This window comes from Kitasatospora sp. NPDC002551, assembly GCF_040296005.1.
Classification (GTDB): domain Bacteria; phylum Actinomycetota; class Actinomycetes; order Streptomycetales; family Streptomycetaceae; genus Kitasatospora.
Window position 1 is genome coordinate 1 of record NZ_JBEOWI010000008.1, and the last position, 115,343, is coordinate 115,343.

Below are 115,343 nucleotides of genomic sequence, written 5' to 3' on the forward strand. Positions count from 1 at the left end.
CAGCGGGGCGTCGCGCCGGCTGTGCCCCTGCCCGGCCTCGGTGGGTAAGGTGGTGCCCCCCCCCGGCCCCCCGCCCCCCCCCCCCCCGGGCCCCCCCCCCCCCCCGCCGGCCGGCGCCCCCCCCCCCCCCCCCCGAGGGGAGCACCGCCCGATGACCACCACCTGCGAGCCCGCCGACACCCGCACCAAGGACGCCCGCACCCGGGCGGCCGGCCCGGCCGAGGAGGAGCTGCCGACCCCGCCGGCCGACGAGGAGGACATCCCCGTCCCGCCCGGCGCACCCAGCGCCCTGCTGCGCTCGCTGCTCGGCCCGCGCCGGGGCCGGATCGCCGCCGCGATGGTGGTGATCCTGCTCCAGCAGGCCGCCCTGCAGTCCGGACCGCTGCTGGTCGCCCTCGCGATGGACCGCGGCATCCCGGCGCTGCGCGACCACGACGCCGGCCCGCTGGTCGCCGTGGTCGCCGCCTACCTGGGCTGCGCGCTGCTCGGCACGCTGTTCCAGTGGACGTTCATCAGGGTCAGCGCCCGGGTCAACCAGGACGTCCTGATGGACCTGCGCGGCCGGATCTTCCGGCACGCCCAGCGGCTCAGCCTGGACTTCCACGAGCGGTACACCTCGGGCCGGATCATCTCGCGCGCCACCAGCGACGTGGAGGCGCTGCGCGAGCTGCTGTCCGAAGGGCTCCAGGAGCTGCTGACGGTCTCCCTGTCGGTCTGCTCCATATCGGTGATCCTGCTGGTGCTGGACTGGCAGCTCGGCCTGGCCGCGCTGCTCGCCTTCCTCCCGCTGGCCCTGATCACCCAGTCGTTCCGGCGCCGCTCGCGACTGGTCTACCGGCGCTCGCGCACCGCGGCGGCCTCGCTGATCGTCCGCTTCACCGAGACCATGAACGGCATCCGCCCGGTGAAGGCGTTCCGCCGCGAGCGGACCAACGACGCCGCCTTCGGCGTGGTGAACCGGCAGTCGGCCGACGCCACCGCGGACAGCCTGCTGGAGGTCGCCCGGTACGGGGGCCTGTCCCGGATGACGGCCAACATCTGGACCACCGGCGTGGTGGTGCTCGGCGCGTACCTGGTCACCGACGGCTCGGTCGAGCTGGGCGTGCTGACCGCCTTCGTGCTCTACCTGCACCGGCTGTTCGAGCCGATCGACCAGCTGGCGATGTTCCTGAACAGCTACCAGTCGGCCGCCGCCGCGCTGGAGAAGATCGCCGGCCTGCTCGCCCACGAGCCCACCGTGGCCGAGCCGGCCGCGCCCACGGAGCTGCCGGCCTCGACGATCAAGGGCCGGGAGGTGCACTTCGAGAAGACCCGGTTCGCCTACCGGACCGGCAAGGAGGTGCTGCCGCCGTTCGACCTGCTGCTGCCGGCCGGGCAGACCGTCGCCGTGGTCGGCGCGACCGGCGCGGGCAAGTCGACGGTGGCCAAGCTGCTCGCCCGGTTCTACGACCCGACCGAGGGCCGGATCACCCTGGACGGGGTGGACCTGCGCGAGCTGTCCGGCCCGGAGCTGCGGCGCGGGGTGGTGATGGTGACCCAGGAGTCCTTCCTGTTCTCCGGCACGGTCGCCGAGAACATCGCCATCGGCCGTCCGGGTGCCGAGCGCGCCGAGATCGAGGCGGCCGCGAAGGCGATCGGCGCGCACGACTTCATCGCCGAGCTGCCGGACGGCTACGACACCGACGTGCGCAAGCGCGGCGGGCGGATCTCGGCCGGCCAGCGGCAGCTGGTCGCCTTCGCCCGCGCGCTGCTCGCCGACCCGGCGGTGCTGATCCTGGACGAGGCCACCAGCTCGCTGGACGTGCCCGGCGAACAGGCGGTGCAGCAGGCGATGCGCACCGTGCTGGCCGGCCGGACGGCCGTGATCATCGCCCACCGCCTCTCCACCGTGGAGATCGCGGACCGGGTGCTGGTGATGGACCAGGGCCGGATCGTCGAGGACGGCACCCCGCGCGAGCTGATCGACCGCGAGGGACGCTTCGCCCAGCTGCACCGGGCCTGGCGGGACAGCCTGGTCTGACCGCCGACACTCCACAGGTAAGAGACCCAGGGCCCTTTCGTCCATTACTGAAAGGGCCTATGGTCGTTCCCGGGGCCCATCGGCCCGGCCCACAGGCCCGCCTCACCCACCCGCCCCACCCACGCCTCACGAAGGGGAGCGACCATGGTCGACCGTCACCACTGGGAGCAGTGGCAGCGCAGCTGGGACCGCCAGCAGGAGTGGTACCTGCCCGACCGCGAGGAGCGGTTCCGGGTGATGCTCGACCTCGTCGAGGCGGTGACCGGGCCCGCCCCGCGCGTCCTCGACCTCGCCTGCGGCACCGGCAGCATCACCGAGCGCCTGCTCGCCCGGCTGCCCGGCGCCACCAGCGTCGGCGTCGACCAGGACCCGGCGCTGATGGCCATCGCCCGCGGCGTCCTCGGCGAGGACGAGCGGTTCACCCTGGTCACCGCCGACCTCAAGGACCCGCGGTGGGCCGACGCCCTGCCGCCGGGCCCGTTCGACGCGGTGGTGACCGCCACCGCGCTGCACTGGCTGCCCGGCACCGCCCTGGTCCGGCTCTTCGGCGACCTGGCCGGCCTGCTCCGCCCCGGCGGGGTGTTCCTCAACGCCGACCACATGCCCGACCCGGCGATCCCGCTGCTCAACACCGCCGAACGGACCCTGCGGCACGGGCGGCAGGAGCGCGAGAAGGCCGAGGGCGTCCTGGACTGGGAGGGCTGGTGGCTCGCCGCCGCGGCCGACCCGCTGCTCACCGAGCAGGTGGCCGCCCGCAACCGGCTGTACGGCTCGCACGCCGACGGCGAGTCCCACCCGACCGGCTGGCACGTCGAGCGGCTGCGGGAGGCCGGCTTCGCCGAGGCCGGGGTGGCCTGGCGCTCGGTCACCGACGCCCTGGTGGCCGCCGTGCGGTAGGTGGGGCGGGCGGGGCGCCGGCCGGACCGGCGCCCCGCCCCTTCCGAAAGCCGGCTCAGCGCAGCAGCCCGGCGTCCATCCCCGCCGCCTCCGGCGGCAGCGCCACCAGGCCCAGCTCGGCGGGCGAGGCCAGCCGGCGGTGGGCGGGCAGCACCCGCACGGTGTAGCCGAACGGCCCGGTGCGGCAGAGCTCCAGGGAGCCCTCGTACCTGGTCCGCCCGTCCAGGTCGGGCCCGCCGACCGGCTTGAGGGCGAGCAGGCAGGCGTCGGAGATCCGGTCCGACTCGTCGACCCGGCCGGAGACCGCCTGCACCTCGACGTCGGCCGGCTGCAGGGTGCCGAGCGCCACCTGCACCCGCAGCGCCAGCGCGCTGCCCAGCTCCTGCGCCTCGTCCGGGGAGTCCGCCTCGACGTGCTCCACCCGGACGGCCGGCCAGGCCTCGCGCACCTTCGCCTTCCACTCGGCCAGCTCGTGGGCGGCCCGGAACGCGCCCGTCCCGGCCAGCTCCCGCTGGGCCAGCGCGGCCGGGGCGTAGAGCCGTTCGACGTACTCGCGCACCATCCGCCCGGCCAGCACCTTGGGCCCGAGGGTGACCAGGGTGTGCCGGACCATGGCGATCCACCGGTGCGGCAGGCCGTCCGAGCCCCGGTCGTAGAACCGGCCGGCCACCTGCTCCTCGATCAGGTCGTAGAGCGCGGCGGCCTCGATGTCGTCGCGCCGCTCGGCCTCCCGGCTGTCCGGGTCGAGCACCCGCTCGCCGGTGTCGGCGGTGGGGATCGCCCAGCCGTTCCGGCCGTCGAACCACTCGTCCCACCAGCCGTCCAGCACCGACAGGTTGAGGCAGCCGTTGAGCGCCGCCTTCATCCCGGAGGTGCCGCAGGCCTCCAGCGGGCGCAGCGGGTTGTTCAGCCAGACGTCGCAGCCGGGGTAGAGGCGCCGGGCCATCGCCATGTCGTAGTCCGGCAGGAAGACGATCCGGTGCCGGACGGCGGGGTCGTCGGCGAAGGCGACCATCTGCTGGATCAGCCGCTTGCCGCCGTCGTCGGCCGGGTGGGCCTTGCCGGCGACCACGATCTGCACCGGCCGGGTCGGGTGCAGCAGCAGCGCGCGCAGCCGCTGCGGGTCGCGGAGCATCAGGGTGAGCCGCTTGTAGGAGGGCACCCGGCGGGCGAAGCCGATGGTGAGCACGTCGGGGTCGAGCACCGAGGAGACCCAGCCGAGTTCGGCCTCCCCGGCCCCGCGCTGGCGCCAGGAGGCGCGCAGCCGGTCGCGGACCTCGTCGACCAGCTGGGCGCGCAGGGTGCGGCGCAGGTCCCAGATCTCGGTGTTGCCGATCCTCTCCAGCCCGGTCCAGCGCTGGGTGTCGCCGGTGGTCATGGCCTCCTCGGCGCGGTCGGCGCCGATCTCGGCGGCGCCGAGCCGCACGACGGCCGGGTCGATCCAGGTGGCGGCGTGCACGCCGTTGGTGACCGAGGTGATCGGCACGTCGGCGGGGTCGAAGCCGGGCCAGAGGCCGTTGAACATCGAGCGGCTGACCTCGCCGTGCAGGGTGGAGACGCCGTTGGCGCGCTGGGCGAGCCGCAGGCCCATGGCGGCCATGTTGAACAGCTTGGGGTCGCCACCGCGCCAGGTCTCGGCGCCGAGCGCGAGCACCTGCTCGACCGGGACGCCGGGCAGCGCGGTGTCGCCGCCGAAGTGCCGGGCGACCAGCTCGCGGTCGAAGCGGTCGATGCCGGCCGGGACGGGCGTGTGGGTGGTGAACAGGGTGCCGGCCCGGACCGCCTCCAGGGCGGCGGCGAAGTCGAGGCCGGCGTCGGCGACCAGTTCGCGGATCCGCTCGACGCCGAGGAAGCCGGCGTGGCCCTCGTTGGTGTGGAAGACCTCGGGGGCGGGGTGGCCGGTGAGCCGCTGGTAGGCGCGCACCGCCCGGACGCCGCCGATGCCCAGCAGCATCTCCTGGAGCAGCCGGTGCTCGCTGCCGCCGCCGTAGAGGCGGTCGGTGACGTCGCGCTCGGCGGGCGAGTTGGCCTCGATGCCGGAGTCGAGCAGCAGCAGCGGGACGCGGCCGACCTGGGCCTTCCAGATGTGCGCGGCCAGGGTGCGGCCGCCGGGCAGGGCGAGGTCGACCCGGCTGGGGGTGCCGTCGGCCTCGCGGAGCAGGGTGACGGCCAGCTCGTCCGGGTCCAGCAGCGGGTAGCGCTCCTGCTGCCAGCCGTCCCGGTCCAGGGACTGCCGGAAGTAGCCGTGCCGGTAGAAGAGGCCGACGCCGATGACCGGGACGCCGAGGTCGCTGGCGGCCTTGAGGTGGTCGCCGGCCAGGATGCCGAGGCCGCCGGAGTACTGGGGCAGCGCGGCGGCGATGCCGTACTCGGGCGAGAAGTAGGCGATGGCGGCGGGCAGCGGGGCGGCGGCCTGCTGCCCGGCGCTCTGGTACCAGCGCGGGCCGGCCAGGTACTCCCGCAGGTCGTCGGCGAGGTCGCCGAGCCGGCGCAGGAACCGGCGGTCGGCGGCGAGCGCGACGAGCCGGGCGGCGGGCACCTCCCCGAGCAGTCGCACCGGGTCCTCGCCCGTCGCGGCCCAGACGTCCGGGTCCACGGACCGGAAGAGGTCCCGGGTCTCGGGGTGCCAGGACCAGCGCAGGTTGAGGGCCAGCTCGTGCAACGGCTGGAGTTGTTCGGGCAGGACGGTGCGGACGGTGAATCTGCGGATTGCCTTCACGGCGTGAAGCGTAGCCTCGGCGGATGGCATGATGGTGCGTCAGTTGGGCTATTCGGCATCCGTTCGGCCTATTGATGAGATCGCATTCGGCGCATTGGTCTGCACGGGGGGCGCGCGAGGCGCACTTTCGGCGGGGCCGCGCCACCAATGCGTGAACACCGTGGAACAGATCCATTTCCGCCGGCGGGTCCGCGGCCGATCGGCGCTGAAACTCCTCGCGTACCGCTGCGGAATCGGGGCCACCGGTGCGAGGATGAAGCACGGTCGTTGATGCTGCGGGGTGTGCGGAGACGGGTGGCGTTCCCCCGCGAAGCAGCACGTCCGAATCCTTTTCGCGTTGACCGTTCCTCATCCTGATTGGTCCATTCGGCGCCCATCGCGGACCGCCGCGTGTCCTCGGTCCCGCCCTGCTCGTTCACGGGTGGGTCGGGTCGTCCGAGGGCACGCCCGGAGAGGCGTGCGCCGGAACGCGCGCGGGCTCTCGGGCCCTGTGCCACGGGCCGAGCAGGAGCGGGGCAGGTTGCCCGGAACGGCGGCGCGGGCAGGCTTCCGGTCGCACGTCCTCCCCACCCAGTAGTCCTCCCGGTACTCCCCTGGCCGCACCGGCCCGCGGGAGCTGCCGCCGATCTCGGGCAGGAGTTTGGCATGCACGGCGACACGCGGGACCAGTCCACACCGGTGGCCGACACCCTCGACGCAGCGGTCGCGGAATCCGCCGGACGGATGGATTCTGACACTCGGACAGACGCGGCGATGCCGGGGCCCAGGGGTGCCGTGGCTATGCGTACGGAGCGACCGGACGAACCGGCCCGGCAACCCGGGGCCGAGGAGGGCCGGCCCCACCGGGCAGAGACCCCGCGCAAGCGCACCACCACCCGCCGCAGCGCGAGCACCGCCACCCCTTCGGCCGCGCAGGCCGAGGGCGCCGCACCGGAGCGGACCGCCGCCGCGCGGACCGCCGCCGGGCACGCCCGTGCCAAGCCCGCGGCCCCCCGCAAGACCGCCGCCCGCAAGACGACAGAGAGCGACACCGTGATCGGCCGCATCCCCGTCCTGGACGTCAGCCCCCTCGTAGACGCCGGCCGCCGCCCGGCCAAGGCCGTGGTCGGCGAGACCTTCCGGGTCTGCGCCACCGTGTTCCGCGAGGGCCACGACGCGGTCGGCGCCAACGTCGTGCTGCGCGACCCGCGCGGGCGCAGCGGCCCGTGGACGCCGATGCGCGAGCTGGCCGAGGGCAGCGACCGCTGGGGCGCGTACGTCACCCCGACCGCCCCCGGCCGCTGGTCGTACCTGGTGGAGGCGTGGTCCGACCCGGTGGCCACCTGGCGCAGGACCGCCTCGGTCAAGCTGCCGGCCGGGATCGACACCGCGCTCGTCCTGGAGGAGGGCGCCCAGCTGCTGGAGCGCGCGGCCACCGGGGTGCCGAAGAAGGACGGCCGGGCGGTGGTGCTGGCCGCCGCGCAGGCGCTGCGCGACCCGGGCCTGCCGCCGCTGTCCCGGCTGGCCGCCGCGCTCGCCCCGGAGGTGCAGGAGCTGCTCGGCCGCTTCCCGCTGCGCGAACTGGTGAGCGCCTCCCGGCCGGCGCCGCTCCAGGTGGACCGGGAGCGCGCGCTGTTCGGCTCCTGGTACGAGTTCTTCCCCCGTTCGGAGGGCGCGGTGGTCGACCCGGCCGGGGTGGAGCCGCCCCGCTCGGGCACCCTGCGGACCGCCGCCGAGCGGCTGCCGGCGATCGCCGCGATGGGCTTCGACGTGGTCTACCTGCCGCCGGTCCACCCGATCGGGCGAGCCTTCCGCAAGGGCCCGGACAACACCCTGACGGCCGGTCCGCACGACGTCGGCTCGCCGTGGGCGATCGGCTCGCCGGAGGGGGGCCACGACGCCGTCCACCCGGACCTCGGCACCATCGAGGACTTCGACCACTTCGTGGCCGAGGCCGCCGCGCTGCACCTGGAGGTGGCGCTGGACTTCGCGCTCCAGTGCTCGCCGGACCACCCGTGGGTCAACAAGCACCCGGAATGGTTCAGCCACCGCGCGGACGGCACCATCGCCTACGCCGAAAATCCGCCGAAAAAATATCAGGATATTTATCCGATCAACTTCGACCAGGACATGGACGGAATCGTCAAGGAGACGATCCGGGTCCTCCGGTTCTGGATGGCGCACGGCGTACGGATCTTCCGGGTCGACAACCCGCACACCAAACCGGTGGTCTTCTGGGAGCGGGTGCTCGCCGACATCGCCCGCACCGACCCGGACGTCCTGTTCCTCGCCGAGGCCTTCACCCGCCCCGCGATGATGCACACCCTGGGGAAGATCGGATTCCACCAGTCGTACACGTACTTCACCTGGCGCAACAGCAAGGCGGAACTCACCGAGTACCTCACCGAGCTGGCCGGCGAGACGGCCTCGTACATGCGGCCCAACCTCTTCGCCAACACCCCGGACATCCTGCACGCCTTCCTCCAGCACGGCGGCCCGGCCGCCTTCGCGATCCGCGCCGTGCTGGCCGCCACCCTCTCCCCCAGCTACGGCGTGTACGCCGGCTTCGAGCTCCACGAGAACGAGCCGGCCCACCCCGGATCCGAGGAGTACCTGCACTCGGAGAAGTACGAACTGCGCCCCCGGGACTGGAGCCGCACCGACACCCTCGCCCCGCTGCTCACCGTCCTGAACCGGCTGCGCCGCCGTCACCCGGCCCTCCAGCAGCTGCGTTCGCTGCGCTTCCACCCCACCGACAACGACCAGGTGCTCGCCTACTCCAAGACCGCCCTGACACCCGACGGCCTCACCGACCACCTCATCACCGTGGTCAACCTGGATCCCCACCACGCCCAGGAGGCCACCGTCACCCTGGACGGGGACGGGCCGTACGCGGTCCACGACGAGCTCACCGGTGCCGCCTACACGTGGGGCCGGCACAACTACGTCCGGCTCGACCCCTCCGCCGAGCCGGCCCACCTCCTCACGGTTCGGAGGAACCCAGCGTGACAGTGAACGAGCCCGTCCCCGACACCTTCCCCGAGACCTCCGAGAAGAACCTGGACCCGGAGTGGTTCAAGCGCGCGGTCTTCTACGAGGTGCTGGTGCGGTCCTTCCAGGACAGCAACGGCGACGGGGTCGGGGACCTCAAGGGGCTCACGTCCAAGCTCGACTACCTGCAGTGGCTCGGCGTCGACTGCCTCTGGCTGCCGCCGTTCTTCGCCTCGCCGCTGCGCGACGGCGGCTACGACGTGTCCGACTACAAGGCGGTGCTCCCGGAGTTCGGCGACCTCGCCGACTTCATGGAGTTCGTGGACGCCGCGCACGCCCGGGGCATGCGCGTGATCATCGACTTCGTCATGAACCACACCAGCGACCAGCACCCGTGGTTCCAGGCCTCCCGGGAGGACCCGGACGGCCCGTACGGCGACTTCTACATGTGGGCCGACGACGACAAGCAGTACCCCGACGCCCGGATCATCTTCGTCGACACCGAGACCTCCAACTGGACCTACGACCCGGTGCGCAAGCAGTACTTCTGGCACCGGTTCTTCTCCCACCAGCCGGACCTCAACTACGACAACCCCCGGGTCCAGGACGAGATGATCGCCGGGCTGCGGTTCTGGCTCGACCTCGGCATCGACGGGTTCCGGCTGGACGCGGTGCCGTACCTGTTCGCGCGCGAGGGCACCAACTGCGAGAACCTGCCGGAGACGCACGAGTTCCTCCAGCGGGTCCGCAAGGAGATCGACGCCAACTACCCGGACACCGTGCTGCTCGCCGAGGCCAACCAGTGGCCGGAGGACGTCGTCGACTACTTCGGCGACTTCGCCTCCGGCGGCGACGAGTGCCACATGGCGTTCCACTTCCCGGTGATGCCGCGGATCTTCATGGCGGTCCGCCGGGAGTCCCGCTACCCCGTCTCGGAGATCCTCGCCAAGACACCCAACATCCCGCACGGCTGCCAGTGGGGCATCTTCCTGCGCAACCACGACGAGCTGACCCTGGAGATGGTCACCGACGAGGAGCGCGACTACATGTACGCGGAGTACGCCAAGGACCCGCGGATGCGCGCCAACGTGGGCATCCGCCGGCGGCTCGCCCCGCTGCTGGAGAACGACCGCAACCAGATCGAGCTCTTCACCGCCCTGCTGCTCTCCCTGCCCGGCTCACCGGTGCTCTACTACGGGGACGAGATCGGCATGGGGGACAACATCTGGCTGGGCGACCGGGACGGCGTCCGGACCCCGATGCAGTGGACCCCGGACCGCAACGCGGGTTTCTCCTCCGCCGACCCGGGCAGGCTCAGTCTGCCGCCCATCATGGATCCGGTGTACGGCTATCAGGTGACCAACGTCGAGGCGCAGCAAAGCAGTTCGAGTTCGCTGCTGCACTGGACGCGTCGCATGATCGAGATCCGCAAGCTCAACCCGGCGTTCGGCCTCGGCACCTACACCGAACTGCCCTCCAGCAACCCCGCGGTGCTGGCCTTCGTGCGCGAGCACGAGGGGGACCTGGTCATGTGCGTGAACAACTTCTCCCGCTTCGCGCAGCCGACCGAACTGGACCTGAGGCAGTACGGCGGACGGAACCCGGTCGAGCTGATCGGCGGGGTGCGCTTCCCCTCGATCGGCGAGTGGCCGTACCTGCTCACCCTCGCCGGCCACGGCTTCTACTGGTTCCAGCTCCGCCAGCCCCCCAGGCTGAGCGGAACCAGGCGATCGAAGTAACGATCCGGCACCCTGCCGCAGACCCCTCCGAAGCCTCCGGGGGCGCGAGTTCTCACCCCGCGCCCCCGGTCGTCTCTGCACCACCGCGTACGGAGAACAGCCCAACGGCCACCCACACGAAGGCGTGACACCCGGGCCCACCGCTCGCGTGCCGCGCCGCCGCGCCGCCGCAATCCGGAAGACTGACGGACCCGGCCAGACCCGTCGGGCGGTCCGCCCAGCTCCTCCGGGGAAAGGGAGTCATGTCCGAAACCTCCCGTTCGCAGGCCCCCCTGCACCGTGACGCCCCCGCCGCCACCGCGGCGGCCGCCCCGCGGGGCACCGGGGTCCGGAGGACCGCCCTGGGGGTCAGCGAACTCGTCCAGGCGGCGCTGCCGCTGATCGCCGAGTGGCTCCCCACCCAACGCTGGTACGCCGGGAAGGGCCGGCCGATCACCGGTCTGGTCCCCGTGGTCGGCACCCCCCTGCAGGTCGGCGACCCCGCCCTGCTGCACCTGCTGCTCCGGGTCGAGCACGCCACCACCGGCGCACCGCAGGGCGACCTGTACCAACTGCTGCTCGGCATCCGCTCGCAGGGCCCGACCGTCATCGAACCGGCCGCCGTCCTCGGCCGGCTCACCCAGGGCCCGTACGACGGGGCGGCGCTCTACGACGCGGTGCACGACCCGGAGCTCACCGGGCGGCTGCTGGAGCACCTGGCCACCGGCGACCGGTTCGGCTCGCTGTCCTTCCGCCGCACCCCCGGCTCCGGACTGCCCACCAACCTGCCCGGCCGCGCCTCCACCGCCGAGCAGTCCAACAGCTCGGTCATCTACGGCACCTCGTACATCCTGAAGCTGTTCCGCCGCGTCCACCCCGGCACCAACCCCGACCTCGAACTGTCGCTCGCGCTCTCCCGGGCCGGCTCGACCCGCATCCCCCGGGTCGCCGCCTGGTTCGAGAGCCGCCTGGAGCGCGCCGAGCCGGCCACCCTCGGGCTGCTCCAGCGCTACCTCCCCGAGGCCGAGGACGGCTGGGAGCTCGCCCTCGACCAGGTCGGCCGGCTCAAGGGCGACCCGTCGCCGGGCAACTTCGCGATCGAGGCGCACCGGCTCGGCCGGGCCACCGCCGAGGTGCACCGGGTGCTCGCCCGCTCGATGCCGGTCGCCCGGCTGGACCGCACCCAGACCCGGCAACTGGCCGCCGCGATGGCCGACCGGCTGGACGGCGCGGTGAGCGCCGTCCCCGGGCTGACGCGCTACCGCGGCGCGCTGCGCTCGGCCTTCGGGCAGATGGCCGACGCCCACCCGGACGGCCTGCCGGTCCAGCGGATCCACGGCGACCTGCACCTCGGCCAGGCGATGCGCACCCCGCACGGCTGGGTGCTGCTGGACTTCGAGGGCGAGCCGGCCAAGTCGGTCGCCGAGCGGCGCGAGCCGCAGACCGCGCTGCGGGACGTCGCCGCGATGCTCCGCTCCTTCGACTACGCCGCCGCCCACCTGCTGGCCGGCGGGCCGCCGGACCCGGAGCTGGCGCACCTGGCCGCCGCCTGGGCGCAGCGCAACCGCACCGCCTTCTGCGCCGGCTACACCGCGGGCGGCGGCACCGACCCGGCCGCCTCGCCGGAGCTGATGCGCGCGCTGGAGATCGACAAGGCGGTCTACGAGGTGGTGTACGAGGCCCGGCACCGGCCGAGCTGGCTGCCGATCCCGCTCGCCGCGATCAACCGGCTGGCCCTCACCGTCTGACGTCCCCCGTCCCTCCCCCCGCTCCGAGAGAGGTCCTCGCCGTGACGCCGCTCGACCCGCCAGGCCGCACCACCCGCCCCGTGCCGGCCACCTTCCTGGCCGGCCCGGACTCCCCGAAGCGTGAGCCCGCGACCGACCGGCGGGCCGAGCCGGCGCCCGCCCCCGGACCCGCCGAGCCGGCGCCCGCCACGCCCGCGGGGGCGCTGCGGCTGCCCGAGGCGCCGCTGCCGCCCGGCGAGGTGGACCGGCTGGTCGGCGGCCAGCACCACGACCCGCACGCCCTGCTCGGCGCCCACCCGGTGCACGGCGGCACCGCGATCCGGGTGCTGCGCCCGTTCGCCGAGCGGGTCGTGGTGGAGACCGGGCAGGGGCCCGTCGAACTCACCCACCAGCAGGGCGGCCTGTTCACCGGCCTGCTCGCCGCGCCGCAGGCGCCCGACTACCGGCTGCTGGTCAGCTACCCGGGCGGCGAGCCGATCCGCCAGCACGACGGCTACCGCACCCCGCCCACCCTCGGCGAGCTCGACCTGCACCTCATCTCCGAGGGCCGGCACGAGCAGCTCTGGAAGGCCCTCGGCTCGCACCTGCGCACCGTGGACGGCGTGCCCGGCACCGCGTTCGCCGTCTGGGCGCCGAACGCCGTGGGCGTGCGGCTGATCGGCGACTTCAACCACTGGGACGGCACCGGCCACCCGATGCGCTCGCTCGGCTCCTCCGGCGTCTGGGAACTGTTCGTCCCGGACCTCGGCGAGGGCGCCCAGTACAAGTACGAGATCCACACCCGGCAGGGCTGGGTGCTCGACAAGGCCGACCCGCTCGCCCGCGCCGCGCAGGTCCCGCCCGGCACCGCCTCGGTCGTCACCGCCTCCGCCCACCGGTGGCAGGACGGCGAGTGGATGGCCCGCCGGGCGCGCACCGCGCACCACCGCGCGCCGATGTCGGTGTACGAGCTGCACCTGCCGTCCTGGCGCCCCGACCTCACCGACTACCGTGCCATCGCCGCCGAACTCCCCGGGTACCTGAAGGAGCTGAACTTCACCCACGTGGAGTTCATGCCGGTCATGGAGCACCCGTTCGGCGGCTCCTGGGGCTACCAGGTGTCCGGCTACTACGCGCCCACGGCCCGGCTCGGCAGTCCGGACGACTTCCGCTTCCTGGTCGACACCCTGCATCAGCACGGCATCGGCGTGATCGTCGACTGGGTGCCGGCGCACTTCCCCAAGGACGACTTCGCGCTCGCCCGCTTCGACGGCGAGCCGCTGTACGAGCCGGCCGACCCGCTTCGCGCCGAGCACCCGGACTGGGGCACCCTGGAGTTCGACTACGGCCGGATCGAGGTGCGCAACTTCCTGGTCGCCAACGCGGTCTACTGGTGCGAGGAGTTCCACGTCGACGGCCTGCGGGTGGACGCCGTCGCCTCCATGCTCTACCTCGACTACTCGCGCGACAGCGGCGGCTGGACGCCCAACCGGTTCGGCGGGCGGGAGAACCTCGACGCGGCCGCCTTCCTGCAGGAGATGAACGCCACCGTCTACCGGCGCTGCCCCGGCGTGCTCACCGTCGCCGAGGAGTCCACCGCCTGGGACGGCGTCACCCGGCCCACCGACCAGGGCGGCCTCGGCTTCGGCCTCAAGTGGAACATGGGCTGGATGCACGACTCCCTGGTCTACATGAGCAAGGACCCGGTGCACCGCAAGTACCACCACAACGAGATCACCTTCTCGATGGTGTACGCCTACTCGGAGAACTACATCCTGCCGATCTCGCACGACGAGGTGGTGCACGGCAAGCAGGCTTTGGTCGCCAAGATGCCCGGCGACTGGTGGCAGCAGCGCGCCAACCACCGCGCCTACCTGGGCTTCATGTGGGCCCACCCCGGCAAGCAACTGCTCTTCATGGGGCAGGAGTTCGCCCAGGGCTCGGAGTGGCACCACGAGCAGGGCCCGCAGTGGTGGGTGCTCGACGAGCAGTGGCCGGCGCACCAGGAGCACCGGGGCGTACGCCGGCTGGTCCGCGACCTCAACCGGTGCTATCTCGAGAGCCCGGCGCTCTGGGAGCAGGACACCACGCCGGCGGGCTTCCGCTGGCTCGACGGCGGCTGCGCCGAGGACAACCTGCTCTCCTTCGTCCGCCACGCCGCCGACGGCACCCCCCTGGTGGCCGTCTGCAACTTCTCCCCCGTCGTCCGGCACGGCCACCGGGTCGGCCTGCCCGAGCTGACCGGCCGCGACCAGCTGTGGGAGGAGGCCCTCAACACCGACGCCGCGGAGTACGGTGGCAGCGGGACGGCCAACTCCCGTCCGGTGAAGGCCGAGGCGATCGCCTGGAACGGCCAGCCGCGCAGCGCCGAGCTGGTGCTGCCGCCGCTCGCGACCCTCTGGCTCCGCCCGGCGTGACGTTCTAGGCTCCCCGCCTGAGACGTCGGCAGCGGGCGGGGGGCCTTCTGTGGGATTGGTGCTGGGCTGGGGCTATGTCCTGCTGCCGCTGGCCTGTTGGGCGGCACTGGCCCGCACGAGGGTGGTCGGGGTGGTGGTCGCCGCCGTCCTGGCCGCCCTGGCGGTGATCCCGGTCGGGCTGGAGTACGCGTGGTTCCACAGCCGGGCCACCGCCGAGTCCCAGTCCGGCTACCCGCTCGCCGCCGGACTGGTGGTCCTGCTCGGCGCCCTGGCCGAGCGGCGGCGGTACGGGCCCCGGCCCGCCCGGGGCTCCGGCCAGCCGGCCGCCGGGGCGACCATCGCGATCGCCGCCCACTCCCTGGTCGGCCTCGTCATCGGCCTGCTCTACCAGCTGGCCGTCCACGAGCCCTTCTCCCCGGACCGCTCCGAGCTGTCGCTGCCGCCCGGCCTCGCCGTCGCCGAGGACAGCGGCCCTGACCGCAGCTGCGGACTGCACGCCTGCCGCCGCGACCTCCTGGTCGTGAGCACCGGGGGCCTGTCCGTCACCGAGGCGGCACTCCGGCTGCGGGCCCGGCTGGCCGCCGACGGCTGGCGGCCGGGGCCCGGCCCGGGCGAGAGCCTGGTCCACCGGCACGGCTGGCTGCTGGACAAGCGCGTCACGCGGCTGTCCCTCGCCGAGCGGCCCGCCGGGGTGGCAGTGCGGCTCACCGGCCCCGACCGCTTCCCCTGATGACCCGCGGCTCCCCCGATGACCTTCGGCCCCTTGCCCCCGCCCGGGCGCTCTGCTCGCGGACGGCCGTTCACGGTGCGAAGGTATGGTCGATATGACCACTTCCTGAGACGACGGGACGGAGAGAGCCGCGTGGCGCGCAGCGTGTACGTGACCGGGATCGACCGCGGGGACGGTCGCCAGGCGGTGGAGCTCGGGGTCATGGAGCTGCTCACCCGCCGGGTGGACCGGGTCGGGGTGTTCCGCCCCCTGGTGCACGCCCAGGCACCGGGCGAGGCCGGCTCGGACCACGTGGTCGAGCTGCTGCGCGCCCGGTACCGGCTGGACCTGCCGGCCACCGAGCTGTACGGCCTCACCTACGAGGAGGCCACCGCGCTGCAGGCCGCGCAGGGGCAGGACGAGCTGGTCTCGGTGCTGGTGGACCGCTTCCACGCGCTGGAGCGGCGCTGCCAGGCGGTCCTGGTGCTGGGCACCGACTTCGCCGGCACCAACATCCCCGACGAGCTGGCCTTCAACGCCCGGCTCGCCAACGAGTTCGGCGCCGCGGTGCTGCCGGTGGTCGGCGGGCACGGCGAGGACGCCGAGACGGTGATCGCCGAGGTCCGCAACGCCCACCGGGCCTACACCGACCTCGGCTGCGAGACCCTGGCGATGATCGCCAACCGGGTCGCCCCCGCCGCCAAGCAGCCGGTCCAGCGCAAGCTCACCGAGAAGCTGCCGATCCCGGCGTACGTCATCCCCGAGGAGCCGGCACTGGCCGCGCCGACCGTCGCCCAGCTGGTCGACGCGACCGGCGCCGAGGTGCTGCTCGGCGACGCGGCCGGGCTGGCCCGGGACGTGCGCGGCTTCGTCTTCGGCGGCGCCATGCTGCCGACCTTCCTGGACGCGCTGACCGAGGGCGCGCTGGTGGTCACCCCCGGGGACCGCGCCGACCTGGTGATCGGCTCGCTGGCCGCGCACGCCGCCGGCGCCCCGCCGATCGCCGGCGTGCTGCTCACCCTGGGCCAGCACCCCGGCCCGAACGTGATGGCGCTGGCCGCCCGGCTGGCCCCCGGCACCCCGGTCGCGGTCGTCCCCGAGGGCAGCTGGCTCACCGCCGCCGCCCTCACCCACCTGGAGGGCAAACTCTCCGCGGCCAGCCCGCGGAAGGCCGAGACCGCCCTCGGCCTGTTCGAACTGCACGTCGACACCGACGAGTTGACCAAGCTGATCGAGGTCGGCCGGTCCGAGCGGGTGACCCCGATGATGTTCGAGCACGAGCTGCTGGAGCGGGCCAGGGCGGGCCGCCGGCACGTCGTGCTGCCGGAGGGCACCGAGGAGCGGGTGCTGCGCGCCGCCGAGATCCTGCTGCGCCGCAACATCTGCGACCTCACCCTGCTCGGCGAGGCCGACGCCGTCCGCCGCAAGGCCGCGGCCCTGGGCATCGACCTGCCGGCGGAGGAGCCCGGCGCCGACCGCGCCCAGGTGCGGATCGTCGACCCGGCGACCAGCCCGCTGCGCCGCCAGTTCGCCGAGCTGTACGCCAAGCTGCGGGCGCACAAGGGCATGACCGTCGAGCTGGCCCTGGACGTGGTCACCGACGTCTCCTACTTCGGCACCCTGATGGTGCAGGAGGGCATCGCCGACGGCATGGTCTCCGGCGCGGTGCACTCCACCGCCGCCACCATCCGGCCCGCCTTCGAGGTGATCAAGACCTCGCCGGGCGCGTCCATCGTCTCCAGCGTCTTCTTCATGTGCCTGGCGGACAAGGTGCTGGTCTACGGCGACTGCGCGGTCAACCCCGACCCGGACGCCCAGCAGCTCGCCGACATCGCCATCCAGTCGGCCGCCACCGCCGCCCAGTTCGGCGTCGAGCCGAGGGTCGCGATGCTCTCCTACTCGACCGGCACCTCCGGCTCCGGCGCGGACGTCGACAAGGTCCGCAAGGCCACCGAGCTGGTGCGCGAGCTGCGCCCGGACATCCTGGTCGAGGGGCCGATCCAGTACGACGCCGCGGTGGACACGCACGTCGCGGCGACCAAGCTGCCGGGCTCGCCGGTGGCCGGCCGGGCGACCGTCCTGATCTTCCCGGACCTCAACACCGGCAACAACACCTACAAGGCGGTCCAGCGCTCGGCCGGGGCGGTCGCCGTCGGGCCGGTGCTCCAGGGGCTGCGCAAGCCGGTCAACGACCTGTCGCGCGGCGCACTGGTCCAGGACATCGTCAACACGGTGGCGATCACCGCCATCCAGTCGCAGGAGCGCGGGTCGGGGCCGCGCGCCGAAGGGGGCACGGCATGAGTGCGGGTACGCGGGTCCTGGTGCTGAACGCCGGCTCCTCGTCGGTGAAGTACCAGCTGATCGACATGCTGGACGGCGACCGGCTCGCCTCCGGGCTGGTCGAGCGGATCGGCGAGGCCGGCGGCCGGCTGGTGCACACCCCGCGCGGCGGGCCGGAGCGGGAGACCGTCCAGGCTTTCCCCGACCACGGCGCGGCCCTCAAGGCGGTCGCCGAGGAGCTGGCCGCCGACGGCCTCGGGCTGGACTCGCCCGAGCTGGCCGCGATCGGCCACCGGGTGGTGCACGGCGGGCTGCGGTTCACCGAGCCGACCGTGATCACCGACGACGTGCTCAAGGAGATCCGCCGGCTGATCCCCGTGGCGCCGCTGCACAACCCGGCCAACATCACCGGCATCGAGGTGGCCCGCGCGCTGCGGCCCGACCTGCCGCAGGTGGCCGTCTTCGACACCGCCTTCCACGCCTCGATGCCCGAGTACGCGGCCCGGTACGCGATCGACAAGGCGGTGGCCGACGAGCACCGGGTGCGCCGCTACGGCTTCCACGGCACCTCGCACCAGTACGTCTCGCGGGCCACCGCGCGGCTGCTCGGCAAGGACCCGGCCGAGGTCAACGTGATCGTGCTGCACCTGGGCAACGGCGCCTCCGCCTCGGCGGTGAGCGGCGGGCGCTGCGTCGACACCTCGATGGGCCTGACCCCCCTGGAGGGTCTGGTGATGGGCACTCGTTCGGGTGACATCGACGCGGGCGTGGTCTTCCACCTGCACCGGGTGGGCGGGCTGTCGATCGACGGGATCGACGACCTGCTCAACCGCCGCAGCGGCCTGCTGGGCCTGTGCGGCGACAACGACATGCGCGAGATCATGCGCCGCGCCGACGAGGGCGACGCGGACGCGAAGCTGGCCTTCGACACGTACGTCCACCGGGTGCGCAAGTACATCGGCGGGTACTACGCGGTGCTCGGCCGGGTGGACGCGATCGCCTTCACCGCGGGTGTCGGGGAGAACGCGGCACCGGTGCGGGCGGCCGCCGCGGCCGGGCTGGAGGAACTGGGCATCGCCGTCGACCCCGAACTCAACTCGGTACGCTCGCGCGAGCCGAGGATCATCTCCCCCGCGCTGCTGCCCTCGGGCGGCAGGGCGCGGGTGGCGGTCGCCGTCGTCCCCACCGACGAGGAGCTGGAGATCGCCCGGCAGGCCTTCGCCCTGGTGCACCGGACGTCCGAAAACTGACCCCCCGTCGTCTCGATCCGCGGACTCCTTCGTCGGCGATTCCTCTCCTTTCGGGCCGAATGCACCCATAACACGAACGGATAGACTGATCGATATGCGCCGAGCGAAAATTGTCTGCACCCTGGGTCCCGCGACGGACTCCTACGAACAGCTCAAGGCCATCGTCGAGGCGGGCATGAACGTCGCCCGACTGAACATGAGCCACGGCTCCCATGCGGAACACGAGGAGCGGTACCGCAAGGTCCGCCAGGTCTCGGAGGACACCGGCAAGACCATCGGCGTTCTGGCCGACCTCCAGGGCCCCAAGATCCGTCTGGCGACCTTCGCCAACGGACCGGTGACCGTCGACAACGGCGACGAGTTCACCATCACCACCGAGGACGTCCCCGGTGACCAGCACATCTGTGGAACCACCTACAAGGGCCTGCCGGGCGACGTCAAGCCCGGTGACCCGGTCCTGATCAACGACGGCGTCATCGCCCTGGAGGTCGTCAGCGTCGACGGCCCGCGGGTGAGGACCGTGGTCGTCGAGGGCGGCGTGCTCTCGAACAACAAGGGCATCAACCTCCCCGGCGCGGCCGTCAACGTGCCCGCGCTGTCCGAGAAGGACAAGGAGGACCTGCGCTTCGCCCTGCGCCTGGGCGTCGACATGGTCGCGCTGTCCTTCGTCCGCAACGCCGCGGACATCAAGGACGTCCACGCGGTCATGGACGAGGTCGGCATCCGGGTGCCGGTCATCGCCAAGATCGAGAAGCCGCAGGCCGTCGAGGCGATGGAGGAGATCGTCCTCGCCTTCGACGCGATCATGGTGGCCCGCGGCGACCTGGCCGTCGAGTACCCGCTGGAGCGGGTGCCGCTGGTCCAGAAGCAGCTGATCACCCTGGCCCGCCGCAACGCCAAGCCGGTCATCGTCGCCACCCAGATGATGGAGTCGATGATCCACGCCTCGCGCCCGACCCGCGCCGAGGTCTCCGACGTCGCCAACGCCATCCTGGACGGCACCGACGCGGTCATGCTGTCCGCCGAGTCCAGCGTCGGCAAGTACCCGGTCGAGACCGTCCGCACCATGAGCCGGATCTGCGAGAAGGCCGAGGAGGAGCTGGTCTCCCAGGGCCTCCAGCCGCTCAACCCGGGCCGCAAGCCGCGCACCCAGGGCGGCTCCATCGCCCGCGCCGCGTGCGAGCTGGGCGACTTCCTGAACGGCAAGGCGCTGGTCGCCTTCACCAAGTCCGGTGACACCGCGCGGCGGCTCTCCCGCTACCGCTCGCCGATCCCGGTGATCGCCTTCACCCCGGACCACGCGACCCGCAACCAGCTCTCGCTGAGCTGGGGCGTCGAGGCGCACGTGACCGAGCAGGTGGAGACCACCGACGAGATGGTCGCGCAGGTCGACCGCGAGCTGCTGCGCATCAGCGAGCTGGGCGAGGGCGACACCGTGATCGTCACCGCCGGCTCCCCGCCCGGCATCCCCGGCAACACCAACATGGTCCAGGTGCACCACCTGGGCACCCGCACCTCGTAAGGCGGCGCGGAACACGCCCGTGGGGCGGTCCCTCCGGACGGGAGGGGCCGCCCCACGGGCGTTTCGGCGGGCCGGGAGCCCGGGGTCAGGCGTTCCCGGGGTAGGGCTTGTCGTCGTTGTAGAGCTGCATGCCGGGGATCTTCAGGGTGCCGCCGAACTGGCCCGACTGGATCGCGGTCACCCCGGTCAGCTCGATCCACAGCGGGAGCTGGAGCTGGCCGATCAGGTCGTACAGCCACTGCGGCAGCGGACCGTCCGGGGTGAGGGTGAGCTCGCCGAGGTCGATCGGGATCGGCAGGCCGAGCACCTTGGACAGGTGGCCGGAGAGCCGCTCCACGTACATGGTGACCGGGCCCTTGCGCATGGTCGAGGTCGAGCCGGGCGCGCCCTTCACGTGGAAGGTCTTGCCGTTGCCCTGCAGCGTCGACATGTGCAGGTTCTCGATGTCGACGCTCTCCACCTCGAACTTCAGCACCCGCTTGGTGCCGGTCGGCGTCCGGACGTCGACCACGCCGAGCAGCACGGCGTGGTTGAGGCCGAGCCGGGTCGTCTGCAGGGTCCAGTTCTGCTCCGGCACCAGGATCGGGTTGTCGGCCGGCTTGCCGTCGGGGGCGAGCCCCTCGGTGCCGACCAGGCAGTTCGGGTCCTTGGACGGCGTGGCCGAGGGGCTGCCGGACGCGCTCGGCTTCACCGAGGCGGACGGGGTCCCGGACGGGGTCCCGGAGGGGCCGGCGGACGGGGTCCCGGAGGGGCCGGCGGACGGGCTGCCGGACGGCTCGGCGGTCGACGAGGGGGTGTCGGTCGGCCGCGGGCTCGCCGGCGCCGTCGAGGCGGTCGGCTCGGGCGTTCCCGGGGTGGCGGAGGGCGTGGGCGCGGCGGTGCCGGCCGGCGTCCCCGTCGGCTCGGCGGCCGGGGTGCCCGTCGGCGCCCCGGTCCCGGCGGCCGGTGCCTGGGTGGTCGGCGCCGGGGCGGCGGCGCGCGCGCCGGCGGACGGGCTCGCGGTGGGGCTCGCCGAGCCGCCCGGGCGGACCGGGTCGGTGGTGACGCCGACGATGTCGTCGATCGGACCGGCCTGGACGGCCCCGCCGCCGGTGCTCGCGCGGGCGGTCGCGGTCGCGGTCGCGGTCGCCGTCCCGGTCGCGGCCGGCTTCGGCACACTCGCCGGGCCGGCGCTCGTCGGTGCGGCGGTCGGCGCGGACGTCCTGGTGGCGGTGGCCTTGGGCACCGGCACGGTCGGGCCGGGGATCGGCGGCGGCAGCTCGCTCTTGGGCACCGGCGTCTCGGCGACGGCGGGCGGCTGCGGCACGGCGTCCGGCGCGGTGGCGCACGGCTTGCCGGCGGTGGACTCGGCGATCGCCGGGTTCGGCGTGTAGGCGGCGGCCATCAGCAGCGCGGTCGGCACGGCGGCCATCGCCAGCGCCCGGCCGCGCAGCCGGACCCGCACGGGCGTACGGGGCGCCGCGTGCCGGGGCGAGCGCTGCGCCGGGGCCTGCGGAAGCTCCTCGCGCGGGTCGCTCACCGGACCTCCTTCGGCTCGCCGGCCTGCTGCGCCGGAACGGTTCCCCCGGCGGCGGCCGGGGGCTGCTGGGCGGCGGGCGCGTCACCGGCGGGAGCCTCGGCAGCGGGCGCGGCGGCGACCGGCGCCTCCGCAGCGGGAGCCTCGGCAACGGGCGCGGGGGCCGCCTCGGCGGCGAGCACACCGGCGGCCCCGGCCGCGTCGTCGGCGGGCGGAAGCGGCGCCCAGGCGATCATCAGACCGCCACCGATCAGACCGGGCAGGACCGACAGCCCGAAGCCGCCCAGGTTGGAGACCGGGATCGCGACCAGGGTGAGCAGCGTGGTGGCGATGCCCGCGAAGACCCGGACGACCGGCTGGAACCAGGCGGTCAGCCCGAGCACGATCAGCAGCATCCCGATGATCAGCGAGCCCGCGCCCCCGGTGGTGGCCATGGCGAGCGTCATGCCGTTCAACGACAGGTTGGCGTACGGGAAGTACATGATCGGGATGCCGGCGAGGACGGCCAGCAGTCCGCCCCAGAACGGCCGGGAGCGGCGGAAGTCACGGAACACCCGGCGCACCCACCGCAGGGGGTTCTCGCGTTCGGCGGGCCGCGGCTCGGCAAGGGTGCTGGACACGGAGCAGCTCCTCGGAGGTGTGACGAGGTGAAACGGAAAGGGGGAGCCCGGGGACGGCGGCCCCTACGGCCACCGTCCCCGGCCCCCGACCCGCCGTCAGGCGGTCAGCCGGTCAGCCGGTCAGCCGGGGAACCGGCTCAGAAGCACTCGTGGCCCGCGTCGGTGTAGAGGTTGAGCTTCAGGCCCTTGAGCTTGAAGGTGCCCGCCGAGGTGGCCCACGCGGTCTGCTTGGCGCCGTACAGGTCGGCGGTCTCCGCGGCCTGCGCGAAGCCGGTCTTGCCGCTGGGCAGGCCGGAGCCGAGCGCGGACTTCCAGTTCTTGGTCGCCGTGCCGTCGAGGGTGGAGGCGTCCTGGCCGATGTTGATGTTGCCGAACTCGGCGTCGGCCTCAAGGGAATCGAGGTCGATCAGCAGGTTGGCGGCCTCGACCTGGCGGTCCTGCTGCTCGCTGTCACCGGCCTCCAGGCGGAGGGTGATCTTCGGGAGCTTGAACGGCAGCGGGATCACGTTCGGGTCGGTGACCAGCGACTGGCACAGGCCCTTGATCCGGGCCGTGTCGAAGGCCGAGACCGCGACCGGGTGGGTCGTCTTGTCCTTCTCGACGTCGATCGAGCCGAACTGCGCGAACTTGGTGCCGTGCAGCTCCTTGGCGCTGACCTTGAACTGCTGGCCCGAGATGCTGAACGAGGCGGCGAGCGCGCTGTTCGCCAGGCCGACGCCGACCGCGGCGGTGGCCGCGAGGCTCGGCACCATCACCAGGGCGAAGCGCTTCCAGCGGGTCTTGCCGTAGGTCTTGGACATGCGTGTCCTCCTTCTGGGACGTACATCTCCGGCTCCCCGGTGGCGAGTCCCGCACCGGTGGGGCCTGGGATGGGAGAGAGCTACGTCCTCGGTAGCGGAGAGCGCCGTGGCAACACCGGCGATCCCCCCGAGCGACAACCAGTGACCGCGCGGGCAGCGCGGCCGTGCGAAGGACAGGAACCGCCGTGGGACCGCGGATACCCCCCTGCCCTCTCGCCGGCGGCATGACCGCCGGCCGCCCGGTGGGGATCCCCTCCTCCGGGTCCGCCGACCGGCTGCCGGCGGGGGTCGAAGTGTGGGGACCGGGCGTGCCGATGCTGCTCGAATCCCGGGCGAAGCACAAGAGGTTGCATTACTGACGGGTAATCCCACTTGGCGCGGATGATCATGAAATCGGCGCCCCGGATACGCAGCGTCACCAAATGGAGGATTCGTGGGGGCGAAATCCCTCGGAAACATCAGTGAAACACCCGCGGACGGTCACATGTCGTGACCGTCCACGGGTGTTGTCAAGATTTGGTAAACCTCAGCGGTGATGGCCGGATTGTCGCCAAATCACCCGGCGGCACCGCAGGTCATCCGCCGTGTCGCCGACCGGAGTTCAGAACAGCACCCGGGCCAGCGCCTGGCGCGCCGCGGTGACCCGCGGGTCCTCGGGGCCGATCACCTCGAACAGCTCCAGCAGCCGCAGCCGGGCGGCGTCCCGGTCCGCGCCGAAGGTCCTGCCGACCGTCGACACCAGCCGGCCGAAGGCGTCCTCGACGTGCCCGCCGACCAGGTCCAGGTCGGCCGCCCTCAGCTGGACCTCGACGTCCTTCGGGTCGGCCGCGGCGGCGGCCCGCACGGTCTGCAGGTCCAGCCCCTCGACCCGCTGCAGCAGCTCGGCCTGGGCCAGGCCGAGCTTGGCCTCGGCGTTGCCCGGCTGGTCGGCCAGCACGTTCCGGTAGGCCTGGATGGCACCGCCCAGGTCCCCCTGGTCGAGCGCGTCGTGGGCCGCGGACAGCGCCGGGTCCTCCGGACGGAGCGGGGCGGCCGCCTCCGCGCCCTCGGCGGGCGCGCCGCCGGTGCCGACGATGCCGAAGCGCTGCTCGGCGACCAGGATCAGCTGGTCGAGCACCTTGCGGACGTTGGCCTCGTTCTCGGCGCCCTGGAACAGCGGGACCAGCTGGCCGGCCACCACGGCCATCACGGCCGGGATGCCCTGGATGCCGAACTGCTGGGCGATCAGCTGGTTGGCGTCGACGTCGATCTTGGCGAGCACGATCCGGCCGGCGTACTCCTCGGCCAGGCGCTCCAGGATGGGGCTGAGCTGCTTGCAGGGCCCGCACCACTCGGCCCAGAAGTCGACGACCACCGGCACCTCGGTGGACCGCTGGACCACCTCGGCCTCGAAGGTGTCCTCGGTGACGTCGACGACGAGCGGGTACCCGGCCCCGGCCGGGGCGTCCCCGGCCGCCTCACCGGCGGCCGACTGGCGGGCCCGCTCGGCCCTGGCCTGCTCGGCCTTCTGGGCAGCCTCGCCGGCTGCCTTCACCGCGGCGAGGTCGACCGCACCACGCAGGGCGGCACTGTTGAGACGAGAATTCCGTGGCTGCATGGCACCATCCTCCCCCGCCCGCGCCGCTGGTGGGCACCAACCTCCCGGAAAACGCCCCGCGCGGGCTGCGCGGTCCCGATTCCCGGGGTGGCGGAGCCACTGCCCGATAGCCTGAACCGTTTCGGCACGGATCCCCATCCGCGCCCGCGCCGCTCCCGTCCCACGGGACGCGGCGCCTGGTCGTCGCTTTCGCTACGAGTCGTAGCGTAACTGGACCCGGGGCATCCGCCGCAACCCCTGCCGCCCCCCGGCCGACGTGAGGTGGGCCACTTTCCCGGGCGGCCCGGCTGACCTGGACACGCGAAAGTCGCTACCGTTACCGCTCCCACCCAAGTTACTTACCGGTAAATCGCAAGGAGGCCCGGTGCCGGCCCCCCAGCCACCCCTCCCGGAGAGCCCGGAGACCGCCGTCACCCGGACCAAGGGCCGCCCGCGCAGCGCCGCCGCCGACCGCGCCATCCTGGACGCCACCCGCGAGGCCCTCGCCGAACTCGGCTGGGGCGGGCTCACCATGGGCCACGTCGCGACCCGCGCCGGGGTCGCCAAGACCACCCTGTACCGCCGCTGGCCGTCCAAGAACGAGCTGGTGGTGGACGCCGTCGCCAGCCTCTTCGACGAGCTGGCGATGCCCGACCTGGGCAGCCTGCAGGCCGACATCGAGGCGGTGGTGGCCCAGTTCGCCGAACTGCTGGCCCGCCCGGAGAGCCAGGCGGCGCTGCTCGCCCTGTTCGCCGAGGGCTCCCGCGACGGTGAGCTGCGCCGGCGGATCCGGGAGGCGATCGTCGACCCGCAGAAGCGGCTGGTCCGGCAGGGCCGCGCGGCGGCCCAGGCCCGCGGCGAGCTGGCCCCGGACGACGACGAGGCGACCGCCCGCGAGGAGGTCGACATCATCTTCGACACCATCGCCGGCACGGTCGAGCACCGGGTGCTGGTGAGCGGCGAGCCGATCACCCCCGAGTGGACCCGGCGCTTCACCGGCCTGCTGCTCGGCACCTTCCCGGGCCCGTGAGCGGCTGAGCGCGCGCGAAGGCCGCCCGTCGCCCTCGCAGGGCGCCGGGCGGCCGTCGGCCGGACTCAGAACCGGGCGGCCTCCCGGTAGATGCCCCACTCCTCGCGCAGCGCGTTGCAGATCTCGCCCAGGGTCGCCTCGGCGCGCACCGCGTCCAGCATCGGCGGGATCATCGACGCGCCGGAGCGCGCGGCGGCCAGCATCGCGTCCAGCCCGGCCTTGACCGCGGCCTCGTCCCGGGCCGCCTTGCGCGCGCCCAGCACCCGGACCTGCTCGCGCTCCACCTCGTGGCTGACCCGCAGGATCTCCAGCTCGGGGGTGACGCTGCGCGGGTGGCAGTTGACGCCGACGACCCGCTTCTCGCCCTTCTCCACCCCCCGCTGGTACTGGAAGGCGGCCTCGGCGATCTCGCCGGTGAACCAGCCGTCCTCGATGCCGCGCAGGATGCCGGAGGTGACCGGACCGATCGGGTGGTCCTCGCGGCCCTTGTCCAGGATCTTCCGGAAGATCTCCTCGGCCTGCTGCTCGATCCGGTCGGTCAGCGCCTCGACGTACCAGGAGCCGCCCAGCGGGTCGGCCACGTTGGTGACGCCGGTCTCCTCCATCAGCACCTGCTGGGTGCGCAGGGCGATCTCGGCGGCCTGCTCGGAGGGCAGCGCCAGGGTCTCGTCCAGGGCGTTGGTGTGCAGCGAGTTGGTACCGCCGAGCACCGCCGAGAGCGCCTCGACGGCGGTGCGGACCACGTTGTTGTACGGCTGCTGGGCGGTGAGCGAGACACCGGCGGTCTGGGTGTGGAACCGCAGCCACTGGGCCTTGTCGGTCTTCGCGCCGAACCGCTCGCGCATCCAGCGGGCCCAGATCCGGCGGGCCGCGCGGAACTTGGCGATCTCCTCGAAGAAGTCGAGGTGCGCGTCGAAGAAGAAGGACAGGCCCGGCGCGAAGACGTCCACGTCCAGGCCCCGGGACAGGCCCAGCTCGACGTAGGCGAAGCCGTCGGCCAGGGTGTACGCCAGCTCCTGCGCGGCCGTCGCCCCGGCCTCGCGGATGTGGTAGCCGGAGACCGAGAGCGGCTTGTAGGCCGGGATCCCGCCGGCGCAGTACTCCATCAGGTCGCCGATCAGCCGCAGGTGCGGCTCGGGGGCGAAGAGCCACTCCTTCTGGGCGATGTACTCCTTGAAGATGTCGGTCTGCAGGGTGCCGTTGAGCACCGCCGGATCGACGCCCTGCCGCTCGGCGGCCACCAGGTACATGCAGAAGATCGGCACCGCCGGGCCGCTGATCGTCATCGAGGTGGTGACCTCGCCGAGCGGGATGCCGCGGAACAGCACCTCCATGTCGGCGGCCGAGTCGATCGCCACACCGCAGTGGCCCACCTCGCCGAGCGAGCGCGGGTCGTCGGAGTCGTAGCCCATCAGGGTGGGCATGTCGAAGGCGACCGAGAGGCCGCCGCCGCCCGCCTCCAGGATCATCCGGTACCGCTCGTTGGTCTGCTCCGCGTTGCCGAAGCCGGCGAACTGGCGGATGGTCCACGTCCGGCCCCGGTAGCCGGTCGGGTGCAGGCCGCGGGTGTAGGGGTACTCGCCGGGCCAGCCGATCCGCTCGAAGCCCTCGTAGGCCTGCCCGGGGGCCGGACCGTAGACCGGCTCGACCTCGTCCCCGGAGAGGGTGGTGAAGTCCGCGTCCCGCTTGCGGGCACTGTCGTACCGCTGCTGCCAGCGCTGCCGCCCGCGCTCGATCTCCTCGGCGTCCATGACCCCGAACTCCGCTCCGTACGGCCGCCACACCAGCGGGCGGCACAGCTGTTAGGACGTCCTACCAATTTACTCGGACGTCCTACTACTTGTCGATGGACGCCCGGCAGAGGCTAGCGGGACATGCGGAAGGGCGCCCTCCCCCCGGGGAAAGGCGCCCTGAATTCCCGCCGCGGGGCTCCGCTCAGACGCCGGCCGGCTGGCGGGCGTCGCCGGCGGGCAGCTTGGCGGCCGCCTCGGCGGCCACCTTGCGCTCGGCGACGAAGGAGGCGAACGGGATGCAGCCGGCGGCCAGGGTGAAGATCATCCGGCCCAGCGGCCACTTGAGCTTCTGGCCGAGCATGAAGGTCACCACGAAGTACCCGATGTAGAGGTAGCCGTGCAGCATCGCGACGTAGGTGGTCAGGTCCTCGGCCGCGTCGAAGCCGTACTTCGCGACCATGAAGCCGCAGAACACCAGCAGCGCCACACCGGTCGCAACGGCCAGGGCGCGGTACCAGCCCAGCAGGGGGGTCGCCTTCATCGTCTTCATCGCCTCGCTCGGCAGCATCGGGGGGGTACGTCCTGATCCGCGCACCGCTCACACGAGGGTAGCCGCCCTCACGCCCCGGACCGCGCAGGCCCCTCGCCCGGCGGCTCGGTGAAGTCGCCCGCGGCGACCCGCAGCGGGCGCAGCAGCTCGAAGACCTCGCGGCACTGGTCGGCGCCGTACTCCTCCAGCCCGAACTCCATCGCCATGAGCTCCCGGGTGGCGCCCTCGACGACCTCGCGGCCCCGGTCGGTGATCGCGGCGAGCACCCCTCGGCCGTCCAGCGGGTTGGGGCGGCGGGCGACCAGGCCGGCCCGCTCCAGGCGGTCGACGGTGTTGGTGACGCTGGTCGGGTGGACCATGAGGCGCTCGCCGATCTTGGAGAGCGACAGCTCGCCGGTCCGGCTGAAGGTGAGCAGCACCAGCGCCTCGTAGCGGGCGAAGGTCAGCCCGTACGGCTTGAGCACCGCGTCCACGCGGGAGAGCAGGATCTGGTGGGCCCGCATGACCGAGGTGATCGCCGCCATCGCGGGGACGGCCCCCCAGCGGCGGGTCCACAGCTCGTCGGCGCGGGCGATCGGGTCGAAGTCGAGTGCGAGGGGCTTGGCCACCCGCTTACCGTACCGGCGGGTGGGGCCGGGGCTAGCAGGCGTCCTGATGGTGGACAAGCGCGACACGTGGCGGGAACACGCCAGGCGGTCCGCCAGGTACGTACCAGCACGTTGCGCGGGTGTGAACGGGCACCAACCATCCGACCGCGCCGCACGGTTGACCCGCCGGACGGCGTCCACCGCGCTACCAGGCCTCGGTTCGGACGGTAACCCGCCGAAAGACCGGGTGATTCGCCCGGTTCGTCACCCTGTTCACCTTCCGCAACGTTGGCGGGACCTGGCCAATCCATGAACTAGACCTGTCATTTCACTTGTTGGATTGTCATGCTTTCCGCCAGCCCCGTCCGGTGGCCGCCACCCCACTCACCGGTGGTCACCGTGGACCGCACGGAGCAGCACGTCAGCGCCCGTTCCGCCCCTCAGGTGCCAACCCCGGCACCCCGGAACGCGGCGCGACCGCGCACACGCGGTTTCCCGGAAGGACCTGTACGTGAAGCGAAGCCTCGCAGCCGGCGCCGTACTCTCCGCCACCGCCCTGCTCACCGGCGTGATCCAGGTGAGCACCGCCGCCCAGGCCACCCCGACCCCCTCGGTCCAGGCGCAGGCCGCGCAGCACCGCGCCGACCTGATCGCGCTGGCGAGCGGTCAGGCCGGCCCGCTGGGCAAGGCCCTCGGGCTGGGCGGCCAGGAGACGCTGGTCGCCAAGGACGCCGTGGTGGACGCCAACGGCACGCGCCACCTCCGCTTCGAGCGCACCTACGCCGGACTGCCGGTCCTCGGCGGCGACCTGGTCGTGCACCAGGCCGCCGACGGCACCGTCAAGGCGGTCGACAAGGCCGTCGCCGCGCAGATCTCGGTGCCGAGCCTGACCCCGAAGATCCCCGCCGACAAGGCCGCCGCCCAGGCCTCCGGCGCGGTGCAGTCCACCGTGGGCATCGCCGCCGACAAGGACGAGTCCCCGGTCACCGAGGTGCACCGGGCCGGCGCCGCCCAGCTGGTCGTCTGGGCCGCCGACGGCAGCCCGCGGCTCGCCTACCGGACCACCGTGGAGGGCGTGCGCGCCGACGGGACCCCGAGCAGCCGGCTGCTGGTCACCGACGCCGCCACCGGCCAGGTGCTCTCCAGCCACGAGCAGGTGCAGACCGCCTCCGGCACCGGCACCGGCGTCTTCGTCGGCACCGTTCCGCTGACCACCACCAGCACCAGCGGTGGCTACTCGCTCAAGGACGCCTCGCGCGGCGGCCAGTCCACCAGCGACCTCAAGGGCAAGACCTCCGGCTCCGGCACCCTCCTCACCGACACCGACAACGTCTGGGGCGACGGCACCGCCGCCAACCGCCAGTCGGCCGCGGTGGACGCGCAGTTCGGCGCGGCGGCCACCTGGGACTACTACAAGAACACCTTCGGCCGCAACGGCATCAAGAACAACGGCGTCGGCGCCACCAGCCGGGTCCACTACGGCCGCAACTACGTCAACGCGTTCTGGAACGACTCCTGCTTCTGCATGACGTACGGCGACGGCACCAACAACACCAACCCGCTGACCGCGCTGGACGTCGCGGGCCACGAGATGACCCACGGCGTCACCTCGGCCACCGCGGGCCTGAACTACTCGGGCGAGTCCGGCGGCCTCAACGAGGCCACCTCGGACATCTTCGGCACCCTGGTCGAGTGGTCCGCCAACCTCCCCGCCGACAAGCCGGACTACCTCATCGGCGAGGAGATCGACATCAACGGGGACGGCACCCCGCTGCGCTACCTGGACAAGCCCTCCAAGGACGGCGCCTCGGCCGACTCCTGGTCCTCCTCGGTGGGCGGCCTGGACGTCCACTACTCCTCGGGCGTGGCCAACCACTTCTTCTACCTGCTGGCCGAGGGCAGCGGCGCCAAGGTGATCAACGGCGTCGGCTACAACAGCCCGACCTCCAACGGCTCGACCGTCACCGGCATCGGCCGGGACAAGGCGGGGGCGGTCTGGTACCGGGCGCTGACGGTCTACTTCACCTCGACCACCAACTACAAGGCGGCCCGCACCGGCACGCTGAGCGCGGCGGCCGACCTCTACGGCGCCGGCAGCGCCGAGTACAACGCGGTGGCGGCCGCGTGGAGCGGCGTCAACGTCAACTGACGTCCGCCCGCCGGGCGTCCGGGGCCCCACTGGGGGGAGGGCCCCGGGCGCCCGCGCGCGCGGCCCGCGTAGCAACGCCGGACGGAGCCGACAAGGCCCGCCGCTGGCGGGATCCCGCCACGGAACACGCCGCGCACACCCCGACATCCTCCCCACCGCCACCACCCGTGCGGGTCTTGGCGAGACCTGGCCAATCCCCGGCGGCGCCCTGTTCTTTCACGACCTGCATTGTCATGCTTCTGTCCAAAGCCCCGTCCGGACGCCCGTCGCCCCCACCCATCGACGGTGCGTCAGGCCGCACGGAGCAGCAGCACGTCCGCGCCCTACCGCCCCCTGGCGCCGACCCCGGCGCCCCGGTACGTGGCGTGACCGCGCACCCGCGGTTTCGTGGAAGGAACCCGCACGTGAAGCGAAAGCTGACAGCCGGCGCCGTACTCTCCGCCTCCGCCCTGCTGGCCGGCGCCATCCAGGTCGCCGCCGCCCCGGCCCAGGCCGCCCCCGTCCAGCAGCGCGAGGCCCTCGTCGCCCTGGCCGGCCAGCAGGCCGCGCCGGTGGCCAGGGCGCTCGCCCTCGGCGGCCAGGAGCAGCTGGTCGTCAAGGACGTGGTGGTCGACGCCAACGGCACACGCCACCTGCGCTACGACCGCACCTACGCCGGCCTCCCGGTGCTCGGCGGCGACCTCGTCGTCCACCAGAAGGCCAACGGCGCGATCGCCTCGGTGGACCGCGCCTTCGAGGGCCGGCTCGCGCTGGCGAGCCTCACCCCGGCGCTCTCCGCCGGCACCGCCTCCACCCAGGCCGTCGACGCGGTCCGGGCCACCGTCGGCGTCGCCCCGGCCGACGCGGACGCCTCGCCGGTCACCCGGGTCGACGGCGCGAGCGCCCCGGCCCTGGTGGTCTGGGCGGGCGACGGCAGCCCGCGGCTGGCGTACCGGACGGTGGTGCACGGCGAGCGGGCCGACGGCACCCCGAGCAGCCAGCGGCTGGTCACCGACGCCGCCACCGGCCAGGTGCTCTCCACCCACGAGGAGGTGCAGACCGCGGCCGGCACCGGCAAGGGCGTGCACGTCGGGTCGGTCAGCCTGACCACCACCCAGAGCGGCTCCACCTACCAGCTCAAGGACCCGTCCCGCGGCAACCAGTGGACCGGGAACGCCAAGAGCGGCAACGCGCTCTACACCGACGCGGACAACAACTGGGGCAACGGGCTCGCCTCGGACACCCAGTCCGCCGCGGTGGACGCGCAGTACGGCACCGGCGCCACCTGGGACTACTACAAGAACACCTTCGGCCGCAACGGCATCAAGAACAACGGCGTCGGCGCCAGCAACCGGGTCCACTACGGCAACGCCTACGTCAACGCCTTCTGGCAGGACTCCTGCTTCTGCATGACGTACGGCGACGGCAGCGGCAACAGCAACCCGCTGACCGCCGTCGACGTGGCCGGCCACGAGATGAGCCACGGCGTCACCTCGGCGACCGCCAACCTCACCTACTCCGGCGAGTCCGGCGGCCTCAACGAGGCCACCTCGGACATCTTCGGCACCCTGGTCGAGTGGTACGCCAACCTGCCGGTGGACGTGCCGGACTACCTGATCGGCGAGAAGATCAACATCTTCGGCAACGGCCAGCCGCTGCGCTACCTGGACAAGCCCTCCAAGGACGGCTCGTCCAAGGACTCCTGGTACTCCGGGATCGGCGGCATCGACGTCCACTACTCCTCGGGCGTGGCCAACCACTTCTTCTACCTGCTGGCCGAGGGCAGCGGCGCCAAGGTGATCAACGGCGTCAGCTACAACAGCCCGACCTCCAACGGCTCGACCGTCACCGGCATCGGCCGGGACAAGGCCGCCGCCATCTGGTACCGGGCACTGACCGTGTACTTCACCTCCAGCACCAACTACAAGGCCGCCCGCACCGGCACCCTGAACGCCGCCAAGGACCTCTACGGGCTCAGCAGCACCGAGTACAACGCGGTGGCCGCGGCCTGGAGCGCGGTGAACGTCAACTAGCCGCGTCGGACCACCCCCGGAAAAACGGCAGGCTGCCGGGGCCCACTGGGAGAGGGGGCCCCGGCAGCCTGCCGGCGCGTCGCGGGGAGGTCAGGCCGCGGCCGGCACCGCGGCCGCGCCGCGCTCCTCCTTGGCGAGCATCCGCTCGGCCACGAAGCCGCCGCCGGGCAGGACCGAGAGGATGAACAGCAGGGCGCCGCGCTTGACGTCCCACTTCTGCGTCTGCCAGGCCAGGATCCAGAAGACGACGTACAGGATGAACAGGATCCCGTGGATCATGCCCATCACCGGCACGGCGTTGAAGTCGGTGGTGCGCTTGAGCACCGAGCAGAGCAGCAGGAGCAGGAAGGAGACCCCTTCGGGGCCGGAGACCAGGCGCAGGCGGTGGACGGCGCTGCTGTTCACGATGGGTACCTCGATACGCGGGGGGCTCGGAGATCGCTTGTGAACGGACTCACAAGGATCCGCTCCATTATCACCGAGCACATGTCCGAACCCGCCGCCGGGGTGGCGGCCCGCCTCGGCCGCCCGCTTTGTCGCAGACACGTACCAGAACACCCTCACCCCCTCCCCCGCCGCGCCCGCCGACCGCTAGATTGCGGCCGTGGCACAGTTTCGACTCCAGGGGTCAAAGACGCTCGCCGTCGACATGACCGGCGATTCCGTGAAGGCCAAGAACGGCTCCATGGTCGCCTACACGGGCCAGATGAACTTCAAGAAGCTCAGCGGCGGCGGTGACGGCCTGCGCGGCATGGTCACCCGCCGGCTCACCGGCGAGCAGATGACCGTCATGGAGGTGAAGGGACAGGGCACCTGCTACTTCGCCGACCAGGCCACCGAGATCAACCTCGTGCGGCTGAACGGCGAGACGCTCTACGTCGAGTCCGACAACCTGCTCTGCACCGAGGGCACGCTGAAGACCGGCACCAGCTTCACCGGCCTGAACGGCGTCTCCTCCGGCAACGGCCTGTTCACCACCAAGGTCGAGGGCCACGGCTGGGCCGCCGTCACCTCCAAGGGCCCGGCGGTGATCCTGCGGGTCTCCCAGGGCATGCCGCTGCGGGTGGACCCCGGGGCGTACGTCGCCCACACCGGCAACCTCAACCGTTCCATCAAGTCCGGCGCCGGCTGGAGCACCTTCATCGGCGAGGGCGGCGGCGAGGCCGTCCAGGTGGAGTTCACCGGCGAGGGCCTGGTCTACGTGCAGCCCTCCGAGAAGCTGACCGTCGGGGGCGACGTCTGATGGCGTTCACGAAGATCAACAGCAAGATGATCGAGGCCCTGGTCGTCCCGGGCCAGCGGCTGTTCAGCCAGCGCGGCGCGATGCTCGCGTACACCGGCGAGGTGCGGTTCACGCCGAACATGACCGGCGGGCAGGGCGGCGTGATGTCGATGATCGGCCGCCGGGTGGCCAACGAGGACACCCCGCTGATGACCGTCGAGGGCCAGGGCAGCGTGATGTTCGGGCACGGCGGCCACCACGTGCACGTGATCGACCTGACCGGCGACACCCTGTACGTCGAGGCGGACCGGCTGCTCGCCTTCGAGGGCTCGCTGCAGCAGTCCACCATGTTCATGGGCTCGCAGGGCGGCGTGATGGGCATGGTCCGCGGCCAGGTGACCGGCCAGGGCCTGTTCACCACCAAGCTGGACGGCCACGGCGCGGTCGCGGTGATGGCGCACGGCGGTGTCTTCGAGCTGCCGATCACCCCGCACCAGCCGGTGCACGTCGACCCGCAGGCGTACGTCGCGCACCGCGGCCAGGTCCAGAACAAGCTGTCCACCGCGCTCGGCTGGCGCGACATGATCGGCCGCGGCTCCGGCGAGGCGTTCCAGCTGGAGCTGTCCGGGAACGGCACGGTGTACGTGCAGGCGAGCGAGGAGAAGCTCTGATGTCCTACCCGCCGCAGCCCCCGTACGGGCAGCCGCAGGACCCGTACGGCCAGCCGACCCAGCCCGGTCACCCCGGCTACCCGCCGCCGGGCCAGCCCTACCCCCCGCAGGGGCAGCCGTACCCGCCGCCGGGTCAGCCGTACCCGCCGCAGCAGTACCCCCCGCAGGGGTACCCGCAGCAGGGCTACCCGCAGCAGGGCGGCTACCCGCCGCCCCCGCCGCCCGGCTACCCGGCCCAGCCGCCGCAGCAGTACGCCCAGGAGCAGTACGGCGGCGCGCAGGCCCCGCTGCCCAAGGCGCAGGACGGCTCCGGCCCGGTGGTGCACGACGCGCACAGCCTGCCGTCCAACGACAACGTCAACCCGTACGCCTTCTCGGTGGACCTCAACGGCTCGTACTTCCTGCAGAAGGGCAAGATGATCGCCTACTACGGCGACATCTCCTTCAAGGGCGTCGGCGCCGGCGCGGTGGACCGCATGCTCGGCCAGCACTTCAACTCGCCGATGCACGCGGCGGACTGGGTGGTCGCCGAGGGCCGCGGCAAGCTGCTGCTGGCCGACCGGGCCTTCGACCTCAACTCCTACGACCTGGAGGAGGGGAACCTGACGGTCCGCTCGGGCAACCTGCTGGCCTTCGAGCCCACCCTGAGGCTCAAGCAGTCGATCATCCCGGGCTTCCTGACCCTGATCGGCACCGGCAAGTTCGTCGCCGCCTCGAACGGGCCGGTGCACTTCGTCGAGCCGCCGATCCGGGTGGACCCGCAGGCCCTGGTCGGCTGGGCGGACTGCCCGGCGCCGTGCCACCACTACGACCACGACTACATGCACGGGCTGCTCGGCGGCCTGCGCCGGCTCACCGGGGTGGGCGGGGCGTCCGGCGAGGAGCACCAGTTCGAGTTCATCGGCGCCGGCCAGGTGCTGCTGCAGTCCTCCGAGGTCCTGATGGCGGAGCGGGCGGTCGGCCAGGTGCACGCCGAGGCCGGGGTGCCGATGGGCGGGGTACCGGGCCAGCACGCCTCGGGGCACGGGAGCCAGTCGTCCAACATGAACGTGCCCGGCCTCGGTAACCTGGGCGACCTCGGACGGCGCTTCGGACTCTGACCGCACCCGGCCGCGGCGCGGGGGGCACCCCGCCGCGCCGTGGCCGGATCGCGACGGCCACCGGATGTGAACGGCGGATAAAGTCGTACAACATTGAACTAAATGCGGTATCCTGGGCCGCATGGAGACGCACACGATCGAACCCGCCGACCCCTCGGCCCCACCGCCCGACCGGCCCGAGGAGGAGACTCCCTGGCTCACCGCCCGGGAGCAGCGGTTGTGGCGCGCCCACCTGGAGGTCGCCAAGCTCCTCGACTACCAGCTGAGCCGTGAGCTCCAACCGCACAGCCTCGCGATCAACGACTACGAGATCCTGGTGGTGCTCTCCGAGGCGCCCGAGCGGCGGATGCGGATGACCGACCTGGCCACCGCCACCCTCCAGTCCAAGAGCCGGCTCTCGCACCAGATCACCCGGATGGAGAACGCCGGCCTGGTGCTGCGCCAGGAGTGTCCGGGCGACCGCCGCGGCCTCTACGCCCACCTCACCGAGCAGGGCTGGGAGACCATGCAGCGGGTCGCGCCCTGCCATGTGCGCAGCGTCCGGGCGCACTTCATCGACCGGTTCACCCCGGAGCAGCTCGACGCGATGTACGAGGCGCTGGCCCCGGTCGCCGAGCACCTGCGCGGACTGCGCGGACGGGCGTAGCGCCACCGCGGGGCACGGGCAGCCCCCGCGGTGACGCCGGGTGGCCGGCGGCTTCGGGCCGTCGGCTACTTCAGGCCGCCGGCCGCGAGCAGGCCGAAGGCGGCCGCCGCGAGCGCGGTGCGCGCGGCGTGCAGGGCGTTCCAGCGCGCCTCGAACCCCTGCCGCAGCGCGTGCCAGTCCGCCTCGGTGACCGGGTTCCCGGCGGCCAGCCGGGCGTTCATCGGGACGTTGCCGAGCAGGGTGACGGCGATCGCCCCGGCCGCGCAGAGCGCCGCCGCGCCCAGCAGCCAGGTGCGCGAACCCCCGTCGCCGAAGCCGCCCGCGAGGACGGCCCAGGGCAGCAGCGCCGTCCCGGCCAGCACCACCAGGAACGGCGGGCTGGGGACCGCCTCGTTCAGGTGCCGCATCGCGACGACGTAGGCCCGGTCGTCGAGCCGCGCCAGGGCGCGGACCACGGCGAAGGCGTAACAGAAGCAGAACCCGGCGAACAGGCCGGTGCAGACCAGGGCGAGCAGCATGACCGGACGCGCCACGGCGGCCTAACCTCTCGGTCGTGGGCGCGACCCCCGGGCGGTTGCCCGGGGGTCGCGCCGGTACGGAACGGGTCAGATCTCGATCTCGGTGAGGACGGCGCCGCCGGGACGGCCCGCCGCCTCCTTGACCGGCTCGGCGGCCGGTCCGGCCGGCGCCCCGGTGGCCTGCGCCGCCGGACGGCTCTTGATGAACAGCGCGGAGACGCCGCCGAGCATGACCACCGCGGTGCCGACCCACAGCGCCGGGGCCAGGCCGTCGGTGAAGCTCTGGGCGCTGCCGTAGCCGCCCTCGGCGGTGAAGATCGAGGCCAGCACGGCGATGCCGAACACGCCGCCGAGCTCGCGGATGGCGTTGTTGGCGCCGGAGGCGATGCCCTCCTCGGCACGGCCGACCGAGCCGAGCACGAGGTTGGCGACCGGGCCGTAGTAGAGACCCATGCCGAGGCCGTTGGCGATGAAGCCGGGGATCAGGACGGCGTAGGACGCGGTCGGGCTGACCACCACGGCCAGGTAGAGGATGCCGGCGGCCTGGAGGAAGAGGCCGGCCGCGACGATCGGCTTGCCGCCGATCCTGTCCGACAGGATGCCGCTGACCGGGGCGGCGAGCAGGGTCATGCCGGTCCAGGTGAGCATCTTGACGCCGGCGCCGAGCGGCGAGGCGCCCTGCACGGTCTGCAGGTACTGGGTGATCAGGAAGACCACGCCGAACATGCCGAAGTACATGAAGAGCGAGGCCAGGTTGGCCGCCGTGAAGGTGGCGCTGCGGAAGAAGCGCAGCGGCAGCATCGGGGTGGGCGTACGGGCCTCCCACCAGACGAAGGCGGCGAAGAACAGCACGCCGGCGGCCAGGCTGGCGACGATCTGGCCGTCGGTCCAGCCGCGCTCACCCGCCCGGACCATGCCGAGCACCAGGCCGAGCATGCCGAGCCCGGCGAGCAGGGTGCCGACCAGGTCGAGCTTGGTGCTCGGGCCGTGGCTCTCGGTGAGCCAGCCCGGGATGAGCGCCAGCAGGACGATGCCGATCGGCACGTTGATCCAGAAGATCCAGGACCAGGAGAGGTTGTTCAGCACCACGCCGCCGGCCAGCGGGCCGAGCGCGACGGCCAGGCCGCCGATGCCGCCCCAGGCGCCGAGCGCGGCACCGCGCTTCTCGGGCGGGAAGGCGGCGGAGAGCATGGTCAGGGTGAGCGGCAGCACGATGGCCGCGCCGAGGCCCTGGATGACGCGGGCGGTGATCAGCGTCTCGATGCTGCTGGAGAGCGCGGCGAGCGCGGAGGAGCCGGTGAAGATCGCGAGTCCGACCGCGAAGAGCCGCTTGCGGCCGAACCGGTCGGCGACCGCCGAAGCGATCATGAGAAAGACCGCGAAGGTCAATGTGTAGCCATTGACCGTCCATTCCAGGCCCTCGACGTCCGTGTGCAGTTCCTCGCGGATGCTCGGCAGCGCCGTGGTGACGATCAGGTTGTCCAACGAGGCCATGAACAGGGCGATCCCGACCACGATCGCGGTCCGGACGGGGTGCCCACGGGTCGCCGAATCAGCCGAGAGAGTTACACGTTCGGACATGACGTCCCCTCAGGAGGTACGCGCCGCGCACTAGGGGGGCGCGTTGAGATTAATTAACTTGGAAACCGTTCCGATCGGCAATCTAGCCGTATGATGGTTTCCATGTCAATCAAACATTCGGCGTCACTCCCCCTGGGCAGCGCCCCGCCGGAGGCCGGCGAGGCCGGCTTCCAGGCCTGGATGACCGTGGTCCACGCGTTCTCGCTGGTCTCCAAGACCCTCGACCGTGAGCTGATGGACGCCCACGGGGTCTCGCTGGCCTGGTTCGAGGTGCTGGCCCGGCTGCACCGCCGGCCGGAGGGGCGGCTGCGGATGCAGGAGCTCTCCCAGTCGCTGGTGGTGTCCAAGGCCAGCGTCACCAAGCTGATCGACCGGATGGAACTGGCCGGCCTGGTCCGTCGGCAGACCTCCACCGACGACCGCCGGGTGACCTACGCCGTGATCACCGACACCGGCCGGATCACCCTCACCTCGGCGCTGCCCACCCAGATCGGCAACATCCGCCGGCACTTCGGCCAGTTCCTCTCCACGGAGGAACTGGACACGCTGCGCCGGCTGCTGGAGAAGGTCGTGGCCGGCCAGGCCACCCTGGGCGGCCAGGCCGGCTGACGGCTCACTTGGGAGGCTGCAGGGCGTCCCGGTCCAGGTCGTGGCCCTCCACCCAGAGCCGGCCGGCCCCGGACAGCAGCGCCCGCCGGTCGTCCTCCGGCGTTCCCGGCCGGGTCGGCAGCAACGCCGTGACGGCGCTCCGCCCGGCCCGGACCGCCGGATGGCGGCGGGCCAGGGCGGCGAGCCCCTGTCCGGGACCGGCCTCGACCAGCAGGTAGTCCCCGTCGGCCAGCAGCCTGTTCAGCGCCGGACCGAACAGCACCGGGCCGGCCAGCTGCCCCGCCCAGAAGGCGGGATCGGCGACCTGCTCGGCGGTCAGCGGACCGCCTCCGGCCGCCGAGTGGACCGGGATCGAGGGCAGGTTGCGGCGCACCGCGGCGAACGAGGGCGTGGAGGCCGCCGCGTGGGGGGCGAGCGCCGGGCTGTGGAAGGCCTTGTGGGACTTGGCCGGACGGCAGGTGATGCCGTCGTCCTCCAGCGCCCCGGCCACCTTGGCCAGGTCGGCGTCCGGCCCGGCCAGCAGGCACTGCCGCGAGCCGTTGACCGCGCCCACCACCACGTCGCCGATCAGGTACGGCGCCAGCCGGTCCGGAGCGGCCGCCACCGCCAGCATCCCGCCCGGCGGGGCGTCGGCCACCAGCTCCACCCGCTCGCGGACCAGCCGCACCGCGTCCGGCAGGGTGAACACGCCCGCCAGGGTCGCCGCCACCATCTCGCCGATGCTGTGCCCGAGCAGCGCGTGCGGCCGCACGCCCCAGCTCATCACCAGCCGGCCCATCGCGTAGCCGACCGCGAACAGCAGCGGCTGGGAGTACTCGGTCGCGTCGACCGGTTCGCCGGACAGCCAGACGTCGCGGACCCGGTCGCCGTCCTCCAGCAGGTGCAGCACCGCGTCGACGGCGGCGGTGAACACCGGCTCGTGGCCGTACAGCCCGGCGCCCATCCGCGGGTACTGCGAGCCCTGGCCGGGGAAGAGCAGCGCGACGCCCCGGCGCTCGGTCACGGTGCCGCGCAGCAGCGGGCCACCGGTCCGCAGCGCCGCCACGGCCTCCTCCCGCGAGGCGGCCACCAGGCAGCCGCGGACCGGCTCGACCGGCTGCCGGAAGAGCTCCGGCAGCGGTGCGCACCGCTCCGACTCCAGGGCCCGCAGCGCCTCGTCGCGCATCCGCTCCTCGGCCTCCGCGTCCTGCGCCGACCAGGCGTGCAGGTACGGCCCGACGCCGGGGCTGCGGCTGAGCCGCTCGCCCGGGGGCATCAGCAGCACCGCCCGGCCGTCGGTGGGCTCGGGACCGGGCCGCAGCACCGCGTCGGTCGGCCACGCGCCCCAGCCGAACAGCGGACGCAGGTCGCTGATGACGGAGACCGGCTCCCCCTCGGGGACGGCCGGCGGCCAGGGGCAGGCGCGCAGCAGGCCGAGCACCCGCTCGCCCTCGGCCAGCGCCTCCACCGAGCGGCGCAGCACCACGGCGGCGACGGCCCCGGGCTGCGGCTCGTGCAGGCCGACCGCGACCACGGTGTCCGCCTCGCCGCGCTCCAGCGCCCGGCAGGCGGCGAACAGCGCGGCCCGGGAGCCGGCGACCGGCTCCACCGGGTAGGGGCCGGCCGGGTCCGCCGCGTAGGGGCCGGCCACGACGAAGCGGGTGCGGACCGGCAGCCGTTCCGGGCCGACGCCGAGCCAGGTCAGCAGCAGCCCGGCCCAGCCCGGCGCGGCGAACGTGTCGGCGGCCCCTTCCAGCCTGACCATGCCCCTGACAATCGCGCAGTCCTGATCGACCATGACGCCGCCCCCACCCATCGAGAATCCACCGGCCGCCCTGACGACGGTCCGGGTACCCGACCCTGTCCCCCGCACCTCCAAGCCCGCTGGAACTCCGCTGGAGAAGCCCCGCCACCAGCGCCTCTCCAGCCCGGTTCGAGGGCAGATCGAGCCGTCCCGGCCAGGGTGGGGGACGGCTGCTGCCCGTCAACCGGCCGGGCGGCCCGGCCAGTTCGAGCAGCGGAGGACGCATGAGGTACGAGGATGTGTACGTGGCGGCGACCGGCAGCGCGCTGCCGCCGGGCATGCCGGTGGAGGAGGCACTGGCCGCCGGCCTGGTCGACCGGCGCACCGCCGTCTCGACCGGCATCCGGGCGGTCACCGTCGCCGGGCCGGGCGACTCCCCGCCGGAACTGGCCGCGCGCGCCGCCGCCGACGCGCTGGCCCGCAGCGGCCACGCGCCCGCGGAGGTGCAGCTGCTGCTACACGCCACCGTCTGGTACCAGGGCCACGACCTCTGGCCGCCGGCCTCGTACGTGCAGCGGGTGGCGATCGGCAACCAGTGCCCGGCCGTCGAGGTCCGGCAGATGTCCAACGGCGGCATGGCCGCGCTGGAACTCGCCGCCGCCTTCCTCGGCTCCCCCGCCGGGCAGCACGGCACGGCCGCGGTGCTCACCGCCGCCGACCGCTTCGCCGGGCGGCACTTCGACCGCTGGCGCAGCGACCCGGGAACGGTCTACGGGGACGGCGGCTCGGCGCTGGTGCTCAGCCGCCGGGGCGGCTTCGCCCGGCTGCGCAGCCTGGTGACCGTCTCCGACCCGGAGCTGGAGGGCATGCACCGGGGCGACGACCCGTTCGAGACCGGCCTCGGCGCGCTGCGCTCCCCGATCGACCTGGACCCGCTGAAGCGCCAGTTCCTGGCCACCGCCGGCAAGTCCTTCGTACTGGCCCGGACCTTGGCCGGCCAGGAGGCCGCGCTCAAGCAGGCGCTGGCGGAGGCCGACACCGACCTCGACGGCATCGCCACCCTGGTGCTGCCGCACTTCGGCCGGCGCCGGCTGCAGGCCGTCTTCCTGGAGCGGCTGGGCGTCGACATCGCGCGCACCACCTGGGAGTTCGGCAGCGGCGTGGGCCACCTCGGCGCGGCCGACCAGTTCGCCGGGCTGGACCACCTGGCCGCCACCGGGCGGCTCCTGCCCGGTGAGCGGTGCCTGGTGATGGGCGTGGGGGCGGGGTTCACCTGGTCCTGTGCGGTACTGGAGATCGAGCACCGGCCGGCCTGGCAGGACTGACGTTCCCGGGTCGTACGACGAGGGAGGGTCCGCCCCGGTGGGGCGGACCCTCCCTCGTCGTGTCGGCTCGTGCCGGGTCAGTCCTCGACCGTGGCCACCGCGCGGGTCCAGCCGGCGCCGGCCCGGGCGATCTTCACCGGGAAGCAGGTCAGGGTGAACCCCGACGGCCGGGGCAGCGCGTCCAGCCCGCCCAGCCGCTCGATCTGGCAGTACTCCCGCTCGCGGCCGGCGAAGTGCGCGGGCCAGAGCACGGAGCGGTCGCCGCTCTCGCGGTAGCGGCGGATGATGTCCGAGAACGGCGCGTCCAGGCTGAACGCGTCCGTCCCGATCACCTTGACGCCGAAGTCCAGCAGGAAGTTCACCGCCGAGCCGTCCAGCCCGGTGAACTCGGTGAAGTACCGCTGGGTGCCGACCCACGCGGAGGCGCCGGTGTGGATCAGCGCGATGTCCAGCGGCTGCGGCTGGTAGCCGATCCGGGCCAGTTCCTCGGCCAGCACGTCGGCGCCCACCGCACCGGTGCCGGCGCCGCGCACGTCCAGGACGAAGGCCGGGCGCTGGAACCAGTCGAGCGGCATCTCGTCGATCGTCCGCGGCGGGCCGCCGTGCCCGGTCCGGGTGCCGTAGTGCGAAGGAGCGTCGACGTGGGTGCCGATGTGGGTGCTGACGGTCAGGATGTCCTGGTTGAGGAACTCGCCGTCCGGCAGTACCGCCGGGTCGAGGTCGACCCCGAACTGCTCGCGCATCCCGTCGGTCATGTAGACGGCCGCCTCGGCCGGCGTCATGACCTTGTGCTCCATCGGCTCCGCCTCCCAGAAGTCGGCGTCGATGGGCGAGGACAGGTCGATCAGTCGCATGCTCTCGTCTCCCGCAGCGTTGTTGGTCGGTTCACTCGGTACCGGTGTTCAGCGGACGCGCTTGCGCAGCGCGGTCCGGTCCACCTTGGTGTTCGCCAGCCGGGGCAGCTCGTCCAGCGCCTCCACCCGGTGCAGCCGCTGGTGCGGCTCCAGCTGGGCGTTGACCCGCTCGCGCACCCCCTCCAGCAGGGCGGCCAGGGCCTGCGGGCCGTCCGGGCGGTGCGCCGGGCGGATCACCACGAAGGCCACCGGCACCAGTCCCCCGCCCTCCGGGGCGTCCACCGCCGCGCACTCGGCGACCTCGGGCTCCTCGGCCAGGAAGCACTCGATCTGCCCGGGGGCGACCAGGACGCCGCCGGTGGTGAAGACGTCCCGGACCCGGTCGAGGAAGAACAGGCTGCCCTCCTCGTCGAGGTAGCCGACGTCACCGGTGGAGAGCCAGCCCTCCGCGTCGACGGCCTCCTCGGGCTGCGGCACCAGGTAGCCCTTCATCACGTTCGGGCCCTGCACCTGGATCTCGCCGATCGCGTGCGGGGCCACCGGGAGCCGCGACTCCAGGTCGACGATCCGCAGCCGGCTGCCGGGCAGCGGGCGGCCCACCGAGCCGGGCCGGGGCGCCGAGAGCAGGTCCGAGGCGGCCAGCGAGGAGGTCTCGCACATGCCGTAGCCCTGGAGCATCGGGACGCCGAACTGCCGGTCCAGCGCGCGCAGCACGGTGGGGCGCAGCGGGAAGCCGCCGGAGGCCACCATCCGTACGGTGGCCAGCTCCAGTTCGCCGAGCCGGGGGTGGCCGGAGAGCTGGATCAGCCGGAACGGCAGGGTGTAGAAGTGCGTCGCCCGGTACTCGTTGGCGTGGCCCACCGAGTCCACCACGTCCCCGCCGGACAGGACGTGGGTGGCGCCCACGTGGGTCGAGGCGTTCATGTGCATCGGGTGGTAGAGCGGCAGCCCGTTGAGCACCACCGAGCCGGCGTCCTGCTCGTGCGCGGTGGACAGCTGCACGGCGCCGGTCAGCAGGTTGCGGTGGCTGAGCTGCACCGGCTTGGGCTTGCGGGTCGAGCCGCTGGTGAACAGGACGCAGGCGGTGGCCTCGCCCTGGCTCGGTACCGGTGCCGGGCCGGCCGGCGCGTCGGCCAGGAGGTCCAGGACCGACGGGACGCCGTCCTGGGCGGGGCCGATCAGCAGCACGTGCTCCAGGTCGGGCAGCCGCTCGCGCAGCGGCGCCAGCCGCTGGTACACCTCGGGCGTGACCACGGCGGCCCGGGCCCGGGAGAGGCTGAGCGCGTGCTCCAGCATCTCGGCGCTGTACATGTGGTTGGCCGGGTTGACCACGTTGCCGCTGCGGATGATGCCGTAGTAGAGCGCCGGGAACTCGGGGACCAGCGCCATCGAGAGCAGCACCGGCGCCCCGTCCGAACCGAGCAGCCCGGCCAGGCCGCGGGCGTAGGCGTCGGCCTGGCGGTCCAGTTCGGCGAAAGTGACCTGCCCGGCACCGGGGACGATCACGGCCGGGCGGTCGCCGAACCGCTCGGCGGCCCGGGTGAGCAGGCCGTCCACGCTGCCGCCGGGTACGGGCGGCAGCTCGGTGCCGTGGCTGAGGAACGGCGCGGCGATCGGGTCGGTCACTGGTTCTCCCCGGGGGTGGCGTGGGCACGGGCGTGGCGGAGCGTGGTGCGGCTGTTGGTGCCGAGCGCGTCGCGGACGGTGGTCCGGGCCTGGGCGTAGTCGGTGTCCGGCCCGAAGGCGGCGGCCAGCGCGGCCGGGTCGAGCACCACCGAGTGGCGCGAGGTGACGCGGACGCCGCCCTCCACCGGGGTGAACAGCCACTGCCCGGTGTGCGCCGTCATCACCGGCGGCAGGCCGGTCTGCTTGTAGACGATGCGGTCCGGGAAGCAGAGCCGGACGGACTTGGTGGTGTGGACGGAGCCGTCGGCGGCGAGGGTGTCCATCTCCATGGTCTGGACGCCGTCCTCGTCCTCGGTGAGGTCCAGCCGGGACACGTGCGGCAGCCGCTGCGGCCACAGGTCGGAGCGGTGCAGGAACGCGTACACCGCGGCCGCGTCGGCGCCCGGCATCTCCTCGGTGTCCTCGAAGCTGAAGGACAGCTCGCCGGCCGTGTCGCCGAGTTCGGCGGCGGCCCGCAGGGCGGCCAGCTCGGCGGTGGAGTTCCGGTCGCAGGCCCGCTCGATCCAGCGGACGGCCTGCTCGTCGTCCTCGTCGACGGCCCGCCAGTAGTGGTCGAGCTCGACCAGCGTGGTGCCGTCGGCCTGCTCGGTGAGCCGCCAGGCGCCGCCCATCGCGGCCACCGGGCTGCTGGAGCGCTCCTGCCGGAAGGACACGCCGAGCCCGGCCGGGTCGAGCTGCCGCAGCGAGGTCCAGTTGCGGACCTCGCCGTTGGCGAAGGCCCAGAGCCGGATCCGCTCCTGCCCGTCGGCCAGGCCGAGCCGCTCGGCGTGCACGGTCGGCCCGAAGACCTGGGGCCAGGCGGTGACGTCGGCGACCAGGTCGTAGACGGCCTTGGCGGGTGCCGCCACGGTGATCGTGTGCGTCACCTCGTGGGCGGCGCCGGCCGCGGGCCGGCCGGCGTCGGCGGTGTTCTCTGCCATGGGTACTTCCCCCTCGTGGATCGTGCCGGTCGGTGTGCGGGCCGGTCAGTAGTTGCCGAGACCGCCGCAGACGTTGATCGCCTGCGCGGTGATGGAGGCGGCCAGGTCGGTGGTCAGGTAGCCGACCAGACCGGCCACCTCCTCCGGTGTGGTGTAGCGGCCCAGCGGGATGCGCGCCTCGAAGCGCCGCAGGACGTCCTCGGAGGTGGTGTCCCAGACGGCGGCGTAGCCCTTGCGCACCTCCTCGGCCATCGGCGTCTCGACGAAGCCCGGGCAGACGGCGTTGACGGTGATCCCGGTCTTGGCCAGCTCCAGGCCGAGCGCCTTGGACAGGCCGACCACGCCGTGCTTGGAGGCGGAGTACGGCGCCGCCAGCACCACGCCCTGCTTGCCGCCGGTGGAGGCGATGTTGATGATCCGGCCGCGGGACAGCTCGTGCATCCGGCCGGTGGTGAGCACCTCGCGGACCATCCGGAAGGTGCCGTTGAGGTTGGTGTCGATCACGGCCTCCCAGAGCTCGTCGGCGAGCTCCGCCGTGGTGCCGCCGCCGCCCCGGCCGGCGCTGTTGACCAGCACCTCGACCGGGCCGAACGCGTCCACCGCGGCGGCGGTGAACCCGCCGACGCTCCGTACGTCGCGGACGTCCAGCCGGGCGCCGGCGGCCTGGATCCCCTCGCCCACCAGCTCCTTGACGGTCGCCTCGACCACCGCCTCGTCGCGCGCGCCGACGAACACCCGGTACCCCGCCGCGCCGAGGTGCCGGGCCACCGCCAGGCCGATCCCACTGGTGCCGCCGGTGATCACCGCGCTGCCGCGGTTCCGCTCCCCGCCCATTGCCACTCCGTCCGTTCGGTTCCGTGCCCGGCCCCGCGAACGGGCCGGCGCGGTCTCGATGCTCACGGGCGCCCCTCAAGGGCCGCTGGAGCCGGACTGGACGCGGCGGACGGGTCCAGTCCGGCTCCAGCGGCACTCCAGCGGCGCCCGACAGGCTCGGCGGACGCCGGAGCGCCCGTTCCGGAGGCAGACCCGAGGAGACGTCAGATGACCGCACTGTTCGACACCGCGACGACCACCGGGGCCGTCGACACCGCGCTCCACCTGGAGATCCAGCACTTCTACGCCCGGCACATGCAGGCCGTGGACCTGGGCGACGTCGCCGCCTGGGCCGCCGGTTTCACCGAGGACGGCGTGTTCTCCACCAACGCCTTCCCGGAGCCGGTGGTCGGCCGGGCGGCGATCGAGGCGGCCACCGCGGCGGGCGAGGAGGCCCGCAGGCCGACCGGGGTGGTGCGCCGGCACGTGCTCACCACGCTGGCCCTGGAGCCGGCCGCGGACGGCTCGGTGCGGACCCGTTCGTACGTGATGGTGCTGGAGACCCTGCCGAAGGCGCGCACCGAGATCTACTGCAGCACGCTCTGCGAGGACGTCCTGGTCCGCGGCGAGCACGGCGGCTGGCTGATCCGCAGCCGGCACATCCTGCGCGACGACCTGATCGCGCGCGACTGAACCCGCCGCCGTCCGCCCCCGTCGGCCCGGCCGGCGGGGGCGGCGGGCTTCCGGCGGGCTTCCGGCGGGACGACAACGCGAGAAGCGCCCGGACCAGGGGTAGGGGTCCGGGCGCTTCTCCGTGCGGGCGCGAGGGGTGGGCGCCCGCGGCCGGGGCCGGTCAGACGGCCACCGGGGCCGCGTCGTTGACCAGGTCGACGAACTGGCGCGGGGTCTCCGCGGTGCCGGCGAGGTCGTCGGCGAGCTTCACGCCGTACTCGCGCTCGACGCGGGCGACGGCCTCCAGCAGCGCGAGGGAGTCGTAGCCGAGCTCCTCGAACGGGGTGTCGGCGATGTCGCCGTCGAGGTCGACCGCCTCGTCCTCGCCCGCGCACTCGCGCATGATCCGGGTCAGGTCCTCGATGGTGATGCGGCTCATGGTCTGCTCACTCTCTGTTCGGTGGTGCTCGATGGAGCTCGGCGGTGCTCGGCGGAGCTCGGGGAGGAAGAGGGGGCCGGGGCGGGGGCACGGGGGCGATCCCCCGCCCCGGGGGTCATCAGGCGCAGGCGCGCAGGACCATCGCGGAGTTGAAGCCGTGCCGGCCGCGGGCCAGTACCAGCGCGGCCTTCACCGGCATGGACCGGGCCTCGCCGAGGACGAGGTCCAGGCCGTGCCGCGGGCTGGTGAGGTTGACGGTGGGCGGCACCAGGCCGTCCCGGATGGACAGCAGCGCGGCGGCCACGTCCAGCGGAGCGCCGCCGGCGCCGAGGCGTCCGGTCATGGTCTTCGGGGCGGTGACGGCGACGCCGCCGGTGCCGAAGACCTCGTTGAGCGCGGCCGCCTCGTCGGCGTCCTCCTGCGGCCGGCCGTCCGCGTCGGCGAAGACCACGTCGATCCGGCCGGGCTCCAGCCCGGCGTCGGCCAGCGCGAGCCGGATGGCCCGGGCCAGGCCGCGCGGGCGTCCGCTGCCCCGGGGCGGGTCGAAGGTGGAGCCGTAGCCGGCGATCTCGCCGTACGGCCGCTCGACGCCGCGGGCCCGGGCCGACTCGGCGTCCTCGGCGATCAGGATGGCGCCGCCCTCGCCGGCGACGTAGCCGCTGGCGGCCTCGTCGAACGGCAGGTAGGCGCGGTCCGCCTCGGCGACGGTGGTCATCTCGCCGGTGCCCATCCGGGGCGTCCAGGCGTAGGGGCACAGCGCGCTGTCCACGCCGCCGGTGACCATCATCGGGTGGCCCTTGCGGATGCCCCGGCGGGCGTGGGCCATCGCGTCCAGGCCGCCGGCCTGGTCGGAGACCAGCACGCCGGAGGGGCCGCGCAGGTCGTTGCGGATGGAGATCTGGCCGGTGTTCACCGCGTAGAACCAGGCGAAGGACTGGTAGGCGCTGACGAAGCCCGGGCCCTGGCTCCACAGGTGCTGGAGCTCGCGCTGGCCGAACTCGAAGCCGCCGAGGGTGGCGGAGGTGACCACGCCGGCCTGGTACTCGCCGAGCGCGGCCGGGTCGGCCTCGGCGTCCTCCAGCGCCCAGTCGGCGGCGGCCAGCGCCAGCCGGGTCATGTGGTCGGTCTGCGGCAGCAGCCGGCTCGGCAGGTGCTCGGCCGGCTCGAAGCCCGGTACCTCGCCGGCCAGCCGGACGGGGTACTCGGAGGCGTCGAAGCGGGTCAGCTCGGCGATGCCGCTGGTGCCGGCCAGGGTGGCCGACCAGTAGGCCTCGGTGCCGAGGCCGTTCGGCGCGACGACGCCGATGCCGGTGATGACGGTCGTGCTCATGCGGCCACCTCCTCGGGGCGGGCGAGCACCATCGCGCTCTGGAAGCCGCCGAAGCCGCTGCCCACGGTGAGCGCGACGTCGGTGCGGTGGTCCCGGGCGGTCAGCGGTACGTAGTCCAGGTCGCACTGCGGGTCCGGCTGGTGCAGGTTGGCCGTGGGCGGTACCACGTTGTGCTCGATGGCGAGCGCACAGGCCGCGATCTCGATCGAGCCGATCGCGCCGAGCGAGTGCCCGATCATCGACTTGATGGAGGAGACCGGGGTCCGGTACGCGTGGTCGCCGAGGGCGCGCTTGAACGCGGCGGTCTCGTGCCGGTCGTTCTGCTTGGTGCTCGAACCGTGGGCGTTGATGTAGTCGATCCGGTCGCCGTCCATCTTCGCCTCGTCCAGGGCGACCCGGATGGCCTCGGCCATCTCCCGGCCGTCCGGGCGCAGGCCGGTCATGGTGAACGCGTTGGAGCGGGTGGCGTACCCGCCGATCACCGCGTACACGTGGGCGCCGCGCCTGCGGGCGTGCTCCAGCTCCTCCAGGACGAAGACCGCGGCGCCCTCGGCCAGCACCAGCCCGTTGCGGCTGATGTCGAACGGCCGGGAGGCGTGCTCGGGGTCGTCGTTGCGGGGGGTGGTCGCCTTGATGACGTCGAAGCAGGCCACCGAGATCGGCGAGATCGGCGCCTCGGTGCCGCCGGCCAGCATGACGTCCACGCCGCCCTCGCGGATCAGGTCGGCGGCGTAGCCGACCGAGTCGAGCCCGGAGGTGCAGCCGGTGGAGATCATCGCCGCCGGTCCCTCGGCCGCGACGTCCCAGGCGAGTTCGGCCGCCATCGAGCTGGGCGCCAGGTAGTCGAACAGGTACGGCACGGTGTAGCGGTGGTCGACCTCCCAGTGCCGGCCGCCGTCGCTGGTGACGACGTACTCCTGCTCCAGCTTGGTCGGGCAGCCGACGGCGTTGCCGAGCGAGACCCCGATCCGGTGGGGGTCGAGCCCCTCGACCTCGAGCCCACTGTCGGCGATCGCCTCCCGCGCCGAGACCAGGGCGAACTGCCCGGCCCGGTCGAGCCGGCGGATCTCCCGGGGGGAGAGTCCGTTCGCGGCCGGGTCGAAGTCGCATTCGGCGGCGACCCGGGAACGGAAGGGTGAGGCGTCGAATGAAGAGATGGTACGCGTCGCGGTCCGGCCGTCGGTGAGCAGCTGCCAGAACGCCTTTGTTCCGGTCCCACCGGGGGCCACCACGCCTATTCCCGTTATTGCCACTTTCCTGGTCAAGTTCCCCGCACTCCTCCACCTGAACATTGTCGCGTACATGCAACCGCGACGCCCCGGCACCGGACGCTCCGTGCCGACCCCACCAAGCCTGCGACCGCCACCTTGAGCGCCGCTGGAGACCGGCTGGAAGGAGGATTCGGGAAATTCACGGCGGCTCCGACATGTCCAAGAATTGACCTTTTCGCCCTGTCGTGATCGAGATCACAGAAGGAGTGACCGCCGCCGGAAGCCGCCTACCGTACGCTGGTTAACCAATCCGGATTGCGAGGCTCCGCCATATCTTGGCGCATGCTCGACGGCGCGGCGGAGGGACGCCGGATATCTCGGGAGTTCGACGAGATAATTTGATTTTTTAACAGATCCACGGGGGGAAACGATGGATATCCGCGTACTGGGGCCACTGGCGGTCGAGTCAGACGAGTGTGCCTTCGACCAGGTGGCGCCCAAGCCGCGCAAGCTGCTCGCGCTCCTGCTGGCCCACGGCGGCCAGATCGTCCCGCTCTCGGCGCTGATGGCCGAGCTGTGGGGCACCGAACCACCCGTCAGCGCGATGACCACGCTGCAGACCTACGTGCTCCAGCTGCGCAAGGCGCTGGTGACCGCACTCGGCCTCGCCGACCACACGACGGCCAAGGAGGTCCTGGTCACCCGGGCCGGCGGCTACCTCTTCCAGACCGCCGGGCGCACCCTCGACCTGGAGGTCTTCCAGACGCTCACCACCCGCGGCCGCCACCTGCTCGCCGAGGGGCGCGAGCACGAGGCGGCCGCCGTCCTCGACCAGGCGCTCGCCCTGTGGCGCGGCCCGGCCTTCGCCGACGTCAGCGTCGGCCGCCTGCTGGAGGCCGAACGGGCCCGGCTGGACGAGTGCCGGCTCGCCGCGGTCGAGCACCGGGTCGAGGCCTACCTGCGCCTGGGCCGCCACCACGAGGTGCTCGGCGACCTGGCCGCGCTGTCCATCAGCCACCCGTACCACGAGAGCCTGCAGGCCCAGTACATGCTGGCGCTCTACCGGGCCGGCCGCCGGCCGATCGCCCTGGACGTCTACCGCCGGCTGCGCACCACCCTGGTGGACGAGATCGGCCTCGAACCGTCCCCGCGGGTGCGCACCCTCCAGCAGGCGATCCTCACCTCCGACCCGACGCTCGACCAGGCCCCCGGCCGCGGCGACCTCTCCCTGTACCGGGTCCCCGCCCAGATGGCGGCGCCCACCCCGGTCCACGCCTGACCACGGCCCCGCGAACGACGAAACCCCGGAGTAGCACCGTGGCACATCCCATCCCGCCCACCGCTCCCGACCAGGTCCAGCTGCTGACCCCGGACGGCCGCCGCGTGGCCCACCCCGACTACCGGCTCGACGCCGGGCCCGACCTGCTGCGCGCGCTCTACCGCGACATGACGGTCGCCCGGCGGATCGACGCCGAGGGCATCACCCTCCAGCGCCAGGGCGAACTCGCCCTGTGGCCCTCGCTGCTCGGCCAGGAGGCCGCCCAGGTCGGCGCCGCCCACGCGCTCGCCGGCGACGACCACGTCTTCCCGAGCTACCGCGACCACGGCCTCGCGCTCTGCCGCGGACTCGACACCCTGAAGCTGTTCGCCCTGTTCCGCGGCGTCAGCAACGGCGGGTGGCGCTCGGCCGAGCACAACTTCCACCTCTACACCCTGGTGATCGGCTCCCAGACGCTGCACGCCACCGGCTACGCGATGGGCGCCGCCATGGAGGACGCCGGGAGCGCCGTGCTGGTCTGCTTCGGCGACGGCGCCACCAGCCAGGGCGACGTCAGCGAGGCGTTCAACTTCGCCGCCGTCTACGACGCCCCGGTGGTCTTCTTCTGCCAGAACAACCAGTGGGCGATCTCGGAGCCCAACCACCGCCAGACCCGGGTGCCGATCCATCAGCGGGCCGCCGGCTTCGGCTTCCCGGGCGTGCGGGTCGACGGCAACGACGTGCTCGCCTGCCTCGCGGTCACCCGGGCCGCCCTGGAGCGGGCCCGCACCGGCCAGGGCCCGATGCTGATCGAGGCCTACACCTACCGCATGGGCGCCCACACCACCTCCGACGACCCCACCCGCTACCGGGACGCCGCCGAGGTCGAGGAGTGGACCCGGCGCGACCCGATCGCCCGGCTCCGCGCCCACCTGGAGCTGGAGGGCCTCGCCGACGCGACCTTCCTCGCCGGCGTCGACGAGGCCGCCGAGGCCGCCGCGCTGCGGGTGCGCCAGGGGGTCCGCACCATGGCCGACCCGCGTCCGGAGGCCATCTTCGACCACATCCACGCGGACGGACACGCGCTCGTCGACGAGGAGCGCGCCGAGTTCCGCGCCTACCAGGCGTCGTTCGCCGGAGCGGAGAGCCGCTGACATGGCCGTCATGACACCCGAGAGCACGGACACCGGGACCGACCCGGACCGGACGCCGGCCGTGCTGAGCCTCGGCCGGGCGATCAACACCGCCCTGCGGCACGCCATGGAGGCGGACCCGAAGGTCGTCCTGATGGGCGAGGACATCGGCCGGCTCGGCGGCGTCTTCCGGATCACCGAGGGCCTGCACAAGGACTTCGGCGACCGCCGGGTGCTGGACACCCCGCTCGCCGAGTCCGGCATCGTCGGCACCGCGATCGGCCTGGCCCTGCGCGGCTGGCGCCCGGTCCTGGAGATCCAGTTCGACGGCTTCGTCTTCCCCGCCTACGACCAGATCGTCACCCAGCTCGCCAAGCTGCGGGCCCGTTCGGAGGGCGCGCTCGCGCTGCCGGTCGTCATCCGGATCCCCTACGGCGGCGGCATCGGCGCGGTGGAGCACCACAGCGAGTCCCCCGAGGCGCTGTTCGCGCACGTCGCCGGGCTCAAGGTGGTCTCCCCGTCGACCCCCGAGGACGCCTACTGGATGCTCCGTCAGGCCATCGCCGGGAACGACCCGGTGATCTACTTCGAGCCGAAGCGCCGGTACTACCAGCAGGGCCCGGTGGACACCGCCGCCGCGCCGCACCCGCTGCACGCGGCCGTCGTCCGCCGCCCGGGCCGGGACATCACCCTGGCCGGGTACGGCCCGACCGTCGGCACCTGCCTGCAGGTGGCCGAGGAGGCGGCGGCGGAGGGGCGCAGCGTCGAGGTGGTGGACCTGCGCTCGGTCTCCCCGCTGGACACCGCCACGCTCGCCGAGTCGGTGCGGCGCACCGGCCGGCTGGTGGTCGTGCACGAGGCACCGGTCTTCTTCGGGGCCGGCGCGGAGATCGCCGCCCGGATCACCCGGGACTGCTTCTACCACCTCCAGGCCCCTGTGCTGCGGGTCGGCGGCTACCACGCGCCGTACCCGCCGGCCCGGCTGGAGGAGGAGTACCTGCCGACGCCGGACCGCGTCCTGGACGCGATCGACCGGTCCTTCTCGTTCTGACCCCCTCATCCGAGCACCCGAGGAACCCGTGACCAGCCGCATTCGTGAGTTCGTCCTGCCCGACGTGGGCGAGGGGCTGACCGACGCACAGATCCTCCAGTGGCACGTCTCGCCCGGCAGCCCGGTGCACGACGGGATGGTGGTCTGCGAGGTGGAGACCGCCAAGGCCGCCGTCGAGCTGCCGATCCCCTACGACGGAGTGGTGCACGAGCTGCGCTTCCCCGAGGGCACGACGGTGGACGTCGGCACGGTGATCATCACCGTGGACACCGGCCCCGGCCCGGAGCCCGCGGCGCCCGTCGCCCGGGAGCCCAACCTGGTCGGCTACGGCGCCGCCGAACCGGCCCGCCGCCGCCCGCGCCCCGCGCCGGCCGCACCCGCCGCCACCGCGGCACCCGCGGCCGTGCCCGCGCCTGTGTCCCTGCCCGTGTCCGTGTCCGGGCCCGGGCCCGTGTCCGGGCCGGCCGCCGGTCCCGCGCCGTCGGCCCTGCCGCTGGCCAAGCCGCCGGTCCGCAAGCTGGCCCGGGACCACGGCGTGGACCTCGCCGCCGTCCCGCCCACCGGCCCGGACGGCGTGATCACCCGGGAGGACGTGCTGGCCGCCGCCCGGCCCGCCCCGGCGGCGCCCGCCCCGGCGGACGGCCCGCAGGACCGCCGGATCCCGGTCGGCGGCGTCCGCCGGGCCACCGCGCGGGCCATGGTGGCCAGCGCCTTCACCGCCCCGCACGCCACCGAGTTCGTCACCGTCGACGTCACCCGGACGATGCGGCTGGTGAAGGCCCTGCGCGAGGATCCCGAACTGTCCGGCGTGCGGGTCAACGTCCTGCTGCTGGTCTGCCGGGCCCTGCTCGCCGCGATCGCCCGGCACCCGGAGATCAACGCCTCCTGGGACGAGGACGCGCAGGAGATCGTCCAGCACGGCCGGATCAACCTCGGCATCGCCGCGGCCACCCCGCGCGGGCTGCTGGTCCCGAACGTCAAGGACGCCGGCCGGCTGACCCTGCGCCGGCTGGCCGAGGAACTGGACGCGCTGGTCACCACCGCCCGGGCCGGGCGCACCACGCCCGCCGCGCTGGCCGGCGGCACCGTGACGATCACCAACATCGGCACCTTCGGTGTCGACACCGGCACCCCGATCCTCAACCCCGGGGAGGCCGCGATCCTGGCCTTCGGCGCGGTCCGGGAGCGTCCCTGGGTGCACAAGGGCAAGGTCCGGCCCCGGCAGGTGACCACCCTCGCGCTCTCCTTCGACCACCGTCTGGTCGACGGCGAGCTCGGCTCGCGGGTGCTGGCCGACACCGCCCGCCTGCTGGAGGACCCGCGCCGGCTGCTGGCCCGGTCCTGACGCGCGGAGGGCCGGCCCCGGTGCGGGGCCGGCCCTCCGCCGCGGTCGGGCCGCGGTCAGGCCGCGGTGAGCCCGGCCACCAGCCGGTCGGCCGCGCCGTACGGGTCCAGCTCGCCGGCCACCACCCGTTCGGCCAGCGCGGCCAGCTGCCGGTCGCCGTGCAGGTCGCCGATCCGGGCGCGCAGCGCGGCCAGCGCGATCGCCTCGATCTCGTCGGCGGCCCGGCGCCGGCGCCGGACGGCCAGCTCGCCGTGCTCGTCCAGCCAGGCGCGGTGCTTCTCCAGCGCCTCGACCACCTCGTCCACGCCCTCGCCCCGGGCCGCGACGGTCTTCACGATCGGCGGACGCCAGTCCCCCGCCTCCCGGGCCTCGCCCAGGCCCAGCATGTGGTTCAGCTCCCGGGCGGTGGCGTCGGCGCCGTCCCGGTCGGCCTTGTTCACCACGAACACGTCGCCGATCTCCAGGATCCCGGCCTTGGCGGCCTGGATGCCGTCGCCCATCCCGGGGGCGAGCAGCACCACCGTGGTGTCGGCCTGCGCGGCGATCTCCACCTCGGACTGGCCGACGCCGACCGTCTCCACCAGGATGACGTCGCAGCCGGCCGCGTCCAGCACCCGCAGCGCCTGCGGGGCCGCCCAGGACAGTCCGCCGAGGTGGCCGCGGGTGGCCATCGAGCGGATGAACACCTCGGGGTCGGTGGCGTGGTCCTGCATCCGGACCCGGTCGCCGAGCAGGGCGCCGCCGGAGAACGGCGAGGACGGGTCGACCGCCAGCACGCCGACCCGCTTGCCCAGCCGCCGGTAGGCGGAGACCAGCGCCGAGGTGGAGGTGGACTTGCCCACGCCCGGCGAGCCGGTCAGGCCGACGGTGTAGGCCCGGCCGGTGTACGGCGCCAGCGCGGCCATCACCTCGCGCAGCTCGGGCGCGGCGTTCTCGACCAGCGAGATCAGGCGGGCGACGGCCCGCGGGCGGCCCTGCCGGGCCTGCTCGACCAGGGTCGGCACATCGATCATGGGTGGGTCTCCTTGCGCCGAAGGGCCGCGGACCGCTTGTGGCGGCCCGCAGCCCTGGTGTGCGTCGGTCGTCGTGCCGTGGTCGTCAGGCCTTGGGCACCCGGACGATCAGCGCGTCGCCCTGGCCGCCGCCGCCGCACAGCGCGGCCGCGCCGACGCCGCCGCCGCGGCGCTGCAGCTCCAGCGCCAGGTGCAGCACCACACGGGCGCCGGACATGCCGATCGGGTGGCCGAGCGCGATCGCGCCGCCGTTGACGTTGACGATCTCGGAGGAGACGCCGAGGTCCTTCGTCGACTGGTGGGCGACGGCGGCGAAGGCCTCGTTGATCTCGATCAGGTCGAGGTCCTCGACGGCGATGCCCTCCTTGGCGACGGCGTGCCTGATCGCGTTGGACGGCTGCGACTGCAGCGAGTTGTCCGGGCCCGCGACGTTGCCGTGCGCGCCGATCTCGGCGATCCAGCTCAGGCCCAGCTCCTCGGCCTTGGCCTTGCTCATCACGACCACGGCGGCGGCGCCGTCCGAGATCTGCGAGGAGGTGCCGGCGGTGATGGTGCCGTCCTTGGTGAACGCCGGGCGCAGCCTGGCCAGGCCCTCGACGGTGGTGTCGGCCCGGATGCCCTCGTCCTGGCTGAACAGGACCGGCTCGCCCTTGCGCTGCGGGATCTCCACCGGGACGATCTCGGCGTCGAAGACGCCGTCGGCCTGCGCCTTGGCGGCCCGCTGGTGCGAGGCGGCGGCGATCTCGTCCTGGACCTCGCGCGCGATGCCGAGGCGGGCGTTGTGCTTCTCGGTCGACTCGCCCATCGGGATGTTCTCGTAGGCGTCGGTCAGACCGTCGTGCGCCATCGCGTCGAGCAGCTCGATCGCGCCGTACTTGTAGCCCTCGCGGGACTTCGGCAGCAGGTGCGGGGCGTTGGTCATGGACTCCTGGCCGCCGGCCACCACCACGTCGAACTCGCCGGCCCGGATCAGCTGGTCGGCCAGCGCGATGGCGTCCAGGCCGGAGAGGCACACCTTGTTGATGGTGAGCGCCGGGACGTTCATCGGGATCCCGGCCTTGACGGCGGCCTGGCGGGCCGGGATCTGGCCGGCGCCGGCCTGCAGCACCTGGCCCATGATCACGTACTGGACCTGCTCGCCGGTGATGCCGGACCGCTCCAGCGCCGCCTTGATCGCGAAAGCGCCGAGCTCGGCACCGGAGAAGCCCTTGAGGGAGCCGAGCAGCCGGCCCATCGGGGTCCGCGCCCCGGCGACGATCACAGAGGTGGTGTTGGTCATGGGACGAGCCCCTTCGCACGTCGTGGCCAGGTGGAGGATTCCGCTCAATGTACTGACCTGTTACCCGCCCGTCACCGGACCCAAGATGTGATCGAGCGCACTGGCACCATCCAGTCAACACCGTGCCGCGCCGATCCGGGTGAACCCTGCGCCCCGGCCCGTGTGAGCAGACTCGCACCGTGATCGGTGGCGCCGCCGCCCGGCATGCGCTGCACTGTTGCCGTCCTGTCGCACCCGTCCCCGGACCGGAGGCCCCCGTGCTCACCCGCATCGACCACATCGGCATCGCCTGCCACGACCTCGACAAGACGGTCGAGTTCTACCGCGCCACCTACGGCTTCGAGGTGTTCCACAGCGAGGTCAACGAGGAGCAGGGCGTCCGGGAGGCCATGCTCAAGATCAACGACACCGGAGACGGCGGCGCCTCCTACCTCCAGCTGCTGGAGCCGATCCGCGAGGACTCCCCGGTCGGCAAGTGGCTGGCGAAGAACGGCGAGGGCGTCCACCACATCGCCTTCGGCACCGCCGACGTCGACACCGACTCCGAGGACATCCGGGCCAAGGGCGTGCGGGTCCTCTACGAGCAGCCGCGCACCGGCTCGATGGGCTCGCGGATCACCTTCCTGCACCCCAAGGACTGCGGCGGGGTGCTGACCGAGCTGGTCACCGCCGCCGAGCCCGGCGCGCACTGAGGCGTGTCCCCGTCGCGGGGCGGCACCCGGCCGTCCGCCGCCCCGCGACCCTCATGACCCGTCAGTAACCTCGTCGGGCAACCCGGAAAACCCCCACGCGACCATTCCCCCGCATGACGCTCCCACTACAATGCCCAGGTGCGCGAAGACTCCGGGGGACGGGGACGACGAGCACGGCCGAAGACAGGCCCGTCCGCCCCGGTGGGAGGCCCGTCGCAGGGGAGTCCATTACGCGGGCACGGCTGAACAGTCGCAAGACGGATCTGTCACCATTCTCCACAAGGCAAGAGTTCGCCCAGGAGTCCACCCGGACGGGGGAATGCGGATCGACCGCGCTCCCACGCCCCGGACTCCGACGACCGCGGCGGGCGTCCCCGGCTAGGCGGGGATGTCCGGACAGCCGCGGATGCAAGGACCAGTCGGACCGTGCCCGGACATCGGGCGGGCGGACCGGCCGGGTCGAGGACGCGACCAGGAGATGGATGGGACCGCGGAGTGCGGGGCTACGACCGCTACGAGGTTGACGATCACCTCTCCCAGTTCGAGGCCGAGATGGATCGGACTCGCAAGGAGCGGGACAAGTCAGTCGAGCATGCCGAGGACCTCGCCTACCAGGTGGAGGTGCTCCGGGCCAAGCTGCACGAGTCCCGCCGCATGCTCGCCCAGCCGCGCGCCTTCGACGCCGTTTCCGGCCAGGCCGAGCAGATGCTCCGCACCGCCGAGATGCAGGCCCAGCAGCTGCGCGCGGACGCCGAGCGCCAGCTGCGCGACTCGCAGGCCGCCACCCAGCGCATCATGGCCGAGGCCGCCGAGCGCACCGCCCGGCTGGAGGCCGAGCTGGCCGCCCGCCGCCGCCAGCTGGAGGAGGAACTCGCCGAGCTGCGGCGCAGCGCCGAACAGCACGTCAACGAGAACGTCAGCTGGGCCGAGCAGACCCGGGCCGGCACCGAGCAGGAGGCCCAGCGCCTGCTCCAGGAGGCCCGCGCCGAGTCCGAGCGGATGATGGCCGCCGCCCGCGCCGAGGCCGCCGCGCTCTCCGACCAGGCCCGGGCGCAGACCGCCGCCGACGTCGACGCCGCCCGCGGCGAGGCCCAGGCCGCCGCCGAGGCCGCGCTCCAGCGTGCCCAGAGCGACGCCGAACGACTGCTGCGGGCCGCCTCCGAGCAGGCCCAGCAGGCCGGCGCCCAGGCCGCCGCCGACGTGGACGCCGCCCGCGGCGAGGCCCAGCAGCAGCTCGCCGCCGCGCACGCCGCCGCCGAGCAGCAGCTGGCCGTCGCCCGGGCCGAGATCGGCCGGCTCAAGGAGACCGCCGCCGCCGAGCAGGCCCGCGCCCAGCAGGAGCTGGACCACGCCCAGGCGGAGATAGCACGGCTGCGCGCCGAGGCCGTCGCCGAGGCCGAGCGGGCCCGCCAGGAGGCCGCCGAGCTGCGCGCCCGGGCCGAGGCCGCCGCCGAACAGCTGCAGGCCGACGCCGAGGCCGCCGCCGTGCGGAAGGTCGCCGACGGCGAGGCCGCCAGCGAGCAGCGCTCGCAGACCGCCCGCGCCGAGGTGGCCCGGATGGTCGCCCAGGCCACCAAGGAGGCCGAGGCGATCCGCGCCGAGGCCACCACCAAGCAGGCCGAGGCGGAGGCCGCCAAGGCCGCCGCCGCCGAGGAGAGCGAGCGGCTGCGCGCCACCGCCGAGTCGGTGGCCGGGCAACTGCGCGCCGAGGCCGAGGCCGCGATCGCAGAGATGCGCGCCCAGGCCGAGCAGGACGTCGCCGAGCTGCGGGCGCAGGCCGAGGCCGCCGCCGAGCGGCTGCGCGGCGAGGCCGAGGAGGCCGGCCGGGCGGCCGGGGCCAAGGACGCCGCGGACCGGCTGGCCAAGGCCGCCAAGAGCGCCGAGGAGATGCTCGACCGGGCCGACCGGGACGCCGGGGCCGCCCGCTCCGGCGCCGCCGCCGAGGCCGAGCGGATCCGCACCGAGGCCGCCGCCGAGGCGGAGCGGCTGCGCGAGCAGGCGCAGGCCGCCGTCGAGGCCGCCCAGAACGCCGCCCTCGACGACGCCGCCGCGATCCGCGAGCGGATCCAGGAGATGCAGGACGAGGCCGCCCGGATGCGCGCCGAGGCGGAGGAGCTGCGCTCGCAGGCCGCCGCCGAGGCCGACCGGGTGCGCGGCGAGGCCCGCCGGCAGGCGGTGCTGCAGATCGAGGAGTCGGCGAAGAGCGCCGAGGAACTGCTCACCAAGGCCAAGTCCGACGCGGACGAGCTGCGCGCCGGCGCCGCCGCCGAGGTCGAGCGGCTGCGCGAGCAGGCCAAGGAGCAGGCCGCCGAGACCCAGAGCCGGGCCGAGCAGACGCTGGAGCGGGCCCGCGCCGAGGCCGAGAAGACCGCCGCCACGGCCGAGCAGCAGAGCCGGGACGCGCTCACCGCCGCCAAGGCCGCGGCCGCCGAGAACCGGGCCGCCGCCGAGCGCGAGACCGCCGAACTGCGCCGCGAGGCCAACGAGTTCGACCAGCGGGTGCGCGCCGGGGCGAGCGCCGCCGCCGAGGCACTGCGGACCGACGCGCAGGCCGAGGCGAACGCCGTGCGGGACGCCGCGGTGGCCGACGCCGAGCGGGTGCGCACCGAGGCCGACACCGAGGCCGCCCGGGCCAGGGCCGAGGCCGAGGCCGCCGCCGAGGCGCTGCGCGAGGAGAGCCGGCGCGAGCGCGAGGAGGCCGCCGCCGGGCTGCTCCGGGAGCGCGAGGAGACCGCCGAGCAGCTGGCCGCCGCCGCGGCCGCCCGTGAGCAGGCCGAGACGGCGGCCAAGGAGCTGACCGAGCGCACCGCCGCCGAGACGGCCCGCCTGCAGGCCGAGGCCGAACGCGCGCTGGAAGCCGCCGAGACCGCCGCCGAACAGCGCCGCGCCGAGGCCGAGACCGCCGCCACCGAACTCACCGAACGCACCGCCGCCGAGGCCGCCGCCGTCCGCGAGGCCGCCGACACCCACGCCGAACACGTCCGCACCGAAGCCGAAGCGGCCGCCAAGGAACTCACCGAACGCACCGCCGCCGAGGCCGCCGCCGTCCGCGAGGCCGCCGAGACGGCCGCCGAGCGGCGCCGCACCGAGGCCGAGACCGCCGCCAAGGAGCTGCGCGAGCGGGGCGCCGCCGAGCTGGCGCTCGCCGAGGAGCAGGCCGAGACGGTCCGCGCCGAGGCCGGCCGCGAGCTGTCCGAGGCGCGCGCCACCGCCGCCGCGATCCGCACCGAGGCCGGCGAGGAGCTGGAGCAGGCCCGGCGCGACGGCGAGCAGCTCATCGAGGCCGGCCGGACCGAGGCCGCCGCCCTGGTCGAGGCCGCCGAGGAGGAGGCCGCCGAGGTCCGCCAGTCGGTGGCCGGGCTGCACGAGACCGCCTCCCAGCAGATCGCCGAGCTGCGGGCCGCCGCCGAGCAGGAGGCCGAGGAGCTGCGCGAGCAGGCCGAACGGGCCGCCGCCGAGGTGCGCGACACCGCCGACCGGGAGACCACCGAGCTGCGGGCGCTGGCCGACCGGGAGACCGCCGAGCTGCGCGCCGGCACCGAACAGGACGTGGCACGGCTGCGCGAGAGCGCCGAGCGGGAGACCGCCGACCTGCGCGCCCGGACCGCCGCCGAGACGACCGCGCTGCGCGAGCAGACCGAACTGGAGCTGGCCGCCGACCGCGAGGCCGCCGAGGCCGAGCTGGCCCGTCAGCGCGCCGAGGCGCAGGCCTACGACGAGCAGCTGCGCGCCGAGGCCGAGGACACCCTGCGCGCCGCCCAGGAGGCCGCCGAGCACCAGCGCGCCGAGGCCGAGGAGCTGGCCGCCCGGACGGTGGCCGCCGGCGAGGAGCGGGCCGCCGCGACCGTCGCCGAGGCGGAGGACTTCGCCGCCGCGCTGCGCGCCGAGGCCGAGGAGTACGCGCTCGCCACCCGCACCCTCGCCGACGAGTACGACAGGGCCACCCACGGCCGCGCCGACGCCTACGACGCCGAGGTCCGCGAGGCCGCCGAGCAGTTCGACAAGGCCACCCGCGAGCGGGCCAAGTCCGTGCTGGAGAAGGCCTTCGCCGACGCCGAGGCGCTCGGCGAGGACGCCCGGACCACCGCGCTGGCCACCACCGCCGCCGCCGAGGAGCAGGCGGACGCGATGGTCGCCGCCGCCCGCAAGGAGGCCGACCGGCTGGTCGCCGGCGGCGAGGCCGCCGGGCAGGAGGCCGTCGAGAAGGGCCGGGCCGACGCCGACGCGCTGCTCTCCGAGGCCCGCCGGGACGCCACCGCGATCCGCGAGCGCGCCGAGGAGCTGCGCGAGCGCACCGACGCCGAGGTGGAGGCCCTGCACGAGCGCGCCCGCAAGGAGAACGCACAGGCCATGAAGTCGGCCGGCGAGCGGGTGGACGCGCTGGTGACGGCCGCCCAGGAGCAGCTGACCGAGGCCGAGGAGCAGGCGGTGGCCACCGTCGCCGAGGCCGAGGACCGGGCGGCGGCGCTGGTCGCGGCCGCCGAGGACCGGGCCAACGAGCTGACCTCGGAGGCGTCCGCCGAGGCCAGCAAGGTCCGCCTCTCGGCCGTCCGCAAGGCGGAGGGCCTGCTGAAGGAGGCCGAGACCAAGCTCTCCGGCTCCACCGACCGCGCCGAGGCGCTGATCATCAAGGCCGAGGCCAAGCTGAAGTCCGCTCAGGACGAGGCGGAGGAGCGGCTGGAGTCGGCCTCGGCCGAGGCCGAGAAGCGGCTGCGGGCCGCCGACCGGGCCGCCGACGAGCAGATCGAACTGGCGAAGGCGGAGGCCGAGCGGCTGCTCGCCGAGGCACGGGCCGAGGCGGAGCGGGCCACCGACGAGGGCCGGCGCGAGCTGGACGAACTGGTGCGCCGCCGCAAGGACATCAACACCGAGATCTCCAGGGTGCAGGACGTGCTGTCCGCGCTGGAGGCCTTCGAGGCGCCGTCACCGGTCGCACAGACCAACGGGGGAAGCAGCAGCAAGAAGGACGGGGGTGCCAAGGCTGGTGCCGGAATTGGCTCTCCCCGGTCGGGCGGCAATCGCTCCAAGAGCGCACCACCCGATTGAGCGGACATTGTCCGCGGGACAACGGCGTTTCGTCGCCGACACTCCGGTACCGTGTCAGGATTCCCTCAACCACCTCAGCGGTTTGACGACAGGAAGCCCAGAACCCCATGAGCGACAGTCACTCCCCTCACGGCTTCGACCTGGTGCGCCGTGGGTACGAGCGCGCCCAGGTCGACGAGCGGATCACCAAGCTGGTGGCCGACCGTGACAGTGCCTTGACCCGGATCAGCGCCCTCGAGAAGCGTATCGAGGAGCTCCACCTGGAGACCCAGACCGCCCAGGCGGCGGTCGCCGAGTCCGAGCCGTCGTACGCCGGTCTCGGCGCCCGGGTCGAGAAGATCCTGCGGCTCGCCGAGGAGGAGGCCAAGGACCTGCGCGAGGAGGCGCACCGCGCCGCCGAGCAGCACCGCGAGCTCGCCGAGGCGGCCGCCCAGCAGGTCCGCACCGAGGCCGAGAACTACGCCAAGGACCGCAAGGCCAAGGCGGAGGACGAGGGTCTGCGGATCGTCGACAAGGCCAAGAGCGACTCCGCCCAGCTGCGCGCCGAGGCCAACAAGGACGCCCAGAACAAGCGCGAGGAGGCGGACGCCCTCTTCGAGGAGACCCGCACCAAGGCCGCCCAGGCCGCGCTGGAGTTCGAGACCAACCTGGCCAAGCGCCGCGAGCAGTCCGAGCGCGACCTGGCCGCCCGTCAGGCCAAGGCCGAGAAGCGGCTGGCCGAGATCGAGCACCGCGCCGAGCAGCTGCGCCTGGAGGCCGAGAAGCTGCGCACCGACGCCGAGCGCCGCGCCCGCCAGACCGTCGAGACGGCCCAGCGCCAGTCCGAGGACATCGTGGCCGACGCCAACGCCAAGGCCGACCGCATCCGCAGCGAATCCGAGCGCGAGCTGGCGGCGCTCACCAACCGCCGCGACAGCATCAACGCCCAGCTGACCAACGTCCGCGAGATGCTGGCGACGCTGACCGGCGCGGCCGTGGCCGCCGCCTCGCTGCCGAACGACGACACCATGGGCGTGCCCGCCCAGCAGTCGCGCTGACGCGGCCCGCAGGCCCCGACGGCCCCCGCCCTCCCCGGGCGGGGGCCGTCCGCTCTCCGCGGTCCTCTAGCGCGGGTAGGCGCCGTCCGGGCGCTGGTGCCCGCAGCTCAGCTGGTTGCCCTCGTCGTCCGAGACCGTCCCGAACCACGAGGTGCACCAGACCGACACCGAGTCCGGCCAGTACTGCACCTCGAAGGGGTGCCCGGGGCCGTAGTCCCCGTACGAGGTGACGATGAACGTCTCCCCCGGGCGCATCCAGTAGTCCTCGCCCAGCGGCTCCAGGGTCAGTTCGAGCAGCCCCTCGCCCCGGTTGGTCACCGGCATCCGGCCGGTCACCTCCAGCGCGGAGAAGTCCCAGCCGCCGGTCTCCGCCTGCTCCTCCCTCATCCCGCCGCCACCCGCTCCAGCAGCCGCAGCACCACCGCGTCGAACGCCTCCGGCGCCTCGATCGCGCTCAGGTGGCCCACCCCGGGGAGCACCGTCAGTTCCGCGTCCGGCAGCGCCCGCACCATCCGCTCCGCCTCGTCGAGCGGCATCAGCGCGTCGTCCGCGCCCGCCACCACGGCCGCCGGCACCCGCAGCCCGGCCAGCACGTCGAGGCGCTCCGGGCGGGCCGCCATGGCCCGCTGGGCCCAGGCGACGGCGGCCGGCGGGGCGGCGGCGATCATCTCCCGCACCCGGTCGGCCAGGTGCTGCGACTCGGGGCCGAGCTGACCGTTCGCCATCCGCTCGTCCAGCAGCAGCCGGACGCTGTCGCGGGCCAGCACGGCGGAGGCGATCCGCTCCCGGTTCGCCCTGGCGGCCTCCGGGTCGGCGGTGGCCTTGGTGTTGGCCAGCAGCAGGCCGGCCAGCCGGTCCGGGTGCCGCTCGGCGAAGGCCATCGCCACGTAGCCGCCCATGGAGATCCCGCCGAGCACCGCCCGGTCGATCCCGGCGGTGTCCAGCAGCCGGGCGAGGTCGTCCGCGACGGTCTCCAGCGCGGGCTCCTCCGGGCCGAGCCCGGTGCCGCCGAAGCCGCGCTGGTCGGGGGCGATCACCCGGGCCCGGTCCCCGGCCCGGCCGGGCAGCTCGCGCAGTTGGGCGGACCACATGGCGGCGTTGAGCGGAAAGGCGTGCAGCAGCACGAGGGGTGTTCCGGTGCCGCTCTCGCGGAACGACACTGCGGAGGGGAGCTGGGTCATGGGGCCACCGTATGCCGGTGCGCCCGGCGGGCCCACTCAGCGGGCCGCCTTGTCCGCTATGTCATAGCCTGACGGAGAGTGAGGGAGAGCTCCATGATCGAGTTGCACGACCTGACCAAACGTTACGGCAAGACCCTGGCCGTGGACCGGCTGAGCTTCAAGGTCCCGCAGGGGGTGGTCACCGGCTTCCTCGGGCCCAACGGCGCCGGCAAGTCCACCACCATGCGCATGATCCTCGACCTGGACCGCCCGACCGGCGGCCGGGTCACCATCGACGGCAGGAGGTACGGACAGCTCAGCGAACCGCTCAAGTACATCGGAGCGCTACTGGAGGCCAAGGCCGTCCACCCCGGCCGCACCGCCCGCGACCACCTGCTCTGGCTCGCCCAGAGCAACCGCATCCCCGAGCGACGGGTGGACGAGGTGCTCGCCCTGGTCGGCCTCACCCCGGTCGCCCGCAGACGCGCCCGCGGCTTCTCCCTCGGCATGGGCCAGCGCCTGGGCATCGCCAGCGCGCTGCTCGGCGACCCGGAGATCGTCATGTTCGACGAACCGGTCAACGGCCTCGACCCGGAGGGCATCCTCTGGATCCGCAACCTCATGAAGCGCCTCGCCTCCGAGGGCCGCACGGTCTTCGTCTCCTCCCACCTGATGAGCGAGATGGCCGTCACCGCCGACCACCTGGTGGTCATCGGCAGGGGCCGGCTGCTCGCCGACCTGCCGATGGCCGAGTTCATCCGCCGCAACTCCCGCTCCGCCGTGCGGCTGCGCAGCCCGCAGCCCGAGCGGCTGCTCGACGCCCTGGCCGGCGCCGGACTGCGGCACGAACCCGGTCCGGAGGGCTCCTACGAGGTGGTCGACGGCGACCTCGCCGCGCTCGGCGAGCTGGCCGCCGCGAACGGCGTGGTGCTGCACGAGCTGAGCCCGCAGCAGGCCTCGCTGGAGGAGGCGTTCATGCAGATGACGGCCGACGCGGTGGAGTACCACGCCGGCGACGGGCCGCGCCAGGACGCGGCCGGCGCGCCCCGCGCCTGGGGCGCCGACTGGCGGAACGACCGGGCCGCACAGCCGGCCCCCCGCGGCACGGAGGAGAACTGAGATGGCGTCCTTCCCCGCGATCCTGCGCTCCGAGTGGACCAAGATCCGCAGCGTCCGCTCGACGGTCTGGACCCTCGCGCTGACCTTCGTGGTCACCCTCGGCGTCGGCGCCCTGCTGTCGCTGCTCACCAACAACAACTTCGAGGAGTTCCGGAGCGACACCTCCCCGTTCGACGCCACCGGCACCTCCTTCGCCGGCATCATGCTCGGCGAACTGGCCATCATCGTCTTCGGCGTGCTGGCGATCGGCAACGAGTACAGCAGCGGGATGATCCGGGTCACCCTGGCCGCCGTCCCGCAGCGCGGCACCCTGCTGACCGGCAAGGCCGTGGTGCTCGGCGGGCTCGCCCTCGCCGTCTCGCTGGTGACGGCCTTCCTCACCTTCTTCACCGGCCAGGCGCTGCTCGGCGAGCACTCCACCTCACTGGGGGAACCGCACGTGCTGCGCGCGGTGTTCGGCGCCGCGCTCTACCTCACGATGCTCTGCCTCTTCTCGGCCGGCGTCACCGCGATGCTGCACAACCAGACCCTGGCGCTGGGTGTGCTGGTGCCGTTCTTCTTCCTGCTCTCGCCGATCCTCTCGGCGGTGCCGGGCGCCAAGACCGTCGCCCACTACTTCCCCGACTACGCCGGCTCCCGGATGCTGCTGGTCTACGAGCAGCAGGACCAGCCGTACGGGCCGTGGGCGGGCTTCGTCATCTGCCTGGCCTGGACACTGGCCGCGCTGGTCGGCGGGGCGATGGTGCTGAAGAAGCGCGACGCCTGAGCGCCGGCGGGTCAGTACCGGGGAGCGCCGCGGCCGCGGAGCAGGTTCGAGGCCCGGCGCTCCCGAGCGCCCCAGCAGGCCCGGTGCCAGTGCCGGCGGTCGTCCACCCCCGCGCCGTGCATCGGCCAGGCCACCACGTGGCCCACGCCGGGCGGGATCTCCTGGTCGCAGCCCGGGCAGCGGTAGTACCGGCCGGCCGTTCCGGCGACCGTCTGCACCACCCAGTCCTCGCCCCGGTAGTTCTCGGTCCGGCGCAGCGAGCCACCGAGCGGCGCGGCCGGCTCGGCCGGGTCGCGGTCGGCGGCGCTCTTGATCCGGTTGCGTCGGGGCGACACGGCGGCTACCTCTCTACGGGGTGCGGGAACCGTTCCAGCCTACGGCCGGGCGCCACCCGGCCGGGCCACTATCACGGCATCGGAGGATGATCGGGTGTTTCCTGGGAGATCCACCCGTTTCTCCGGGAAATTGGTGCTCCGGCGTGCCATTGGCACATGACATCGGCTACTCACGAGGGGACAGGCGGGGCCCGCAGACCCTGCGCGCACCCGAGGAGGCCTCAGAATGACCAGAACCAGCGCCCGCGCCGAGACCCGCCGGCCCGTCGGGGTCCGCCCGCCGGCCGGCACGCCGCTACCGGCGATCCAGCGCGCCGGCACCGCCACCGCGGACACCGCACCGGTCCGGGTCGGCGCGTTCCTGCTCTCCGCGCAGTTCCCCGGCCAGACGCACGGGGAGGCACTGGACCGCACGGTGCGCGCCGCCGTCGCGGCCGAGCGGGCGGGACTGGACAGCGTCTGGCTGGCCGAGCACCACTTCGTCCCGTACGGGGTCTGCCCGAACGCCGCCACACTGGCCGCGCTGCTGCTCGGCCGGACCAGGCGGATCGGCGTCGGCACGGCGGTCAGCGTGCTCTCCACCGCGCACCCGGTGGCCCTCGGCGAACAGGCCGCGCTGCTCCACCTCACCTCCGGCGGACGCTTCACGCTCGGAGTGGGCCGCGGCGGCCCGTGGATCGACCTGGACGTGTTCGGCGGCGGCGTGGACGCCTTCGAGGGGGGCTTCCCGGAGCGGCTCGACCTGCTGCTGCGCTGGCTGCGCGGCTCCCGGGTGGGCGCGGCCGGGCCGCAGTTCAGCTTCCCCGAGGTGGCCGTGGTCCCCCGGGCCACCGAACCGCCCCGCCGTCCCGACCTCGGCGCCTGGCTGGGCCTCGACGACCGGACCGGGGTGCTGCGCTTCCCCCGTCAGCGCCAGGACGCCGACGGCCCCGCCGACGAGCAGCTCACCACCGCCGGGCGCCCGCCGGCCGGACCACCGGTGGTGGTCGCCTGCACCTCGCCCGACGGGGTCCGCACCGCCGCCGAACGCGGCCTGCCGATGCTGCTCGGCATGCACTCCGGCGACGACGACAAGCTGCGGATGCTGGAGCTGTATCGTTCCGCCTGGCTGGCGGCCGGACGCGGCGAGGAGCAGCTGCGCCGGGTCGGCCTCCAGCACGTCGCGGCCGGGGTGGCCCAGGTCGACGACCGCACCTCGGCGGCCCGGGCCACCCTGCTGCGCGCGATGCCCGGCTGGTTCGAGTTCGGGCTCGGCGCGCACCGCACGGTGGACGGCCGGGAGCGCAAGATGCGCGACCCGCGCCAGTACACCGAACTGCTCTGCGACCTGCACGCCGTCGGGACGCCCAGGCAGTGCGCGGACCGGCTGCTGGCCACCGCCGAACGGACCGGCATCCGCCGGTTCGCCCTGCTCGCCGAGGGCAGCGGCGACCGGGAGGCGACCTTGCACAACATCGGCCGGCTCGGCTCCGAGGTGCTGCCGCAGCTGAGCTGACCCCCGCCGGGCGATCCTTCAGCAGTCGCGGAGTTCGTCGGACTGGTTGAGCAGCTGTTCGCGGACCGAGGTGAAGCGCTCGTAGCGCCTCTTGTTGGCGGAGGACGGCCGGAACACCGCCACCCGGTGACAGTTCTGGAAGGCCAGCTGGACACCGAAGTGCCGCTCCAGGGCACCCCGGATGGCGTTGCTGGCGAGTGCCCGCAGGAGCTGGCCTCGGGCCTGCTCGCTGGGCGGCGGTACCTGGTTGTCGGCGAAGTCGGTGCCGTCGACCTCCGTCTGGGCGACCAGCGAGCTGATCAGGTCCCAGGCGTAGGGCAGGGAGACGCGGACGCAGTCGACGAACTCCCGCTCGTCGACCTCGTCCCGCTCGGCCTTCTCCAGCAGGGCCGGTGAGACGTCGAGCGACATGGGTTCTCCTCTCGCGGTCCACCCGCGCGGCGCCCGGGTGGTGATGCGTGGTCCAAGTCCAAGCTGAGGGTGAGGGTGGGGACGCGTACGTGTCCGGAACACCGTCGGACGGGTGTGACGCCGCCGGACGGCCGTGTTGCCGGCACCGCGCCGACGCGGGGGCGCCGCCGGCCCGTCGAGGGACTGGGCCGGGGGCGTCGGCCGCTCAGAACAGCGTGGCAGTCAACGACGAGCCAGGCCGGTGATTCCTGCGGATTGCTCCGGGAATGCGCCCGGGTGCACCACATTGGCCTGATCCTGTCGGATCGTTCATCTGAAGTCTCCATCCCCGTTGACAGCACTCCCGCAAGCAATCCGTCACACACCGTAGCGGCCTATGGTGGTGGCCGCCAGGGTGCCGACAGGCATTCGCGGGTTCGCAGGGCATCCATGGTGGCGGGGTTCGCGGATTCTTCACCCGGTCGTCGTGGAATCGCATCAACTGGCCCCGGTGGGCTAGCGTGGTCGACCGTGCGTCTCGTAATTGCCCGCTGCTCAGTCGACTATGCCGGTCGGCTCTCCGCCCATCTGCCCTCCGCCACCAGGCTCATCCTGGTCAAGGCCGACGGCAGCGTCAGCATCCACGCCGACGACCGCGCCTACAAGCCGCTCAACTGGATGTCCCCGCCGTGCGTCCTCAAGGAGGCCGACGGGGTCTGGACAGTGGAGAACAAGGCCGGCGAGAAGCTCATCATCACGCTGGAGGAGGTGCTGCACGACTCCTCGCACGAGCTCGGCGTGGATCCCGGCCTGATCAAGGACGGCGTGGAGGCCCACCTCCAGGAGCTGCTCGCGGACCGGATGGAGGTGCTCGGCGCCGGCTGGTCGCTGATCCGCCGCGAGTACCCGACCGCGATCGGCCCGGTGGACATCCTGTGCCGCGACGCGGACGGCACGACGATCGCCGTCGAGATCAAGCGGCGCGGCGAGATCGACGGCGTCGAGCAGCTCACCCGGTACCTGGAGCTGCTCAACCGCGACCCGCTGCTGGCACCGGTGAAGGGCGTCTTCGCCGCGCAGGAGATCAAGCCGCAGGCGCGGGTGCTGGCCACCGACCGCGGCATCGGCTGCGTGGTCCTGGACTACGACGGGCTGCGCGGCATCGACGACGACAAGCTGAAGCTGTTCTGAGCGGTCAGCTGCCGCTGGGCGACGGGGACGTCGCGGACGCCGTCGGGCTCGCCGAGTCCGGCGGCGTCGTCGTCGGCGCGGGCGTGCCGGGCTGCGTGGGCGCCGGGGTCGTCGGGGCCGTCGTGGCGGGGGGCGGACTGGTCTCGCCGGTCGGCTGACCCCCGCCGCCGGTGCTCCCGCCGGGCTGCGTCCCACCGCCGCCCGTACTGCCGCCCGTCCCGCCAGTGCCGCCGCCCGACCCGCCCGCCGTACCACCGCCCGTGCCCCCCGCCGGGGGCTGGGGCGGGTTCGGGGCCGAGGGCTGCGCGGGGGCGGCCGTGGTGCTCTCCCCCGGGCTCGGCGAGCGGCTCGGCCGCTTCGAGGCCGAGGCCGACGGCGAGCCGGAGGGGGTCCGCGAGGCCGTGGCGCCGCCGCTCGGCGCGCTCTCGTCCTCCGGGGCCTCCGAGGCCTGCGCGGTGCCCCCGTCCGAGGGCCCCTCGGCGGGCGGCACGGCCGACGAGGACGGGGCGGACGGCGAGGACGCCGAGGGCCGCGGCGAGCCGGAGCGCGGCGAGGTGCCCGCGCCGGGCAGGACGGAACCGTCGTCGCTGCTGCTGTGCGGGTCGTTGCCCTTCCCGTCCCCGGCCACGGTCATGCCGACCGCCGTACCGAGCACGCCCAGCGCCAGGACCGCCGCCGAGGCCGCGATCGCGGCGCGCCTGCTCCCGAACCCCAGCGGCACCCGGGCGACGGCCCGCAGCCCGGGGCGGCGGACCGGCGCCGCCTTGGCCGGCGCGGCCGGCGGCAGCTGCCGTCCCTCGGCGCGCAGCAGGTCGAGCATCCGGCGCGCCCCGGCCGTCCCGCGCGGCTCGCCGAGCGCGCCGCGCAGTGCCAGCGCGGCCTCCAACTCGGCTCCGGCCCGGCCGGGTTCGTGCGCGCACACGGCGTACACGCCCAACTCGTGGTGGAACCAGGCCTCGTCGGCCCGGGCACCGGTCCGCCGGGCGGCCTCCAGGCCGAGCCGCAGGGCGCGCTCCCAGGCGCCCCAGCGCAGCGCCAGGGCCAGCGCGGGGGCCGCCGCCCGGGCCAGCCGCAGCACCGCGTCGTGCCGTCCGGCGGCCCGGTCGGCGAGCAGCACGCCGATCACCACCTCGGCCTCGGCGGCGATCTGCGGCAGCGAGACCGAGGAGTGGCCGACCCACCAGGCGAAGTGCTGGGCGGCGCCGTCCGTGATGCCGCGGGCCGGCCAGTGCGGGACGAGCAGTTCCAGCGCCCCGGCGGTGAGCCGGTGGTGGCCGCCGATCGAGACGGCGAGCCCGGCGTCGGTGAGTTCGGCGAGCGCGCTCTCGCCCTGGCCGACGTCGATCAGCGCGGGCAGGTGCGGGGCGGTGGGGCACTCGCCGCCGAGTGCCACGGCCAGCCGCAGCACGGTCTGCGCGGTCTCGCTCAGCCCCTCGGCGAGCCGGACGGCGGGCAGGGTGGACTCGGCGACCGAGGGCAGCGGCACGGTGTCGCGCCACGCCGCCTCGCGGACCGCCGGGTCGGGGTGGCGGGCGGGCTCCTCGACCGCGCCGAAGACGTCCATCCGGTCCTCCTCCGCGGCGACCAGCGCGTCCACCGCGACGTCGCGCTGGCGCAGCAGCGCGGCGGCCTGGACGAAGCGCAGCGGCAGGCCCTCGGACTCGAACCAGAGGTCCACCGCCCAGGCCTTCTCGGCGGCGTCCAGGGGCCGCCCGGCCAGCCGGGCGGCGAGCGCCAGGCAGGCGGGCCGGGAGAGGCCGGCGACCAGGTGGTCCTGGAGCCGGGAGTCCGCCGGGAGCAGCGGGCCGTCGGGGGCGCCGGAGATCAGGAAGGCGCAGTCGGGGGCGGCGCCGAGCATCGCCTCCAGTTCGGCGCCGACCGGCGCGACCTCGTCGATGACGACGATCGCGCCGACCCGGGCGAGGTGGTCGACGAGCTGACCGGGATCGGGCCGGTAGCCGGGGGCGTGGTGGGTGGCCGCGAAGAGGTCCTGGAGCAGGTCGGCGGCGGTGCGGCGGTGGCCGCAGAGCCGGACCACGCCGCCGGGCGCGAGGCCGCCGGCCGCCTCGGCGACGGCGGACAGCAGGGCGCTGCGGCCGGAGCCGGCCTGGCCGACCAGGCGTATGGACCGGCCTTCGGCGAGCAGTTCGAGCAGTTGGGCGATGTCGGCCTCGCGGTCGAACAGCGGCAGGTCGGCGGGCCCGGCGCCGAGGGCGAGCGGGCCGACCTGGCGGCCGGCGTCGCCGGCCGGGCCGCGGGCGGGCGCGCCGGGGTCGGTACGGCGGGGCCGGGGGCGCCACTCCTCGGGGCAGGGCCGCACCTCGGAGCCCTCGGGGCCGCCGACGGTCACCAGCAGTCCCCCGGAGACCAGTTCACCGCTCCGGGTGCGCACGGACTCCTGCCGGAAGTCACCGGTTGGCTGTGCCACGTTCTGCTCCGCCCCACGCTCGCGCCGTCAACCCGTACCGGCCGCCGCCCCGGCAAGGCCGGGCCGTGCGGGCCGTGTCCTGACGCCAGACTCTCGCACATCCGCCCCCGCCCGCGCAGCGTCCTCCCGCCACCGTGGTGCGGCGGTTCGGGGCCCGCGGGGGTGCGGGCGGGGTCCGTCGGGCCCCGGGAGGGGCAGGAGCGGGCCGGAGGGGTCAGAGGGCGGGAAGGGTGGCGCCTCGGGGGTCGGCGGTGGCGCCCTCGACGGCGAGGATGCGGTGCAGCCGGGTGGCCACCAGCAGGCGCTGGAGCTGGGCGGGGACGGAGCGCAGCACCAGGCGGCGGCCGATCCGGCCGGCCCGGCGGTGGGTGCCCATGATCACGCCCAGGCCGGTGGCGTCCCAGAACTCCAGCCGGGCGAGGTCGAGGACGAGGTCGCCGAGCCCGCCGTCGACGGCTTGGTGCAGCAGGGCCCGCGCGTCGGCGGCGGTGCGCACGTCGAGGCGGCCTTCGATGGCCAGCGCCGCGTGGTCGCCGGTGATGCGCATGCTCTCCTCCTCCGCGGGGCGGGCCTGGGGTACGGGTGTGTGCGGGTGTACGGGCGGGTGGTGTGCGGGTGTCGGCGGGTGCGGGTGTCGCCGGTCTCGGGCCGGAGGAGGGGCGGTGGCGAACCGGGCGCCGGGCGGGCCCCGCGGCCCCACGCGCCGGCCCCGGCCGGAATGCCGGGTTCCCCGTCATCCATCTGACGGCGAGCCGGCCCCCTGGGTTGCTGGTTGTGGCCGGATCTGAAGCAACTTCACTCTTCCGAGGGAATATACGCAGGAACTCTCCACACCTACGCTCGATTACCGCCCAAATCACCCGTCTGCGGCACCGGCGTGAGGAAACTCACCCGCCCCTGGCAGGGCGGGCCGGGTGGCCCGTCCTGCCCGGCTGCTCGGCTGCTCAGCCGCGCGGGGTCACTTGCCCGGGTGCGGGTAGAAGCCGCGGCCGCTCTTGCGGCCGAGGTCACCGGCGGTGACCATGCGCGCCATGATCTCCGGGGCGGCGAACTTCTCGTCCTGGGTCTCGTTGTAGATGTTCCGCGCGGCGTGCAGCAGGATGTCCACGCCGGTCAGGTCGGCGGTCTCCAGCGGTCCCATCGGGTGGCCGAAGCCGAGGCGGCAGGCGGTGTCGATGTCCTCGGCGGTGGCGACGCCCGACTCGTAGAGCTTGGCGGCCTCGACGACCAGCGCGGTGATCAGGCGGGTGGTGACGAAGCCGGCCACGTCGCGGTTGACCACCACGACCTCCTTGCCGACGCCCTCGGCGAAGGCCCGGGCGGCGGCCAGCGTCTCGTCGCTGGTCTTGTAGCCGCGGACCAGCTCGACCAGCTTCATCAGCGGCACCGGCGAGAAGAAGTGCACGCCGACGACCGACTCGGGGCGCGAGGTGGCGGCGGCGATCCGGGTGATCGGGATGGCGGAGGTGTTGGAGGCGAGCACCGCGCCGTCCTTGGCGAGCTTGTCGAGCTCCTTGAAGACGCCCTCCTTGACGTCCAGCTGCTCGAAGACGGCCTCGACCACGATGTCGGCCTCGGCGACCGCGCCCAGGTCGGTGGTGGTGGTGATCCGGCCGAGCGCCGCCTCGGCGTCCTCGGCGGTGAGCCTGCCCTTGGAGACGAACTTGTCGTAGGAGGCGCGGATGCCGTCGAGGCCGCGCCGCAGCGCCTCCTCGGTCACGTCGCGCAGGACCACGGGGTGCCCGGCCTGGGCGGAGACCTGGGCGATGCCGGCGCCCATCAGGCCGGCACCGATCACGGCGATCTGCTTGCTGGACGCACTGCTCATGGCTGGGTCTCCCGATGCCGTCGCCGCCCGGATGGGCGGGCCCTGAAGGCGGCTCAAGGCAGGGGTCACCCGCCGAGCCGCATCGCTCATGGGCCGGACTTTAGTCCCCGGACGCCGCCCGTGGTGCCATCCGGAGGTGTGATCTGCGACCGACCTGATCACCTGAGCAAATCGGTCGATCAGATCATCAGACCGAGATCCTGGGCGAGGATCGCCGCCTGCACCCGGCTGCGCAGCCGCAGCTTCGCCAGGATCCGGCTGACGTGCGTCTTGGTGGTCGCCTCCGCCATCGCCAGCCGCGCGGCGATCTCACCGTTCGACAGGCCGGCGCCGATGCAGGCCAGCACCTCCCGCTCGCGCGGCGTCAGCCCGTCCACCGCCGCCCGCACCTCGGGGCCCACCGTCCGGTCCGGGCGGGCGAAGGTGCCGATCAGCCGCCGGGTCACCGAGGGCGCCAGCATGCCGTCCCCGCGCGCCACCGTGCGGATGCCCTCGACCAGGGCGTCCGCCTCCAGGTCCTTCAGCAGGAAGCCCGCCGCCCCGGCCCGCAGCGCGCCGTAGACGTACTCGTCCAGGTCGAAGGTGGTCAGCACCAGGACCTGCGCCGCCCCGGCCGCCACCACCTGGCGGGTCGCCGAGACGCCGTCCAGCCGCGGCATCTGCACGTCCATCAGGACGACGTCCGGCCGCAGCTCCAGCGCCAGCCGGACGGCCTCCTCGCCGTCCGCCGCCTGCCCGACCACCTCCAGGTCGGGCTCCGCCCGCAGGATCATCACCAGCGCCGCCCGGACCGCCGCCTGGTCCTCCGCGACCAGCACCCGGATCGTCATGCCCGTCCCGTTCCTTCCTCCGTCGACAGCGTCCGCGGCAGCATCGCGCGCACGCTCCACCTGCCGTCCCGCGGCCCCGCCTCGAAGCTGCCGCCCAGCAGCGAGGCCCGCTCCGCCATGCCGACCAGTCCGGCCCGCGCACCCGGCAGCGCCTGCCCCGCCCCCACCCGGAACGGGCTGTCCACGGCGATCCGCAGCTCCTCGGGCCGGAAGTCCAGCACCACCCGCACCTCCCCCGGGCCGGCGTGCTTGAGCGCGTTGGTCAGCGACTCCTGCACGATCCGGTACGCGGCCAGTTCCACCGGCACCGGCAGCGCGCCCCGTTCACCGCGCTCGGCCAGCTCGAAGCCCAGCCCGACGTCCCGCCCGGCCGCCCGCGCCTTGGCGAGCAGCGCGTCCACCGCCGCCAGGTCCGGCGCGGCGTACGACGCGTCGGCCTCGCCGCCGCCGCTGTCGCGCAGCAGCCCGATGATGCGTCGCATTTCGGCCAATCCCTGGACGCTGTTCTCCCGGATCACCCCGAGCACCTCCACCACCGGGTCGTCCGCGGGCCGGCGCTGACGGCGCGCCATCGACTGCGCACCGGTCGCGTGGATCGCGATCGCCGACAGGTGGTTGGCCACCACGTCGTGCAACTCGCGGGCCATCCGGGCCCGTTCGGCGACGACCGCCTCGCGCCGGTCCATCTCCGAGAGCAGCGCGGTCTGCTCCGCCCGCAGCCGCTGGGTCTCCGCCTCCTGCCGGTGCTTGCGCACGATGTCGGCGGTCCACAGCGGGCCGAGGAAGACCAGGGTGGTGACCACCGCCACCGTGACCGCCGTGCCCGGCTCGCTGTAGACGAAGGTCAGGGTGGTCAGCACCAGCACCGAGGTGGTGCCGCTGAGGTGGAGGATCGGCGACATCCGGCGGGGGCCGTACACCACCGCCGCGTAGAGCAGGTCGGTGTACATGATGGTGGTCGCCAGCAGGGCACCGGAGAAGATGCTCCCGGTGAAGACCAGTCCGCCGAGGACCGCGATCAGGATCGGTCTGGTCCGCCGCAACAGCTCCAGGCCCGCCATCGCGAACAGGGCGGGCAGCACCTGCCAGCGCGGAATGGCCGAGGAGTGGTCGTACACCTGGAAGGCGATCAGCAGCAGCCCGCCGAGCAGGCCGGCGAGCGCGATGCCCGCGTCGACCTGCCGTGGGGTGGGTGTCGGTCTGCGCACGCCCCCATCAGATCATCCCGGCCCGCCGCCCGGCTCGGGTGCCGGGAGGAGTCCGGGTACATCGAAAGGTGCACCCCGGACCCGTCCCCGGCGACGACGCGCGCGCGAGGGTGCTCCGGGAGTCTGGAGGCATCACCGAGCGCCGGAGCAGACCATGATCGTCACACTCATCCTCTCCGCCGAGGTCGCCTTCTGGGTGGTCCTCGCCCTGGGCCTGGCCACCCGCTACCTGCTGCGGTGGCGCGCGGTCAGCACCGTCCTGCTGGTCGGGCTGCCCGTGATCGACCTCGTGCTCTTCCTCCTCACCCTGTTCGACCTGCGCGGCGGCGCCACCGCCTCCTGGACACACGCGCTCGCCGCGAGCTACCTGGGCTTCTCGATCGGCTACGGCCCGTCCGTGGTCCGCTGGGCCGACGCCCGCTTCCTGCACCGCTTCGCCGGCGGGCCGAAGCCGCTGCCGGCGCCCAAGTACGGCGCCGGGCGGAGCCGCTACGAATGGCAGATCTGCCTGCGCACCCTGGTCTCCGCGGCGATCACGATCACCCTGATCACCGCGCTGAAGCTGCTCACGGACGCCCCCGGGAGCGAGGTGTTCGACCAGTGGTACTGGAAGCTGGGCATCGCCGCGGTGGTGAACACGGCGATCGCCGTCAGCTACACGCTCTGGCCCAAGCAGCCCCCGGCCGGCGCGATCGTCGAGGACGGCCGGATCACCGGCTGGAAGATCCCCGAGCGGTCGGACCGCTGAGCGGCCGGACCGCCGAGCCGCCGAGCCGCTGGAATGCCAGGGCTCAGCGGTTCTCCCCCGGCACCCAGAGCACGTCGCCGCGCTCCTTGTTGGCCGAGCGGGCCAGGATGAACAGCAGGTCGGACAGCCGGTTGAGGTACTTGGCGGTCAGCGGGTTGACGGTGTCCCCGTGCGTGTCGATCGCCGCCCAGGTCGCCCGCTCGGCCCGGCGCACCACGGTGCAGGCCAGGTGCAGGTACGCGGCGCCCGGGGTGCCGCCGGGGAGGATGAAGCTGCGGAGCTTCTCCAGCGTCTCCAGGTAGTGGTCGCAGTCCGTCTCCAGCCTGTCGACGTAGGACTGCAGGACCCGCAGCGGCGGGGCCACCCTGGAATGGGACGAGGGCGGGTTCTCGGCCACCGGCGTGGCCAGGTCGGCGCCGACGTCGAAGAGGTCGTTCTGCACCCGGGTCAGCACGGTGACGACGTCCTCGGGCAGTGCGCCGGCCGCGATCGCCACGCCGATCGCGGCGTTGGCCTCGTTGGTGTCCGCGTACGCGACCAGCCGCGGGTCGGTCTTGGTCGTGCGGCTCATGTCGCCCAGCGCGGTGGTGCCGTCGTCGCCGGTGCGGGTGTAGATGCGCGTCAGATTGACCATGCGGCCAGCCTAGCCGGGCGGGTCGCCCCCCGTTGCCCCGGTCAGGCGACGTTGACCCTCTGCCCGGGCGGGGCCGCCTCCAGCCAGGCGAGGAAGCCGGTGAGCGCGTCCTCGCTCATCGCCAGCTCCAGCGGGGCGCCGTTGTGCAGGCAGCGCAGCACCACCGAACCGGAGAGCAGGGCCAGCTCCTCCTGCCCCTCCGGGTAGCGCCGGCCGAGCACCTCGATCTCCCGGCGCGGCAGCACCTTGCGCGGACGCGGGGCGTACGAGAACACCCGGAACCACTCGATGGAGTCCCCGCTGTACCGGCCGATACCAAAAACCCACCCCTTGCCGTCGGTCTGCGGGACCGGGGCCGGGGTGGGTTGGCCGTTCTCGTCGAGGTCGGGCTGCGTCGAGGCGTCGGCCGGCATTTTGAGCCGGTAGCTGCAGTCGAACGTGCCACCGACCCGCTGGATCACACGGCGGCGTACCGCGAACGCGACCAGCCCGATCACACCGAGCGCCACGACCGCCGCACACACCACAAGGGCGAGGACCATGCTCACCTACCTCCTCGCTACCCGCGTTCCCCGTGTCGGTCGTCCCGGCGACCGCGTACCTACCAACTGAGACGACAGTCCCGGGGTCACGCTCACGCGTCCCCGGGACCGTCGGTCGACCCCGCTCGGGCGGGGTCCGGCACACTCAGGCGTGGGCCTTGTGGCCGCGCGCCGCGAACAGCCGGACCTCGGCGCGCCGCTCGGCGTGCGCGTCCAGGTCGGACTTGGCCTTGTCCAGTGCGCGCTCGGCGCGCGCGACGTCGATCTCGTCCGCCAGCTCGGCGATCTCCGCGAGCAGAGACAGCTTGTTGTCGGCGAAGGAGATGAAGCCGCCGTGCACCGCGGCGATCACGGTGTTGCCGTCCGTGGTGCGGATGGTGACCGGACCGGTCTCCAGCACGCTCAGCACCGGGGTGTGACCCGGCATGATGCCGGTGTCACCGGAGGCCGTACGGGCGACGACGATGGTGGCCGCACCGGACCACACCTTGCGGTCGGCTGCGACCAGCTCGACGTGCAGCTCAGCCAACGTGGGCTCCTAGGCTCATGCAACGCCCGATTACTCGGGAGTTTCGGTAAGAATAACGGGCCCGCGCCCCCGGCATGAAACCGGCGGCACGGATTTGACCGGAATCACAGCCGATGCGACGCGAGGGGTGGGTCCCAGGGTTGGGGCCCACCCCTCACGATCACGCTCGGCTGCTACCGGCCGGACTACTTCTTGGCCAGCTCGGCGGCGTTCTTCTCGAGGTCCTCGATGCCACCGCACATGAAGAAGGCCTGCTCCGGGACGGAGTCGTACTTGCCGTCCGCGATCGCGTTGAAGGCCTCGATGGTCTCCGACAGCGGCACGGTCGAACCCTCGACACCGGTGAACTGCTTCGCCACGTAGGTGTTCTGCGAGAGGAAGCGCTCGATGCGGCGGGCACGGTGGACCGTGACCTTGTCCTCCTCGGACAGCTCGTCGATACCGAGGATCGCGATGATGTCCTGGAGGTCCTTGTACTTCTGCAGGATCCCCTTGATACGGATGGCCGTGTCGTAGTGGGTCTGCGCGATGTACCGCGGGTCGAGGATGCGGGACGTGGAGTCCAGCGGGTCGACGGCCGGGTAGATGCCCTTCTCCGAGATCGGACGCGACAGAACGGTGGTCGCGTCCAGGTGGGCGAAGGTGGTGGCCGGCGCCGGGTCGGTCAGGTCGTCCGCGGGGACGTAGATCGCCTGCATCGAGGTGATCGAGTGACCGCGGGTCGAGGTGATGCGCTCCTGCAGGAGGCCCATCTCGTCGGCCAGGTTCGGCTGGTAACCCACCGCGGAGGGCATACGGCCGAGCAGGGTCGACACCTCGGAACCGGCCTGGGTGAACCGGAAGATGTTGTCGATGAAGAGGAGCACGTCCTGCTTCTCGACGTCACGGAAGTACTCCGCCATGGTCAGCGCGGAGAGCGCGACGCGCAGACGGGTGCCCGGCGGCTCGTCCATCTGGCCGAAGACCAGCGCGGTCTTGTCCAGAACGCCCGAGTCGACCATCTCGTCGATGAGGTCGTTGCCCTCACGGGTGCGCTCGCCGACGCCGGCGAACACCGACACACCACCGAAGTTCTCGGCGACGCGGTAGATCATCTCCTGGATCAGAACGGTCTTGCCGACACCGGCACCACCGAACAGACCGATCTTGCCACCGGTGACGTACGGGGTGAGCAGGTCGATGACCTTGATGCCCGTCTCGAACATCTCGGTCTTGGACTCGAGGTCCTTGAACTCCGGGGCCTTGCGGTGGATCGGCCAGCGGACCTGGACCTGCGACTCGAACTCGTCCTTGTCGACGTTCAGCACGTCGCCGAGGGCGTTGAAGACCTTGCCCTTGGTGATCTGGCCGACCGGCACCGAGATGGCGGCACCGGTGTCGGTGACCTGCGAACCGCGGACCAGGCCGTCGGTCGGCTGCATCGAGATGCCGCGGACCATGCCGTCGCCGAGGTGCTGGGCGACCTCGAGGGTCAGGGTCTTCTTGCCCGAGCCGTCGGGGTTGTCCACCTCGACGTGCAGGGCGTTGAACATGTCCGGGATCGCGTCGACGGGGAACTCCACGTCGACGACCGGGCCGATGACCCGCGCGACGCGGCCCGTCGCCGTGGTCGGCTCAACAGTGGTGGTCATACTCATTCGCTCCCCGCGCTAGCGTCGGCCAGGGCGTTCGCGCCACCGACGATCTCGCTGATTTCCTGGGTGATCTCGGCCTGACGGGCCGAGTTGGCAAGCCGCGTGAGCGACTTGATGAGCTCGCCGGCGTTGTCCGTCGCGCTCTTCATGGCGCGGCGGCGGGCGGCGTGCTCGGAGGCGGCCGACTGCAGCAGCGCGTTGTAGATCCGGCTCTCGACGTAGCGCGGCAGGAGCGCGTCCAGGACGCCCTCCGCCGACGGCTCGAAGTCGTACAGCGGGAAGATCTCCGCCTTGGCCGACGTCTGGTCGCTGAGCTGGACCTCGTCCAGCTTCAGCGGCAGCAGCCGGGCCTCGACCGCGTTCTGCGTCAGCATGGACACGAACTCGGTCGAGATCAGGTGCAGCTCGTCCACACCGCCGGTCTCCGCCGTGAAGGCCTCGATCAGCTCGGCCGCCACCGTCTTCGCGTCCCCGTAGGTCGGCTTGTCGGAGAAGCCCGTCCACGAGTCCGCGACCTTGAGGTTGCGGAAGCCGTAGTACGAGACGCCCTTGCGGCCGACGATGTACGTCACCACGTCCTTGCCCTCGGCGCGCAGGCGCTCGGTGAGCGTCAGCGCGGCCTTGATGGCGTTGGTCGAGTAGCCGCCCGCCAGACCGCGGTCCGCCGTGACCAGCAGGACCGCGGCGCGCGAGGCGCTCGGGTTCTCGGTGGTGAGCGGGTGCTTGGCGTTGGACCGGGTGGCCACCGCCGTCACCGCCCGGGTGAGCTCATCGGCGTACGGAGTGGAGGCGGCCACCGCGCGCTGCGCCTTGACGATGCGCGACGCGGAGATCATCTCCATCGCCTTGGTGATCTTCTTCGTCGCGGTGACAGAGCGGATCCGGCGCTTGTAGACCCGAAGCTGTGCTCCCATGGGTCGTTACGTCCTTTCCCTCGCTACCGGACTCAGGCCTGCTCGGAGAGCAGCTTGCCGTCAGCGGTCTGGTAACCCGCCTTGAAGGACTCGATGGCCTTCGTCAGCGCGTCGACGGTGCCGTCGGCCAGCAGGCCGGTCTCGACGATGCCGGCGAGCAGGTCCTTGTGCTGCAGGCGGACGTAGTCCAGGAACTCGCGCTCGAAGCGGCGGATCTCGGCGACCGGGACGTCGTCCAGCTTGCCGTTGGTGCCGGCCCAGATGGAGACGACCTGCTCCTCGACCGGGAACGGCTGGTACTGGCCCTGCTTCAGCAGCTCGACCATGCGCGCACCGCGCTCCAGCTGGGCCTTGGAGGCCGCGTCCAGGTCGGAACCGAAGGCGGCGAAGGCCTCGAGCTCACGGTACTGGGCGAGGTCCAGACGCAGACGGCCGGCGACCGAGCGCATGGCCTTGATCTGGGCGGAGCCACCGACGCGGGAGACCGAGATACCGACGTTCACGGCCGGGCGGATGCCGGCGTTGAACAGGTCGGACTCCAGGAAGCACTGGCCGTCGGTGATGGAGATGACGTTGGTCGGGATGTACGCCGAGACGTCGTTGGCCTTGGTCTCGATGATCGGCAGACCGGTCATCGAGCCGCCGCCCAGGGCGTCGTTCAGCTTGGCGCAGCGCTCCAGCAGGCGGGAGTGCAGGTAGAAGACGTCACCCGGGTAGGCCTCGCGGCCCGGCGGGCGGCGCAGCAGCAGGGAGACGGAGCGGTAGGCCTCGGCCTGCTTCGACAGGTCGTCGAAGATGATCAGGACGTGCTTGCCGTCGTACATCCACTCCTGGCCGATGGCCGAGCCGGTGTACGGGGCGAGGTACTTGAAGCCGGCCGGGTCGGAGGCGGGAGCGGCCACGATGGTGGTGTACTCCAGCGCGCCGGCCTCCTCCAGGGCGCCGCGCACGGACGCGATGGTGGAGCCCTTCTGGCCCACGGCGACGTAGATGCAGCGGACCTGCTTCTCCGGGTCGCCCGAGCGCCAGTTGTCGCGCTGGTTGATGATCGTGTCGACGGCCACCGCGGTCTTGCCGGTCTGGCGGTCACCGATGATCAGCTGGCGCTGGCCGCGGCCGATCGGGGTCATCGCGTCGATGGCCTTGATGCCGGTCTGCAGCGGCTGCTTGACCGACTTGCGGGCCATGACGCCCGGAGCCTGGAGCTCCAGGGCGCGGCGGCCGGTCGCGGCGATGTCGCCCAGGCCGTCGATCGGGTTGCCCAGCGGGTCCACGACGCGGCCGAGGTAGCCGTCGCCGACCGGAACGGAGAGGACCTCGCCGGTGCGGCGCACCGTCTGGCCCTCCTCGATGCCGCCGAACTCACCGAGGACGACGACACCGATCTCGCGGGTGTCGAGGTTCAGCGCGAGGCCGAGCGTGCCGTCCTCGAACTTCAGCAGCTCGTTCGCCATGACCGAGGGCAGGCCCTCGACATGGGCGATACCGTCCGCCGCGTCAGTGACCGTGCCGACCTCTTCCACAGAGGCGGCGTCCGGCTGGTACGACTGGACAAAGTCGGCCAGCGCGTCCCGGATCTCCTCCGGACGGATCGTAAGCTCCGCCATCAGGCTTCCCTGCTCTCCTAGTTTGCGATCCTCGGCCCGCCATTGAGGGCCGCAAGTACTCGACTCTCGGCCGGGTCGTATGAACCGGCCGTACGATTTCCCGACTCCGGTGGAGCCGGTTCCCGACCGAGGGTCGGATGTGCTGCTTGGGTGCTCAGCCTTCGAGCGACTGGCGAGCGCCTTCCAGGCGGCTCGACACGGTGCCGTCGATGATCTCGTCACCGATCTGCACCTGGACACCACCGACGACCTCGGGGTCGACGTCGATGTTCAGGTGGACCTGGCGGCCGTACAGCCGGCCGAGGGCACCCGACAGGCGCTCCTTCTGGCTGTCCGACAGCGGAACCGCGGTGGTGACCAGGGCCACCACACGGTCGCGCCGGGCGGCGGCGAGCTTGGAGTAGGACTCCAGCCCCTGCTCCAGGCTACGGCCACGCGGGTTGTTGACCAGGTTGGTGACCAGCCGCACGGTGCCCGCGTGGGCGCGGCCGCCGAGCAGCTTCTTGATCAGGGCCGCCTTGGCGACGGCGCCGGCCTTGGGCTCGGTCAGCGCGGCGCGCAGCTCGTGCGAGCCGCTCACCACCCGGCCGAACCGGAAGAGCTCGTCCTCGACGTCGTCCAGGGCACCGGCCTTGTCGGCGGCGATGACCTCGGCGTACGCGGCCAGCTGCTCCGTGGCGTCGACCAGGTCGCGGGCGCCCGACCAGCGGGACCGGACCAGGCCGGAGACCAGGTCGGCCGTCTCGCCGGAGACCTGGCCGGTCAGCAGCGAGGAGACCAGCTGAGCCTTGTCCTGGCCCGACCGCGACGGGTCGGTCAGAACGCGGCGGAGCGACACCTCACGGTCCAGCAGGGCCGTGACGGCGGTGAGCTCCTCGGCGAGCTTGGCCGCGTCCACCGAGGTGGAGTCGGTCAGGCTCTCCAGGTTCTGCCGCCCGGCGGCGAGCGCCTCGCGGCTGGCGCCGATCACTTGGCCGCACCCTGAGCAACGGCGGCCTTGGCCTCCAGCTCGTCCAGGAAGCGGTCGACGACACCGCTCTGGCGCGCCTGGTCCTCGAGGGACTCACCCACGATGCGGGACGCCAGCTGGGTGGCGAGCGAGCCCACGTCCTGGCGAAGGGCGGCGGTGGCCTGCTTCTTGTCGGCCTCGATCTGGGCGTGGCCGGCGGCGACGATGGCCTCGCGCTGGCGCTGGCCCTCCTCGCGCATCTCGGCGAGCTGGGCGGCGCCCTGCTCGCGAGCCTGCTCGATGATGCGAGCAGCCTCGTGACGCGCCTCGGCGAGCTCGGCACGGTACTGCTCAAGCGTGGCCTGGGCCTCGGCCTGAGCGGCCTCGGCGCGCTCCATGCCGCCCTCGATCGCGTCCCGGCGCTCCGACAGCACCTTCTCGATGCTGGGGAGGAGCTTCTTGCCGAGAATCCCGAAGACGATGAAGAAGCAGAGCAGGCCGATGATGATCTCGGGCCATGCGGGCAGAAGGGGGTTCATGATCTCCCCCTCCTCCGCGAGGTGAGCCGCGATGCTCATATCTGGACCTTCCTCGAAGGGTCTACGCCGGGATTACTTGGGGCCCTGGCCGAAGACGAACGGCATGACGATGCCGATGAGGGCGAGCGCCTCAGTCAGCGCGAAGCCGATGAACATGTTGGCGCGGATCAGGCCCGCGGCCTCGGGCTGGCGGGCCATGGCCTGGACACCGTTACCGAAGATGAGACCGACACCGATGCCGGGGCCGATGGCGGCGAGGCCGTAGCCGATGGAAGCGACGGAACCGTAGACGCCGACCTCAGCGAGCATGCTCATTGCAATGTGTCCTTTGCGGGGATGGTGAACCGGTGGTGATTGGCCACCGGGCGTTCCGGGGGTGGTTCAAGAGGGCCTCGGCGGCCCCTGGCTCAGTGCGCCTCTTCCAGGGCACCGGCGATGTAGCTGCTGGCCAGCATCACGAAGATGTAGGCCTGCAGGAACTGGACCAGCAGCTCGAAGGCGGTCAGACCGACGGCGACGACGAACGAGGCCGAGCCGTACAGCGCGCCCAGGGTCGGGCTGAGCAGGTACCAGGAAGCGATGGAGAACATCACGATCAGCAGGTGGCCGGCGAACATGTTCGCGAAGGCTCGGACCGCGAGCGTGAAGGGGCGCACGAAGATGTTCGAGAAGAACTCGATCGGCACCAGGATGAACATGACCCAGCCGGGGATGCCCGAGGGCCAGCAGAGGTTCTTGAGACCGCCGACGAAGCCGTGCTTCTTGAAGGTCAGCGTCATGTAGGTGATCCACACGATCGCGGCCAGGCCGGCCGGGAACGCGATCGCCGCCGTCACCGGGAACTGGGCGAACGGAATGACCGACATGATGTTCAGCAGCCACACGAAGAAGAACATCGAGACCAGCATCGGGACGTACTTCTCGCCCTTTTTGCCGATCGTCTCCAGCACGATGGAGCGCTTGACGAAGTCGTAGCCGATCTCACCGACCAGCTGCAGCTTGCCGGGGACCAGCCTGGGCTTGGCGAACGCGGCCCAGAAGAACACGACGACCAGCGCTGCGACGATGATCGACAGCAGCATCGGCTTGTTGAACTCGAAGCTGCCGATGGAGAAAATCGGCTCGAACTGGAACTCGTTCAGGCCAGGGGCCGGGAAGCCGCAGCCAGCGTCCCCGAAGTGGCAACTGCCTGAGGCGAGGGACGTGAGTTCAGCACTCACCACGGACTCCTTCGTCGTGACGCATGGTTACGGCAACCTCGGTGTGTCGGCGTGGCCTGCGACCACGGGGCGGCACTGGAACTTGATGGGTTTCTCGCCGACCCCGCGCGGCAGTGCGCTGCACCGAAGCGGGATCATCGAAGACTGCGCGGATCCGGGGGGCGATCGGTCCGCCGTGCGGACAGACCAGGCCTCTTCCCGTACTCCGTTGTTGCGACGGACGATAGCAGCCCGTCAGTGCGGCATAAACACCGCCCCCCTCGTTGGGGGGACAGTGGGGCGTCGTCACTGTTGACGCCCCTTGTCGGACGGCTTCTCGGCCTTCTTTTCAGAGGCTTCGGGGTCGACGTAGAAGGTCTTGGCCTTGAGCGCGCCGCGCACCTGGAACCCGGTCCAGATCAGCGCGCAGCCGAGCAGCGTGAAGGCGAAGGCCTGCCGGTTGAACAGGTCGGTGTCCTTGAAGACCGCGAGGACCACACCCACCAGCAGGATCTGCGTCGTGTACACCAGGAGCGCCGCGGCCATCATGATGTGCGGGTTCGACCTGGTCAGCCGGTCGAGCGCGACCTGGCCGGAGCTGAAGAACGCCATCACCAGCAGCGTTCCGAAGAGGGCACCGAGCGCGGCCTTGCCCCCGGCGACGGCGAAGGAGATCGCGATGGCGATGACTCCGGCGGCCGCAGTGGGGATCGCGGCGCCTCGGAGGATCCGGGCGTCGTTGGACGGCATGTCGGCAACTCCGGCGGCATGTCGATGTGGCGGGGGGACGGGCAGAGAAACGCGGTGGGTGACACCGGACCGGAACCGCCGCGGGCCGGCCGCTCGACGGCGAGCCCGTCGAGGGAGACCCGCCAGGGACGGAAGTCATCCACCTGTCAGGTCTTTCGGCGTGTTCTCGGTACTCGTGAACGGTATCACAAACTATTTGATGAGAGCTTTACCATGAATGTGTGGTACCTGTCACACCGGCAGCCCAGGAGTGCCGCCGAACGGGTGAATGCCCTTGACGGTTCATCACCTCCGCTACCGGCCGCGACCGTTGCCGTGGCCGCGCCCGGTGGCCGCCGAGGAACCCTTGGGCACCCCGCCGAGCAGGCGCTTGTCCTCGGCCGACAGTTCGGCCATCGGTTCGGAGGCCGCGCGCCCGGCCGACTCGGCGGTGAGCTCATCACTCTCCGTGACGACAGGGGCGGTCCTGGCCACCGGACGGCGGCGGTAGCGCGGCGGCACGAAGGCCTGCACCGCGCGCGGGGCCCGCGGCCGGAACCGCGGCGTGAGCAGCACCACCAGGCCGACCAGGCAGAGCCCGGCCAGCGTGAGGACGACGGTACGGCCGGTGTTGGTGACCGAGAAGGCGACGGTCCCGAAGGCGATCAGCGCGGCCCAGAAGTACATGATCAGTACGGCGCGGCTGTGCGAGTGGCCGACCTGGAGCAGTCGGTGGTGCAGGTGCCGCTTGTCGGCGGCGAACGGGGACTGGCCCGCCCAGGTGCGGCGGACCACCGCGAGCAGCAGGTCCGCCAGCGGCAGCGCGATGACCGTCAGCGGCAGCAGGAGCGGGATGTAGATCGGCACCAGGGCGTGCACGGTGGCGGTCTGCGAACCCAGCTCGTTGGTGATGAGGTCGGGGTCGACCCGGCCGGTGATGGAGATCGCGGCGACGGCCAGCATCAGGCCGAGCATCATCGACCCGGAGTCGCCCATGAAGATCCGGGCCGGGTGCATGTTGTGCGCCAGGAAGCCCAGGCACATGCCGATCAGCAGCACGCTGAACAGCACGGCGGGGGCGGCGTCGGTGATCGTGTAGCCGTACCAGAGCCGGTAGGAGTACAGGAAGAAGGCCATCGCGGCGATGCAGACCATGCCGCCGGCCAGGCCGTCGAGGCCGTCGATGAAGTTCACCGCGTTGACCATCACCACGACCATGACCACCGAGATGACCATGCCCTGGGTGGGGCTGACCGCGACCGGCCCGACGCCCGGCACCGGCAGGGTGATCACGGTGACGCCCTGCCAGACCATCACACCGGCGGCGATCATCTGGCCGCCCAGCTTCACCAGGGCGTCCACGCCCCACTTGTCGTCCAGCACGCCGAGCAGCCACATGATGCCGGCGCCCGAGAGCAGCGCCCGGATGTCGGTGCCCTGGGAGAACACCTTGCTCAGGTTGTCGAGCTGGGAGGCGACCAGGATGCCCGCGCAGAGTCCGCCGAACATGGCGATGCCGCCGAGCCGCGGAGTGGGCTCGCGGTGCACGTCGCGGGCGCGGACCGGGGGCATCGCCCCGGCCGCGATGGCGAACTTCCGGACCGGGCCGGTCAGCAGGTAGGTGACGGCCGCGGTGCAGAACAGCACCAGCAGATACTCACGCACCACTGGCCTCCTGCTGCTCTGTCCGACGGGTGGGTACCGAAGGTACTCCCGTGCCTGTCCGGGGTTCGAGGTGCGTCGCCACGGCACACACCTTATTGACTCCGACGCCCGGGGCGCGCATCGCGGTTCGCCCCGCCGGGCAGGAGATTCGAACAGCCCTTCAACGGCGTCCGGCGAAGGCCCGCGCCAGCTCCCGGACCCGTTGCGCCACCCGGACGTCCGTGCCGCCGGCGAGCAGCCGCCCGAGCAGTGCGGCGATCTCCGCCAGCTCCGCCTCGCCCATGCCCTGCGAGGTCACCGTGCCGGTGCCGAGCCGGATCCCGGAGGCCTCGGACGGCGGCGCCTCGTCGTACGGCAGCGCGCACTTGCCGAGCAGCAGCCCGGCGGCCGCGCAGCGGCGCTCCGCCTCGGCGCCGCTGACCCCGAGCGGGCGCAGGTCGGCGGTCACCAGGTGGGTGTCGGTCCCGCCGGTCAGCGGGCTCGCCCCGGCCTGCGCGAGCCCCGCCGCCAGCACCCGGGCACCGGCCACCGTGCGGTGGGCGTAGGCGCGGTAGGCGGGGGTCGCGGCCTCGGCCAGCGCGACGGCCTTGCCGGCCACCTCGTTCATCGCGGCGCCGCCCTGGCTGAACGGGAAGACCGCCCGGTCGACCCGTTCGGCCAGGGCGGCGGTGGACAGCAGCAGGCCCCCGCGCGGGCCGCGGAGCAGCTTGTGGGTGGCCGCCACGGTGACGTCCGCGTAGGGCACCGGGGAGGGCGCCACACCGGCCGCGATCAGGCCGGTGGTCTGCGCGGCGGCGGCCACCAGGTAGGCGTCCGTCTCGTCGGCGATCTCCCGGAAGGCGGCCCAGTCCGGGTGCCGGGGGTAGGAGATGGAACCGGCCACGATCGCCTTCGGACGGTGCCGCAGAGCCAGGTCGCGCACCTGGTCGAGGTCGATCAGCCCGTCCTCGCGGCGCACCCCGTAGCCGACGAAGTCGAACCAGCGGCCGGAGAAGTTGGCCCGCGAGCCGCAGCTGAGGTGGCCGCCGTGCTCCAGCGACATCGCGAGCACCACGTCGCCCGGGCGCAGCAGCGCGGCGTACGCGGCCAGCATCGCGGAGGTGCCGGAGCGGGGCTGCACGTTGGCGTGCGGGGCGGAGAAGAGCGCGCGGGCCCGGTCGACGGCGAGCAGCTCGGCGGCGTCGGCGAGCGCGCAGCCGGTGTGGTGGCGGCGGCCGGGGTAGCCCTCGGCGTACTTGTCGATCAGCGGGCCGGTGAGGGCCGCCAGGACGGCGGGGCTGGTGAGGTTCTCCCCCGCCAGCAGCTGGATCGTCTCGGCCCGCCGCTCGGCCTCGGCGGCCAGCAGGTCGGCCAGTTGCGGATCGGCCCGGTACAGGGCCGCGGAACGCGCCTCGGCGGTGTCGACGGGGCCGGTCGCGGCATCGGTGACGGTCATGGCGGGGCTCCCGGGCGCGGCGGGTCGGATTTCTCCAGCGTAGGACCGCCCCCGCGCCCCGGCACGGCGGCGCGTGGCGGGTTACCCCCGGGTGGGCGCGCCGGTGCCGAAAGGGAGGCGCGAGGACGCCGTGAGGAACGAACGGCGTTGGAGCAACGACCGTCGGCACCGGACCCGAGCGCCCATCCCGGCCGATGTCACAGCCCCGGGTGGGCGCGCCGGTGCCGAAAGGGAGGCGCGAGGACGCCGTGAGGAACGAACGGCGTGGGAGCAACGACCGTCGGCACCGGGGCTCAGAGCCGGGCGCGCACTCCGGTCAGGGCGGTGACCACCGGGTCGACGGCGTGGAATATCTCCTCGCCGCAGTTGCGGAACATCCCGATCGGCGCGCCGTAGGGGTCGTGCAGTTCGTCCGCCTCGGGGTCGGCGGCCAGCAGCCAGCCCCGCAGCGCGGCGGCGGCGCGGACCAGCGCGCGGGCGCGCTCGGTGACGTCCGCGCCGCGCCGGGGGTCCGGCAGGGTGCCCGGGTCGATCGTGCGGACCAGCCGGGTGAACTCCTTCAGCGTGAAGGTGCGCAGCCCCGCCTCGTGGCCCATCGAGATGACCTGGGCCCGGTGGTCCAGGGTCGCGGTGAGCACCAGGTCGGCCTCGACCACGTGCTCGTCCAGCAGCTCGCGGCCGGTGAAGCCGCCGCTGTCGGCGCCGTACTCGTCCAGCACCGTGGCGGCGTGCTCCTCCATCGGCGCGCCCACGTGGCCCCAGGTGCCGGCCGACTCGACCAGGATCCGCCCGGCCACCCGGGGGTTGAGCCGGGTGTCCAGCTCACGCCGGGTGAGCCGCTCGGCGATCGGCGAGCGGCAGATGTTGCCGGTGCAGACGTAGAGGATCCGGAAGTGGTCCAGGGGCCTCGGGCCCACGCTCAGGTACGGCGATATGCCGGGCCCGGCATGGAGGGAGGCGGCCGTCAACTGCCGGCCTCCAGGTCGGGGACGACCTCCCTCAGCTGCTCGGCGGAGATCGCGCCGGCCCGCAGCAGCACCGGCACCTTTCCCGTGACGTCGACGATCGACGAGGCCTGGGCGTGGTCGGCGGTGCCGCCGTCCAGGTAGACCGAGATGGCGTCGCCGAGCTGCTGCTGGGCCTCGTCGCAGGTGGCCGGGGACGGGCCGCCGGTCCGGTTGGCGCTGGAGACGGCCATCGGCCCGGTGGCGTTCAGCAGCTCGATGGCGACCGGGTGCAGCGGCATCCGGACGGCGACGGTGCCCCGGGTGTCGCCGAGGTCCCAGCGCAGCGAGGGCTGGTGCTTGGCGACCAGGGTGAGGCCGCCCGGCCAGAAGGCGTCGACGAGCTCCCAGGCCTGCTCGGAGAAGTCGGTGACCAGCCCGTGCAGGGTGGTCGGCGAGCCGACCAGGACCGGCGAGGGCATGTTGCGGCCGCGGCCCTTGGCGGCGAGCAGCGCGGCCACGGCCTCCGGCGAGAAGGCGTCCGCGCCGACCCCGTAGAGGGTGTCGGTGGGCAGCACGACGAGTTCGCCGCGGCGGATGGCCGAGGCGGCCTCGCGCAGGCCGGTGGCGCGGTCCCCGGTGTCGGCACAGTCGTAGCGGCGGCTCATCGGCGCGGTTCCCTTCCGGACGGGCTCATGGCGTGGTTCACAGCGACGCCTTGCGCGCCGTGGTGAAGCGGGGGCGGTTGTTGAGGTCGCGGTGGTCGGCGGCGTCGGTCCAGCCGCCCTCCTCGTTGAAGATCCACGGGACCTGTCCGCCCTGGGTGTCGGCGTGCTCGATCACCACGGCGCCGCCCGGGCGCAGCAGGCGGGCGGCGACCCGCTCGATGCCGCGGATGGTGTCCAGGCCGTCCTCACCGGAGAACAGCGACATCTGCGGGTCGTGGTCGCGGGCCTCCGGCGCGACGTACTCCCACTCGGTGAGCGGGATGTACGGCGGGTTGGAGATGACCAGGTCGAAGCGGCCGTCCCAGGCGCGGTCGTCCTCGAAGGCCCGGGTGGCGTCGCCCTCGTGCAGGGTGACCCGGGCGCGGTCGGGCGAGGCCGCGATGTTGCGCCGGGTGTAGGGCAACGCGCCCTCGTCGAGCTCGAAGGCGTGCACGGTGGAGCGCGGCAGCTCCTGGGCCAGGGCGAGCGCGATGGCGCCGGAGCCGGAGCAGAGGTCGACGACCAGCGGCTCGGCGACGTCCATCTCGCGGACCGCCTCTATGGCCCACTCGACGACCGTCTCGGTCTCCGGGCGGGGCACGAACACGCCCGGCCCGACCGCCAGTTCGAGGTAGCGGAAGAAGGCCCGGCCGGTGATGTGCTGGAGCGGCTCACGGGCCTCGCGGCGGGCGACGGCCTCCCAGTACCGGGCGTCGAAGTCGCCGTCCTGGACGGTGTGCAGCTGGCTGCGCTTGACGTTGTGGACGTGGGCGGCGAGCTCCTCCGCGTCGAAGCGCGGCGACGGCACGCCGGCCGCGGCCAACCGCTGGGTGGCCTGGGCCACCTCCGCGAGTAGCAGGTTCATCCGTACGACCTCTTGCTTCCGCTCTCCGGCCTCGACGTCGGTCTCGCTGCCGCCGGTCAGTTCTGTTGGGCCGCGGCGAGCTTGGCCGCGGCGTCCGCGTCGACGCAGGACTGGATGACCGCGTTCAGGTCGCCGTCCAGCACCTGGTCCAGGTTGTACGACTTGAAGCCCGTACGGTGGTCCGAGATGCGGTTCTCCGGGTAGTTGTACGTCCGGATCCGCTCGGAACGGTCCACCGTGCGGACCTGGCTGCGGCGCGCGTCCGAGGCCTCCCGCTCGGCCTCCTCCTGCGCGGCGGCCAGCAGCCGCGAACGCAGGATGCGCATCGCCTGCTCCTTGTTCTGCAGCTGGCTCTTCTCGTTCTGGCAGGACGCCACGATACCGGTCGGCAGGTGGGTGATCCGGACCGCGGAGTCGGTGGTGTTGACCGACTGGCCGCCCGGGCCGGAGGAGCGGTAGACGTCGATCCGCAGGTCGTTGGCGAGGATCTCGACCTCGACCTCCTCGGCCTCGGGGGTGACCAGCACGCCCGCCGCGGAGGTGTGGATGCGGCCCTGCGACTCGGTGGCGGGGACGCGCTGCACGCGGTGCACGCCGCCCTCGTACTTGAGCCGGGCCCAGACGCCCTGGCCGGGCTCCGCGTTCCCCTTGGTCTTCACGGCCACCGAGACGTCCTTGTAGCCGCCGAGGTCGGACTCGTTGGAGTCGATGATCTCGGTCTTCCAGCCGATCCGCTCGGCGAAGCGCAGGTACATCCGGAGCAGGTCGCCGGCGAACAGCGCGGACTCCTCGCCGCCCTCGCCCGCCTTGATCTCCAGGATGACGTCCTTGTCGTCGCTCGGGTCGCGCGGGACGAGCAGCAGCCGCAGTTCCTCGGTCAGCTCCTCGCGGCGGGCCTCGCCCTCCTTCACCTCGGAGAGGAACTCCGGCTCCTCGGCGGCGAGTTCGCGGGCGGCCTCGATGTCCTCACCGGCCTGCTTCCAGTCCCGGTAGACGCGGGTGATCGGGGTCAGCTCGGCGTACCGCTTGGCCAGCTTGCGGGCGTTGGCCTGGTCGGCGTGGACGGACGGGTCGGCCAGCCTCGCCTCGAGGTCGGCGTGCTCGACGAGGAGCTCTTCGACTGCCTCGAACATGGGGTGGCCTTCTTCCCGGGGATCGTCGTGCGGAGTGGGTTCGCGGAGGTGCGGGGGGACGCGAACGGCGCCGGTCCCCAGCGCCCCCGGAAACGAGTTCGGGAGCGACCGGGAACCGGCGCCGAGGGAGCGCTAGGCCTTCGCGCTGTGCTGCTTGCCGAAGCGGGCCTCGAAGCGGGCCACGCGGCCACCGGTGTCGAGGATCTTCTGCTTGCCGGTGTAGAACGGGTGGCACTGCGAGCAGACCTCGGCGCGGATCTCGCCGCTGGTCTCGGTCGAGCGGGTGGTGAACTCGGCGCCGCAGGTGCAGGTCACGCGGGTGACCACGTACTCGGGGTGAACGTTGGGCTTCAAGGGGTTCTCCTAGTGTTCGGGAGGGCACCGGGTCGGCGGCTGGAATGCCGCTCGTGAACCGGGACCGACGGTCCAGTCTGCCAGGACCGGCCGCATCTTCCCAAACCGGGGGGCGTTCCGGGATATTCCGGGCCCTCACGGGCGCTTGGCGGGCGCCTTCGCCGGGGCCGTGGGGGCGGCCGTGGCGGGGTTCTGCGGCTGGGTGTCGAGCACCGCCGACGGCACCGGCCGGTCGGCCTTCAGGGCCGCCCAGAGCTGGTCGGCCTGCGGCTGCCGCTGGACCACCCGGTCCGGATCGCTCGGGGCGGCCACCACCGGGAGGGTGACCATGGCCAGCTGGTCGGGCCCGATGCCCTTGAGCTCCTGGGCCAGCCCGACCAGCGCGTTGACCGAGGCGAGCGCGGAGTCGGTGGTGATCGAGCGGGTCAGGGTGTCGCCGACGGACCAGAGCCTGACCGGGTTGGTCAGCAGTCCGGTCCCGCCGGCCTGCTGGAGCAGCGAGCGGACCATCTGCTTCTGCAGTTCGATCCGGCCGAGGTCGCTGCCGTCGCCGACGCCGTGCCGGGTGCGGACGAAGGCGAGCGCCTGCTGCCCGTCCAGGTGGTGCTCGCCGGCCGGCAGGTCCAGGCCGCTGTCCTTGTCGTGGATGGCCACCGTGGTCGTCACGGTGACCCCGCCTATCGCGTCCACGACCCGGGCGAACCCGGCGAAGTCCATCTCGACGTAGTGGTCCATCCGCAGTCCGCTGAGCTGTTCGGCGGCCTTGACCGCGCAGGCCGCGCCGCCGCTCTCGTAGGCGCTGTTGAACATCGCGCGCTTGGCGGCGGGCACCGGCCTGCCCTGCCGGTCGGTGCACGCGGGGCGCGGGACGAGGGTGTCGCGCGGGATGGAGACCACGTCGGCGCGGGAGTGGTCCTGGCTGACGTGCACCACCATCGCGGTGTCCGAGCGGGCGGTGCCGCCGGTGTCGCCCCCGGCGAGGTCCGCGTTGCCGCCGGAGCGCGAGTCGGAGCCGAGCACCAGCACGTTGAAGGAGCCGTCGGTGGCGGCCGGCGGGCGCGCGGTGCCGAGCTGGGCGTCGATGTCGACGCTCCTGAGGTTGCCGTCCAGCCGGAGGTAGGCGTACCCGGCCGCGCCGGCACCGAGGACGACGAGCGCGGCGACGCCGCACGCGGCCGCGCGCAGGAGCTTGCGGCGGCGGCTCGGGACCCTCTTGTGTTCGGCCATACGGTCCAGAGTAAATCGGACAAGACGCCAAAAAGTCCCCCATCTGTCCCGAGTCGGGAACAAACCGGCCCGGGAACGCCGGCGGGCCCCGGACCGCTCGCGCGGTCCGGGGCCCGGATGCTCCGACGTGCCCTGCGGCGTCAGTCGCCCGACCCGGGGGTCGTCTTGGCGATCTGCATCAGGAACTCGGCGTTGCTCTTGGTCTGCTTCATCTTGTCCAGCAGCAGCTCGATCGCCTGCTGCGAGTCGAGCGCGTGCAGCACCCGGCGCAGCTTCCAGACGATGGCGAGCTCCTCGCCGCCGAGCAGGATCTCCTCCTTGCGGGTGCTGGAGGCGTCCACGTCGACGGCCGGGAAGATGCGCTTGTCCGAGAGCTTCCGGTCGAGCTTGAGCTCCATGTTGCCGGTGCCCTTGAACTCCTCGAAGATCACCTCGTCCATCCGCGAGCCGGTCTCGACCAGCGCGGTGGCCAGGATGGTCAGCGAGCCGCCGTTCTCGATGTTGCGCGCGGCACCGAAGAACTTCTTCGGCGGGTACAGCGCGGTCGAGTCGACACCACCGGACAGGATGCGGCCGGAGGCCGGCGCCGCCAGGTTGTAGGCGCGGCCCAGACGGGTGATCGAGTCCAGCAGGATCACCACGTCGTGGCCCAGCTCCACCAGGCGCTTGGCGCGCTCGATGGCCAGCTCGGCGACGGTGGTGTGGTCCTCCGCCGGGCGGTCGAAGGTCGAGGAGATGACCTCGCCCTTCACCGACCGCTGCATGTCGGTGACCTCCTCCGGACGCTCGTCGACCAGGACGACCATCAGGTGGCACTCGGGGTTGTTGTGGGTGATCGCGTTGGCGACCGCCTGCAGCACCATGGTCTTGCCGGTCTTCGGCGGCGCGACGATCAGACCGCGCTGGCCCTTGCCGATCGGCGACACCAGGTCGATGATCCGGGTGGTCAGCACGCCCGGGTCGGTCTCCAGGCGCAGCCGCTCCTGCGGGTAGAGCGGGGTCAGCTTGTTGAACTCGGGGCGGCCGCGGCCACTCTCCGGGTCCATGCCGTTGACCGAGTCCAGCCGCACCATGGCGTTGAACTTCTCGCGGCGCTCGCCCTCGCGCGGCTGGCGCACCGCACCGGTGATGGCGTCGCCCTTGCGCAGACCGTTCTTGCGGACCTGGGCGAGCGAGACGTAGACGTCGTTCTGGCCCGGCAGGTAGCCGGAGGTGCGCACGAACGCGTAGTTGTCGAGGATGTCCAGGATGCCCGCGACCGGGATCAGGACGTCGTCCTCGCCGATCTGCGGCTCGGTGCCACTGGTCTCGAAGCCCTCGCGGCGGCCACGGCCCCGGCGGTCGCGGTAGCGGCCCCGGCGGCCGCGCCGGCCGTCGCCGTACTCGTCGTCCTCGAAGCCGCCCTGCTGCTGCGCCTGCGGCTGGGCCTGCTGGCCGCCCTGGCGGCCCTGCTGGCCCTCGGTCTGGGCGCTCTGCTGCTGGGGCTGGCGCTCGGCGCGGTCGCGCCGGCTGCGGCGGTCGCGGCGCGACTCGCGCCCCTCGCCGTCCTGGCCGCCGGCCTGGGCTTCGGCGGTCTCCTGGCGGCCCTCGCGCTCGCCGCCCTCGCGGCGGTCGCGGCGCTCCCGGCGGTCGCGACGGGTCTCGCGGCCCTCCTCGCGGCCCTCGAAGGCGCGGGCGCCCTCGGCGCGGGTCTCGGCCGGCTTGGCCTCGGTCACCACGGCGGCGGGCGCCTCGGTGGCGGTCTCGGCGGTCGGGGCACCGGCGGCCGACGTGGCCCGGCGGCGGGTGCGCTCGGTACGGGCGGGCGCGGCGGTCTCGGCCGCGGCCTGGACCGGGATCTCGATCTGGGCCTGCGCCTCGGCGGTGGCGGCGGTGGCCTCGGCGGCCCGCGCCGCGGCGGCCTTGGTGGTCCGGCGGGCCGGCTTCTCGGCCGGCTCGGCGGTCTCGGCCTTGGCCGCGCGCTTGGCCGCCGGAGCGGCGGCGGTGGAGCCGGCGAGCAGCGGGTCGCCGCCGCTCTTCTCCTTGATGGTCTCGATCAGCTGGCTCTTGCGCATGCGTCCGGTGCCGGTGATGCCCAGGTCCCCGGCGAGCTTCTGCAGCTCGGCCAGGACCATGCCGTCCAGGCCCGCGGCGGCGGTACGACGGCGCCGCGCCGGGGCCGCGGGGGCGGCGGCTGCGTCCGACGCGTCGGCGTCCGGGCGCGCGCCCATCAGATCGGTGGTGTCGCTCACTAAGGGTCCTTCCCTGGAGCGGACGTCGGCCTGTCTGGCTCGGCGACCGGTTGTGCTGTCCTGACCAACGCTCGACTGCGTCGGTCCGAGGCGGTGATCCCCCGAATGGCGCTGGGTGCCAGTCGGGAGAGAGCTGCGAGGTGCGGTGCTTGACGCACGGTGGTGCTGAGTGGCGTGGCGGGACGGTCGTGTACCGACCCTCCCCCCGGCCGCCGGCCGGGAAGTACCCCCACGCTGCCTGCGAATCCCGGGCCCCCGTCGCGTGACGGTGGCCCGCGCTCCGCCCGTCCTGGCCTCGAGGTGGGAGGCTGCGGGTGGGAGTCAGGTGCCGTCACGGCTTCGGGATGCGGCCGCAAGTCGCGCAGGCAGGCTGCGTACGCGCTGCGGTGGGCTCCCGGAGAATCGTCGCCCCGTACATCGCCGGGACTCCGCTGGTGCGGAGTGCTGGGATCGGGACGCGGCGCACCGAGCCCCGGAGGGCACCTGGTGCAGCAATGAGGTTAACACTACCGACCCCCTCAGACATTCCCCAGCCTTGCGGTTGCCAATCGTGTCCGGACGGTCCGGCCCGGACGGCGTGCTCAGACGTCGAGCGGGAGCACGGCGGCGCCGGTCCGGTCGAGTTCGAGCCGGTGCGCGGCGAACACCGGACCGCCGGTGCCGTGGTCGCCGGCGAAGCCGAGGACCTTCTGCACGCCGGCCTCGTCGGTGAGCGCGAGCACGGTCGGGCCGGCGCCGGAGATCACCGCGGGCACGCCCTCGGCCCGCAGCGCGCCCACCAGCGCGGCGCTGTCCGGCATCGCGGAGGCCCGGTAGTCCTGGTGGATCCGGTCCTCGGTGGCGGCCAGCAGCAGGTCCGGCCGCCGGGTCAGCGCCTCGACCAGCAGCGCGGACCGGCCGGCGTTGGCGGCGGCGTCGGCCAGCGGGACGGTCCTCGGCAGCAGCCCGCGGGCGGTCTCGGTGAGCACCTCGGTGGCCGGGACGAACACCACCGGCACGACCTCGGCGGACGGCTCCAGGGCGATCGCCCGGGCGGTGTCCTCCTCGGTCCACGCCACGGTGAAGTTGCCCCGCAGGCAGGCCGCCACGTTGTCCGGATGGCCCTCCAGCTCGGAGGCGAGCGCCAGCAGGCCCTCGTCGTCCAGGGCGGACGGGCCGCCGATGGTGACGGCGCGGGCGGCGACGATTCCGGCGCAGATCGCGGCGGACGAGGAGCCCAGGCCACGGCCGTGCGGTATCCGGTTGGCGCAGACCACTTCGAGGCCGCGCGGCTGGCCGCCGAGACGGTCGAAGGCGGCCCGCATCGAGCGGACCAGCAGATGGCGCTCGTCACGCGGGAGCGTGTCGGCGCCCTCGCCGGCGATGTCGACGGAGAGCCCGGAGTCGGCGACCCGGACGACCACGTCGTCGTACAGACCCAGCGCGAGTCCGAAGGCGTCGAAGCCCGGGCCGAGGTTGGCACTGGTCGCGGGAACCCGGACCCGGACGGCGGCGGCACGGAACGCAGGACCGGCCATGCGGTGGACTCTCCTGGGGAAATCGGGCGGCGCGAAGCGCGTCGGTGCGAGGGTGGGGGGAGGGCCGCGGGCCCCGGCCGGGGCGGACGGTCACAGTGGTCGGTGCGGCCCTCGAGGGGACCGGACCCGGGGCATGTGCCACACGGCCGGACCCAGAGTATCGAAGAGAGGTTCCACAGCGGTACACCCCGTGGGCCTTCGGTCTGGTGTGTTGCCGGTTCTGGCCGGAATGCATGCGGGAATCGGATCGGAATGCGCCGCTGAATTGACACAAAAGTGTCAGTCGAGAACGTAAACCGGGCCGACCCCCGAAAGGGTCGGCCCGGGCGCCCCACGGGTGGGGGGAAGGCTCAGTCCAGCAGGCCCAGACGGCGGGCCGCGGCCTCGGGGTCGACCGGGACGATCTGCGGCTGCGGCGCGCCGGCCACCGCCCAGTCCGGGTCCTTCAGGCCGTTGCCGGTCACGGTGCAGACGATCCGCTGGCCCGGGTCGACCAGGCCGGCCTCCGCCTTGGCCAGCAGACCGGCCACCGAGGCGGCCGAGGCGGGCTCCACGAAGACGCCCTCCTGGGAGGCCAGCAGGCGGTACGCGGACAGAATTTGACGGTCCGTCACCTTGTCGATGAGACCGCCCGATTCGTCCCGCGCGGCGATCGCGTGGTCCCAGGAGGCCGGGTTGCCGATCCGGATCGCGGTGGCGATGGTCTGCGGCTGGAGCACCGGGGCGCCGTCGACGATCGGGGCCGAGCCGGAGGCCTGGAAGCCCCACATCCGCGGGGTCCGGGTGGCCAGGCCGGGGAGGATGCGGCGCGAAGCGCCTCCGTCAAGGGTGGCGGCGGGAGACGGGCGGGAGTACTCGCGGTAGCCCTTCCAGTAGGCGGTGATGTTGCCGGCGTTGCCGACCGGCAGCACGTGGATGTCCGGCGCGTCGCCGAGCATGTCGACGATCTCGAAGGCGGCGGTCTTCTGGCCCTCGATCCGGACCGGGTTCACCGAGTTGACCAGCGCCACCGGGTACTTCTCGGACAGTTCACGCGCAAGGGTGAGGCAGTCGTCGAAGTTCCCGTCCACCTGGAGGATCTTCGCGCCGTGCACCAGCGCCTGGCCCATCTTGCCCAGGGCGATCTTGCCCTGCGGGACGAGCACCGCCGACACCATCCGGGCCCGCACCGCGTACGCGGCGGCGGAGGCCGAGGTGTTGCCGGTGGAGGCGCAGATGACGGCCTGGGCGCCGTCCTCCTTCGCCTTGGAGATGGCCATCGTCATGCCGCGGTCCTTGAAGGACCCGGTCGGGTTGGCGCCCTCGACCTTGAGGTAGACCTCGCAGCCGGTGCGCTCGGAGAGCACCTGGGCGGGGACCAGCGGGGTGCCGCCCTCCAGCAGGGTGACCACCGGGGTCGCCGCGCTGACCGGCAGGCGGTCCCGGTACTCCTCGATCAGGCCCCGCCACTGGCGGGTGTGGGTGCCACGGGCGGCGTTCTCGGCAACGCTGCTCATCATCTGTTCCTATTCCCCTTCGACCCGCATGATGCTGGCCACGTCGCGCACGCTGTCCAGTGCGCGGAGCTTGTCCACCGTCGCCGACAGCGCGGCGTCGGTGGCGCGGTGGGTGACCACGACGAGCGAGGCGTCGCCGTCGCGGCCCTGCTGGCGCACGGTGTCGATGGAGACGCCGTGCTCGGCGAAGACGGAGGCGACCTGGGCGAGCACGCCCGCGCGGTCGTCGACGTCCAGGCTGACGTGGTAGCGGGTGACGACCTCGTCCATCGGCTTGGCCGGCAGCCGCGTGTACACCGAGTCGCCGGGACCGGTGGCACCGGCGAGCTTGTTGCGGCAGACCGCGACGAGGTCGCCGAGGACGGCGGAGGCGGTCGGCGCGCCGCCCGCACCCGGGCCGTAGAACATCAGCCGGCCGGCCGCCTCGGCCTCCACGAACACCGCGTTGTACGCCTCGCGGACCGAGGCCAGCGGGTGCGACAGCGGGATCATCGCCGGGTGGACGCGCGCGGTGACCGACTCGCCGTCGGCGGCCCGCTCACAGATCGCCAGCAGCTTGACCACGCAGCCCATCGCCCTGGCGGAGGCGATGTCGGCGGCGGTCACCTCGGTGATGCCCTCGCGGTAGACGTCCTCCGCGGTCACCTTGGTGTGGAAGGCGATGCCGGCCAGGATCGCGGCCTTGGCGGCGGCGTCGAAGCCCTCCACGTCGGCGGTCGGGTCGGCCTCGGCGTAACCGAGCGCGGTGGCCTCCTCCAGCGCCTCCGAGTACCCGGCGCCGGTGCTGTCCATCTTGTCGAGGATGAAGTTGGTGGTGCCGTTGACGATGCCCAGCACCCGGTTGACCCGGTCGCCGGCCAGCGACTCGCGCAGCGGGCGCAGCAGCGGGATCGCGCCGGCCACCGCGGCCTCGTAGTAGAGGTCCACGCCGGCCTCGGCGGCCGCCGCGTGCAGCTCGGTGCCGTCCTTGGCGAGCAGCGCCTTGTTGGCGCTGACCACCGAGGCACCGCCCCGGAACGCGGACAGGATGAGGTGTTTGGACGGCTCGATGCCGCCCACGACCTCGATCACCACGTCGATGTCGCCCCGGTTGACCAGGGCCTCGGCATCGGTGGTGAGCAGGTGCTCGGGCACCCCCGGGCGGGGGCGGCCCGCCCGGCGGACCGCGATGCCGGCGAGCTCGACCGGCGCGCCGATGCGCGCGGCGAGGTCGGCGGCGTCTGTCGTCATGATGCGCGCCACCTCGGAGCCCACCACACCACAGCCCAGCAACGCCACCTTCAGCGGCCGCGTACGCATCATCCGACTCCGCTCATTCATCGTGCTTCGGTCGATCCGGCGGGCTTTTCGGGTGCCCGCCGGACTTTTGGTTCCCACCAGTCTCCGGGACTTTCCGTACAGATCTACGGTCGTTCCATGATCTGAGACAAGGATTTCGTCATCCGATATCGAGACGCAGGAGATCCTCCTCCGTCTCGCGCCGGACGATCACCCGGGCCGCGCCGTCCTGGACGGCGAGCACGGGGGGCTTGAGGGCGTGGTTGTAATTGCTCGCCATGGAGCGGCAGTAGGCGCCGGTGGCGGGCACCGCGACGAGGTCGCCGGGCGCGAGGTCGGCCGGCAGGAAGGCGTCCCGCACGACGATGTCGCCGGACTCGCAGTGCTTGCCCACCACCCGTACCAGCATCGGCTCGGCGTCGCTGGTGCGCGACACCAGGGCCACCGAGTACTCGGCGTCGTACAGCGCGGTGCGGATGTTGTCCGACATCCCGCCGTCCACGCTGACGTAGGTGCGCAGGCCCTCCAGCGGCTTGACGGTGCCCACCTCGTACAGGGTGAACGCGGTCGGGCCGACGATCGCCCGGCCCGGCTCCACGCTCAGCCGGGGGGCGGTGAGGTTCGCGGCGGCGCACTCGCGGCGCACGATCTCGGCCAGCGCGGCGGCGATCTCGGCCGGCTCGCGCGGGTCGTCCTCGCTGGTGTAGGCGATGCCGAGGCCTCCGCCGAGGTCGATCTCGGGCAGTTCGACGCCGTGCTCGTCGCGGATCGCCGCCAGCAGGCCGACCACCCGGCGGGCGGCCACCTCGAAGCCGGCGGTGTCGAAGATCTGCGAGCCGATGTGCGAGTGGATGCCGCGCAGTTCCAGGCTCTCGCCGTGCGCCAGCACCCGGCGGACCGCCTCGGCGGCCGCTCCCCCGGTCAGCGAGAGGCCGAACTTCTGGTCCTCGTGCGCGGTGGCGATGAACTCGTGGGTGTGCGCCTCGACGCCGACGGTGATCCGGATCAGCACCGGCTGGCGCACGCCCTGGTGCCCGGCGATCGCCGCGAGGCGCTCGATCTCCTCGTAGGAGTCGACCACGATGTGCCCGACCCCGGTCTTCACCGCGTGTTCGAGCTCGTCCACCGACTTGTTGTTGCCGTGCAGCGCGATCCGCTCCGGCGGCATCCCGGCGGCCAGCGCCACGGCCAGCTCGCCCGGGCTGCACACGTCGAGGTTGAGGCCCTCCTCGTGCAGCCAGCGCACGACCGCCTTGGAGAGGAAGGCCTTCCCCGCGTAGAAGACGTCGGCGTCCGTGCCGAACGCCTCGCGCCAGGCGCGCGCCCGGGCCCGGAAGTCGGCCTCGTCCATGACGTACGCCGGGGTGCCGAACTCGGCGGCCAGCCGCTTCACGTCCACGCCGCCGACGGTCACCACGCCCTCGGCGTCACGGGCGACGGTCCGGGACCAGACCTTGGGGTCGAGCGCGTTCAGGTCGCTGGGCGGCGCCTGGTAGTGGCCCTCGGGGAGCACGTCGCCGTGCCGGGGGCCTGCGGGGTGTGCGGAGCGAGACATGTCGTTGGTTTCCTCGACCTATGGCGAGGGGCGGCGACGGTCCCCGTTGACCGTCCGCCGCCCCCGCTGTGCACATGGGGGTGGTGCCTACATCCGCTCGGGCGTCGAGACGCCCAGCAGCGTCAGGCCGTTGGCGATCACCGTGCGTGTCGCGTCGGCGAGCCAGAGCCGGGCGTGCGTGAGGTCGGTGACCTCCTCGTCGCCCTTCGGCAGGATCTGGCAGTTGTCGTAGAAGCGGTGGTAGGTGCCCGCCAGCTCCTCCAGGTAGCGCGCGACCCGGTGCGGCTCGCGCAGCTCGCCGGCCGTCGCCAGGACGCGCGGGAACTCGCCGAGCTGGCCGAGCAGGTCGGACTCCCACTCGGTGGCGAGCAGCTCGGGTTTGAAGTCGGCGGAGCGGGTGATGCCCAGCTCGCCGGCCTTGCGCTGCACCGAGCACATCCGGGCGTGCGCGTACTGGACGTAGAAGACCGGGTTCTCGTTGGTCTGGCTGGTCAGCACGTTGATGTCGAGCGTGATGGTGGAGTCGGTGGAGGAGCGCGCCAGGGTGTAGCGGGCCGCGTCCACGCCGATCCACTCGACGACGTCGTCGATCGTGATGATGTTGCCGGCCCGCTTGGACATGCGGACCTCCTCGCCGTCGCGGAGCATCTTCACGAACTGGCCGATCCGGACCTCGATGTTGCGGTCCATGTCGTCGCCCGCGCAGGCGGCGATGGCCTTGAGGCGGTTGACGTAGCCGTGGTGGTCCGCGCCCAGCATGTAGACCGACACCTCGGCGCCGCGGTCCCGCTTGGACAGGTAGTAGGCGGCGTCGGCGGCGAAGTAGGTGGTGTCGCCGTCGGCCTTGACCAGGACGCGGTCCTTGTCGTCGCCGAAGTCGGTGGTGCGCAGCCAGATGGCGCCGTCCTGCTCGAAGACGTGGCCCTGCTCGCGCAGCCGCTCGATGGCCGTGCCGACGGCACCGGAGTCGTGCAGCGACTTCTCCGAGAACCAGACGTCGAAGTGGGTGCCGAACTCGTCCATCGAGCGCTTGATCTCGGCGACCATCAGCTTGAGGCCCTCGGTGCGGAAGACCTGGAGCTGCTCGTCCTCGTCCTTCTCCAGCAGGCCCGGGACGGCCTCGGTGATCGCCTTGGCGATGTCGACGATGTACTCGCCGACGTAGCCGCCCTCCGGCACCTCGCGACCGTTCGCGGCGGCCTGCAGCGAGGCGGCGAACTTGGCGATCTGCACACCGGCGTCGTTGAGGTAGTACTCGGTGGTGACGTCGGCGCCGGAGGCGCGCAGCACCCGGGCCAGCGAGTCGCCGACGGCGGCCCAGCGGACGCCGCCGATGTGGATCGGGCCGGTCGGGTTGGCGGAGACGAACTCCAGGTTGATCTTCAGGCCCTTGAGCGCCTCGTTGCGGCCGTAGGCGGCGCCCGCCTCGACGACGGTGCGGGCCAGCTCGCCCTGGGTGGCGGTGTCGAGGGTGATGTTCAGGAAGCCCGGACCGGCGATGTCGACCTTGGTGACGCCGGTGATCCCTCGCAGGCGGGCGGCCAGGACGTCCGCCACGGCTCGCGGCGGCTTGCCGGCCGGCTTCGCGAGCTGGAGGGCCACGTTCGTCGCGTAGTCGCCGTGGTCCCTGTTCTTGGGCCGCTCGACCGTCACGTGCTCGGGCACGGCGACGGCCAGCTCGCCCGCCTCGACGGCGGCGCTCACTGCGGCCTGGACTGCCTGGGAAAGCTCTGCGGGGGTCACGACGCCAAGCGTAGGCGAGAGGGGGAGGGCACTCGCCACCCGGTTTGCCGGTTGAGACGCCCGGCCGCGCCGCTCAGCCCCGATCGCTCCGGTCTGTTCGCTGAGGGCGAAACCCGTCCGCGGCCCCCGGCGCGCGGCCGAGGTCCACCAGCCGCCGCACCAGCGCGACCAGGTCCGCGGGGTCGAAGGGCTTGCCCAGGTAGCCGTCCACCCCGACCGACTCCCCCAGGTCGAGGTCGGCCGGCGTGCAGGCGCTCACGATCGCGATCGGCAGCAGCCTGGTCCCCGGCGCCGCCCGCAGCCGGGCCGCCGTCCGCAGGCCGTCCAGCCGCGGCATCATCACGTCCAGCGTCACCACGTCGGGCTTCACCCGGCGGACCACCTCCAGGCACTCGGCACCGTCGGCGGCGGTCACCACCTCGAAGCCCTCGAGCTCCAGGTTGACCCTGATCAGCTGGCGGATCACCTCGCTGTCGTCCACCACGAGGACCCGCCCGGACACTCCCGACACCTCACCGAGGGTATCGGCGGCCCCGCCGCCCCGTCCGGCCTTTGCCCACTTCCGCCGGGGCGCCCCGGCCGCCCCCCGTGCGAACCCGTGCACGGAGCACGCCCGGAGCCTGGTAGTGTTCTCCACGTCGAAGCGAACGCGACGACAACATCGAGCAAGCCCCCGTAGCTCAGGGGATAGAGCACCGCCCTCCGGAGGCGGGTGCGTAGGTTCGAATCCTACCGGGGGCACTTCGCGAGAAGTGCCGAAGAGGCCCAGGCCAGTGGCGAGTTGCCACCGGACTGGGCCTGATTCGTTTTCCGGCCGCGCCACGGCCCGCGCCAACCGGCGCCCGCGGCGGCGGAGTTGGCGGGGCCGCCCGGCCGTCGCGGGGCGTCAGGACGAGGCGGCCGCGACGGCCTCGGCGCAGAGGGCCGCGACGGTGTGGTCGAAGTAGGCGCTGTAGGAGGTGTCGTCGGTGTCGCCGCCCTCCTGGTGGCCGCCGATGGTGCCGATGACGTGGCCGGTGGCGGCGGAGATCCAGGGGCCGCCGCTGGTGCCGCCCGGGTAGCCGGGGCAGTCGACGACGCGCTGGAAGGTGCTCTGCCGGCCGGTGGTGTTGGTGCAGAGCAGGGGCCGCTCGGCGTCGGCGGGGTAGCCGTAGAGACGGACGGCGGTGCCGAACGGCTCGTCGGTGCCCAGGGTGGTGCCGCCGACGGCGTCCTCGATCCGGCGGCCGGCGGCGTCGGGGGCGGTCTCCAGGACGGCGAAGTCCTCGTCCTGGTCGCCGTCCCGGGACCAGCCCTCGGTGGTGTGCACGGCGGTGACCCGCCAGGTGCCGTACGGGGCCCGGCCGTCGCGGTAGCCGGGGGCGAAGAGGACGCCGTCCGGGTCGTCGAGGCAGTGGGCGGCGGTGAGCAGCAGGTTGCCGGTGGCGCTGTGCAGCACGCCGGCGGTGCAGAAGTGGTTGCCGGCCCGGACGGAGCCGCTGAACAGGGCTCCGACGGTGGCCGCCTCGGGGGTGGCCGGGGCGGTGGCGGTGGTGCCCGGCGGGTTGCTCGCGGCGGGGGTCATGGTGGCGGTGGCGGTGGCCGTGGGGGTCGCCGTCGCGGTGGACGTCGCGGTCCCGGTGGGCGTCGCGGTCCCGGTGGGCGCGGGGGCCGGAAACGGAGCGGCCACCGTGTTCTCCGGTGAGGCCACGGCGGTGGCCCGGGGGGTCGCGCTGCGGGTGCCGACGACCAGCGCCGCCACGGTGAGCGCGGAGAGGGTGGTGACCAGGGTCGGGGCCAGGAAGCGGCGTCGAGCGGTGCGGCGGCGGTGCTGGCCCATACCCGGTGCGGCTCCTGCCCTGGTCGGCGGCGGTACGGCAACCGACTATGGCGTCCCGGGCTGGGAGGGTGGTGATGCGCCGCTGGGAGCGCGATGAGAATTCAGCCGGTCGCCGTGCCCTCCAGGGCGCCGTCCAGCGCGGCGGCGGTGATGAAGGCGGTGTGGGTGCCCGCGGCGGTGCAGGCGAAGGCGCCGGCCACCGCGCCGGCCCGGGCGCAGGCGAGCGGCGGGCGGCCCCGGAACCAGGCGGACAGGAAGCCGGTGACGAAGGCGTCCCCGGCCCCGTTGGTGTCCACCACCGGCGCGCCCGGGTCGACGGCCGGGAGGTGCCGGAGGGCCGCGTCGTCCCGGGTGAGCAGGTGGCAGCCCTCGGCGCCGGCCGTGGCGACCACGACCGAGGCCCGGCCCTCGGCGAGGATCGAGCGCATCACCCGCTCGTAGCCGTCCGGGCAGCCTGCGGTGGAGAGGAAGACCAGGTCGGAGCTGACCGCGTAGTGCCGGTGGTGCGGGTTCTCGCCGTCCCAGTCGTGCAGGTCGGTGGAGCTGGTGCGGCCGAGCCGGCGCAGGTCCGGGTAGAGGTCGCGGTTGTGGCCGGTGATGGAGAGGTGGACGTGCCGGCTGCGCTCCAGGTACGGCAGGTAGAACGACCGCGGCAGCCGCAGCGACGCGGGGTGGCGGCCGTCGTGGAAGGAGAACCGGCGGCCGGCCGCGTCGACCAGGTTGACCGAGCGCGGGGTGCCGTGCGGCGAGACCAGCCGGGCGAAGGGCAGGCCCTCGCGGGCGTACGCGGCCGTGATCAGCTCGGCCTGCGGATCGTCGCCGAGGTAGTCGATGAACGCGGTGCGCAGGCCGAGCCGGTGGGCGCCGAGGGCGACGCCGTTGCCGGTGTGGGCGACGTAGTCGTGGATCGGCGGCACGTGGTGGGAATCCCCGGCGGGCACCTCCAGCCGGTCGACCCGGACGACGGTGTCGACGCCGGCCCCGCCCACCACCAGCAGGTCGAACTCGTCCTCGGTCACGGCGGCGCCTCCTTGTTCCCGGTCGGTGACCAGGAGTCAAGCAGGCGCCGCCGCGGGGCTGCAAGGGTTTTCTGCAAACGTCACCGAGCCCGCTGCCGCTGGTGCGCCGGACTCTGCGCCCGGGTCTGCGCCCGGGCGCCGGCGGTCCCGGTGGCCTCCCCCGGCTCGGGCCGGTGGTCGATCATCACGAAGGCGATCAGCGCGGCCAGCAGCAGGATGCCCATGGCCACCCAGGTGGCCACCACGTAGCCGTGCACCGCGCCCTCGGCCTGGACGGCCGGGTTCGCGGCGCCGGCGGCCCGGGCGGCCAGCCAGGTCGCGGTGGCGCTGGCCGCGATGGTGTTCAGCAGCGCCGTGCCGAAGGAGCCGCCGACCTGCTGGGCCGAGTTGATGGTGGCCGAGGCCGCGCCCGCCTCGTTCGGCGCGACGCCGAGGGTGGCGAGGCTCATCGACGGCATGAAGATCAGGCCCATGCCGAAGCCGAGCAGCAGTTCGGCGGGCAGCACCATGCCGGCCCAGGGGCTGTCCACGTGCATCTGGGTCAGCCAGGCCATGCCGGCGGCGGCCAGCAGCAGTCCCGGTCCGATGAGGTTCCGGGACGGCACCCTGGTCATCAGCCGGGCCGCGAAGCCGGTCGAGCTGATGACGATGGCGGCGGTCATCGGCAGGAAGGAGACGCCGGACATGATCGGCGAGAAGTTCTTGATCACCTGCAGGTAGTAGGTCAGGAACAGGAACAGGCCGAACATGCCGATCATCGCCAGGCCGACCGAGAGGGCGCCGCCGCCCCGGTTCCGGTCGGCGACGATGTGCGTCGGCAGCAGCGCGTGCGGCGTCCGCTTCTCGACCAGCACGAACACCGCCAGCAGCAGCACGCCGAGCACCAGCGAGCCCAGCACCAGCGCGTCGCCCCAGCCCCGGGTGACCGCCTCGGACGTACCGAACACGATCGCGAGCAGGCCGCCGCAGCCGAGCAGCGCGCCGGGCAGGTCGAGCCTGGTCCGGGTGCCCTTGCCGATGTGGTCGCGGGTGAGCACCGAGAACGCCGCGAAGGCCGCCGCCACCGCGATCGGGGTGTTGACGAACAGGCACCAGCGCCAGTTGAGGTACTCGGTCAGCACACCGCCGAGCAGCAGGCCGATCGCGGCGCCGCCGCCGGCGATCGCGCCGAAGATGCCGAAGGCGGTGCTCCGCTCCTTGGGATCGGAGAAGGTCGTGGAGAGCAGGCCCAGCGCGGAGGGGGCGAGCAGCGCGCCGAAGGCGCCCTGCAGGGCGCGGGCCGCGAAGAGCATGGTGGGACCGTTGGCGCCGCCGCCGATCGCCGAGGCGAGGGCGAAGCCGAGCAGTCCGATGACGAAGACGCGTTTGCGGCCGAAGAGGTCGCCGAGCCGGCCGCCGAGGAGCAGCAGCCCGCCGAAGGCCAGCGTGTAGGCGGTGATCACCCACTGCCGGTCGGCGTCCGAGATGCCCAGGTCCCGCTGGGCGGACGGAAGGGCGATGTTCACGATGGTGATGTCGAGGACGATCATCAGCTGGGCGATGGCGATGACCGCCAGGGCCCACCAGCGGCGGGGATCCGCCGTTCCTTGGCCGGTGGCGGCTTGGGCTTGGGAAGACACTGGGGGAGCCTTTCCGGTGGGGTGCGGAGAGGTCACGCAGTCGCCTTCCAGCCAAACGCGCGGGGCGGCGAATGGCAAGGAAAAATATGGATAAATCGATCGAACCAGGACCAAAGAACCAGGGGCCGTGGGACCACGGCACGAGGCCCCCGGGATCGTCCCGGGGGCCTCGCCGCCGTCCCGCGGCCACCGTTCGGCGGCCGGTGCGCTACAGCGCCGACAGCTCCGCGACCAGGTCGTCCAGGCCCAGCGAGCCCTGCGACAGCGCCGCCATGTGCCAGGCCTTGAGGTCGAACACCTCGCCGCGCGCCTCGTGCGCCGCCCGGGCCGCGGCCCGGCCGCGCAGCCAGGCCCGCTCGCCCAGCTTGTAGCCGATCGCCTGCCCGGGCAGACCCAGGTAGCGGACCAGCTCGCTGTCCAGGAAGTCGGCGGACAGCCCGCAGTACAGGCCGAAGAACTCGCGGGCGGCCTCCGGCGAGACCGGCTCCCCCGGGCGGTACGGCGAGTCCGCCGGGAACTCCAGGCCGACGTGCATGCCGATGTCGACGATCACCCGCAGCGCCCGCATCATCTGGGCGTTGAGGTAACCGAGCCGGTGGCCGGGGTCGGTGAGGTAGCCGAGCTCGTCCATCAGGCGCTCGGCGTACAGCGCCCAGCCCTCCGCGTTGGCGCTCACGCCGCCGAGGCTGACCTGGTAGGTGGAGAGCCGGTCGGCGACGTAGTTCCACTGCGCGAGCTGCAGGTGGTGGCCGGGGACGCCCTCGTGGTACCAGGTCGAGACGAGGTCCCACTCGGGGAACCGCTCACGGCCCAGCAGGGGCAGCCAGGTCCGGCCGGGACGGCTGAAGTCCAGCGACGGGGCGGTGTAGTACGGCGCGGCGGCGCTGCCGGCCGGGGCGATCCGCGACTCGACCCGGGTGATCGGCTCGGCCAGGTCGAAGTGGGTGCCCTGGAGGTCGGCGATCGCGCCGTCCATCAGGCCCTGGAGGAACTCCCGGGCGGCCTCGGCGCCGGTCCGCGCGGGACCGTCGCTCTCCAGCCACTTCATCGCCTCCATCGGCCCGGCACCGGGCCGCACCTTCTCCGCCTCGGCGCGCATCTGGGCGAGCAGGCCGTGGAACTCCTGCCAGGCCCAGGCGTACGCCTCGTCGAGGTCGAGGTCGGCGCCGGTCCAGTAGCGCACCCAGCGGCCGTAGCGCTCGCGGCCGACGGTGTCGGGGGCGTCCGCGGCGGCCGGCCCGTAGACGTCGCGCAGCCAGTCGCGCAGGGCGGCGAGCGCCTCGGCGGCGGCCACGGCGTGTCCGGCCAGCTCCTCGCGCAGCGTCCCGGGAGCCTCCCGGACCAGCTCGCCGAACCAGCCGCCCGGGGTCTCCCCCGCCAGCCACTCGCCGAGCTGCCCGGTCACCGTGGTCACCTGGCGGGGGCCGGAGAGCAGGCCGCGCTCGATGCCCTCGGCAAGGGTGGCGCGGTACCCGGTGAGCGCCTCGGGCACCCGGGCCAGGCGGCGGCCGAGGATCCGCCACTGCTCCTCGGTGTCGGTGGGCATCAGGGTGAAGACATCGCGGACGTTGTGCACCGGGGAGCCCAGGTTGTGGACGGCCCGGTAGCGCTCCCCCGCGTCGTGGACGGCGAGTTCGGCGGTGAGCCGCTCGCGCAGCAGGCGGGCGCAGCGCCGTTCGGCCTCGTCCCGGGGGGCGCCGGCCGCCTCGGCCGCGTCGAGCGCCGCCTCGGCCCCGTCGAGCCGCTCCAGGGTGGAGCGGCCGAGTGCGGCGATCGCCTCGGCGCCGGCCGGGGAGAGGTCGGGGAGGCGGTCGTCCTCAGGGTTCAGGCCCAGGTACACCGCGGTCAGCGGGTCGAGCTCGGCAAGGTCCCGCACATAGGCGTCGGCGACACTGCGGGGTGTGGTGCCGTCGGAGCTGATCAGTTCAACCATCCGGACATCATTGCGTGGCCCGCGCCGTTTGCAAGCCCCCTACAGGTGGCATGGACCGGCCAATTCCTGGCCCGCCGGCGGGTGTCGGCCACCTCAGCGGCGGGACCGGCGGCGGCGCAGCGCCCGGCCCGGGTCCCAGTGGGGCCGTCCGTGCGCGAAGGGGAAGAAGCAGAGTCCGATCAGCGCGGCGGTGAAGTGCCCGAGGTCCGTGAAGGTGTGCGAGACCACGAGCGGCACCAGGTAGCAGACCACCACCCCGCCGCCGTACAGCCACCGCCAGCCGCCGGCGAAGCGGTGGGCGAGCACCGCCACCACCCCGGCCAGCGCGTAGGAGACGCCGACGTCCACCGTGTCGGCCATGCTCCGCTGCGCGGTGCCCCGGACGATCCCCCAGGCCACCACGCCCTCGCTCACCAGCGTCGCCAGCACGTGCGCCGTCGCGGCCACCGTGAACCAGCGCGCGGTGCCCAGCCAGCGCTCGGCGTTGGCGTGGAACACGGTGAACAGGACGGCGTAGACGGGCCAGCCGGAGGTCTCGGTCCACAGCGCGCTGCCCACCAGGGCGTGCACCGGGCGCGAGCTCAGCTGCTCCAGGTTGGTCGAGCGGGCGGCCAGGAACCAGTCCAGGGTGCGCGGGTCCGTGCGGGCCACGACGAAGCTGGTGACCGCCAGGACGAGCAGCCACAGGTACGTCCCGGGCGCCGAGCGGACCCACGCCAGGAGCGCGCGCGGCGCCCCGCGCAGCCGGCCCGCCCGGGGCGGCCGTTCCAGCGTCTGCGCCATCCGGCGGGTCCTCCTCGGTACGGCGGCGTGCTGCGTCCCATCCTCGGGCGGGGCCCGGCGGGACGCCTCCCGGCGGGGCTCCGGGAGGCCGTCCGGACGGGCGCAAACGCCCGTTCGGAAGATCGGTGCAGTTCCGGCTCCCATCCGGCCCGGGGCCGTTACGCTGACCGCCATGGAAGCCAGCGCAGCGTCCGTACCGCCCGGCCCCGAACCGGCCGACCACGAACCGGCCGCCCGGCCGCGGCGCGCCGGGTACCGGCGGCTGCCGGTGCAGCAGCGGCGCGATCAGCTGATCGCGGTGGCGCTGGAGCTGTTCGCCCACCGACCGCCCGACGAGGTCGGGCTGGACGACGTCGCCGAGGCCGCCGGGGCGTCCCGGCCGCTGGTCTACCGCTACTTCGCGGGGGGCAAGCAGCAACTGTACGAGGCCGCGCTGCGCAGCGCGGCCGAGGAGCTCACCGCGCGCTTCACGGTGCCGCCCGCCGGGACGCCGACCCAGCAGCTGTCCGCCGTGCTGGAGCGGTACTTCTCCTTCGTCGCCGAGCACGACGCCGGCTACTCGGCGCTGCTGCGCGGCGGCTCGGTGGTGGAGACGGCCCGCACCACGGCGATCGTGGACGACGTCCGGCGGGCGGCGCTGCGGCGGACGCTGCGCCACCTCGGGGTGCGGCAGGCCGGGCCGCGGCTGACGCTGCTGGTGCGCTCGTGGATCGCGGTGGTCGAGGGGGCCTCGCTGAGCTGGCTCGACGAGGGCCGGGCGCTGCCGGTGGACGAGCTGCGCGAGTGGCTGGTGGACCAGTTCGTGGCGATGGCGGCGGCGACGGCGCTGCACGACCCGCAGACCGCCGAGGTGCTGGCCGCGCTGCTGGCGCTGGAGGGCCCGGACTCGCCGCGCCCCGCCCGGCTGCGGGCGGCGCTGGGGCCGGCGGACGGCTGACCCGGAGCGGCGGGCCCGGTGGTCGGGCCCGCCGGTCCGGAACGGACCCTGGCTAGGCTTTGCCGAGGACCTGCCGCTGCCGGCCGAGGCCGTCGATCTCGATCTCGACGACGTCGCCGGGCGCCAGGTACGGCGTGCCCGGGCGGCCGAGGGTGACGCCGGCCGGGGTGCCGGTGATGACCACGTCGCCCGGCTCCAGCACCATGAACCGGCTCGCGTAGCGGACCAGCTCCAGCACCGGGAAGACCATCCGCTCGGTGGAGCCGTCCTGGCGCAGTTCCCCGTTCACCCACAGCCGCAGCGGCAGCCGCTGCGGGTCCGCCACCTCGTCGGCGGTGACCAGCCAGGGCCCGAGCGGGGTGAAGGTCTCCGCCGACTTGCCCTTGTCCCACTGGCCGCCGCGCTCGAACTGGAAGGCGCGCTCGGTGACGTCGTTGGCGATGGTGTAGCCGGCGATCACCCCGGCCGCCGCCGCGTGGTCGTCCAGGTAGCGGGCGGTGCGGCCGATCACCACGGCCAGCTCGGCCTCGTAGTCGGTCTTCTCGCCGTCGCGCGGCACCAGCACCTCGTCGTACGGGCCGACCACCGTCGAGCTCGGCTTGAGGAAGATCACCGGCTCGTCCGGGATCGCCGCGCCCGCCTCGGCCGCGTGGTCCCGGTAGTTGAGGCCGATGCCGACCACCTTGCCGGGCCTGGCCACCGGCGCGCCGACCCGCTGCCCGGCGATCCCGGCCACCGGCAGCCGCCCGGCCGCCACCCGGGCCGCCAGCTCGGCCGAGGCCGCGGCGTCCAGCCCGGCGAGGAAGCCGCCGTCGATGTCCGCCGTCACCCCGGAGAGGTCGTACGCGGTGCCGTCCTGGGCCAGCACGACCGGGCGCTCGGCACCCGGCGGGCCGACACGGAGGAACTTCATCCGATCCCCACCTCCTGATTCGTCGATCGCCGGGGCGGTGAGGGGCCGCGCCCGGCTGCTGCCCGCGAGTCCTGCGAGTCCTGCGAGGTATATCAACGGCCCACGGCCGGGGACCAGGGCGTCCGGGGCTCCCGCGCGGCCGGCCGCGGGCCGCGGCCGTCACGCCTCCGGCGAACAGGGGCGTGGACAGGGGGCGCGCGGTACAGGATCCGCTCATGGAGATCACCCGGATACGCCCCGAACTGACCGTCATCACCCTGGACTTCAACGCCGTCTACCTCTGGCGCGACGAGGACGGCGCGCTCACCCTCGTCGACACCGGCGTCGTCGGGCAGGCCGACGCGATCGAGGAGGCGATCCGCGCGGTCGGCGCCGACCCCGCCGAGCTGCGCGCCATCGTGCTCACCCACTACCACGAGGACCACGCCGGCTCGGCCGCCGAACTCGCCCGGCGACTGGGCGCCGAGGTGACCGCCCACCGGCTGGAGGCGCCGGTGGTCCGCGGCGAGCAGGAGCCGAAGCCGTTCGTGCTGAGCCCCTTCGAGCAGGAGCTGTGGGACTCCCTGCCGAGGCTGCCGTCCGCCCCGCCGTGCCGGGTGGACCGCGAGGTGACGGACGGCGAGGTGCTCGACTTCGGCGGCGGCGCCGTGGTGGTGCACGTGCCCGGCCACACCGACGGATCGATCGCCCTCCACCTGCCCGAGGCGGGCGTCCTGTTCACCGGCGACCTCGCGGCCAACATGGGGAACCGGACCATGCCCGGCGTCTTCAACACCGATCCCGCGCTGGCCCTGGAGTCCTTCCGCCGGCTCGCCGCGCTGGAGAGCTCGACGGTGCTCTTCGGGCACGGCGAGCCGATCGCCGAGGGCGGTTCAGCCGTTCTGCGCCGGGCCGTCGAGCAGCTCGGCGAGCACTAGCGGCCGGTCCTGCTCGGACGCGGCGGCGGCGCTCTCCCGCTCCCAGCGCTCCAGGTCGCGCCCGACGTCCTCGCGGGCCCGCGGGTGGCCGGCCAGCACCGGCAGCAGTTCGCGCAGCAGCGCGACGGCCGCCCGCGGCCGGCCCGAGCGGGCCAGCCAGAGCGCCAGGTCGTGGCAGGTCCGCAGGGTCCGCGGGTCGGCGGACCCGAAGGCCCGGGAGAACTGCGGTATCAGCGCGACCAGTTGCTCCACGGCCCGCTCGGGCGAGCCGGCCGCGCCGCGCCGCCAGGCGTCGTCCGCCTTGCGGCGCAGCGCGTCCGGGTCGGTGTCGGGCTTGACGTCGCGCAGCCGGCGGCGGACCTCGGCCGCGTCGGCGGGCCGGTCCTCCGGGTTCTTGGCGAGCAGCTGGAGGACCAGCCGGTCCAGCGCCGGATCGCGCGTGCCGGGGGCCGGGGGCTGCTCGTGGACGTGCTTGTACATCATGCTGACCGGCGTGCTGGCGC

General features: G+C 73.2%; 97 protein-coding genes and 1 tRNA gene (1 of these 98 running past the window's edge). 35 read left to right on the top strand and 63 right to left on the bottom strand.

Going from position 1 to position 115,343, the window contains the following annotated elements:
- The first annotated feature begins 151 nt into the window (after window positions 1-151).
- Window positions 152-2,020, top strand: coding sequence for an ABC transporter ATP-binding protein (locus ABT093_RS10285; protein WP_350562470.1), 1,869 nt, complete (start codon window positions 152-154; stop codon window positions 2,018-2,020).
- A gap of 144 nt (window positions 2,021-2,164) precedes the next feature.
- Entirely contained in the window at window positions 2,165-2,917 is a 753-nt protein-coding gene (locus ABT093_RS10290) for a class I SAM-dependent methyltransferase (RefSeq protein WP_350562472.1), read from the top strand.
- Between the two features lie 55 nt (window positions 2,918-2,972).
- Here ABT093_RS10290 and glgP read toward each other — a convergent pair whose 3' ends face one another.
- Window positions 2,973-5,636 carry an alpha-glucan family phosphorylase gene (gene glgP, locus ABT093_RS10295; RefSeq protein WP_350562474.1) on the bottom strand — a complete coding sequence of 888 codons (2,664 nt, stop codon included), beginning with the start codon at window positions 5,634-5,636 and terminating at the stop codon, window positions 2,973-2,975.
- A gap of 1,032 nt (window positions 5,637-6,668) precedes the next feature.
- Between glgP and ABT093_RS10300 the strand changes: the two genes are divergently transcribed.
- The 8 genes from ABT093_RS10300 (at window position 6,669) to pyk (ending at window position 20,229) form a co-directional block, all read left to right on the top strand.
- Entirely contained in the window at window positions 6,669-8,624 is a 1,956-nt protein-coding gene (locus ABT093_RS10300; protein WP_350562786.1) for an alpha-1,4-glucan--maltose-1-phosphate maltosyltransferase, read from the top strand.
- A complete protein-coding gene (treS, locus tag ABT093_RS10305) occupies window positions 8,621-10,345 on the top strand; it encodes a maltose alpha-D-glucosyltransferase (RefSeq protein WP_350562476.1) in 1,725 nt (574 codons plus the stop codon). The genes ABT093_RS10300 and treS overlap by 4 nt, the downstream gene beginning before the upstream one ends.
- A 242-nt stretch (window positions 10,346-10,587) precedes the next feature.
- Window positions 10,588-12,072 carry a maltokinase N-terminal cap-like domain-containing protein gene (locus ABT093_RS10310; protein ID WP_350562478.1) on the top strand — a complete coding sequence of 495 codons (1,485 nt, stop codon included), beginning with the start codon at window positions 10,588-10,590 and terminating at the stop codon, window positions 12,070-12,072.
- Between the two features lie 80 nt (window positions 12,073-12,152).
- Entirely contained in the window at window positions 12,153-14,468 is a 2,316-nt protein-coding gene (gene glgB, locus ABT093_RS10315) for a 1,4-alpha-glucan branching protein GlgB (RefSeq protein ID WP_502884193.1), read from the top strand.
- Between the two features lie 49 nt (window positions 14,469-14,517).
- Window positions 14,518-15,198, top strand: coding sequence for a hypothetical protein (locus tag ABT093_RS10320; RefSeq protein ID WP_350562480.1), 681 nt, complete (start codon window positions 14,518-14,520; stop codon window positions 15,196-15,198).
- A 132-nt stretch (window positions 15,199-15,330) separates the two neighbouring features.
- The gene (pta, locus tag ABT093_RS10325) at window positions 15,331-17,478 is read left to right on the top strand and encodes a phosphate acetyltransferase (protein WP_350562482.1); all 2,148 of its coding nucleotides are present in this window, start codon (window positions 15,331-15,333) and stop codon (window positions 17,476-17,478) included.
- Window positions 17,475-18,707: an acetate kinase gene (locus tag ABT093_RS10330; protein WP_350562484.1), complete on the top strand. Its 1,233-nt coding sequence runs from the start codon at window positions 17,475-17,477 to the stop codon at window positions 18,705-18,707. The genes pta and ABT093_RS10330 overlap by 4 nt, the downstream gene beginning before the upstream one ends.
- 94 nt (window positions 18,708-18,801) lie before the next feature.
- Window positions 18,802-20,229 (top strand): pyruvate kinase, encoded by a 1,428-nt coding sequence (gene pyk / locus ABT093_RS10335; protein ID WP_350562486.1) that lies wholly within the window; start codon window positions 18,802-18,804, stop codon window positions 20,227-20,229.
- Between the two features lie 85 nt (window positions 20,230-20,314).
- Here pyk and ABT093_RS10340 read toward each other — a convergent pair whose 3' ends face one another.
- From ABT093_RS10340 to trxA, 4 genes are all read right to left on the bottom strand, one after another.
- On the bottom strand, window positions 20,315-21,748 hold the full coding sequence (locus ABT093_RS10340; RefSeq protein ID WP_350562488.1) for a hypothetical protein: 1,434 nt from the start codon (window positions 21,746-21,748) through the stop codon (window positions 20,315-20,317).
- Window positions 21,745-22,365 carry a DUF6114 domain-containing protein gene (locus ABT093_RS10345; protein WP_350562490.1) on the bottom strand — a complete coding sequence of 207 codons (621 nt, stop codon included), beginning with the start codon at window positions 22,363-22,365 and terminating at the stop codon, window positions 21,745-21,747. Before ABT093_RS10345 ends, ABT093_RS10340 begins: the two co-directional genes overlap by 4 nt.
- Window positions 22,366-22,502: 137 nt before the next feature.
- A complete protein-coding gene (locus ABT093_RS10350; protein ID WP_350562492.1) occupies window positions 22,503-23,165 on the bottom strand; it encodes a DUF6230 family protein in 663 nt (220 codons plus the stop codon).
- A 601-nt stretch (window positions 23,166-23,766) separates the two neighbouring features.
- On the bottom strand, window positions 23,767-24,762 hold the full coding sequence (gene trxA, locus ABT093_RS10355; RefSeq protein WP_350562494.1) for a thioredoxin: 996 nt from the start codon (window positions 24,760-24,762) through the stop codon (window positions 23,767-23,769).
- 364 nt (window positions 24,763-25,126) lie between these two features.
- Here trxA and ABT093_RS10360 point away from each other — a divergent pair, with 364 nt between their 5' ends.
- Window positions 25,127-25,771 carry a TetR/AcrR family transcriptional regulator gene (locus ABT093_RS10360; RefSeq protein ID WP_350562496.1) on the top strand — a complete coding sequence of 215 codons (645 nt, stop codon included), beginning with the start codon at window positions 25,127-25,129 and terminating at the stop codon, window positions 25,769-25,771.
- Between the two features lie 65 nt (window positions 25,772-25,836).
- Here the strand turns inward: ABT093_RS10360 and icmA are convergent, their stop codons facing one another.
- The 3 genes from icmA to ABT093_RS10375 form a co-directional block, all read right to left on the bottom strand.
- Window positions 25,837-27,522, bottom strand: a complete 1,686-nt coding sequence (gene icmA, locus ABT093_RS10365; protein WP_350562498.1) for a coenzyme B12-dependent isobutyryl-CoA mutase large subunit — start codon at window positions 27,520-27,522, stop codon at window positions 25,837-25,839.
- Window positions 27,523-27,706: 184 nt separating this feature from the next.
- The gene (locus ABT093_RS10370; protein WP_350562500.1) at window positions 27,707-28,072 is read right to left on the bottom strand and encodes a DUF3817 domain-containing protein; all 366 of its coding nucleotides are present in this window, start codon (window positions 28,070-28,072) and stop codon (window positions 27,707-27,709) included.
- Between the two features lie 50 nt (window positions 28,073-28,122).
- Entirely contained in the window at window positions 28,123-28,662 is a 540-nt protein-coding gene (locus tag ABT093_RS10375; RefSeq protein WP_350562502.1) for a MarR family winged helix-turn-helix transcriptional regulator, read from the bottom strand.
- A 490-nt stretch (window positions 28,663-29,152) separates the two neighbouring features.
- On the opposite strand from ABT093_RS10375, the gene ABT093_RS10380 reads away from it, so the two are divergent.
- Complete coding sequence (locus tag ABT093_RS10380) at window positions 29,153-30,790, top strand: M4 family metallopeptidase (protein WP_350562504.1); 1,638 nt, start codon at window positions 29,153-29,155, stop codon at window positions 30,788-30,790.
- Between the two features lie 365 nt (window positions 30,791-31,155).
- On the top strand, window positions 31,156-32,802 hold the full coding sequence (locus ABT093_RS10385) for a M4 family metallopeptidase (protein ID WP_502884188.1): 1,647 nt from the start codon (window positions 31,156-31,158) through the stop codon (window positions 32,800-32,802).
- Window positions 32,803-32,892: 90 nt separating this feature from the next.
- Here the strand turns inward: ABT093_RS10385 and ABT093_RS10390 are convergent, their stop codons facing one another.
- Complete coding sequence (locus ABT093_RS10390; RefSeq protein WP_350562790.1) at window positions 32,893-33,210, bottom strand: DUF3817 domain-containing protein; 318 nt, start codon at window positions 33,208-33,210, stop codon at window positions 32,893-32,895.
- 196 nt (window positions 33,211-33,406) lie between these two features.
- Here ABT093_RS10390 and ABT093_RS10395 point away from each other — a divergent pair, with 196 nt between their 5' ends.
- From ABT093_RS10395 to ABT093_RS10410, 4 genes are all read left to right on the top strand, one after another.
- Complete coding sequence (locus tag ABT093_RS10395; RefSeq protein ID WP_350562508.1) at window positions 33,407-34,045, top strand: AIM24 family protein; 639 nt, start codon at window positions 33,407-33,409, stop codon at window positions 34,043-34,045.
- Window positions 34,045-34,695: an AIM24 family protein gene (locus ABT093_RS10400; protein ID WP_350562510.1), complete on the top strand. Its 651-nt coding sequence runs from the start codon at window positions 34,045-34,047 to the stop codon at window positions 34,693-34,695. Before ABT093_RS10395 ends, ABT093_RS10400 begins: the two co-directional genes overlap by 1 nt.
- Before the next feature lie 287 nt (window positions 34,696-34,982).
- Complete coding sequence (locus tag ABT093_RS10405) at window positions 34,983-35,795, top strand: AIM24 family protein (protein WP_350562792.1); 813 nt, start codon at window positions 34,983-34,985, stop codon at window positions 35,793-35,795.
- 121 nt (window positions 35,796-35,916) lie between these two features.
- Entirely contained in the window at window positions 35,917-36,441 is a 525-nt protein-coding gene (locus ABT093_RS10410) for a MarR family winged helix-turn-helix transcriptional regulator (protein WP_350562512.1), read from the top strand.
- 65 nt (window positions 36,442-36,506) lie between these two features.
- Here ABT093_RS10410 and ABT093_RS10415 read toward each other — a convergent pair whose 3' ends face one another.
- Entirely contained in the window at window positions 36,507-36,974 is a 468-nt protein-coding gene (locus ABT093_RS10415) for an anthrone oxygenase family protein (protein ID WP_350562514.1), read from the bottom strand.
- 72 nt (window positions 36,975-37,046) lie between these two features.
- Window positions 37,047-38,540, bottom strand: coding sequence for an MFS transporter (locus ABT093_RS10420; protein ID WP_350802274.1), 1,494 nt, complete (start codon window positions 38,538-38,540; stop codon window positions 37,047-37,049).
- Window positions 38,541-38,642: 102 nt separating this feature from the next.
- On the opposite strand from ABT093_RS10420, the gene ABT093_RS10425 reads away from it, so the two are divergent.
- Window positions 38,643-39,149 carry a MarR family winged helix-turn-helix transcriptional regulator gene (locus ABT093_RS10425; RefSeq protein WP_350562518.1) on the top strand — a complete coding sequence of 169 codons (507 nt, stop codon included), beginning with the start codon at window positions 38,643-38,645 and terminating at the stop codon, window positions 39,147-39,149.
- Between the two features lie 4 nt (window positions 39,150-39,153).
- Here the strand turns inward: ABT093_RS10425 and ABT093_RS10430 are convergent, their stop codons facing one another.
- The gene (locus ABT093_RS10430; RefSeq protein ID WP_350562520.1) at window positions 39,154-40,893 is read right to left on the bottom strand and encodes an acyltransferase domain-containing protein; all 1,740 of its coding nucleotides are present in this window, start codon (window positions 40,891-40,893) and stop codon (window positions 39,154-39,156) included.
- 263 nt (window positions 40,894-41,156) lie between these two features.
- Here ABT093_RS10430 and ABT093_RS10435 point away from each other — a divergent pair, with 263 nt between their 5' ends.
- On the top strand, window positions 41,157-42,197 hold the full coding sequence (locus ABT093_RS10435) for a ketoacyl-ACP synthase III family protein (RefSeq protein WP_350562522.1): 1,041 nt from the start codon (window positions 41,157-41,159) through the stop codon (window positions 42,195-42,197).
- A 77-nt stretch (window positions 42,198-42,274) separates the two neighbouring features.
- Here the strand turns inward: ABT093_RS10435 and ABT093_RS10440 are convergent, their stop codons facing one another.
- The 4 genes from ABT093_RS10440 to ABT093_RS10455 are packed head-to-tail and all read right to left on the bottom strand — an operon-like array spanning window position 42,275 to window position 46,491.
- A complete protein-coding gene (locus ABT093_RS10440; RefSeq protein ID WP_350562524.1) occupies window positions 42,275-43,051 on the bottom strand; it encodes a cyclase family protein in 777 nt (258 codons plus the stop codon).
- Between the two features lie 48 nt (window positions 43,052-43,099).
- On the bottom strand, window positions 43,100-44,677 hold the full coding sequence (locus ABT093_RS10445) for a class I adenylate-forming enzyme family protein (RefSeq protein WP_350562526.1): 1,578 nt from the start codon (window positions 44,675-44,677) through the stop codon (window positions 43,100-43,102).
- On the bottom strand, window positions 44,674-45,657 hold the full coding sequence (locus ABT093_RS10450) for an aromatase/cyclase (RefSeq protein WP_350562528.1): 984 nt from the start codon (window positions 45,655-45,657) through the stop codon (window positions 44,674-44,676). Before ABT093_RS10450 ends, ABT093_RS10445 begins: the two co-directional genes overlap by 4 nt.
- A gap of 45 nt (window positions 45,658-45,702) precedes the next feature.
- Entirely contained in the window at window positions 45,703-46,491 is a 789-nt protein-coding gene (locus ABT093_RS10455; protein ID WP_350562530.1) for an SDR family NAD(P)-dependent oxidoreductase, read from the bottom strand.
- Window positions 46,492-46,698: 207 nt separating this feature from the next.
- On the opposite strand from ABT093_RS10455, the gene ABT093_RS10460 reads away from it, so the two are divergent.
- Complete coding sequence (locus ABT093_RS10460) at window positions 46,699-47,163, top strand: nuclear transport factor 2 family protein (protein ID WP_350562532.1); 465 nt, start codon at window positions 46,699-46,701, stop codon at window positions 47,161-47,163.
- A 160-nt stretch (window positions 47,164-47,323) separates the two neighbouring features.
- Here ABT093_RS10460 and ABT093_RS10465 read toward each other — a convergent pair whose 3' ends face one another.
- The 3 genes from ABT093_RS10465 to ABT093_RS10475 all read right to left on the bottom strand — a co-directional run bounded on the left by ABT093_RS10465 (window position 47,324) and on the right by ABT093_RS10475 (window position 50,203).
- The gene (locus ABT093_RS10465; RefSeq protein WP_350562534.1) at window positions 47,324-47,581 is read right to left on the bottom strand and encodes an acyl carrier protein; all 258 of its coding nucleotides are present in this window, start codon (window positions 47,579-47,581) and stop codon (window positions 47,324-47,326) included.
- Window positions 47,582-47,699: 118 nt separating this feature from the next.
- Entirely contained in the window at window positions 47,700-48,911 is a 1,212-nt protein-coding gene (locus tag ABT093_RS10470) for a ketosynthase chain-length factor (protein ID WP_350562536.1), read from the bottom strand.
- Entirely contained in the window at window positions 48,908-50,203 is a 1,296-nt protein-coding gene (locus ABT093_RS10475) for a beta-ketoacyl-[acyl-carrier-protein] synthase family protein (protein ID WP_350562794.1), read from the bottom strand. Before ABT093_RS10475 ends, ABT093_RS10470 begins: the two co-directional genes overlap by 4 nt.
- Before the next feature lie 349 nt (window positions 50,204-50,552).
- Here ABT093_RS10475 and ABT093_RS10480 point away from each other — a divergent pair, with 349 nt between their 5' ends.
- The 4 genes from ABT093_RS10480 to ABT093_RS10495 are packed head-to-tail and all read left to right on the top strand — an operon-like array spanning window position 50,553 to window position 54,909.
- Window positions 50,553-51,401 carry an AfsR/SARP family transcriptional regulator gene (locus ABT093_RS10480; protein ID WP_350562538.1) on the top strand — a complete coding sequence of 283 codons (849 nt, stop codon included), beginning with the start codon at window positions 50,553-50,555 and terminating at the stop codon, window positions 51,399-51,401.
- Window positions 51,402-51,439: 38 nt separating this feature from the next.
- On the top strand, window positions 51,440-52,534 hold the full coding sequence (gene pdhA / locus ABT093_RS10485; RefSeq protein ID WP_350562540.1) for a pyruvate dehydrogenase (acetyl-transferring) E1 component subunit alpha: 1,095 nt from the start codon (window positions 51,440-51,442) through the stop codon (window positions 52,532-52,534).
- Between the two features lie 10 nt (window positions 52,535-52,544).
- A complete protein-coding gene (locus ABT093_RS10490; protein ID WP_350562542.1) occupies window positions 52,545-53,564 on the top strand; it encodes an alpha-ketoacid dehydrogenase subunit beta in 1,020 nt (339 codons plus the stop codon).
- 28 nt (window positions 53,565-53,592) lie between these two features.
- On the top strand, window positions 53,593-54,909 hold the full coding sequence (locus ABT093_RS10495) for a dihydrolipoamide acetyltransferase family protein (protein ID WP_350562544.1): 1,317 nt from the start codon (window positions 53,593-53,595) through the stop codon (window positions 54,907-54,909).
- 56 nt (window positions 54,910-54,965) lie between these two features.
- Here the strand turns inward: ABT093_RS10495 and meaB are convergent, their stop codons facing one another.
- Both meaB and ABT093_RS10505 read right to left on the bottom strand, forming a co-directional pair.
- Window positions 54,966-55,922, bottom strand: a complete 957-nt coding sequence (gene meaB / locus ABT093_RS10500) for a methylmalonyl Co-A mutase-associated GTPase MeaB (protein ID WP_350562546.1) — start codon at window positions 55,920-55,922, stop codon at window positions 54,966-54,968.
- A gap of 85 nt (window positions 55,923-56,007) precedes the next feature.
- Window positions 56,008-57,201 (bottom strand): acetyl-CoA C-acetyltransferase, encoded by a 1,194-nt coding sequence (locus ABT093_RS10505; protein WP_350562548.1) that lies wholly within the window; start codon window positions 57,199-57,201, stop codon window positions 56,008-56,010.
- A gap of 257 nt (window positions 57,202-57,458) precedes the next feature.
- Here ABT093_RS10505 and mce point away from each other — a divergent pair, with 257 nt between their 5' ends.
- From mce to ABT093_RS10520, 3 genes are all read left to right on the top strand, one after another.
- Window positions 57,459-57,893, top strand: coding sequence for a methylmalonyl-CoA epimerase (mce, locus tag ABT093_RS10510; protein ID WP_350562550.1), 435 nt, complete (start codon window positions 57,459-57,461; stop codon window positions 57,891-57,893).
- 495 nt (window positions 57,894-58,388) lie between these two features.
- Window positions 58,389-62,939 carry a polarized growth protein Scy-related protein gene (locus ABT093_RS10515; protein WP_350562552.1) on the top strand — a complete coding sequence of 1,517 codons (4,551 nt, stop codon included), beginning with the start codon at window positions 58,389-58,391 and terminating at the stop codon, window positions 62,937-62,939.
- 107 nt (window positions 62,940-63,046) lie between these two features.
- Window positions 63,047-63,976 (top strand): coiled-coil domain-containing protein, encoded by a 930-nt coding sequence (locus ABT093_RS10520; protein ID WP_350562554.1) that lies wholly within the window; start codon window positions 63,047-63,049, stop codon window positions 63,974-63,976.
- A gap of 66 nt (window positions 63,977-64,042) precedes the next feature.
- On the opposite strand, the gene ABT093_RS10525 is transcribed toward ABT093_RS10520, so the two are convergent.
- Together ABT093_RS10525 and ABT093_RS10530 are read right to left on the bottom strand one after the other, a co-directional pair.
- Entirely contained in the window at window positions 64,043-64,363 is a 321-nt protein-coding gene (locus ABT093_RS10525) for a hypothetical protein (RefSeq protein ID WP_350562556.1), read from the bottom strand.
- On the bottom strand, window positions 64,360-65,157 hold the full coding sequence (locus tag ABT093_RS10530; protein ID WP_350562558.1) for an alpha/beta fold hydrolase: 798 nt from the start codon (window positions 65,155-65,157) through the stop codon (window positions 64,360-64,362). Before ABT093_RS10530 ends, ABT093_RS10525 begins: the two co-directional genes overlap by 4 nt.
- A gap of 93 nt (window positions 65,158-65,250) precedes the next feature.
- On the opposite strand from ABT093_RS10530, the gene ABT093_RS10535 reads away from it, so the two are divergent.
- Together ABT093_RS10535 and ABT093_RS10540 are read left to right on the top strand one after the other, a co-directional pair.
- Window positions 65,251-66,255, top strand: coding sequence for an ABC transporter ATP-binding protein (locus ABT093_RS10535; protein ID WP_350562561.1), 1,005 nt, complete (start codon window positions 65,251-65,253; stop codon window positions 66,253-66,255).
- A gap of 1 nt (window position 66,256) precedes the next feature.
- Window positions 66,257-67,021: an ABC transporter permease subunit gene (locus ABT093_RS10540; RefSeq protein ID WP_350562563.1), complete on the top strand. Its 765-nt coding sequence runs from the start codon at window positions 66,257-66,259 to the stop codon at window positions 67,019-67,021.
- An 11-nt stretch (window positions 67,022-67,032) separates the two neighbouring features.
- On the opposite strand, the gene ABT093_RS10545 is transcribed toward ABT093_RS10540, so the two are convergent.
- Window positions 67,033-67,356: an Rv1322 family protein gene (locus tag ABT093_RS10545; RefSeq protein WP_350562565.1), complete on the bottom strand. Its 324-nt coding sequence runs from the start codon at window positions 67,354-67,356 to the stop codon at window positions 67,033-67,035.
- A gap of 226 nt (window positions 67,357-67,582) precedes the next feature.
- Between ABT093_RS10545 and ABT093_RS10550 the strand changes: the two genes are divergently transcribed.
- Window positions 67,583-68,851 carry an LLM class flavin-dependent oxidoreductase gene (locus tag ABT093_RS10550; RefSeq protein WP_350562567.1) on the top strand — a complete coding sequence of 423 codons (1,269 nt, stop codon included), beginning with the start codon at window positions 67,583-67,585 and terminating at the stop codon, window positions 68,849-68,851.
- A gap of 18 nt (window positions 68,852-68,869) precedes the next feature.
- On the opposite strand, the gene ABT093_RS10555 is transcribed toward ABT093_RS10550, so the two are convergent.
- Window positions 68,870-69,262 (bottom strand): SCO5389 family protein, encoded by a 393-nt coding sequence (locus tag ABT093_RS10555; RefSeq protein WP_350562569.1) that lies wholly within the window; start codon window positions 69,260-69,262, stop codon window positions 68,870-68,872.
- A gap of 510 nt (window positions 69,263-69,772) precedes the next feature.
- Here ABT093_RS10555 and nucS point away from each other — a divergent pair.
- Window positions 69,773-70,432 (top strand): endonuclease NucS, encoded by a 660-nt coding sequence (gene nucS / locus ABT093_RS10560; protein WP_350562571.1) that lies wholly within the window; start codon window positions 69,773-69,775, stop codon window positions 70,430-70,432.
- Window positions 70,433-70,436: 4 nt separating this feature from the next.
- Here nucS and ABT093_RS10565 read toward each other — a convergent pair whose 3' ends face one another.
- From ABT093_RS10565 to ABT093_RS10585, 5 genes are all read right to left on the bottom strand, one after another.
- A complete protein-coding gene (locus ABT093_RS10565) occupies window positions 70,437-72,860 on the bottom strand; it encodes an ATP-binding protein (protein ID WP_350562573.1) in 2,424 nt (807 codons plus the stop codon).
- A 214-nt stretch (window positions 72,861-73,074) separates the two neighbouring features.
- A complete protein-coding gene (locus ABT093_RS10570; protein ID WP_350562575.1) occupies window positions 73,075-73,407 on the bottom strand; it encodes an STAS domain-containing protein in 333 nt (110 codons plus the stop codon).
- Between the two features lie 411 nt (window positions 73,408-73,818).
- Entirely contained in the window at window positions 73,819-74,688 is an 870-nt protein-coding gene (locus ABT093_RS10575) for a 3-hydroxyacyl-CoA dehydrogenase family protein (RefSeq protein ID WP_350562577.1), read from the bottom strand.
- Between the two features lie 179 nt (window positions 74,689-74,867).
- Entirely contained in the window at window positions 74,868-75,518 is a 651-nt protein-coding gene (locus tag ABT093_RS10580; RefSeq protein WP_350562579.1) for a response regulator, read from the bottom strand.
- Window positions 75,515-76,726, bottom strand: a complete 1,212-nt coding sequence (locus tag ABT093_RS10585) for a sensor histidine kinase (protein ID WP_350562581.1) — start codon at window positions 76,724-76,726, stop codon at window positions 75,515-75,517. The genes ABT093_RS10580 and ABT093_RS10585 overlap by 4 nt, the downstream gene beginning before the upstream one ends.
- 154 nt (window positions 76,727-76,880) lie before the next feature.
- Between ABT093_RS10585 and ABT093_RS10590 the strand changes: the two genes are divergently transcribed.
- The gene (locus tag ABT093_RS10590) at window positions 76,881-77,474 is read left to right on the top strand and encodes a hypothetical protein (RefSeq protein WP_350562583.1); all 594 of its coding nucleotides are present in this window, start codon (window positions 76,881-76,883) and stop codon (window positions 77,472-77,474) included.
- A 43-nt stretch (window positions 77,475-77,517) separates the two neighbouring features.
- Here ABT093_RS10590 and ABT093_RS10595 read toward each other — a convergent pair whose 3' ends face one another.
- The 26 genes from ABT093_RS10595 to ABT093_RS10720 all read right to left on the bottom strand — a co-directional run bounded on the left by ABT093_RS10595 (window position 77,518) and on the right by ABT093_RS10720 (window position 105,411).
- Window positions 77,518-78,108 (bottom strand): cob(I)yrinic acid a,c-diamide adenosyltransferase, encoded by a 591-nt coding sequence (locus ABT093_RS10595; RefSeq protein ID WP_350562585.1) that lies wholly within the window; start codon window positions 78,106-78,108, stop codon window positions 77,518-77,520.
- A 41-nt stretch (window positions 78,109-78,149) separates the two neighbouring features.
- Window positions 78,150-78,650, bottom strand: coding sequence for a DUF2550 domain-containing protein (locus ABT093_RS10600; protein WP_344324216.1), 501 nt, complete (start codon window positions 78,648-78,650; stop codon window positions 78,150-78,152).
- Between the two features lie 145 nt (window positions 78,651-78,795).
- On the bottom strand, window positions 78,796-79,179 hold the full coding sequence (locus tag ABT093_RS10605; protein ID WP_350562587.1) for a F0F1 ATP synthase subunit epsilon: 384 nt from the start codon (window positions 79,177-79,179) through the stop codon (window positions 78,796-78,798).
- Window positions 79,180-79,364: 185 nt separating this feature from the next.
- Entirely contained in the window at window positions 79,365-80,810 is a 1,446-nt protein-coding gene (gene atpD, locus ABT093_RS10610; protein ID WP_350562589.1) for a F0F1 ATP synthase subunit beta, read from the bottom strand.
- Window positions 80,811-80,812: 2 nt separating this feature from the next.
- Complete coding sequence (locus ABT093_RS10615; protein ID WP_350562591.1) at window positions 80,813-81,727, bottom strand: F0F1 ATP synthase subunit gamma; 915 nt, start codon at window positions 81,725-81,727, stop codon at window positions 80,813-80,815.
- A 32-nt stretch (window positions 81,728-81,759) separates the two neighbouring features.
- Window positions 81,760-83,334: a F0F1 ATP synthase subunit alpha gene (atpA, locus tag ABT093_RS10620; RefSeq protein WP_350562593.1), complete on the bottom strand. Its 1,575-nt coding sequence runs from the start codon at window positions 83,332-83,334 to the stop codon at window positions 81,760-81,762.
- Between the two features lie 154 nt (window positions 83,335-83,488).
- Window positions 83,489-84,304, bottom strand: a complete 816-nt coding sequence (locus ABT093_RS10625; protein ID WP_350562595.1) for a F0F1 ATP synthase subunit delta — start codon at window positions 84,302-84,304, stop codon at window positions 83,489-83,491.
- Window positions 84,301-84,861 carry a F0F1 ATP synthase subunit B gene (locus ABT093_RS10630; RefSeq protein ID WP_350562597.1) on the bottom strand — a complete coding sequence of 187 codons (561 nt, stop codon included), beginning with the start codon at window positions 84,859-84,861 and terminating at the stop codon, window positions 84,301-84,303. Before ABT093_RS10630 ends, ABT093_RS10625 begins: the two co-directional genes overlap by 4 nt.
- A gap of 33 nt (window positions 84,862-84,894) precedes the next feature.
- Entirely contained in the window at window positions 84,895-85,137 is a 243-nt protein-coding gene (gene atpE, locus ABT093_RS10635; protein ID WP_350553043.1) for an ATP synthase F0 subunit C, read from the bottom strand.
- A 92-nt stretch (window positions 85,138-85,229) separates the two neighbouring features.
- The gene (gene atpB, locus ABT093_RS10640) at window positions 85,230-86,042 is read right to left on the bottom strand and encodes a F0F1 ATP synthase subunit A (protein ID WP_350562599.1); all 813 of its coding nucleotides are present in this window, start codon (window positions 86,040-86,042) and stop codon (window positions 85,230-85,232) included.
- 285 nt (window positions 86,043-86,327) lie between these two features.
- Window positions 86,328-86,771, bottom strand: a complete 444-nt coding sequence (locus ABT093_RS10645; RefSeq protein ID WP_350562601.1) for a Cg1360 family ATP-synthase-associated protein — start codon at window positions 86,769-86,771, stop codon at window positions 86,328-86,330.
- A 294-nt stretch (window positions 86,772-87,065) separates the two neighbouring features.
- Entirely contained in the window at window positions 87,066-88,415 is a 1,350-nt protein-coding gene (locus tag ABT093_RS10650; protein WP_350562603.1) for an MraY family glycosyltransferase, read from the bottom strand.
- Between the two features lie 160 nt (window positions 88,416-88,575).
- The gene (gene glyA, locus ABT093_RS10655) at window positions 88,576-89,850 is read right to left on the bottom strand and encodes a serine hydroxymethyltransferase (protein WP_350562605.1); all 1,275 of its coding nucleotides are present in this window, start codon (window positions 89,848-89,850) and stop codon (window positions 88,576-88,578) included.
- A gap of 293 nt (window positions 89,851-90,143) precedes the next feature.
- A complete protein-coding gene (locus ABT093_RS10660; RefSeq protein ID WP_350562796.1) occupies window positions 90,144-90,785 on the bottom strand; it encodes an arsenate reductase/protein-tyrosine-phosphatase family protein in 642 nt (213 codons plus the stop codon).
- Between the two features lie 29 nt (window positions 90,786-90,814).
- Window positions 90,815-91,462 carry an L-threonylcarbamoyladenylate synthase gene (locus tag ABT093_RS10665; protein WP_350562607.1) on the bottom strand — a complete coding sequence of 216 codons (648 nt, stop codon included), beginning with the start codon at window positions 91,460-91,462 and terminating at the stop codon, window positions 90,815-90,817.
- 37 nt (window positions 91,463-91,499) lie between these two features.
- Window positions 91,500-92,366, bottom strand: a complete 867-nt coding sequence (gene prmC / locus ABT093_RS10670) for a peptide chain release factor N(5)-glutamine methyltransferase (RefSeq protein WP_350562609.1) — start codon at window positions 92,364-92,366, stop codon at window positions 91,500-91,502.
- Between the two features lie 56 nt (window positions 92,367-92,422).
- Entirely contained in the window at window positions 92,423-93,499 is a 1,077-nt protein-coding gene (gene prfA / locus ABT093_RS10675) for a peptide chain release factor 1 (RefSeq protein ID WP_350562611.1), read from the bottom strand.
- A gap of 132 nt (window positions 93,500-93,631) precedes the next feature.
- Window positions 93,632-93,853: a 50S ribosomal protein L31 gene (rpmE, locus tag ABT093_RS10680; RefSeq protein WP_030057539.1), complete on the bottom strand. Its 222-nt coding sequence runs from the start codon at window positions 93,851-93,853 to the stop codon at window positions 93,632-93,634.
- A gap of 135 nt (window positions 93,854-93,988) precedes the next feature.
- The gene (locus tag ABT093_RS10685; RefSeq protein WP_350562613.1) at window positions 93,989-95,080 is read right to left on the bottom strand and encodes an LCP family protein; all 1,092 of its coding nucleotides are present in this window, start codon (window positions 95,078-95,080) and stop codon (window positions 93,989-93,991) included.
- 140 nt (window positions 95,081-95,220) lie between these two features.
- Window positions 95,221-97,311 (bottom strand): transcription termination factor Rho, encoded by a 2,091-nt coding sequence (gene rho, locus ABT093_RS10690; protein ID WP_350562615.1) that lies wholly within the window; start codon window positions 97,309-97,311, stop codon window positions 95,221-95,223.
- A 581-nt stretch (window positions 97,312-97,892) separates the two neighbouring features.
- On the bottom strand, window positions 97,893-98,828 hold the full coding sequence (gene thrB, locus ABT093_RS10695) for a homoserine kinase (RefSeq protein ID WP_350562617.1): 936 nt from the start codon (window positions 98,826-98,828) through the stop codon (window positions 97,893-97,895).
- A 350-nt stretch (window positions 98,829-99,178) separates the two neighbouring features.
- The gene (gene thrC / locus ABT093_RS10700) at window positions 99,179-100,324 is read right to left on the bottom strand and encodes a threonine synthase (RefSeq protein ID WP_350562619.1); all 1,146 of its coding nucleotides are present in this window, start codon (window positions 100,322-100,324) and stop codon (window positions 99,179-99,181) included.
- A 9-nt stretch (window positions 100,325-100,333) separates the two neighbouring features.
- Window positions 100,334-101,626, bottom strand: a complete 1,293-nt coding sequence (locus ABT093_RS10705) for a homoserine dehydrogenase (protein ID WP_350562621.1) — start codon at window positions 101,624-101,626, stop codon at window positions 100,334-100,336.
- A gap of 136 nt (window positions 101,627-101,762) precedes the next feature.
- The gene (gene lysA, locus ABT093_RS10710) at window positions 101,763-103,157 is read right to left on the bottom strand and encodes a diaminopimelate decarboxylase (RefSeq protein ID WP_350562623.1); all 1,395 of its coding nucleotides are present in this window, start codon (window positions 103,155-103,157) and stop codon (window positions 101,763-101,765) included.
- Between the two features lie 87 nt (window positions 103,158-103,244).
- Window positions 103,245-104,900, bottom strand: a complete 1,656-nt coding sequence (argS, locus tag ABT093_RS10715) for an arginine--tRNA ligase (protein WP_350562625.1) — start codon at window positions 104,898-104,900, stop codon at window positions 103,245-103,247.
- Between the two features lie 73 nt (window positions 104,901-104,973).
- On the bottom strand, window positions 104,974-105,411 hold the full coding sequence (locus tag ABT093_RS10720) for a response regulator (protein WP_350562627.1): 438 nt from the start codon (window positions 105,409-105,411) through the stop codon (window positions 104,974-104,976).
- A 158-nt stretch (window positions 105,412-105,569) separates the two neighbouring features.
- Here ABT093_RS10720 and ABT093_RS10725 point away from each other — a divergent pair.
- Window positions 105,570-105,641 (top strand) — tRNA-Arg (locus ABT093_RS10725).
- 145 nt (window positions 105,642-105,786) lie between these two features.
- Here the strand turns inward: ABT093_RS10725 and ABT093_RS10730 are convergent.
- From ABT093_RS10730 to ABT093_RS10750, 5 genes are all read right to left on the bottom strand, one after another.
- Window positions 105,787-106,719 (bottom strand): trypsin-like serine peptidase, encoded by a 933-nt coding sequence (locus ABT093_RS10730; RefSeq protein ID WP_350562628.1) that lies wholly within the window; start codon window positions 106,717-106,719, stop codon window positions 105,787-105,789.
- A 101-nt stretch (window positions 106,720-106,820) separates the two neighbouring features.
- Window positions 106,821-107,738 (bottom strand): carbohydrate kinase family protein, encoded by a 918-nt coding sequence (locus tag ABT093_RS10735; RefSeq protein WP_350562630.1) that lies wholly within the window; start codon window positions 107,736-107,738, stop codon window positions 106,821-106,823.
- Between the two features lie 80 nt (window positions 107,739-107,818).
- On the bottom strand, window positions 107,819-109,357 hold the full coding sequence (locus tag ABT093_RS10740; protein WP_350562632.1) for an MFS transporter: 1,539 nt from the start codon (window positions 109,355-109,357) through the stop codon (window positions 107,819-107,821).
- A gap of 208 nt (window positions 109,358-109,565) precedes the next feature.
- Window positions 109,566-111,290, bottom strand: a complete 1,725-nt coding sequence (locus tag ABT093_RS10745; RefSeq protein WP_350562634.1) for a DUF885 domain-containing protein — start codon at window positions 111,288-111,290, stop codon at window positions 109,566-109,568.
- Between the two features lie 93 nt (window positions 111,291-111,383).
- Window positions 111,384-112,073: a rhomboid-like protein gene (locus tag ABT093_RS10750; protein ID WP_350562636.1), complete on the bottom strand. Its 690-nt coding sequence runs from the start codon at window positions 112,071-112,073 to the stop codon at window positions 111,384-111,386.
- Window positions 112,074-112,245: 172 nt separating this feature from the next.
- Here ABT093_RS10750 and ABT093_RS10755 point away from each other — a divergent pair, with 172 nt between their 5' ends.
- Complete coding sequence (locus ABT093_RS10755) at window positions 112,246-113,010, top strand: TetR/AcrR family transcriptional regulator (protein WP_350562638.1); 765 nt, start codon at window positions 112,246-112,248, stop codon at window positions 113,008-113,010.
- A gap of 52 nt (window positions 113,011-113,062) precedes the next feature.
- Here ABT093_RS10755 and ABT093_RS10760 read toward each other — a convergent pair whose 3' ends face one another.
- Window positions 113,063-113,923: a fumarylacetoacetate hydrolase family protein gene (locus ABT093_RS10760; protein ID WP_350562640.1), complete on the bottom strand. Its 861-nt coding sequence runs from the start codon at window positions 113,921-113,923 to the stop codon at window positions 113,063-113,065.
- A gap of 215 nt (window positions 113,924-114,138) precedes the next feature.
- On the opposite strand from ABT093_RS10760, the gene ABT093_RS10765 reads away from it, so the two are divergent.
- Window positions 114,139-114,840 carry an MBL fold metallo-hydrolase gene (locus ABT093_RS10765; RefSeq protein ID WP_350562642.1) on the top strand — a complete coding sequence of 234 codons (702 nt, stop codon included), beginning with the start codon at window positions 114,139-114,141 and terminating at the stop codon, window positions 114,838-114,840.
- Here the strand turns inward: ABT093_RS10765 and ABT093_RS10770 are convergent.
- Window positions 114,796-115,343, bottom strand: the final stretch of a protein-coding gene (locus tag ABT093_RS10770; RefSeq protein WP_350562644.1) for a serine/threonine-protein kinase. It continues 649 nt past the right edge of the window; the window shows 548 of its 1,197 coding nt (coding positions 650-1,197); the start codon falls outside the window, past its right edge; it ends in the stop codon at window positions 114,796-114,798. The genes ABT093_RS10765 and ABT093_RS10770 overlap by 45 nt on opposite strands.

Excerpts from the sequence above, each read along its gene's own strand:
- ABT093_RS10285 (WP_350562470.1), top strand. The coding sequence starts at position 152 with ATGACCACCACCTGCGAGCCCGCCGACACCCGCACCAAGGACGCCCGC.
- ABT093_RS10290 (WP_350562472.1), top strand. The coding sequence starts at position 2,165 with ATGGTCGACCGTCACCACTGGGAGCAGTGGCAGCGCAGCTGGGACCGC.
- ABT093_RS10310 (WP_350562478.1), top strand. The coding sequence starts at position 10,588 with ATGTCCGAAACCTCCCGTTCGCAGGCCCCCCTGCACCGTGACGCCCCC.
- ABT093_RS10330 (WP_350562484.1), top strand. The coding sequence starts at position 17,475 with ATGAGTGCGGGTACGCGGGTCCTGGTGCTGAACGCCGGCTCCTCGTCG.
- pyk (WP_350562486.1), top strand. The coding sequence starts at position 18,802 with ATGCGCCGAGCGAAAATTGTCTGCACCCTGGGTCCCGCGACGGACTCC.
- ABT093_RS10350 (WP_350562492.1), bottom strand. The coding sequence starts at position 23,165 with ATGTCCAAGACCTACGGCAAGACCCGCTGGAAGCGCTTCGCCCTGGTG.
- trxA (WP_350562494.1), bottom strand. The coding sequence starts at position 24,762 with ATGCAGCCACGGAATTCTCGTCTCAACAGTGCCGCCCTGCGTGGTGCG.
- icmA (WP_350562498.1), bottom strand. The coding sequence starts at position 27,522 with ATGGACGCCGAGGAGATCGAGCGCGGGCGGCAGCGCTGGCAGCAGCGG.
- ABT093_RS10370 (WP_350562500.1), bottom strand. The coding sequence starts at position 28,072 with ATGCTGCCGAGCGAGGCGATGAAGACGATGAAGGCGACCCCCCTGCTG.
- ABT093_RS10400 (WP_350562510.1), top strand. The coding sequence starts at position 34,045 with ATGGCGTTCACGAAGATCAACAGCAAGATGATCGAGGCCCTGGTCGTC.
- ABT093_RS10410 (WP_350562512.1), top strand. The coding sequence starts at position 35,917 with ATGGAGACGCACACGATCGAACCCGCCGACCCCTCGGCCCCACCGCCC.
- ABT093_RS10420 (WP_350802274.1), bottom strand. The coding sequence starts at position 38,540 with ATGTCCGAACGTGTAACTCTCTCGGCTGATTCGGCGACCCGTGGGCAC.
- ABT093_RS10425 (WP_350562518.1), top strand. The coding sequence starts at position 38,643 with ATGTCAATCAAACATTCGGCGTCACTCCCCCTGGGCAGCGCCCCGCCG.
- ABT093_RS10430 (WP_350562520.1), bottom strand. The coding sequence starts at position 40,893 with ATGGTCAGGCTGGAAGGGGCCGCCGACACGTTCGCCGCGCCGGGCTGG.
- ABT093_RS10435 (WP_350562522.1), top strand. The coding sequence starts at position 41,157 with ATGAGGTACGAGGATGTGTACGTGGCGGCGACCGGCAGCGCGCTGCCG.
- ABT093_RS10440 (WP_350562524.1), bottom strand. The coding sequence starts at position 43,051 with ATGCGACTGATCGACCTGTCCTCGCCCATCGACGCCGACTTCTGGGAG.
- ABT093_RS10450 (WP_350562528.1), bottom strand. The coding sequence starts at position 45,657 with ATGGCAGAGAACACCGCCGACGCCGGCCGGCCCGCGGCCGGCGCCGCC.
- ABT093_RS10455 (WP_350562530.1), bottom strand. The coding sequence starts at position 46,491 with ATGGGCGGGGAGCGGAACCGCGGCAGCGCGGTGATCACCGGCGGCACC.
- ABT093_RS10460 (WP_350562532.1), top strand. The coding sequence starts at position 46,699 with ATGACCGCACTGTTCGACACCGCGACGACCACCGGGGCCGTCGACACC.
- ABT093_RS10465 (WP_350562534.1), bottom strand. The coding sequence starts at position 47,581 with ATGAGCCGCATCACCATCGAGGACCTGACCCGGATCATGCGCGAGTGC.
- ABT093_RS10470 (WP_350562536.1), bottom strand. The coding sequence starts at position 48,911 with ATGAGCACGACCGTCATCACCGGCATCGGCGTCGTCGCGCCGAACGGC.
- ABT093_RS10475 (WP_350562794.1), bottom strand. The coding sequence starts at position 50,203 with ATGTTCAGGTGGAGGAGTGCGGGGAACTTGACCAGGAAAGTGGCAATA.
- ABT093_RS10480 (WP_350562538.1), top strand. The coding sequence starts at position 50,553 with ATGGATATCCGCGTACTGGGGCCACTGGCGGTCGAGTCAGACGAGTGT.
- ABT093_RS10490 (WP_350562542.1), top strand. The coding sequence starts at position 52,545 with ATGACACCCGAGAGCACGGACACCGGGACCGACCCGGACCGGACGCCG.
- meaB (WP_350562546.1), bottom strand. The coding sequence starts at position 55,922 with ATGATCGATGTGCCGACCCTGGTCGAGCAGGCCCGGCAGGGCCGCCCG.
- ABT093_RS10505 (WP_350562548.1), bottom strand. The coding sequence starts at position 57,201 with ATGACCAACACCACCTCTGTGATCGTCGCCGGGGCGCGGACCCCGATG.
- ABT093_RS10520 (WP_350562554.1), top strand. The coding sequence starts at position 63,047 with ATGAGCGACAGTCACTCCCCTCACGGCTTCGACCTGGTGCGCCGTGGG.
- ABT093_RS10525 (WP_350562556.1), bottom strand. The coding sequence starts at position 64,363 with ATGAGGGAGGAGCAGGCGGAGACCGGCGGCTGGGACTTCTCCGCGCTG.
- ABT093_RS10530 (WP_350562558.1), bottom strand. The coding sequence starts at position 65,157 with ATGACCCAGCTCCCCTCCGCAGTGTCGTTCCGCGAGAGCGGCACCGGA.
- ABT093_RS10535 (WP_350562561.1), top strand. The coding sequence starts at position 65,251 with ATGATCGAGTTGCACGACCTGACCAAACGTTACGGCAAGACCCTGGCC.
- ABT093_RS10540 (WP_350562563.1), top strand. The coding sequence starts at position 66,257 with ATGGCGTCCTTCCCCGCGATCCTGCGCTCCGAGTGGACCAAGATCCGC.
- ABT093_RS10550 (WP_350562567.1), top strand. The coding sequence starts at position 67,583 with ATGACCAGAACCAGCGCCCGCGCCGAGACCCGCCGGCCCGTCGGGGTC.
- ABT093_RS10555 (WP_350562569.1), bottom strand. The coding sequence starts at position 69,262 with ATGTCGCTCGACGTCTCACCGGCCCTGCTGGAGAAGGCCGAGCGGGAC.
- ABT093_RS10570 (WP_350562575.1), bottom strand. The coding sequence starts at position 73,407 with ATGCGCATCACCGGCGACCACGCGGCGCTGGCCATCGAAGGCCGCCTC.
- ABT093_RS10575 (WP_350562577.1), bottom strand. The coding sequence starts at position 74,688 with ATGAGCAGTGCGTCCAGCAAGCAGATCGCCGTGATCGGTGCCGGCCTG.
- ABT093_RS10580 (WP_350562579.1), bottom strand. The coding sequence starts at position 75,518 with ATGACGATCCGGGTGCTGGTCGCGGAGGACCAGGCGGCGGTCCGGGCG.
- ABT093_RS10590 (WP_350562583.1), top strand. The coding sequence starts at position 76,881 with ATGATCGTCACACTCATCCTCTCCGCCGAGGTCGCCTTCTGGGTGGTC.
- ABT093_RS10595 (WP_350562585.1), bottom strand. The coding sequence starts at position 78,108 with ATGGTCAATCTGACGCGCATCTACACCCGCACCGGCGACGACGGCACC.
- ABT093_RS10600 (WP_344324216.1), bottom strand. The coding sequence starts at position 78,650 with ATGGTCCTCGCCCTTGTGGTGTGTGCGGCGGTCGTGGCGCTCGGTGTG.
- atpD (WP_350562589.1), bottom strand. The coding sequence starts at position 80,810 with ATGACCACCACTGTTGAGCCGACCACGGCGACGGGCCGCGTCGCGCGG.
- ABT093_RS10615 (WP_350562591.1), bottom strand. The coding sequence starts at position 81,727 with ATGGGAGCACAGCTTCGGGTCTACAAGCGCCGGATCCGCTCTGTCACC.
- atpA (WP_350562593.1), bottom strand. The coding sequence starts at position 83,334 with ATGGCGGAGCTTACGATCCGTCCGGAGGAGATCCGGGACGCGCTGGCC.
- ABT093_RS10630 (WP_350562597.1), bottom strand. The coding sequence starts at position 84,861 with ATGAGCATCGCGGCTCACCTCGCGGAGGAGGGGGAGATCATGAACCCC.
- atpE (WP_350553043.1), bottom strand. The coding sequence starts at position 85,137 with ATGAGCATGCTCGCTGAGGTCGGCGTCTACGGTTCCGTCGCTTCCATC.
- ABT093_RS10645 (WP_350562601.1), bottom strand. The coding sequence starts at position 86,771 with ATGCCGTCCAACGACGCCCGGATCCTCCGAGGCGCCGCGATCCCCACT.
- glyA (WP_350562605.1), bottom strand. The coding sequence starts at position 89,850 with ATGACCGTCACCGATGCCGCGACCGGCCCCGTCGACACCGCCGAGGCG.
- ABT093_RS10665 (WP_350562607.1), bottom strand. The coding sequence starts at position 91,462 with ATGAGCCGCCGCTACGACTGTGCCGACACCGGGGACCGCGCCACCGGC.
- prmC (WP_350562609.1), bottom strand. The coding sequence starts at position 92,366 with ATGAACCTGCTACTCGCGGAGGTGGCCCAGGCCACCCAGCGGTTGGCC.
- prfA (WP_350562611.1), bottom strand. The coding sequence starts at position 93,499 with ATGTTCGAGGCAGTCGAAGAGCTCCTCGTCGAGCACGCCGACCTCGAG.
- ABT093_RS10685 (WP_350562613.1), bottom strand. The coding sequence starts at position 95,080 with ATGGCCGAACACAAGAGGGTCCCGAGCCGCCGCCGCAAGCTCCTGCGC.
- thrB (WP_350562617.1), bottom strand. The coding sequence starts at position 98,828 with ATGGCCGGTCCTGCGTTCCGTGCCGCCGCCGTCCGGGTCCGGGTTCCC.
- thrC (WP_350562619.1), bottom strand. The coding sequence starts at position 100,324 with ATGAGCAGCGTTGCCGAGAACGCCGCCCGTGGCACCCACACCCGCCAG.
- ABT093_RS10705 (WP_350562621.1), bottom strand. The coding sequence starts at position 101,626 with ATGATGCGTACGCGGCCGCTGAAGGTGGCGTTGCTGGGCTGTGGTGTG.
- lysA (WP_350562623.1), bottom strand. The coding sequence starts at position 103,157 with ATGTCTCGCTCCGCACACCCCGCAGGCCCCCGGCACGGCGACGTGCTC.
- ABT093_RS10730 (WP_350562628.1), bottom strand. The coding sequence starts at position 106,719 with ATGGGCCAGCACCGCCGCCGCACCGCTCGACGCCGCTTCCTGGCCCCG.
- ABT093_RS10745 (WP_350562634.1), bottom strand. The coding sequence starts at position 111,290 with ATGGTTGAACTGATCAGCTCCGACGGCACCACACCCCGCAGTGTCGCC.
- ABT093_RS10750 (WP_350562636.1), bottom strand. The coding sequence starts at position 112,073 with ATGGCGCAGACGCTGGAACGGCCGCCCCGGGCGGGCCGGCTGCGCGGG.
- ABT093_RS10755 (WP_350562638.1), top strand. The coding sequence starts at position 112,246 with ATGGAAGCCAGCGCAGCGTCCGTACCGCCCGGCCCCGAACCGGCCGAC.
- ABT093_RS10760 (WP_350562640.1), bottom strand. The coding sequence starts at position 113,923 with ATGAAGTTCCTCCGTGTCGGCCCGCCGGGTGCCGAGCGCCCGGTCGTG.
- ABT093_RS10765 (WP_350562642.1), top strand. The coding sequence starts at position 114,139 with ATGGAGATCACCCGGATACGCCCCGAACTGACCGTCATCACCCTGGAC.